This window comes from Kocuria sp. WRN011, assembly GCF_002295155.1.
Classification (GTDB): domain Bacteria; phylum Actinomycetota; class Actinomycetes; order Actinomycetales; family Micrococcaceae; genus Kocuria; species Kocuria carniphila.
Window position 1 is genome coordinate 57,672 of record NZ_NSGI01000002.1, and the last position, 115,343, is coordinate 173,014.

At 64.2% G+C, this 115,343-nt stretch carries 102 protein-coding genes, 2 tRNA genes and 2 riboswitches (2 of these 106 cut by a window edge); of the genes, 33 read left to right on the forward strand and 71 right to left on the reverse strand.

What is annotated here, in order from left to right:
• The 3 genes in view from CKW39_RS03060 to CKW39_RS03070 are tightly spaced (at most 12 nt apart) and all read left to right on the forward strand, a layout consistent with a single transcriptional unit that may run on beyond the window.
• Positions 1-451 carry the 3' portion of an S-ribosylhomocysteine lyase gene (locus tag CKW39_RS03060; protein ID WP_095796710.1) on the forward strand. The gene continues 8 nt to the left of window position 1, outside the view, so the window shows 451 of its 459 coding nt (coding positions 9-459); the start codon falls outside the window, past its left edge; its stop codon occupies positions 449-451.
• Positions 448-1,221 (forward strand): 5'-methylthioadenosine/S-adenosylhomocysteine nucleosidase, encoded by a 774-nt coding sequence (gene mtnN / locus CKW39_RS03065; RefSeq protein WP_095796711.1) that lies wholly within the window; start codon positions 448-450, stop codon positions 1,219-1,221. The genes CKW39_RS03060 and mtnN overlap by 4 nt, the downstream gene beginning before the upstream one ends.
• A 12-nt stretch (positions 1,222-1,233) precedes the next feature.
• Positions 1,234-2,097, forward strand: a complete 864-nt coding sequence (locus tag CKW39_RS03070; protein ID WP_095796712.1) for an aldo/keto reductase — start codon at positions 1,234-1,236, stop codon at positions 2,095-2,097.
• 20 nt (positions 2,098-2,117) lie between these two features.
• Here CKW39_RS03070 and CKW39_RS03075 read toward each other — a convergent pair whose 3' ends face one another.
• The 9 genes from CKW39_RS03075 to rimP form a co-directional block, all read right to left on the reverse strand.
• Complete coding sequence (locus tag CKW39_RS03075; RefSeq protein WP_095796713.1) at positions 2,118-3,131, reverse strand: bifunctional riboflavin kinase/FAD synthetase; 1,014 nt, start codon at positions 3,129-3,131, stop codon at positions 2,118-2,120.
• Positions 3,132-3,173: 42 nt separating this feature from the next.
• A complete protein-coding gene (locus CKW39_RS03080) occupies positions 3,174-3,641 on the reverse strand; it encodes a hypothetical protein (protein WP_095796714.1) in 468 nt (155 codons plus the stop codon).
• A gap of 43 nt (positions 3,642-3,684) precedes the next feature.
• Positions 3,685-4,062 (reverse strand): hypothetical protein, encoded by a 378-nt coding sequence (locus tag CKW39_RS03085; RefSeq protein ID WP_095796715.1) that lies wholly within the window; start codon positions 4,060-4,062, stop codon positions 3,685-3,687.
• Positions 4,062-5,090, reverse strand: coding sequence for a tRNA pseudouridine(55) synthase TruB (gene truB / locus CKW39_RS03090; RefSeq protein ID WP_095796716.1), 1,029 nt, complete (start codon positions 5,088-5,090; stop codon positions 4,062-4,064). The genes CKW39_RS03085 and truB overlap by 1 nt, the downstream gene beginning before the upstream one ends.
• Positions 5,091-5,095: 5 nt before the next feature.
• Entirely contained in the window at positions 5,096-5,560 is a 465-nt protein-coding gene (rbfA, locus tag CKW39_RS03095) for a 30S ribosome-binding factor RbfA (protein WP_095796717.1), read from the reverse strand.
• Positions 5,561-5,725: 165 nt separating this feature from the next.
• Positions 5,726-8,656, reverse strand: a complete 2,931-nt coding sequence (infB, locus tag CKW39_RS03100) for a translation initiation factor IF-2 (RefSeq protein WP_095796718.1) — start codon at positions 8,654-8,656, stop codon at positions 5,726-5,728.
• 124 nt (positions 8,657-8,780) lie between these two features.
• Positions 8,781-9,113, reverse strand: coding sequence for a YlxR family protein (locus tag CKW39_RS03105; RefSeq protein WP_095796719.1), 333 nt, complete (start codon positions 9,111-9,113; stop codon positions 8,781-8,783).
• 133 nt (positions 9,114-9,246) lie between these two features.
• Positions 9,247-10,224 carry a transcription termination factor NusA gene (gene nusA / locus CKW39_RS03110; RefSeq protein WP_095796720.1) on the reverse strand — a complete coding sequence of 326 codons (978 nt, stop codon included), beginning with the start codon at positions 10,222-10,224 and terminating at the stop codon, positions 9,247-9,249.
• A 135-nt stretch (positions 10,225-10,359) separates the two neighbouring features.
• Entirely contained in the window at positions 10,360-10,851 is a 492-nt protein-coding gene (gene rimP / locus CKW39_RS03115; protein WP_095796721.1) for a ribosome maturation factor RimP, read from the reverse strand.
• Between the two features lie 63 nt (positions 10,852-10,914).
• Between rimP and CKW39_RS03120 the strand changes: the two genes are divergently transcribed.
• Complete coding sequence (locus tag CKW39_RS03120) at positions 10,915-11,892, forward strand: hypothetical protein (RefSeq protein WP_095796722.1); 978 nt, start codon at positions 10,915-10,917, stop codon at positions 11,890-11,892.
• Here the strand turns inward: CKW39_RS03120 and CKW39_RS03125 are convergent.
• The 19 genes from CKW39_RS03125 to rpsB form a co-directional block, all read right to left on the reverse strand.
• Positions 11,879-12,685, reverse strand: a complete 807-nt coding sequence (locus tag CKW39_RS03125) for a TSUP family transporter (protein ID WP_095796723.1) — start codon at positions 12,683-12,685, stop codon at positions 11,879-11,881. The genes CKW39_RS03120 and CKW39_RS03125 overlap by 14 nt on opposite strands.
• Positions 12,686-12,715: 30 nt before the next feature.
• Positions 12,716-14,545: a proline--tRNA ligase gene (locus CKW39_RS03130; protein ID WP_095796724.1), complete on the reverse strand. Its 1,830-nt coding sequence runs from the start codon at positions 14,543-14,545 to the stop codon at positions 12,716-12,718.
• A gap of 100 nt (positions 14,546-14,645) precedes the next feature.
• Positions 14,646-15,395, reverse strand: coding sequence for a hypothetical protein (locus tag CKW39_RS03135; RefSeq protein WP_095796725.1), 750 nt, complete (start codon positions 15,393-15,395; stop codon positions 14,646-14,648).
• A gap of 84 nt (positions 15,396-15,479) precedes the next feature.
• A complete protein-coding gene (locus CKW39_RS03140) occupies positions 15,480-16,307 on the reverse strand; it encodes a hypothetical protein (RefSeq protein WP_095796726.1) in 828 nt (275 codons plus the stop codon).
• A 91-nt stretch (positions 16,308-16,398) separates the two neighbouring features.
• Positions 16,399-17,220 (reverse strand): DUF4081 domain-containing GNAT family N-acetyltransferase, encoded by an 822-nt coding sequence (locus CKW39_RS03145; protein WP_254049248.1) that lies wholly within the window; start codon positions 17,218-17,220, stop codon positions 16,399-16,401.
• Positions 17,221-17,258: 38 nt separating this feature from the next.
• Positions 17,259-18,425 (reverse strand): flavodoxin-dependent (E)-4-hydroxy-3-methylbut-2-enyl-diphosphate synthase, encoded by a 1,167-nt coding sequence (ispG, locus tag CKW39_RS03150; RefSeq protein ID WP_095796728.1) that lies wholly within the window; start codon positions 18,423-18,425, stop codon positions 17,259-17,261.
• Between the two features lie 180 nt (positions 18,426-18,605).
• The gene (locus CKW39_RS03155; RefSeq protein WP_095796729.1) at positions 18,606-19,262 is read right to left on the reverse strand and encodes a methionine ABC transporter permease; all 657 of its coding nucleotides are present in this window, start codon (positions 19,260-19,262) and stop codon (positions 18,606-18,608) included.
• A complete protein-coding gene (locus CKW39_RS03160) occupies positions 19,262-20,314 on the reverse strand; it encodes a methionine ABC transporter ATP-binding protein (RefSeq protein ID WP_095796730.1) in 1,053 nt (350 codons plus the stop codon). Before CKW39_RS03160 ends, CKW39_RS03155 begins: the two co-directional genes overlap by 1 nt.
• Complete coding sequence (locus CKW39_RS03165; protein WP_165189395.1) at positions 20,311-21,198, reverse strand: MetQ/NlpA family ABC transporter substrate-binding protein; 888 nt, start codon at positions 21,196-21,198, stop codon at positions 20,311-20,313. Before CKW39_RS03165 ends, CKW39_RS03160 begins: the two co-directional genes overlap by 4 nt.
• 103 nt (positions 21,199-21,301) lie before the next feature.
• A riboswitch (SAM riboswitch) is annotated at positions 21,302-21,416 on the reverse strand.
• A 32-nt stretch (positions 21,417-21,448) separates the two neighbouring features.
• Positions 21,449-22,732 carry a 1-deoxy-D-xylulose-5-phosphate reductoisomerase gene (gene dxr, locus CKW39_RS03170; protein ID WP_095796966.1) on the reverse strand — a complete coding sequence of 428 codons (1,284 nt, stop codon included), beginning with the start codon at positions 22,730-22,732 and terminating at the stop codon, positions 21,449-21,451.
• A 111-nt stretch (positions 22,733-22,843) separates the two neighbouring features.
• Positions 22,844-23,113 carry a GlsB/YeaQ/YmgE family stress response membrane protein gene (locus CKW39_RS03175; protein ID WP_095796731.1) on the reverse strand — a complete coding sequence of 90 codons (270 nt, stop codon included), beginning with the start codon at positions 23,111-23,113 and terminating at the stop codon, positions 22,844-22,846.
• A 117-nt stretch (positions 23,114-23,230) separates the two neighbouring features.
• Positions 23,231-24,868, reverse strand: a complete 1,638-nt coding sequence (locus tag CKW39_RS03180; protein WP_095796732.1) for a cation acetate symporter — start codon at positions 24,866-24,868, stop codon at positions 23,231-23,233.
• Positions 24,869-24,871: 3 nt separating this feature from the next.
• Positions 24,872-25,234, reverse strand: coding sequence for a DUF485 domain-containing protein (locus CKW39_RS03185; RefSeq protein WP_095796967.1), 363 nt, complete (start codon positions 25,232-25,234; stop codon positions 24,872-24,874).
• Positions 25,235-25,385: 151 nt separating this feature from the next.
• Positions 25,386-26,144, reverse strand: a complete 759-nt coding sequence (locus CKW39_RS03190; protein WP_095796733.1) for a DivIVA domain-containing protein — start codon at positions 26,142-26,144, stop codon at positions 25,386-25,388.
• Between the two features lie 67 nt (positions 26,145-26,211).
• The gene (locus tag CKW39_RS03195; protein WP_095796734.1) at positions 26,212-27,201 is read right to left on the reverse strand and encodes a phosphatidate cytidylyltransferase; all 990 of its coding nucleotides are present in this window, start codon (positions 27,199-27,201) and stop codon (positions 26,212-26,214) included.
• Positions 27,201-27,758 carry a ribosome recycling factor gene (gene frr, locus CKW39_RS03200; RefSeq protein WP_016996510.1) on the reverse strand — a complete coding sequence of 186 codons (558 nt, stop codon included), beginning with the start codon at positions 27,756-27,758 and terminating at the stop codon, positions 27,201-27,203. The genes CKW39_RS03195 and frr overlap by 1 nt, the downstream gene beginning before the upstream one ends.
• A gap of 91 nt (positions 27,759-27,849) precedes the next feature.
• Positions 27,850-28,623: a UMP kinase gene (gene pyrH / locus CKW39_RS03205; protein WP_238663215.1), complete on the reverse strand. Its 774-nt coding sequence runs from the start codon at positions 28,621-28,623 to the stop codon at positions 27,850-27,852.
• 174 nt (positions 28,624-28,797) lie between these two features.
• Entirely contained in the window at positions 28,798-29,634 is an 837-nt protein-coding gene (tsf, locus tag CKW39_RS03210; RefSeq protein WP_095796735.1) for a translation elongation factor Ts, read from the reverse strand.
• Between the two features lie 114 nt (positions 29,635-29,748).
• Positions 29,749-30,648, reverse strand: coding sequence for a 30S ribosomal protein S2 (rpsB, locus tag CKW39_RS03215; protein ID WP_095796736.1), 900 nt, complete (start codon positions 30,646-30,648; stop codon positions 29,749-29,751).
• Between the two features lie 343 nt (positions 30,649-30,991).
• Here rpsB and CKW39_RS03220 point away from each other — a divergent pair, with 343 nt between their 5' ends.
• Complete coding sequence (locus CKW39_RS03220; RefSeq protein WP_254049249.1) at positions 30,992-31,564, forward strand: M23 family metallopeptidase; 573 nt, start codon at positions 30,992-30,994, stop codon at positions 31,562-31,564.
• Positions 31,565-31,912: 348 nt separating this feature from the next.
• On the opposite strand, the gene CKW39_RS03225 is transcribed toward CKW39_RS03220, so the two are convergent.
• The 4 genes from CKW39_RS03225 to CKW39_RS03240 form a co-directional block, all read right to left on the reverse strand.
• Positions 31,913-31,986: transfer RNA gene (locus CKW39_RS03225), tRNA-Ile, on the reverse strand.
• A 70-nt stretch (positions 31,987-32,056) separates the two neighbouring features.
• Entirely contained in the window at positions 32,057-33,244 is a 1,188-nt protein-coding gene (locus CKW39_RS03230) for a glycosyltransferase (RefSeq protein WP_254049250.1), read from the reverse strand.
• The gene (locus CKW39_RS03235; protein WP_095796738.1) at positions 33,234-34,187 is read right to left on the reverse strand and encodes a DMT family transporter; all 954 of its coding nucleotides are present in this window, start codon (positions 34,185-34,187) and stop codon (positions 33,234-33,236) included. The genes CKW39_RS03230 and CKW39_RS03235 overlap by 11 nt, the downstream gene beginning before the upstream one ends.
• 199 nt (positions 34,188-34,386) lie before the next feature.
• Positions 34,387-35,265, reverse strand: coding sequence for a phage holin family protein (locus CKW39_RS03240; protein WP_173674271.1), 879 nt, complete (start codon positions 35,263-35,265; stop codon positions 34,387-34,389).
• A 260-nt stretch (positions 35,266-35,525) separates the two neighbouring features.
• Between CKW39_RS03240 and CKW39_RS03245 the strand changes: the two genes are divergently transcribed.
• Both CKW39_RS03245 and CKW39_RS03250 read left to right on the forward strand, forming a co-directional pair.
• Entirely contained in the window at positions 35,526-36,683 is a 1,158-nt protein-coding gene (locus tag CKW39_RS03245; protein ID WP_095796740.1) for a M20 family metallopeptidase, read from the forward strand.
• A 39-nt stretch (positions 36,684-36,722) separates the two neighbouring features.
• On the forward strand, positions 36,723-38,048 hold the full coding sequence (locus CKW39_RS03250; protein ID WP_095796741.1) for an MFS transporter: 1,326 nt from the start codon (positions 36,723-36,725) through the stop codon (positions 38,046-38,048).
• A gap of 151 nt (positions 38,049-38,199) precedes the next feature.
• Here CKW39_RS03250 and CKW39_RS03255 read toward each other — a convergent pair whose 3' ends face one another.
• The gene (locus CKW39_RS03255) at positions 38,200-39,426 is read right to left on the reverse strand and encodes a glycosyltransferase 87 family protein (protein WP_254049251.1); all 1,227 of its coding nucleotides are present in this window, start codon (positions 39,424-39,426) and stop codon (positions 38,200-38,202) included.
• Between the two features lie 61 nt (positions 39,427-39,487).
• Complete coding sequence (locus tag CKW39_RS03260; RefSeq protein WP_095796742.1) at positions 39,488-40,795, reverse strand: glycosyltransferase 87 family protein; 1,308 nt, start codon at positions 40,793-40,795, stop codon at positions 39,488-39,490.
• 309 nt (positions 40,796-41,104) lie between these two features.
• Between CKW39_RS03260 and mptB the strand changes: the two genes are divergently transcribed.
• Positions 41,105-42,718 carry a polyprenol phosphomannose-dependent alpha 1,6 mannosyltransferase MptB gene (mptB, locus tag CKW39_RS03265; RefSeq protein ID WP_173674272.1) on the forward strand — a complete coding sequence of 538 codons (1,614 nt, stop codon included), beginning with the start codon at positions 41,105-41,107 and terminating at the stop codon, positions 42,716-42,718.
• A 251-nt stretch (positions 42,719-42,969) separates the two neighbouring features.
• Here the strand turns inward: mptB and CKW39_RS03270 are convergent.
• The 12 genes from CKW39_RS03270 to CKW39_RS03325 form a co-directional block, all read right to left on the reverse strand.
• A tRNA-Asn gene (locus tag CKW39_RS03270) sits at positions 42,970-43,042 on the reverse strand.
• A gap of 80 nt (positions 43,043-43,122) precedes the next feature.
• The gene (gene dnaG / locus CKW39_RS03275; RefSeq protein ID WP_095796743.1) at positions 43,123-45,096 is read right to left on the reverse strand and encodes a DNA primase; all 1,974 of its coding nucleotides are present in this window, start codon (positions 45,094-45,096) and stop codon (positions 43,123-43,125) included.
• A 126-nt stretch (positions 45,097-45,222) separates the two neighbouring features.
• The gene (locus tag CKW39_RS03280) at positions 45,223-46,611 is read right to left on the reverse strand and encodes an aromatic acid/H+ symport family MFS transporter (protein ID WP_216823144.1); all 1,389 of its coding nucleotides are present in this window, start codon (positions 46,609-46,611) and stop codon (positions 45,223-45,225) included.
• A gap of 92 nt (positions 46,612-46,703) precedes the next feature.
• Positions 46,704-48,044 carry a deoxyguanosinetriphosphate triphosphohydrolase gene (locus tag CKW39_RS03285; RefSeq protein WP_173674273.1) on the reverse strand — a complete coding sequence of 447 codons (1,341 nt, stop codon included), beginning with the start codon at positions 48,042-48,044 and terminating at the stop codon, positions 46,704-46,706.
• The gene (gene dusB, locus CKW39_RS03290; protein WP_095796745.1) at positions 48,028-49,218 is read right to left on the reverse strand and encodes a tRNA dihydrouridine synthase DusB; all 1,191 of its coding nucleotides are present in this window, start codon (positions 49,216-49,218) and stop codon (positions 48,028-48,030) included. The genes CKW39_RS03285 and dusB overlap by 17 nt, the downstream gene beginning before the upstream one ends.
• Positions 49,199-50,041, reverse strand: a complete 843-nt coding sequence (locus tag CKW39_RS03295; RefSeq protein ID WP_095796746.1) for a hypothetical protein — start codon at positions 50,039-50,041, stop codon at positions 49,199-49,201. Before CKW39_RS03295 ends, dusB begins: the two co-directional genes overlap by 20 nt.
• A gap of 121 nt (positions 50,042-50,162) precedes the next feature.
• Entirely contained in the window at positions 50,163-51,527 is a 1,365-nt protein-coding gene (locus tag CKW39_RS03300; RefSeq protein WP_095796747.1) for a galactokinase family protein, read from the reverse strand.
• 65 nt (positions 51,528-51,592) lie between these two features.
• The gene (locus CKW39_RS03305; RefSeq protein ID WP_254049252.1) at positions 51,593-52,990 is read right to left on the reverse strand and encodes a sugar porter family MFS transporter; all 1,398 of its coding nucleotides are present in this window, start codon (positions 52,988-52,990) and stop codon (positions 51,593-51,595) included.
• Between the two features lie 95 nt (positions 52,991-53,085).
• Complete coding sequence (locus CKW39_RS03310; protein ID WP_095796749.1) at positions 53,086-54,108, reverse strand: glycosyltransferase; 1,023 nt, start codon at positions 54,106-54,108, stop codon at positions 53,086-53,088.
• A gap of 43 nt (positions 54,109-54,151) precedes the next feature.
• Positions 54,152-55,111, reverse strand: a complete 960-nt coding sequence (locus CKW39_RS03315; RefSeq protein ID WP_095796750.1) for a GNAT family N-acetyltransferase — start codon at positions 55,109-55,111, stop codon at positions 54,152-54,154.
• 7 nt (positions 55,112-55,118) lie between these two features.
• Positions 55,119-56,501, reverse strand: coding sequence for a glycine--tRNA ligase (locus CKW39_RS03320; RefSeq protein WP_095796751.1), 1,383 nt, complete (start codon positions 56,499-56,501; stop codon positions 55,119-55,121).
• 243 nt (positions 56,502-56,744) lie between these two features.
• Positions 56,745-57,944 carry an acyl-CoA dehydrogenase family protein gene (locus tag CKW39_RS03325; protein WP_095796752.1) on the reverse strand — a complete coding sequence of 400 codons (1,200 nt, stop codon included), beginning with the start codon at positions 57,942-57,944 and terminating at the stop codon, positions 56,745-56,747.
• 183 nt (positions 57,945-58,127) lie between these two features.
• Between CKW39_RS03325 and CKW39_RS03330 the strand changes: the two genes are divergently transcribed.
• Complete coding sequence (locus tag CKW39_RS03330; protein WP_095796753.1) at positions 58,128-59,876, forward strand: AMP-binding protein; 1,749 nt, start codon at positions 58,128-58,130, stop codon at positions 59,874-59,876.
• A gap of 92 nt (positions 59,877-59,968) precedes the next feature.
• Positions 59,969-60,496: a MarR family winged helix-turn-helix transcriptional regulator gene (locus CKW39_RS03335; protein ID WP_095796754.1), complete on the forward strand. Its 528-nt coding sequence runs from the start codon at positions 59,969-59,971 to the stop codon at positions 60,494-60,496.
• 154 nt (positions 60,497-60,650) lie between these two features.
• On the opposite strand, the gene mmsB is transcribed toward CKW39_RS03335, so the two are convergent.
• The 3 genes from mmsB to CKW39_RS03350 all read right to left on the reverse strand — a co-directional run bounded on the left by mmsB (position 60,651) and on the right by CKW39_RS03350 (position 63,955).
• Positions 60,651-61,586, reverse strand: a complete 936-nt coding sequence (gene mmsB / locus CKW39_RS03340; protein WP_095796755.1) for a 3-hydroxyisobutyrate dehydrogenase — start codon at positions 61,584-61,586, stop codon at positions 60,651-60,653.
• A 41-nt stretch (positions 61,587-61,627) separates the two neighbouring features.
• Positions 61,628-63,124, reverse strand: coding sequence for a CoA-acylating methylmalonate-semialdehyde dehydrogenase (locus CKW39_RS03345; protein ID WP_095796756.1), 1,497 nt, complete (start codon positions 63,122-63,124; stop codon positions 61,628-61,630).
• Between the two features lie 210 nt (positions 63,125-63,334).
• The gene (locus CKW39_RS03350; RefSeq protein WP_095796757.1) at positions 63,335-63,955 is read right to left on the reverse strand and encodes a cation transporter; all 621 of its coding nucleotides are present in this window, start codon (positions 63,953-63,955) and stop codon (positions 63,335-63,337) included.
• On the opposite strand from CKW39_RS03350, the gene CKW39_RS03355 reads away from it, so the two are divergent.
• Positions 63,954-64,214 carry an RNA-binding S4 domain-containing protein gene (locus CKW39_RS03355; RefSeq protein ID WP_095796758.1) on the forward strand — a complete coding sequence of 87 codons (261 nt, stop codon included), beginning with the start codon at positions 63,954-63,956 and terminating at the stop codon, positions 64,212-64,214. The two genes, CKW39_RS03350 and CKW39_RS03355, sit on opposite strands and share 2 nt — an antisense overlap.
• Here CKW39_RS03355 and CKW39_RS03360 read toward each other — a convergent pair.
• Both CKW39_RS03360 and CKW39_RS03365 read right to left on the reverse strand, forming a co-directional pair.
• Positions 64,180-65,220, reverse strand: a complete 1,041-nt coding sequence (locus tag CKW39_RS03360) for a DMT family transporter (RefSeq protein WP_095796759.1) — start codon at positions 65,218-65,220, stop codon at positions 64,180-64,182. The genes CKW39_RS03355 and CKW39_RS03360 overlap by 35 nt on opposite strands.
• A 101-nt stretch (positions 65,221-65,321) precedes the next feature.
• The gene (locus CKW39_RS03365) at positions 65,322-65,966 is read right to left on the reverse strand and encodes an alpha/beta hydrolase (RefSeq protein WP_095796760.1); all 645 of its coding nucleotides are present in this window, start codon (positions 65,964-65,966) and stop codon (positions 65,322-65,324) included.
• Between the two features lie 181 nt (positions 65,967-66,147).
• Between CKW39_RS03365 and CKW39_RS03370 the strand changes: the two genes are divergently transcribed.
• Positions 66,148-66,972, forward strand: a complete 825-nt coding sequence (locus tag CKW39_RS03370) for an SGNH/GDSL hydrolase family protein (protein WP_095796973.1) — start codon at positions 66,148-66,150, stop codon at positions 66,970-66,972.
• Here CKW39_RS03370 and CKW39_RS03375 read toward each other — a convergent pair.
• Together CKW39_RS03375 and CKW39_RS03380 are read right to left on the reverse strand one after the other, a co-directional pair.
• Positions 66,969-68,144: a homoserine O-acetyltransferase gene (locus CKW39_RS03375; protein ID WP_238663346.1), complete on the reverse strand. Its 1,176-nt coding sequence runs from the start codon at positions 68,142-68,144 to the stop codon at positions 66,969-66,971. The two genes, CKW39_RS03370 and CKW39_RS03375, sit on opposite strands and share 4 nt — an antisense overlap.
• On the reverse strand, positions 68,141-69,535 hold the full coding sequence (locus tag CKW39_RS03380; protein ID WP_095796761.1) for a bifunctional o-acetylhomoserine/o-acetylserine sulfhydrylase: 1,395 nt from the start codon (positions 69,533-69,535) through the stop codon (positions 68,141-68,143). The genes CKW39_RS03375 and CKW39_RS03380 overlap by 4 nt, the downstream gene beginning before the upstream one ends.
• Positions 69,536-69,611: 76 nt before the next feature.
• Positions 69,612-69,730, reverse strand: a riboswitch (SAM riboswitch).
• Positions 69,731-69,845: 115 nt separating this feature from the next.
• On the opposite strand from CKW39_RS03380, the gene CKW39_RS03385 reads away from it, so the two are divergent.
• Complete coding sequence (locus tag CKW39_RS03385; protein WP_095796975.1) at positions 69,846-70,484, forward strand: VOC family protein; 639 nt, start codon at positions 69,846-69,848, stop codon at positions 70,482-70,484.
• A 70-nt stretch (positions 70,485-70,554) separates the two neighbouring features.
• Here the strand turns inward: CKW39_RS03385 and CKW39_RS03390 are convergent, their stop codons facing one another.
• Complete coding sequence (locus tag CKW39_RS03390) at positions 70,555-71,331, reverse strand: CPBP family intramembrane glutamic endopeptidase (protein ID WP_338032832.1); 777 nt, start codon at positions 71,329-71,331, stop codon at positions 70,555-70,557.
• Positions 71,332-71,367: 36 nt separating this feature from the next.
• On the opposite strand from CKW39_RS03390, the gene CKW39_RS03395 reads away from it, so the two are divergent.
• Entirely contained in the window at positions 71,368-73,572 is a 2,205-nt protein-coding gene (locus CKW39_RS03395; protein WP_095796763.1) for a S9 family peptidase, read from the forward strand.
• A 16-nt stretch (positions 73,573-73,588) separates the two neighbouring features.
• On the opposite strand, the gene CKW39_RS03400 is transcribed toward CKW39_RS03395, so the two are convergent.
• The 8 genes from CKW39_RS03400 to CKW39_RS03430 form a co-directional block, all read right to left on the reverse strand.
• Complete coding sequence (locus tag CKW39_RS03400) at positions 73,589-74,506, reverse strand: FAD-binding oxidoreductase (protein ID WP_254049253.1); 918 nt, start codon at positions 74,504-74,506, stop codon at positions 73,589-73,591.
• Between the two features lie 48 nt (positions 74,507-74,554).
• The gene (locus tag CKW39_RS15680; RefSeq protein WP_254049254.1) at positions 74,555-74,695 is read right to left on the reverse strand and encodes an FAD-dependent oxidoreductase; all 141 of its coding nucleotides are present in this window, start codon (positions 74,693-74,695) and stop codon (positions 74,555-74,557) included.
• A 136-nt stretch (positions 74,696-74,831) separates the two neighbouring features.
• Positions 74,832-75,560, reverse strand: a complete 729-nt coding sequence (locus tag CKW39_RS03405; protein WP_095796764.1) for a transglycosylase family protein — start codon at positions 75,558-75,560, stop codon at positions 74,832-74,834.
• A gap of 421 nt (positions 75,561-75,981) precedes the next feature.
• Entirely contained in the window at positions 75,982-76,839 is an 858-nt protein-coding gene (locus tag CKW39_RS03410; RefSeq protein ID WP_095796765.1) for an inositol monophosphatase family protein, read from the reverse strand.
• 4 nt (positions 76,840-76,843) lie between these two features.
• Positions 76,844-79,162: an NAD-dependent DNA ligase LigA gene (gene ligA / locus CKW39_RS03415; RefSeq protein WP_254049276.1), complete on the reverse strand. Its 2,319-nt coding sequence runs from the start codon at positions 79,160-79,162 to the stop codon at positions 76,844-76,846.
• 157 nt (positions 79,163-79,319) lie between these two features.
• The gene (locus CKW39_RS03420) at positions 79,320-80,393 is read right to left on the reverse strand and encodes a MaoC/PaaZ C-terminal domain-containing protein (protein WP_095796766.1); all 1,074 of its coding nucleotides are present in this window, start codon (positions 80,391-80,393) and stop codon (positions 79,320-79,322) included.
• Positions 80,394-80,397: 4 nt separating this feature from the next.
• Positions 80,398-81,780, reverse strand: coding sequence for a 3-oxoacyl-ACP reductase (locus CKW39_RS03425; protein WP_095796767.1), 1,383 nt, complete (start codon positions 81,778-81,780; stop codon positions 80,398-80,400).
• Positions 81,781-81,821: 41 nt separating this feature from the next.
• The gene (locus tag CKW39_RS03430) at positions 81,822-83,147 is read right to left on the reverse strand and encodes an acetyl-CoA C-acetyltransferase (RefSeq protein ID WP_095796768.1); all 1,326 of its coding nucleotides are present in this window, start codon (positions 83,145-83,147) and stop codon (positions 81,822-81,824) included.
• 73 nt (positions 83,148-83,220) lie between these two features.
• Here CKW39_RS03430 and CKW39_RS03435 point away from each other — a divergent pair, with 73 nt between their 5' ends.
• Positions 83,221-83,898 (forward strand): TetR/AcrR family transcriptional regulator, encoded by a 678-nt coding sequence (locus tag CKW39_RS03435; RefSeq protein WP_238663348.1) that lies wholly within the window; start codon positions 83,221-83,223, stop codon positions 83,896-83,898.
• Positions 83,895-86,009 (forward strand): acyl-CoA dehydrogenase, encoded by a 2,115-nt coding sequence (locus tag CKW39_RS03440; RefSeq protein WP_095796770.1) that lies wholly within the window; start codon positions 83,895-83,897, stop codon positions 86,007-86,009. The genes CKW39_RS03435 and CKW39_RS03440 overlap by 4 nt, the downstream gene beginning before the upstream one ends.
• Positions 86,010-86,074: 65 nt before the next feature.
• On the opposite strand, the gene CKW39_RS03445 is transcribed toward CKW39_RS03440, so the two are convergent.
• The 4 genes from CKW39_RS03445 to CKW39_RS03460 are packed head-to-tail and all read right to left on the reverse strand — an operon-like array spanning position 86,075 to position 89,667.
• Positions 86,075-86,992, reverse strand: a complete 918-nt coding sequence (locus CKW39_RS03445) for a PP2C family serine/threonine-protein phosphatase (RefSeq protein ID WP_095796771.1) — start codon at positions 86,990-86,992, stop codon at positions 86,075-86,077.
• Complete coding sequence (locus CKW39_RS03450) at positions 86,989-88,149, reverse strand: adenylate/guanylate cyclase domain-containing protein (RefSeq protein ID WP_095796772.1); 1,161 nt, start codon at positions 88,147-88,149, stop codon at positions 86,989-86,991. Before CKW39_RS03450 ends, CKW39_RS03445 begins: the two co-directional genes overlap by 4 nt.
• Positions 88,142-88,735: a hypothetical protein gene (locus CKW39_RS03455; protein ID WP_095796773.1), complete on the reverse strand. Its 594-nt coding sequence runs from the start codon at positions 88,733-88,735 to the stop codon at positions 88,142-88,144. Before CKW39_RS03455 ends, CKW39_RS03450 begins: the two co-directional genes overlap by 8 nt.
• The gene (locus tag CKW39_RS03460) at positions 88,732-89,667 is read right to left on the reverse strand and encodes a biotin--[acetyl-CoA-carboxylase] ligase (RefSeq protein WP_095796774.1); all 936 of its coding nucleotides are present in this window, start codon (positions 89,665-89,667) and stop codon (positions 88,732-88,734) included. Before CKW39_RS03460 ends, CKW39_RS03455 begins: the two co-directional genes overlap by 4 nt.
• Positions 89,668-89,785: 118 nt before the next feature.
• On the opposite strand from CKW39_RS03460, the gene CKW39_RS03465 reads away from it, so the two are divergent.
• The 13 genes from CKW39_RS03465 to CKW39_RS03520 all read left to right on the forward strand — a co-directional run bounded on the left by CKW39_RS03465 (position 89,786) and on the right by CKW39_RS03520 (position 104,635).
• Positions 89,786-90,070, forward strand: coding sequence for a YciI family protein (locus tag CKW39_RS03465; RefSeq protein WP_095796775.1), 285 nt, complete (start codon positions 89,786-89,788; stop codon positions 90,068-90,070).
• Between the two features lie 152 nt (positions 90,071-90,222).
• Positions 90,223-91,806, forward strand: coding sequence for an acyl-CoA carboxylase subunit beta (locus CKW39_RS03470; RefSeq protein WP_095796776.1), 1,584 nt, complete (start codon positions 90,223-90,225; stop codon positions 91,804-91,806).
• Complete coding sequence (locus CKW39_RS03475) at positions 91,803-92,078, forward strand: acyl-CoA carboxylase subunit epsilon (protein ID WP_095796777.1); 276 nt, start codon at positions 91,803-91,805, stop codon at positions 92,076-92,078. Before CKW39_RS03470 ends, CKW39_RS03475 begins: the two co-directional genes overlap by 4 nt.
• A gap of 37 nt (positions 92,079-92,115) precedes the next feature.
• Complete coding sequence (locus CKW39_RS03480; protein ID WP_158222901.1) at positions 92,116-93,198, forward strand: MauE/DoxX family redox-associated membrane protein; 1,083 nt, start codon at positions 92,116-92,118, stop codon at positions 93,196-93,198.
• Positions 93,195-93,593 carry an MFS transporter gene (locus CKW39_RS15240; RefSeq protein WP_143469926.1) on the forward strand — a complete coding sequence of 133 codons (399 nt, stop codon included), beginning with the start codon at positions 93,195-93,197 and terminating at the stop codon, positions 93,591-93,593. The genes CKW39_RS03480 and CKW39_RS15240 overlap by 4 nt, the downstream gene beginning before the upstream one ends.
• Positions 93,575-94,531, forward strand: coding sequence for an MFS transporter (locus tag CKW39_RS03485; RefSeq protein ID WP_254049255.1), 957 nt, complete (start codon positions 93,575-93,577; stop codon positions 94,529-94,531). Before CKW39_RS15240 ends, CKW39_RS03485 begins: the two co-directional genes overlap by 19 nt.
• A 15-nt stretch (positions 94,532-94,546) precedes the next feature.
• Positions 94,547-96,283, forward strand: a complete 1,737-nt coding sequence (locus CKW39_RS03490; RefSeq protein WP_254049256.1) for a DUF885 domain-containing protein — start codon at positions 94,547-94,549, stop codon at positions 96,281-96,283.
• 114 nt (positions 96,284-96,397) lie between these two features.
• Complete coding sequence (locus CKW39_RS03495; RefSeq protein ID WP_095796780.1) at positions 96,398-97,840, forward strand: dicarboxylate/amino acid:cation symporter; 1,443 nt, start codon at positions 96,398-96,400, stop codon at positions 97,838-97,840.
• A 132-nt stretch (positions 97,841-97,972) separates the two neighbouring features.
• Positions 97,973-99,496, forward strand: a complete 1,524-nt coding sequence (locus tag CKW39_RS03500) for an aldehyde dehydrogenase family protein (RefSeq protein ID WP_095796781.1) — start codon at positions 97,973-97,975, stop codon at positions 99,494-99,496.
• Positions 99,497-99,523: 27 nt separating this feature from the next.
• Entirely contained in the window at positions 99,524-99,994 is a 471-nt protein-coding gene (locus tag CKW39_RS03505) for a DUF779 domain-containing protein (RefSeq protein ID WP_095796782.1), read from the forward strand.
• Between the two features lie 449 nt (positions 99,995-100,443).
• Positions 100,444-101,082: a nucleoside triphosphate pyrophosphatase gene (locus tag CKW39_RS03510; protein WP_095796783.1), complete on the forward strand. Its 639-nt coding sequence runs from the start codon at positions 100,444-100,446 to the stop codon at positions 101,080-101,082.
• Positions 101,083-101,224: 142 nt separating this feature from the next.
• The gene (locus tag CKW39_RS03515; protein WP_095796978.1) at positions 101,225-103,003 is read left to right on the forward strand and encodes a biotin carboxylase N-terminal domain-containing protein; all 1,779 of its coding nucleotides are present in this window, start codon (positions 101,225-101,227) and stop codon (positions 103,001-103,003) included.
• Between the two features lie 213 nt (positions 103,004-103,216).
• Complete coding sequence (locus tag CKW39_RS03520) at positions 103,217-104,635, forward strand: MFS transporter (RefSeq protein ID WP_095796784.1); 1,419 nt, start codon at positions 103,217-103,219, stop codon at positions 104,633-104,635.
• Between the two features lie 92 nt (positions 104,636-104,727).
• On the opposite strand, the gene CKW39_RS03525 is transcribed toward CKW39_RS03520, so the two are convergent.
• Entirely contained in the window at positions 104,728-106,161 is a 1,434-nt protein-coding gene (locus tag CKW39_RS03525) for an NAD(P)H-quinone dehydrogenase (RefSeq protein ID WP_095796785.1), read from the reverse strand.
• Positions 106,162-106,877: 716 nt separating this feature from the next.
• Here CKW39_RS03525 and CKW39_RS03535 point away from each other — a divergent pair.
• Positions 106,878-107,696, forward strand: a complete 819-nt coding sequence (locus CKW39_RS03535) for a purine-nucleoside phosphorylase (protein ID WP_095796787.1) — start codon at positions 106,878-106,880, stop codon at positions 107,694-107,696.
• A 137-nt stretch (positions 107,697-107,833) separates the two neighbouring features.
• On the opposite strand, the gene nirD is transcribed toward CKW39_RS03535, so the two are convergent.
• Entirely contained in the window at positions 107,834-108,166 is a 333-nt protein-coding gene (gene nirD / locus CKW39_RS03540; RefSeq protein ID WP_095796788.1) for a nitrite reductase small subunit NirD, read from the reverse strand.
• Positions 108,167-108,399: 233 nt separating this feature from the next.
• Here nirD and nirB point away from each other — a divergent pair, with 233 nt between their 5' ends.
• Complete coding sequence (gene nirB / locus CKW39_RS03545; RefSeq protein ID WP_095796789.1) at positions 108,400-111,066, forward strand: nitrite reductase large subunit NirB; 2,667 nt, start codon at positions 108,400-108,402, stop codon at positions 111,064-111,066.
• Between the two features lie 92 nt (positions 111,067-111,158).
• Entirely contained in the window at positions 111,159-111,536 is a 378-nt protein-coding gene (locus CKW39_RS03550) for a hypothetical protein (RefSeq protein WP_095796790.1), read from the forward strand.
• 362 nt (positions 111,537-111,898) lie between these two features.
• Here the strand turns inward: CKW39_RS03550 and CKW39_RS03555 are convergent, their stop codons facing one another.
• Genes CKW39_RS03555 through CKW39_RS03565 form a run of 3 tightly spaced genes read right to left on the reverse strand, consistent with a single transcriptional unit; the run spans position 111,899 to position 114,943 of the window.
• Positions 111,899-113,341, reverse strand: coding sequence for a sugar nucleotide-binding protein (locus CKW39_RS03555; RefSeq protein ID WP_095796791.1), 1,443 nt, complete (start codon positions 113,339-113,341; stop codon positions 111,899-111,901).
• Positions 113,338-114,336, reverse strand: coding sequence for a dTDP-glucose 4,6-dehydratase (gene rfbB / locus CKW39_RS03560; RefSeq protein ID WP_095796792.1), 999 nt, complete (start codon positions 114,334-114,336; stop codon positions 113,338-113,340). The genes CKW39_RS03555 and rfbB overlap by 4 nt, the downstream gene beginning before the upstream one ends.
• 22 nt (positions 114,337-114,358) lie before the next feature.
• Positions 114,359-114,943 (reverse strand): adenylyltransferase/cytidyltransferase family protein, encoded by a 585-nt coding sequence (locus CKW39_RS03565; protein WP_238663281.1) that lies wholly within the window; start codon positions 114,941-114,943, stop codon positions 114,359-114,361.
• Between the two features lie 248 nt (positions 114,944-115,191).
• On the opposite strand from CKW39_RS03565, the gene CKW39_RS03570 reads away from it, so the two are divergent.
• On the forward strand, positions 115,192-115,343 hold the 5' portion of the coding sequence (locus CKW39_RS03570) for a hypothetical protein (protein WP_095796793.1). 91 nt of this gene lie beyond the right edge of the window; the window shows 152 of its 243 coding nt (coding positions 1-152); it begins with the start codon at positions 115,192-115,194; the stop codon falls past the right edge of the window.

The window sequence follows — 115,343 nt, forward strand, 5'->3', positions numbered from 1 at the left end:
AATGAATGTGGAGTCTTTCAACCTCGACCACCGTTCGGTCGCGGCCCCTTACGTTCGGATTGCCGATCGCAAGGAGTTGCCCGGAGGAGACACGCTCATCAAGTACGACGTGCGGTTCTCCCAGCCCAACGAATCGCACCTGGAGATGCCGGCTATCCACTCGATCGAGCACCTCACCGCGGAGCACATGCGCAATCACACCGAAGCGCTCATCGACTTCTCCCCCATGGGCTGCCAGACCGGCTTCTACGCGCTCATGTTGGGCGTGGAGGACGCTGACTTCAAGGATCTGTTGGAGGCCACGTTCAAGGACATCCTCGCGGCGGACGAGGTTCCGGCCGCCAACGAGGTGCAGTGCGGTTGGGGCGCCAACCACAGCCTTGAGGCCGCCAAGTCTGCCGTGCAGGACTTCTTGGACGAACGCGCCGCCTGGGACGTGGTCACCAAGTGAGCGCAGGCGCCTCCCAGGAGACGTTGAATCACGACGCCGCCCTGTTCGGTCGCTGCGTGGGCGCACCCGCCGTGGTGGTCGCCATGGACGAAGAGGCAGCACCTTTTCTGACGCGCGCCGAGGAACAAGCGGCGCAGCCGCTCACCGTGGGTCAGGCACTGGTCTACGCGGTGGTCCTGGAAGGTGCCCCCGTGCTGCTCGTGCGCACGGGTATCGGGCTGGTCAATGCGGCGTCGGCGGTGACGGCGGTGATCGAACGTTTCGAGCCCTCCATGGTGCTCGCGGCCGGTTCGGCAGGGGGCCTACGAGCGGACGTGAACGTGGGTGACCTGGTGATCGGCACCGGCTATCGCTACACGGATGCAGATGCCACGGCGTTTGGATATGTTCCCGGACAGGTACCCGGCATGCCGGAGAGCTACTCCCCCGCTGAGAGTTTGCTGAATGCCACGGAAACTCTGGTCGGGAGCGATGAGCAGACCGTTCTCCGTGGCACCATGCTTTCGGGTGGCTCGTTCGTCACGGAAGCCAATGTGGGTGCCACCCGCGAGATCTTCCCCGAGGCACTCAGCACGGACATGGAAACGGTCGCGCTGGCGCAGGTGTGCGCCACCCGCGGATACCCCTTCCTGGCGGTGCGCAGCGTGTCGGATCTGTGCGGTCCCGCCGCCGGACAACAGTTCCACCTGGAGATCGACCTTGTGGCGGAGATCAGCGCGAGTGCCGTGTGCCAGGTATTGAACACCTTCCGCCAAAGTACTTCCGAGTGAATTGAGGAACGCATGAGCGACAAGAAACTTGAGGACGCCGTCCCGGACGCCCCGCGCCACGTGCTGCGCGACGGCAACAAGATTCCGCAGTTGGGCCTGGGAACCTACCCCATGGACGACGCCGAGGCTGAGGCGCTGATCCCTGAAGCGCTGTGGCGCGGCTACCGCCTGATCGACACCGCCGTGAACTACGGCAACGAACTGGGTGTGGGTCGCGGCGTCAAGGCATCCGGGATCAACCGCGATGACATCTTCCTGACCACCAAGCTCCCGGGTCGCCATCACGGAACGGATTCCGTTCGGCGCTCGCTCGAAGGCTCCCTGGAACGGCTGGGAACCGATTACGTGGATCTGTACCTGATCCACTGGCCCAATCCCTCCGTGGACCGCTATGTGGAGTCCTGGCGGACCATGATCGAGCTGCGGGATCAGGGCCTGATCAAGTCGATCGGCGTGTCCAATTTCCTGCCGGAGCACCTGCTGCGGCTCGAGAAGGAAACGGACGAGATGCCGGTGATCAACCAGGTGGAACTGAACCCGCAGTACCAGCAGGAACTGCTGCGCGAGTTCCACGCAGAACACAAGATCGTGACCGAGGCGTGGTCACCGTTGGGCCGTAAGACGGACATCCTGCAGCACGAGTGGCTTTCGGAGATTGCCCGCAGTATCGGCCGCACGCCCGCCCAGGTCATCCTGAGGTGGCACATCCAGTCCAACATCCTGCCCATCCCCAAGAGCTCGGACGTCACCCGCATGGCCGAGAACCTGGACGTGTTCGACTGGGATCTCTCGGACGATCAGATGCGACGCATCAAGATGTTGCACACCGGATTGAGCGGCTCCGGTTTCGATCCCCTTGAGCACGAGGAGATGTAGCAACTACCCGGCCGGATGTATCAGGCGGTCTCGTGAGGTTCCTTGGCCAGGATCTCGCGGGACCGTTTGACGTCGTCGTTCATCTGGGCCACCAGCGCATCGATGCCGCGGTAGGCAACCATGCCGCGCAGTCGTTCCACGAATTCCACCACGACCTGTTGACCGTAGAGGTCGAAGTCCTCAATGTTCTCTTCCGGCCGATCGATCACGTGCGCCTCGACCTGACGGGAGACCCCTTCGAACGTCGGATTCGAGCCCACGGAAATGGCCGTGGGCCAGCGCTTGCCGTTCTGATCTACGAGCCATCCCGCGTAGACACCGTCCGCGGGGATGAATCCGGACGCGTCCGGCGAAAGGTTCGCGGTGGGGAATCCCAGTTCGCGACCGCGAGCAGCTCCGTGCACTACTTCCCCGCGCATCCGGTGGTTGCGGCTGAGCAAACCCGTGGCGCCGCGCATGTCACCGGCTTCCAGGCACGAGCGGATCCACGTGGAGGAACAGCGGCGTTCCGTAGCCGCGGCCGCGGGTGTGCCGTTCTTGAGGGGAGTCGAAGGATCGGTGCCCACGACGTCCTCGACGACCACGACGTCGAAACCGTGCTTGTCGCCCAGCGCCCTGATGGCATGCAGATCGCCGGTGTTGTCCTTACCCAGACGCACGTCCTCACCGATCACCAGGCACACCGCTTCGAGCGGCTTGACCAGGTAGTCGACCACGAACTCTTCGGGGGTCAATTGAGCGAAATCGAGGGAATAGGGCTGCACGAGCACGGCATCGATCTCGGTGTGTTCCAGTGCGTCGAGTTTGTCCTCGAGCCCCATGATCACGCCGGGGTGAGACTCGGGCCGGTGCACCAGCGCCGGGTGGGGATCAAAGGTGACCACCACCGATTTCGCGGTGCGTTCCCCGGCCACCTCCAACAACGTGTCGAAGACGTGTTGGTGACCGCGGTGGACTCCGTCGAAGTTTCCAATCGTCACCACGGACGGTCCGAAACCCGGGGTGATGTCGTCGCGGGATCTCCAGCGAATCACTGTTCTCCTCGATGTCGAGTGTGCGGGCGGGACGAAACGAGCCTACCCGTTGGCGCGGGTGGGACGGGTGCGCCACAACCAGATAAGACCGATCATGGGCAAGACCAAGGGCACAAAACCGTAACCCGCGCCGAAGTGCGACCAGACACTGGCCTTGGGGAAGAGTTCGGGCGAGAGCACGCTGAGCAGGCCGACTGCGAGCACGCCGATCATCTCGATCCATACGGCGATCCACGCGATCCGGTGCCAACCGGGGCCGGTCTTGGTCAGTGCCACGGTCGCAATCACGTAGATGACGGCGGAAATCGTGGACAGGATGATCGCCAGCGGTGCCTCGGAAAACTCCGTACCCAGCTGGTACAGGGAACGCACACCTGCCGAGAGCGAGAACACCCCGTAAATCACGATGATGAGCCTCCCGAATCCGCTGGATTTGGCATCCGTGCGCTTTGTCTTCACGCGGTTGCCGAAACGCTGCTGCAACGCGTTGTGCTCGGTGGACTTGGTCACCGTGATCCCGTTCCTTTCCGCGGAGTGGTCAATGCTGCCGGCCTCAGACGTTCTGGTAGTACCAGATGTAGTTCATGCGGTAGACCATGATGATGACCACGGGTCCCGCCGCAGCCAGGATGAGCGTGGACCAGCGTGAGCGTTCCACGAGCGACCAGATGAACGTTCCGGCCGGGATGAGCAGCGCCGTCAGCAGGTAACCCCAGTACTCGAGAACACTGCCCGAGGCTTCCGACCCGAAGATGGGGAGGAAGATCGAACCCACCACGTACACGAGCAGGAACAGTTCCAGAATCAGCACGGAGCCTTGTGAGAAGTCGTCGGGTTCGCGTCCGCGCATCGCCTGCACCAGGCAGATCAAACACGACAGCGTTCCAATCACCACCGAGGCCCAGAACCATCCGTCGTAACCCCACAGCATCAGTGATTCTCCTGTTCGGACGGTTCGGACGTGCCGGTCGAGTCGGCAGAAAACGTCTCGCCCGCGGCAATGCCCAGAACGGATGCCGCGTAGCGCTTGGAAGCGGAGCCGCGGTTCTCGGCCAGGGCCACCAGAGTCCCGTTAGGTGCGAAGCACGCAACGGGCAAGTCTGTTCCGCTGACCAGATCGGCCGGGTGCGCGGAGATCCGGCGACCGTGCGACAGGTCCGTGGCCTCCCCCGCGTCCAAACGGCGCACGGGAAACAGCAGTTCCGCGGCACGGTTGATCTCCAGGGTGTCCACGGTCCCGCCGTCGCTCACCGATTGCGTCAGGTCGTCCAGCGTGTGCGCCTGGTCGAGAGTGAAGGACCCCACGCGCGTGCGGCGCAGCGCCGTCAGGTGTCCGCCCACGCCCAGGCCACGGCCCATGTCACGGGCCAGCGCACGGATGTAGGTGCCTGAGGAACACGAGACCGTGGCCGTCACATCGATGCCGGTCTCGTCGCGCGAGATGTCGTGCACCGTGAATTCGTGGATCGTGACGGGTCGCGCGGCCAGTTCGACGTCCTCGCCGCCGCGAACTCGGGCGTAGGAGCGTTTTCCGTTCACCTTGATGGCGCTCACCGCTGACGGTACCTGCTGGATCTCGCCGGTAAGTGCGGAAACTTCACGCTGAATGTCGCTGTCACTTACTCCCGCGAGGGTCGAGGCATCCGCGCGCTCGGTCACGTCGCCCTCGGCGTCGTCGGTCACGGTCGCTGCGCCCAATCGAATGGTCGCCTCGTACGTCTTGGACGTTCCGGTGACCCAGGTCAGCAACTTGGTGGCCTTCTCGACACCCAGCACCAGGACTCCCGACGCCGCCGGGTCCAGCGTGCCGGCGTGACCTACCTTGCGGGTCCCGGCCAGGCGCCGCATTCGTGCCACGACGTCATGCGAGGTCCAGCCCAGGGGCTTGTCGACGATGACGAACCCGGCCGTCCTCGGAAGCGAGGGGGCCGGGCTCGGAACGTGGGGACGTTCACTCACGCGCGTCAGCTCCGGGGCGAGTCGTCGTCGGTATCGTCATCCGCGGCGTCGTCCTCGGGGGTGCGGTACGCGTCCTCACCCGCGGCGTAGGAGGCGCCGACGGCCTGAGCCGCGACCTGCTCGTCCTTTTCGCGTGCGGCGCGCAAGAGCTCTTCGAGCCGGGCGGCGTCGGCGGGGATTTCGTCCGCGACAAAGGTGAGCGTGGGCGTGAGGCGGGCGGTGATGTTCTTGCCGACCTCGGAACGCAGCACGCCCTTGGCGGACTCCAGTGCCTGCGCGGTCTCCGCGCGCTGCGTCTCATCGCCGTAGACGGTGTAGTACAGCGTCGCGTGCTGAAGGTCGTTGGTGACCCGGGCATCGGTGATGGTCACGAAACCGACGCGGGGATCCTTGATCCGGCGCTCGAGGGCCTGGGCAACGATCACCTTGATGCGGTCGGCCAGCCGTGCGGCGCGTGCGGCGTCAACCATGGTGACTCTCCTTCGCTGGGGAACGCGGTGCGTTCCGTATCTAAAAAATCTGGGGTGCGGCGCCGCCATCACGACGACGCCGCGGGCCCGCCGCCGTGGGCGACGGGCCGGTGCGGCGGGTACCTACCGGAAACCGGGGTACCCGCCGCTTGAACGTGACGTGACTCAGGCGCGCGGCTTTTCGCGCATCTCCCACGTCTCGATCATGTCGCCCTCTTGGATGTCGTTGAAGGAACCGAGGCCGATACCGCACTCGAAACCTTCGCGAACTTCCGTGGCGTCATCCTTGAAGCGACGCAGCGAATCGATGGTGAGGCTGTCCTTCACCACGTTGCCGTCGCGGACCAGGCGCGCCTTGGCGTTGCGCTTGACCACGCCCTTGGTGATGTACGCACCGGCGATGTTGCCCCACTTGGAGGAGCGGAACACCTCGCGGATCTCGGCGGTACCGAGCTCCACTTCCTCGTACTCCGGCTTGAGCATGCCCTTCAAGGCGCTCTCGACATCGTCGATGGCGTTGTAGATCACCGAGTAGAACTTCATGTCCACGCCCTCGCGGTCCGCGAGTTCGGTGACACGTTCCGCCGGGCGGACGTTGAAGCCAATGATGACCGCGTTGTCCACGGTGGCCAGGTTGACGTCGTTCTGCGTAATGGCACCCACACCGCGGTGGATGACGCGCAGCTGAACTTCGTCTCCGCCCACATCGATCTTGAGCAGCGAATCTTCCAGCGCCTCCACGGCACCGGACACGTCACCCTTGATGATGAGGTTGAGGGTGTCCATCTTGCCCTCTGCCACGGCCTCGTCGAAGGACTCGAGCGTGATGCGCTTGCGACGCTTGGCCAGCTGAGCGTTGCGGTCAGCGGCCTGACGCTTCTCGGAGATCTGGCGAGCCGTACGCTCCTCCTGGGTGGCCAGGAAGGTGTCACCGGCGCGGGGCACTGCGGACAGACCCAACACCTGGACCGGTCGGGACGGGGTGGCAGTCTCGACTGCCTGACCGTTCTCGTCGAACATGGCGCGCACGCGGCCGTGAGCCGCACCCGCGACAATGGCGTCGCCGACCTTCAGCGTGCCGGACTGGACCAGCACGGTACACACTGCGCCGCGGCCCTTGTCCAGGTTGGCTTCAATCGCCACGCCACGAGCTTCCTTGTCCGGGTTGGCCTGCAGTTCCAGGGCACCGTCAGCGGTCAGGACGACCGCGTCGAGCAGGTCTTCGATGTTCTGACCGGCACGCGCGGAGACATCCACGAACATGGTGTCGCCACCGTATTCTTCGGGGATCAATCCGTACTCGGTGAGCTGACCGCGGATCTTCTCCGGGTTGGCTTCCGGCTTGTCGATCTTGTTCACCGCGACCACGATCGGCACACCGGCCGCCTGGGCGTGGTTCAACGCCTCGACGGTCTGGGGCATCACGCCGTCATCAGCGGCGACCACCAGCACGGCGATGTCCGTGACCTTGGCACCACGGGCACGCATGGCGGTGAACGCCTCGTGACCGGGGGTGTCGATGAAGGTGATCAGACGCTCTTCACCGTCCACCTCGGTGGAGATCTGGTACGCACCGATGTGCTGGGTGATGCCGCCGGCCTCGCCCTCGATCACCGTGGTGTTACGGATCGCGTCGAGCAGACGGGTCTTACCGTGGTCGACGTGACCCATGACGGTGACAACCGGAGGACGGGATTCGAGAACCTCGTCGCCCTCGGCCTCGGCTTCGGCCTCGAGGTCGATGTCGAAGGATTCGAGCAGCTCGCGCTCCTCGTCCTCCGGCGAGACGACCTGGATCTTGAAGCCCAGCTCGGCACCCAACAGCTCGAACGTTTCTTCGTCCAGCGACTGGGTCTGCGTGGCCATCTCACCCAGGTGGATGAGAACGGTCACGAGCGATGCCGGGTTGGCGTTGATCTTCTCAGCGAAGTCCATGAGCGAGGCACCGCGACGCAGGCGGACCACCGTGTTGCCATCACCGTGCGGAACGGAGACGCCACCCACGGCGGGTGCTGACATCTGCTCAAGCTCTTGACGCTTCGCGCGCTTCGACTTGCGCTGACGTCCACGGCCACCGCCGCCTCGACCGAACGCACCCTGGGTACCACCACGACCACCGCGGCCGCGGAAACCGCCGCCGCCACCGGGGCCACCGGGACCGCCACCACCGCGGCGGGGTCCACCGCCACCGGCGTTACCGGGACGGCTTCCGATGGGAGCCACACCGGTGGTGTGCCCCGGCATCATGTTGGGCGAAGGGCGAGGACCACCGGGACGGGGAGCACCCTGACCGTGACCCTGGCCCTGGCGTGCGCCACCCGGACGCGGAGCACCCGAACGGGGTCCACCCTGGCCGCCCTGACCGCCGTGCGCGGGACGGGGACCGCCCGGACGAGGGCCTGCGGGGCGGGGTCCACCGGGACGGGGACCGCCCTGGCCGGAACCGCTGGTACGCATACCCTGCTGCGGGGCGAACGGGTTGTTACCGGGGCGAGGTGCGCCCGGCTTGCCGGAACGTTGCTGACCCGGACGAGCACCACTCGGCTTGGGACCGCCGGACTCGGAACCGCGACCCATACCCTGCTGCGATGCGTACGGGTTGTTACCCGGACGCGCACCGCCCGGCTTGGGGGCCGAGGACTTGGGTGACTGCGGCTTGGACTCGGGCGCCTTGGGTGCCTGTTCCTTGGGAGCCCCCGCCTTGGGTGCTTCGGCCTTGGGTGCCGGAGCGGGCGTGGACTCCGCCTTGGGAGCGGCAGCCGGAGCCGTCTCTTCCTTGGCCTGAGCGGGCTTGGGAGCAGCCTGACCCGGCTTGGGGCCGGGGGCTGCTGCGGGGCGCTCGGCAGCGGGCTTGGTCTCGGCCTTGGGCTGGGACTTCTGCGCCGGCTTGGTGCTCCGAGTCTTCTGGGGAGCCTTCTCCGCTGCAGCGTCGCCGGAACCGGCGGGGAATGCAGAACGAAGTTTCTTGGCTACGGGGGGCTCCACCGTGGAGGATGCTCCACGGACGAATTCCCCTAATTCTTGAAGCTTGGAAATCGCTTCTTTAGACGTGATACCGAGCTCTTTGGCGAGCTCGTGGACACGGGGCTTGGCCACATTTCTCCTGTCTCGGTTCGCACCGAAACAGGCACGAACCATTATCTTCCGTTGATGCGGCCTTGGGGCGCGTCGATGATCGACATGTCACCCTGCTGGCCGTGGGCGGAGTACGAAAAAGTACTCATCGCTTGGCACTCATCGGTTTTCCATGGTCTTCTGACTCGCTTTCCTTCTGTCCGTTCCACCGTGTGGACAGTAAAACGTTGAGGTGGTGACCGAGGTTCTCGGCACTGACGGCGGTGCGAAACGCGCGATTGAACGCGCGGCGTCGCACTGCTGTCCTGACGCATTCCTGGGCGGGATGCACCCAGGCACCTCGGCCGCCGATACGGCGGGACACGTCGAACACGGCTTCCAGGCCCTGCTCCGTCTGCTCCACCGCTACGCGGACGAGTTGGTCAGGGGACACAATTTTCTTGCATCCCACACAGGTTCGAAGGCTGTTCTGGCTCACCCTCGCTCCTGTACTTGCTCACGTGAGTACTCGGCACTCGCTAGGTGCGATGCCGGTGAGTACGCACAATTCACGAACTGACCGTAGACCAGTCTAACGCGCCGGGGATGATTCCCTCGAATTGCGGGTTTTCTCAGTGATTCGCCACTCGGGACTCGGGCACGATGTCGATGCGCCAGCCGGTCAGGCGCGCAGCCAATCGAGCGTTCTGCCCTTCCTTGCCGATGGCCAGTGACAGTTGGCTGTCGGGTACCACAGCTCGGGCCGAGCGAGTTCGCTCGTCAACGACCTCCACGCGGGTGGTCTTGGCCGGGGAGAGCGCATTGGCGATGAACACGTCGGGCTCTTCGGTGAAGTCGATGATGTCGATCTTCTCCTCCCCCAGTTCGTTCATGACCGCACGCACACGCGAACCCATTTCACCGATGCACGCGCCCTTGGCGTTGGCCCCGGGACGAGTCGCGACCACGGCCATCTTGGTGCGGTGACCGGCCTCGCGGGCCAGGGCGACGATCTCCACGGAGCCGTCCGCGATCTCGGGAACTTCCATCTCGAACAGGCGACGCACCAGGTCCGGGTGCGAACGGGACAGCATGATGGACGGGCCCTTCATGCCGCGCTTGGCCTCCACCACGAACGCGCGAATGCGGGCGCCGTGCTTGTAGACCTCGCCAGGTGCCTGCTCGTGCGGGGGCAGCACGGCCTCCACGGTGCCCAGGTTCACCTGGATCATGTTGGGATTCTTGCCCTGTTGAATCTGGCCGGACACCAGTTCACCCTCGCGGCCCTTGAAGTGGCCCAGCACGTTGTCGTCCTCCACGTCCCGCAGTTTCTGCAGAATGACCTGTCGCGCGGTTGCGGCGGCAATGCGACCGAAACCGGCGGGGGTGTCGTCGAACTCGCCGATCTTGTTCCCGTCCTCGTCGACCTCGTCCGCCCAGATGGTCACGTGACCGGTGCGGCGTTCGACTTCTGCGCGAGCACCGCTCACGGCACCCGGGGACTTCTGGTAGGCGAGCAACAGTGCCTGTTCGATGGTGGGGATCAACACGTCCACCGGAATGTCCCGTTCGCGTTCGAGCAGACGCAGGGTACTCATATCAATGTCCATGTGACCGGCCTTCCTTCGTGCCCATTCGGGACCCGTCCGGGAACCAAACAGCGCGCCACACATGGGAGGTGTGGTGCGCTGCGCGTGGGTATTGGCTAATTGTTCTTCGGGCTATGGTACATCCCCCGTGCGGGTTTAGATTTCGACCTCAACGCGCGCGCCACGCACGTTCTGGTAGTCCAGGCGCTCCGGGTCCAGGTACTTGATGGGCATTCCCTTCTTGGGCTGATGCCAGCGCTGCAGCACCGCGTGATCGTCGTGGGCTTCCAGCAGGCGGGCCGTGAAACGTTCGCCGTCCGCGGGGCGCACACGCACCAGGTGGCCGACATTGCGCTTCCAGTGTCGTGGGGATTCCAGCTCGCGGGTGGCACCGGGCGTGGAGACTTCCAGTTCGTAGGGCGGTCCCGGAACGGGATCGTGTTCGTCCAGCGCGCCGGATATGTCACGGGAGACCTCGGCCAGGCGATCCAGGTTCAGGGCGTCCGTGCCGTCCGGCAGGTCCAGCACGATCCGCAGGGTCCGCTGGGAGCCCTTGGTCTCGAGTTCGAGGTCTTCCAGATACAGTCCCGCGGTGGTGACCACTGGCTCCACGGCGTTGCGAATGGCGGTAGTGTCTGCCGAGCTCATGCGTTCTCCTTCGTGTCGGTCGTTCTCCCTATCATGGAACAACACCGGAGCTAGGGAGGAATCGTGGCCGCTGACCGCAGCATTCGCGCCTGGCCGTGGGTGATTGCGTTCCTGGCCATGGCGCTGGTCGCCGTCCTTGCGGCCGGTGCCTGGGCCACGTGGCGCCCGTTGTCCGAGTACGACGCCGCCCGGCTCACCGCCCGCGACATCGTCACCTCCGTGGATGAATCGCCCCGCGACGACGTTCCGCAAGACACCACGGATCGTCAGCTCTCCGCTCTCGGGCCCGCGGCCACTCCGGCGCAACGCGACCGGCTGGAAGACATGCGTGGCACAAATTCTGGACCGGATGCCACAACGGATACACCGGACCGCACACCGCAGGACGCTGCTACCGCGGACACGGACCTGACCACGGCCATTACCCGCATGACTGAACTGGCCACGGACCAAGAAGACCCAGACCTGGCAGCCACGATGGCCGGCATCGCGGCCTCGTGGTCCGCGGAAGTCACCCGGCAGGACGGCACCGCACAGCCATTGATGCAAAACGATGTATCCGACGAAAGAGCACCCGCGGATGCCGGAAGCCAGGAAGCCGAAGCAGAAGTGACCGAGCGGTGCACACCCGAGTTGACGGCCGTGGCCACGCAGATTGACCGAGCCCTGTTCACCGCTCAATCGGCCAATGCGCGCGGCACCGATTTCTCAGAAACCGCTCGGGCGCTCACCGAATGGCAGGAGAGTATGCAGCGGATTCAGGACCACCCCGCGGTCGAGTCGTTGTACGAATGTGAGCCTCGCCCCGCACGCGGCGGTTATGAGTTACCGCGTGACATCGCGGATGACCCCGAGGCCGCTTCGGGTGAGGTGGCCCAAGACGTGTCTGCTTACGCTCAAGGCGCCATCAGTACGGTCACCCCCGTTGAACGCGTCTGGCTCATGGAGGTCCTGGAATCCTCGGCGCGTGCTCATGCGCTGCTACAGCCTTCCGATCCCGTGCCCGCGTTGGCGGGTGAACACCAGGTCAGCGACCGCTGAGGATGTCCCATCCAAGCTTCACGATGAGCACGCTCACCACCACGAAGAAGATGATCCGGATAAAAGAACTCCCCTTCGCCACGGCCGTCCGGGCACCGATGTAGCCACCCAGCATGTTGCTGATGCCCAGCACCAAGCCGAGTCCCCACAGGATCGACCCGTTGGCCGTGAACACGATGAGTGCGCCGATGTTGGTGGCCAGATTGATGATCTTGGCCTTGGCGCTCGCGGCCAGGAAGCTATAGCCGAGCACCGAGACCAGCCCGATCACTAGGAAGGAGCCGGTTCCGGGACCCATGACGCCGTCGTAGAAGCCGATGCCACCGCCCAGCAGAATGGCCAATCCGTAGTGCCGCGCGCCGCTGTGCCGCAGGGCCGTGAGCTGCCCCATGGTGGGGTGGGCAATAGTGAAAATCAACACACCGATCAGCGCTGCCACGATGATCGGCCGAAAGACCTCGGCGGGCAGCAAGGATGCAACCGCCGCTCCCCCACCTGACGCAACGAGGGCCACCACCGCCATGGGAAGGGCGGTGCGAAGGTCCGGATGCACCCGGCGGTAATACGTGACCGCGGAGGTTGCCGTGCCGAAGATCGAACCCATCTTGTTGGTCGCGAGCGCCTGGACGGGAGTAATTCCCGGGATCATCATGGCAACGGGCAGCTGTAGCAGTCCGCCGCCGCCCACGACCGCATCGATGAATCCGGCGGCCAGGCCGGTCAGTACCAAGAGCAGCAGAAGGCCCGGGGTTGCGGATTCCAACCCCGAGCCTTCCAAGAACCATGCGTCCACGCGGGATACCGGTGGTGACCGCGCGAGCGGTTACCGGGCCTCGGCCGATTCGGGTTGAACGCTGTTCGAGATTTCCGATTGCAGCTCTTGGACCACTCGGTCCCGGGCGATGTCCCGGCTGTCGCCGCTGCGGCGATCGCGCACTTCGAGCAGTCCGTCCTTGAGACCGCGTCCGATCACCAGGACCGTGGGAACACCCAGCAGCTCTGCGTCACCGAATTTCACGCCCGGTGAGGTCTTGGGACGGTCGTCGAAGATCACGCTCAGACCCGCGTCCTCGATCTCCTTGACGATTTCCTCGGCAGCTTCGAGCACCTCGGCACCCTTGCCCGTGGCCACCACGTGCACATCGGCCGGGGCCAGGTTGCGGGGCCAGATCAGGCCCTTGTCGTCGTGGTAGTACTCGGCCACGGCGGCCAGCGCGCGTGTCACGCCAACACCGTAGGAGCCCATGGTCACGGTCACGAGCTTGCCGTTCTGGTCTAGCACCTTCAGCCCCAGAGCCTCCGCGTACTTGCGGCCGAGCTGGAACACGTGCCCCATTTCTACGCCGCGGGCAATCTCCAGTTCACCGGAACCGTCGGGAGCCTGGTCACCGGCTCGCACGCTGCAAGCCTCCAGGGTGGCGTCCCACGTGAAGTCACGCTCGGCCACCAGGCCGTACACGTGCATTTCGCTCACGTTGGCGCCGGTAATCCAGCTGGTACCGGGCACCACGCGGGGATCCACGAAGTACGGGATCTCCGACTGGGACTTTGCACCCAACAGGGCATCGTCCCGGGTCATACCGGGGCCGAGATAGCCCTTGACGATCTCGGGGCGGGCCCGCAGCTGCTCGTCGCTGGCGGGTTCCACGTCCAGTTCGCCGCCCACGCCCAGAGCTTCGCCGATACCGGCCTCCACACGCTTGATGTCGATGTCACGATCACCGGGGATTCCCACGGCAACCAGTTGTTTCTCTCCATCGGGAAGGGTCACCGACAGCACCACGTTCTTGAGCGTGTCCGCGGCGGTCCACTCCCCCGATTCACGCGGGTGGAGCTCGTTGGAACGCTGGACGAGAGTCTCGATCGTGGGACTGTCAGGGGTCCTGTTCACCTGGGCGGCCGGAGCGTCGTCGTAGGCAATGGCCTCGGGCGGCACGGTGGTGACGGCCTCCACGTTGGCGGCGTAGCCGCCGGCCGACCGGACAAAGGTGTCCTCGCCGATGGGCGTGGGGTGCATGAACTCTTCGGACTGCGAACCGCCCATGGCTCCCGACTGTGCCGATACCGCGACCACGGGCAAACCGAGACGCTCGAAGATCCGAACGTACGCGGCGCGGTGCTTGGCGTAGGACTCGTCCAGACCGGTGTCGTCCACGTCGAAGGAATAGGAATCCTTCATGATGAACTCGCGACCGCGCAGCAGACCCGCGCGAGGGCGGGCCTCGTCGCGGTACTTGGTCTGGATCTGGTAGAGCATCGCCGGCAGATCCTTGTACGACGAGTACATGTCCTTCACGACCAAGGTGAACATTTCCTCGTGCGTGGGCGCGAGCAGGTAATCGGCGCCCTTGCGGTCCTGGAGCCGGAACAGGTTCTCGCCGTACTCGGTCCAGCGATTGGTGGTCTCGTACGGTTCACGGGGCAGCAGCGCCGGGAAGTGAACTTCCTGCGCACCGATCGCGTCCATTTCCTCGCGGACCACGGACTCGACCTTGCGCAGCACATTCAGCCCGAGCGGCAACCACGTGTAAATACCCGGAGCGGCGCGACGAATATAACCGGCGCGCACGAGCAGTCGGTGGCTGGCCACGTCTGCATCAACGGGATCCTCACGCAAAGTGCGGAGGAACAGGGAACTCAGGCGAAGCGGCACGAAGAGTCCTAACCGCCCGTAAACGGGCCTTCGAAAAAATGGCTGGTATCTGGTGGGATTCTATCCCCCAGATACCAGCCTCTCAGACCAAGATGGATGCTTACTGTTCAGAAATCTTGTTGGCGGATTCTTGCAGGATGGCCTCGATGTCCGGGGTTTCGGACGAGGCACTTTCCGACTCACCGGATGCGCCCTGGCCACTCACCACGACAAAGGTGTTTCCGACCACGGCGGAGGCCTGAGTCATCTTGTTGGACTGTCCACCCATGTCCATGGTCATGTCCATGATGGAAGCTTCGGAGCCGTTATCGACCTCGATGTCACGCGGTTCGATGGTGGCTTCGATCTTGCTTCCCATCAGCTCCATCGTGAAGTCCTGGCAGTCTTCGTTCTGCTGGTTGGCGTTCTTCGCGTGCTCGGTGGCCTCGTCCCCGGATCCCAATGGCATGGCGCTCACCGCGAACTTCCCGCCCGAGGGTGTGGCCACCACGATGTTCTCAACGTGGCCGGAGGAAGAGTCCAGGGCCGCCTTGACCAGGTCCTTGCATTGCGAGGGCTCGATGGTGGCCTGCTCCAACGCCTGCTCAATGTCATCCATCTGGGTCCCGGCGCTCTCCTGATCCATGGCCTCGGCGGTCAGGGTCTGACCGTCCACCTCCACGCTGTTGAGCGCGGTAATCAATTGGTCTTGGGAGTAGCTGGCTTCGGGGTCGGGTTCGTTACCTCCCCCGGAAGAACATGCCGTGAGCGCGAGTGCTGCGATCGCGACAGCCGCCGCGGCACGTGCGCCGCGGCGTCGGGGGGACTGAATACGAGAGAACGATGCGGGGGTAGTGGTCTTGGAGCCCATCGGAGATCACCTATTTTCGCCGGTACTGTCAGTTGTCTTCAGCGGCTGATCGCGCCACGCTCCAAAGGTAACCCGGTTCACACTTCACGCCGCGTGTTCACGCAGATTGTGAAGCACCTCGTTGGCCACGTCCGTGGCTTCGCGTTCGAGATCCTCGGCCGGCATACGTTGGCTGTTCATATCGCCGGTGACCAGGAAATCCGAATCGAAGTGCGCCACCGTGACCACCGCGTTGCCCAGGCTGGCTTGCACCAACACGGTCTTGAGCGGTGCTCCCAACACCGTTCCGCTCACCCTGGACGCTGGACTCTGCAACGCATCCACATCCACGTCCAGGGGCATCACGCGAGTCTGAACGCTGACACCGGACACCGTCATGGTCATGTCCTGGCAGCGCCCGTGAAGTTCGATGTTCTCGGTCACCCGTTCTCGAGCATCCTCGGCCGAATCCGTCAGCTCAACTGTGACGGCCGTGAGATTGTCCCGGCTCAACGCCTTGTACGAGTTCGTGGATGATGCCGGAACCGCCAGGTAGGACACTGCAGCGTCCCTCACGGGTTCGCAGATCTTGGGGTCCACTTGGGCCCCCAACCCCAGTTCGCTGACCGCGCGGTCGCGCGCTCTACCCCCGGAGTCACCGCCGGTCTCGTTCGTACCCGGCGATGAAGGCTGATCACTGGCGGCTGTGCCCGCGCCCTGTCGAGTGGTGTACAACGACAACGGATTCTCCTCCGAGACCAGCACACCGTCCATCGACTGGCGTGCGTCTTCGGGCTCGACCACTATGTGGGACTCGGTGGAGTGCTGAGCTTCCGGTGAAGCGCAACCGGAGAGCATGTACAGTCCCAGGCCGGCGCACATGAGCGTACCCACGATCGAGACGCGCTTCGTTGCGCGCCCGGTGTTCTTCATGGCAGTCAATCCCCTCCCCAGGCAATCGACCTCAATGGTACTGACCAGTTACTGGCTTGCCGTTCTCCCGGAACAACATGACGGGCCCTGACTACAGCAGAACGGTCGCGAAGGTCCCGGATCTCTCAAAACCGACCCGGCGATACGTGGCCAGGGCCGGGGCATTGTAGGAATTCACGTAGAGACTGACCACGGGAACATATATCCTAGCCAACGCCACCACAGCGGCCATACAGGGTGCCGCGAGTCCTTGACCGCGATAGGCAGGATCGACCCACACGCCCTGGATCTGGCACACCCCACCGCTGATGGAACCGATGTCCGCTTTAAAGAGGACTTTCCCGTCCGTGTCGTTGGCGAGCACCGCGGTTCGTTTCTCACGCAGCAGCTGCTCCACACGCTTGCGGTAACTCTGAGCACCATCCACGAACGGTGAATAGCCCACTTCTTCTTCGAACATGGCCGCGGCCGCGGGGAGCACGCGGGAGAACTCCGAGATCTCGGCCCACCGCACTCGACGCGAGACGTGATTCAACTGTTCAGGGGCTGGGTCCTGGTCCATGGCCAGCAGCGGTTGCTCTGGACGCACGTCGAAGGGAAGCGGCCACGAACCTTTAAGTCGGTTCCAGAGCCCCATGACGGGATCCGCGGGGCCGAAAATCGACGCGTAGTGAGACCCGCCCCGCGCCAGATAATCAGCTACGAGGTCCTGACCGGTCTCGTCCAGCGCCACGGGGACCACGTTGGTACCCACCCAGCAGGCACCCACGAGTTCCTGATCCGGGTTCATGACGCCCACCACGGGCGGAGGGCGGCGACGTCGTGCGGTGCGCACCGAATCGACGTGGGAGCCCACGAACACCGAGGAGACCGCGTGACGCGCCAGGAGCTGGTCCAATTGGGATTGGGGCACTGCCCCGGGAACCAGCAGACGCGTCACCCGGTATCGGATCATCCGGCCGTCACGACCGGGGCGCCCTCTACGGGCTGACCGTTCTCGTCGAGCTCCATGTCCTCGGCCATGCGATTCGCCTGCTCCAGCAGGGTCTCCACGATTTGGTCCTCGGGAACGGTCTTGATGACCTCACCCTTGACGAAGATCTGTCCCTTCCCATTACCGGAAGCAACACCCAGATCGGCTTCGCGAGCCTCGCCAGGCCCGTTGACGACACAACCCATCACGGCCACGCGCAACGGCACGGTCAGGTGCTCGAGACCCTTGGTGACGTCGTCGGCGAGCTTGTAGACATCCACCTGGGCGCGGCCACAGGACGGGCAGGAGACGATCTCCAGCTTGCGCGGGCGCAGGCCCAGCGACTGCAGAATCTGGTTGCCCACCTTGACCTCTTCGACCGGGGGTGCGGACAGCGAGACGCGGATGGTGTCGCCGATGCCCTGTCCCAGCAGAATGCCGAAGGCGGTCGCGGACTTCACGGTGCCCTGCAGCGCGGGCCCGGCCTCGGTCACACCCAGGTGCAACGGCCAGTCACCGCGCTCGGCGAGCAACTGGTAGGCGCGCACCATGGTCACGGGGTCGTTGTGCTTGACGGAGATCTTGAAATCGTGGAAGTTGTGTTCCTCGAACAAAGAGGCTTCCCAGACGGCGGACTCCATGAGTGCCTCCGGGGTGGCCTTGCCGTACTTCTCGAGCAGGCGCTTGTCCAGCGATCCCGCGTTCACGCCGATCCGGATGGATACGCCCGCGGCCTCGGCTGCGCGGGAAATGCCCTCGATCTGATCATCGAACTTGCGGATGTTGCCCGGGTTCACGCGTACCGCGGCACAGCCGGCATCGATGGCCGCGTAGACGTACTTGGGCTGGAAGTGGATGTCAGCAATCACCGGGATCGGTGACTTCTTGGCGATGATGGGCAACGCATCAGCGTCATCCTGGGACGGGCAGGCCACACGCACAATGTCGCAACCAGCTGCGTTGAGTTCTGCGATCTGCTGCAGCGTGGCGTTGATGTTGGTGGTGGGCGTGGTGGTCATCGACTGCACGCTGACCGGGAAATCCGATCCGACACCCACGGACCCCACCTGGATCTGACGGGTCTTCCGTCGAGGTGAAAGGACCGGCTGGGGTGCAGCGGGCATACCGAGACTGACCGAACTCACGAATTGCCTCCAGAAGCTTGTTGGCCGGGGGTGCGCAAGGGCACTCCCCGATTTATTCACCTTCCATTGTGCCACCTTGCCGAGAGCCTGCAGCCGGACGTGAGCAAACGAACGCCCAACGACGCCGCCCCGGGCCTTTCGTGGGAAGGCCCGGGGCGGGATTCGTAGCGGTTGTCCTCGCTAGCGGCGCATGATCTTGCGCGCCAACCAGTTGCCGAAGAACTGAACCAACTGCACCAGAATGATGATCACAATCACAGCTGCCCAGGTGACCTCGTCATTGAAACGCTGGTAACCCAGACGCAACGCGAAGTCGCCCAAACCACCAGCGCCAATGGCACCGGCCATGGCGGACATGTCCGTGATGCCGATGACCAAGAAGGTGTAACCCAGCACCAGCGGGCCGAGAGCCTCGGGCAGGATCACCGTGGTGATGATCCGGAACCGAGACACACCCATGGAACGAGCGGCCTCAACCACACCGGGATCCACGCTCATCAGGTTCTGCTCCACGATGCGCGCCACAGCGAACGTTGCACCAATGGTCATGGCGAAAATCGCGGCGTTGGGACCCAGTCGGGTGCCCACGACGGCCTCGGTGGCCTGGCCAAGTGCGGCCAGCAGAATGATGAACGGGATGGGGCGGATGAAGTTCACCAGGAGGTTCAGCGCGGTGAAAACCGCGGAGTTCTCCAGGATGTTGCCCCGACGGGTGACGTAGAGTCCCACGCCGACCACCAGCCCGATAAGACCGGCCAACACCAGGGTGACTGCCACCATGTACAGGGTCTCGCCGGTGGCCGAGAGCAATTGGGGTCCCAATAATGGCCAATCCATCAGCGGGTCACCTCCTCTACCTTGGTGATTTCACGCAGCCGAACAATGGTGTTCTCCACGGCGGTGTCCGGACCGTTCAACGACAGCGTCAACGTGCCGAAGGACCGCGACTGCAGCATGGAGATGCCACCGAACGCGATGTTGAACGTCACGCCGTCCCGGGCGCACTCCGAGAGAACGGAGCCGATCCGGTTCTGGTCGGTGACATCCACCAGGATCAGGCGACCCGGGTGTTCCTCGCGCAGCTTGGCGATCTCGTCCTCACGGGGAACGGTGCGCATCACCGAGGAGACGAACTTCCGTGTGGTCTCGGCCTGGGGGTAGGCAAAAACGTCCGACGTGGTGCCCATTTCGACCACTCGGCCGCTGTCCATCACGGCTACGCGATCCGCGATGGAACGCACCACGTCCATCTCGTGGGTGATCAGCACAATGGTGATCCCCAGTTCCCGGTTGACCCGCTTGAGCAGTCCGAGCACTTCCTGGGTGGTTTCGGGGTCCAGCGCCGAGGTCGATTCGTCCGCGAGTAACAACTCCGGATTGGAGGCGAGGGCGCGAGCAATGCCCACGCGCTGCTTCTGCCCACCGGACAGCTCTTCGGGATAGTTCTTGGCACGGTCCGTCAGTCCCACGAAGTCCAGCAGCTCGGTCACTCGCCGTTTGCGCTCCTCGGGCTTCCACCCGGCACGCTTGAGCGGATACTCGATATTGCCCGCCACGGTGCGCGAGTTGAACAGGTTGAACTGCTGAAAGATCATGCCGATCTTGCGGCGGATGGGTGCCAACTGCACCTCGGACTTACCGTCCACCCGGTTACCCGCAACCTCGAGCGATCCGGAGCTGATGGGCTCCAGACCGTTGATCAATCGCACGAGGGTGGACTTGCCGGCTCCGGAGTACCCGATCACGGCAAAGATCTCGCCCTTGGTGATGTCCAGGGTGACGCTGTCCACGGCGTTGACCACTCGCGGTGCGCGCTTGGATCCGCCCGTGTAGACCTTGCTGACGTCCCGGAAGCGCACCAGGGTGCGCTCACTGGATACTTCCGTCACTGGGTCTGTTCCTTCAGGTCTTCCTGATACCGCGTCAGCAGATCCTTGAGTTCCTGCTGGTCCACCTCTGTCGGGACAGCGGTGCCCTTGCTCTCCTCGTCCTCGGCCTTCAAGACCTTGGGGTCGTAGTAGAAGCTTGCAACCTTCTTGAGAGTTTCGTTGTCGGCGTTGGCCTCGGTAGCAGCGAACAGGTTGTTGAAGACCTTGGCGCTGTCCTGCTTCGGATCATCCGATGCGAGAGCGGACTTGGGATCGATGTTCGCTCGGCCCAGGAAGTCGTTGTTGATCACGGAAGCCGCCACGGAATCCATTGACAAAACAGTCTGTTCGGCGGACACGGGACGCACAGAGACCTTGGACTTCTCGGTGTCGATATCGCCTTCGGTCGGGGCAATGGTGTCCTTGGTGAATTCGACCAGCCCCTCCTGCTTGAGCAGGTTCAGTGCACGACCCAGGTTGATCGAGTCATTGGGAATCGCGATCTCGTCGCCGTCCTTGATCTGGTCCAGGGAGTCGTACTTGCTGGAGTACATACCCAACGGGTAAATCGCGGTGGACCCGACCGGTGTGATGGTGTCACCAGAGTTGTTGTTGTAGTCAGCAAGGTACGCGGTGTGCTGGAACCAGTTCATGTCCACGTCGCCGCTCTTGGTGGCGGGGTTCGGCTGGTTGTAGTCGCTGAAATCCACGTACTCGACGGTGATGTCGTTCTCGGCAGCGACTTCCTTGAGCGCGTCGTGAGCGGGCTCCGAGCCGACGATGCCAATGGTGACGGTGCCGTCCGCAGCAGGATCGGAGGATTCAGAATCTCCGCCGCCGCACGCGGTCAAGGTGAGGCCGATGGTGGTGGCCAGCGCAAGGGGGATCAAACGGTGAGATCGCACGATGTGCCTTTCCGAGGTGTGAAATGTTCTGGGCGATTAACAACTGAAAGCGGTACGTCCGAGGACACACCGCAGTTGCAAGGCTCGTGCTAGTTGATTCGGGAAACCGCACTTGCCGGGAGCTACGTTAACCGCGGCCGGATGGTCATCTGGGGCACCCCGCTACGGGAGAGGGTTGCCGTCCGGCCAGCCAGAGCTTGACGCCGGATCTCGTCATCCGCGGCCAAGCCTAACATGGGGCCGGCGGTGATCAGCGTGCGCTGAAACGCTGCGCAATAAACTGATCCGCCCGGTTCCTGGCCCAGCCCTCGGCGCCCAGGACGTCCTCGAGCCGCGGGGTCGTGTCGCCCTCGTGTTCATTCACGACCACCGCAACGATGTCCACGATGGTCGTGAAGTTCACCTCACCCCGGTGGAAGGCGTACACGGCCTGCTCATTGGCCGCGTTGAACACGGCCGGCCAGGTGCCGCCCAGCGTCCCGGCATGCTTCATCAGCTCGATGGCGGGGAATGCCTCGGTGTCCAGCGGCTCGAAGGTCCAGTGCGCCGCTTGCGTCCAATCGCACGACACCGCCGCGCCGGGAATTCTGTGGGGCCACCCCATACCCAGGGCAATGGGCAGTCGCATGTCCGGCGGTGATACCTGGGCCAGGGTGGAACCGTCCACGAACTGGACCATGGAATGCACCACGGACTGTGGGTGCACGGTCACGTCTATCCGGTCCAGGGCAACGTCGAACAACAAGGATGCTTCCAGGACCTCAAGCGCCTTGTTGACCATGGTGGCCGAATTGGTCGTGACCATCACCCCCATGTCCCATGTGGGGTGTTTCAACGCCTGCTGGGGCGTGACCGTGGTGAGTTGATCCCGGGACATCCCTCGGAAGGGTCCGCCGGAGGCGGTGAGGATCAATCGGTCGACTTCGCTCGAACGGCCTCCCCGCAGCGCCTGCGCCAGAGCCGAGTGCTCGGAATCCACCGGGATCAGCGGGGTCTCCAGGCCGGTGGCGGCCGCGGCCTGTTTGACCAGCGGGCCGCCCGCGATGAGGGACTCCTTGTTGGCCAGCGCCACGGGCGTCCCCGCGTGTAATGCGGCGAGCGTGGGAGCCAGTCCGATGGACCCGGTGATGCCGTTGAGAACGACATCACAGTCCGAGTGTTCCGCCACGCACGTTGCGGCCTCAGGCCCGTGGAAGATCTCGGGGGTGAAGCCTGTCAGGCCCTCCCCCGAGGCTCGTTGGGCAATGAGTTCTTTCAGTTGCCGGGCGTGGTCGGCCGTGCCACTGGTTCCGACCGCGGCCACACGTTCTCGGACGGCCTGCTCCGCCAGCACCGGCAGGTTGGACGTTCCGGCGGCCAAGGCCGTGACCGACAGCGGCGGGTGCCCCGCGGCGGCGTCGCCCTCGCCCGGTCGCCGCAGGCCACGCGCGGAGGCGACGACGTCGAGCGCTTGCGTACCGATGGAGCCCGTGGAACCCAGAATGACCACGCGCCGGGGATGCTTGCCAGTGGCGCTGTCGAGTTCGGGGGTCATGGTCAGGGGTGCGTCGGACATGGTCACCAGTATCTCGTGGATCGGAGGAGCTCAGCACATACAACAAGGGCGCCACCCGGAGGTGACGCCCTCGTTCAGTGATGCCGTGGATCAGCGACGAGCGCCCTTGCGGCCGGTCACTGCACCGTAAATGAACAGCACGATGAGTGCGCCCACGATTGCGGTGATGATGGTTCCGATGTCGAACACGGATTCCAAGGATCCGATGCCCACCAGGCTGCCCAGGAAGCCGCCCAGGATGGCACCGATGATGCCCAGGATGATGGTGACGATGATGCCGCCACCCTGACGACCCGGCATGATGAGCTTGGCGAGTGCGCCAGCGATCAGGCCCAGGACGATCCAGCTAATAATGCCCATGATTCCTCCAGTTTAGCTGTTTGCTTTAACACGAGGTCGTCGCGTTCGTATGCCTTGGTCAGCGTACTGACTGCCAGCTTCCTATCAGGTTACAGGAGAAATCGTCAGGACACTCAATCAGTGATCGACTGCCTTCTCAGCACCAACGCCCGTCAAGGAACGAACTTCCATCTCGGCCTGCTTCTTGGGATCCTCCGGCCGACGCTCGGACATGGAACCGAGGAAGCCCAATAGGAACGACAACGGAATGGAGATGATGCCCGGGTTGGACAGCGGGTAGATGGCGAAATCTGCACCCGGGATCATGGACGTCTCAGCGCCCGACATCACCGGCGAGAAGATGATCAGAACCACGGAGCTGATCAGACCTCCGTACATGGACAGCACGGCACCGCGGGTGGTGAAGCGCTTCCAGTACAGCGAGTACAGGATCGTGGGGAGGTTGGCCGATGCGGCGACCGCGAAGGCCAGTGCCACCAGGAACGCGATGTTCTGACCCTGGGCGCCGATACCGCCGGCGATCGACACCAGGCCGATGATGACCACGGTGGTCTTGGCGACGCGCAGTTCCTGCTTGGGGTCGGAATTGCCGTTCTTGATCACGGATGTGTAGATGTCATGCGCGAAGGACGCTGAGGCCGTGATGGCCAGACCGGCGACGACGGCAAGGATGGTTGCGAAGGCCACTGCGGCGATCAAACCCATCAGGATGGAGCCGCCCAGCTCGTAGGCGAGCAATGGAGCGGCCGAGTTCACGCCACCGGGGGAATTCAAGATCCGGTCGGAGCCGATCAACGCGGCTGCGCCGAAACCCAGCACCAGAGTGAAAAGGTAGAACAAGCCGATCAGGGTGATGGCCCACACCACGGACTTGCGTGCTTCCTTGGCGGTGGGAACCGTGTAGAAGCGCATGAGCACGTGCGGCAGACCGGCGGCACCGAGCACCAGAGCCAGGCCCAGCGAGATGAAGTCGATCTTGGTGATCTCACTCAAGCCGTACTTCAGTCCCGGATCCAGCATGGCGGGGTTGTTATTGGTTTCCACTGCGGCGCCCAGGATGGCCGAGAAATTGAAGCCGAACATGGCCAGGATCCACACGGTCATCACGGCAACACCCGTGACCAGCAGGCACGCCTTGATGATCTGGACCCACGTGGTGCCCTTCATGCCGCCCACCAAGACGTAGACGATCATGATGATGCCCACAACCACGATGACCAGTGACTGACCGGTCTTGGAACCGATGCCCAACAGCAGCGACACGAGAGCACCCGCGCCGGCCATCTGCGCCAGAAGGTAGAAGAAGGTCACGGCCAGGGTGGAAATGGACGCCGCGACGCGCACTGGACGCTGACGCAGGCGGAAGGAGAGCACGTCCGCCATCGTGAACTTACCGGTGTTTCGCAGCGGCTCGGCGATGAGTAGCAGGGCCACGAGCCACGCGACGAAGAAGCCGATGGAGTACAGGAACCCGTCGTAACCCTGCAACGCAATGGCCCCCACGATGCCGAGGAACGATGCCGCGGAGAGATAGTCGCCCGCAATGGCCAGGCCGTTCTGGGTACCGGAGAACGATCGGCCGCCCGCGTAGTAGTCGGCCGCCGTGGATGTCGACTTGGAAGCGCGGATTACGACGACCAGCGTGACCACGACGAATGCCAGGAACACGCTGATGTTGATCCACGGAGTACCGACGGTTTCGGTGTCAGTGGCGGCATGGATCGCCGGAAGTGCCGCATTAGTGATGTTGATCATGATTTACGCTTCTCCTCGTCCCGCACCGGCGGCCTCGAGGTGCTCACGCAACGCTGTGGCCTGGGGATCAAGTTTCCGGTTGGCAAAGGACACGTACGCAGCGGTGATGCCAAAGGTGGTTACGAACTGTAGGAGCCCCAGGAGCAGCCCGAGGTTCACATTCCCGAAAATGCGCTGGGACATGAACTCAGGGGCGTAAATGGCAAGCACCACGTAGAGCAGGTACCAGACCAGGAACGCCACGGCCATGGGGAAGACGAAAGAACGGTGAGTTTTGCGCAGCTGCTGGAACTGATCCGAGCGCTGAGCTTCTGTGAAGTCGAAAGCCGTGGAGTTGGCCGAGTCGACAGGGGGCGTAGACGCCATGAAAGCCTCCTTGTGTGATGAGGACCACATTAGGCTCCTTGTATCCACAAACACAACAGCAACGCGAAAAAAGACGAAAAAACGGGCCCAACTTTCCGAATATTTCGGTAGTTAGGCCCGCTTTGTATACAAACGCGCGGAAGTCTGGGAGTCAGCGCAATGCCAGGATGAGCTCCACGACCCGGTCCATGAACGCATCGACTTGCTGTTCCTCGTAGCATCGTTGACCCTGCGCCTGACGGAACACCGCCTTGCGCACCAGTGTTGGATCAAGAGCTTCGTCGGAACGGAAGTGCTCGGTGATCCGGTCACACAGCACATCCACGTCAGAGACCGAATACCCGAGCTGCTTGCGCTGGGAAGGCCTGCGGAACCGCTCCCCGTGGGGCCGGTTCAGGCGTCCGAGCAGAGTCTGACCCATGAGTTCCAGGTGCTCCTCCCAGCGCTCGGGACCGTGCTCCGAGATGAAGGCCTCACGTTCTCGATCCGCCAGCTCGTCTTCGAGCTCGTCGAGCCGGGCATCCACCGGAGCCGGATCGTAACCGCCCTGCACACGATCGAACACGCGCTCGCGCACCTGCCGGCTACCTACGCCCGGCGCGGACTGCAGATCGCGCGCCGTGGTGGCCAGAACGGCGTCGACCCGGTCCAGGAAGTCGTCGACCTCGGCGGGATCGTAACCCCAGCGTTCATCCTCGACACGCATGAACTTGCGGCCCGCCGTCTCGCGAGCCGGAGCCGAAGCCTGCGTGGCCTCCTGAGTGGGGGCAGCCGCCTGGGGGGCGGCAGCAGAGTGGCTGGGGGCGCCGTCGCCGCCCGGGACCTGCTGGGCCTTGGTTCGAGTGTCCAGTCCGTCGATCGCCTGCGTGGGCTGATCAGCGGCGGAGGAACCCAACGTGTTCTCGGTCATTTTGGTGTGTACCTTTCCAACTGCCGAAGCGATTCCGCTCCGCGCCCCGACCAGCCGGGGCCAATGCCTATCCCAGAAGGGCGAATAACTCGAAGATCACGTAGCCGGTCATGACCGCGAACAGAATGGAATCGATGCGGTCCATCACTCCCCCGTGCCCCGGTAGCAACGTGCCCATGTCCTTGATGCCCAGCTCACGCTTGATCATGGACTCGGAAAAGTCGCCCAGGGTGGAAACGGCCACGATTGCCAGGGCGAGAATGATGCCCTGCCACCAAGCGTCCCCCAGTAGGAAGACCGAACACAGAACGCCCACGATCATGGCACCACCGGCCGATCCGGCAAAGCCCTCCCAGGACTTCTTGGGCGAGATCTTGGGTGCCATGGGATGTTTACCCCACACGACACCCACCGCGTAGCCGAACGTGTCCGAGCTGACCGCGAGCAGGATGACGGTGAGGATCTTGAAGGGTCCGTCGTCGGAGTGATAAAGCAGCAGAGCAGCGCTCAGCAGGAACGATGCCCACACCAAGGCGAAGACCGACCCCATGATGGAGAGCAGCATGCCCTCCTTGGGCCCGAAGGCTCGCCACAACACGACGAGCGTCACTGAGAGCACCATGGCGAATGAGAGATACTGCGCGCCGCCCTGATAGGCCGCCAGAGGCATGAGCACCGCGGCTATCACCGCTGGAACCCTGGGGATCCGAATCCCCCGGTAGCTCAGCGAACGTGCGATCTCCCACACGCCAATCCCGGCGGCGGTGCCGGCCAGCAGCGCGAGGACGATCGGGAAGAGGTAGAGTCCCACCAACAGGGTGGCAATCAGAACCAGTGCAACGGCGATGGCCGCCGGTAAATTGCGTCCGGCCTTGGACGGCGCGCGGTGTTCGTCGCTGCGTGTCCAAGGCCGCTTGATGACTTCTCTCAGTGTGCCCGTGTTGAGCAGGTCGATCCGGGAGGGTTTACCTGCCGGGTCATGCCGTTCATCCGCCTGTCCCTGGGGAGAGGCGGATGAACGGTTGTCAGATCCGTGAGGGGTATGAGCTGCCGCCATCAGGCACCGAGCAGTTCGGTTTCCTTGTTCTTGAGCAGCTCATCGATCTGGTCAATGTGCTTCTTGGTGGCGGCGTCGAGGTCCTTCTCGCCGCGCTTGCCTTCGTCCTCGCCCACGTCGCCGTCCTTGATGGCCTTTTCCATGGCCTCCTTGGCGCTACGACGGATGTTGCGCACGGACACGCGGCCTTCCTCGGCCTTGGTGGAAACGACCTTGACGTATTCTTTGCGGCGCTCCTCGGTGAGCTCCGGCATGACCACGCGAATCACGTTGCCGTCATTGGCGGGGTTGGCTCCGATATCCGAATCGCGCAGCGCCTTCTCAATGTCGTTGAGGGCGGAGCGGTCGTAGGGAGTGATCAGCAGGGTGCGCGCCTCGGGCGTCTGGAAGGACGCCAGCTGCTGCAGCGGAGTGGGCGTGCCGTAGTACTCGACCGTGAGGCTCGAGAACAGTGCCGGGTTCGCGCGACCGGTGCGAACCGTGGAGAAGTCGGTCTTGGCCGCATCCACCGCTTTGGCCATCCGGGAGGTGGCGTCGGAAAGGATCTCGGAAATCACGTGTTTTGCTCCTTATACGTGGAAAAGCCAGGGGCGCTGGCGGACTGCGGTACTAGCTTCCACTCTATCGGTGGATGCAAGTACTAACGATTCACGGGGTGACCAGCGTGCCGATCTGCTCCCCCAGTACCGCGCGGGTGACATTACCTTCACCCTCCATGCCGAACACGCGCATGGTCACGTTGTTGTCGCGGCACAGGCTGAAAGCGGTCTGATCCATCACGCGGATGTCGCGTGCCAGGGCTTCGTCGTAGGTCAGAGCGGTCAGGCGTTCCGCGGTGGGGTCCTTGCGGGGATCGGCCGTGTACACGCCGTCCACACCGTTCTTGGCCATCAGAACCTCGGTTGCGTGCACTTCGAGTGCTCGCTGGGCGGCCACGGTGTCTGTAGAGAAGTACGGCAGCCCTGCACCGGCGCCGAAGATGACCACGCGGTCCTTCTCCATGTGGCGGATGGCACGGCGGGGGATGTAGGTCTCGGCCACCTGTTCCATCTTGATGGCCGACTGCACGCGGGTATCGACCCCGCACTGCTCCAGGAAGTCCTGCAACGCCAGGCAGTTCATCACGGTGCCCAGCATGCCCATGTAATCCGCGCGCGAGCGATCCATCCCGGCTTGGGAGAGCTCGGCGCCACGGAAGAAGTTGCCACCACCCACCACGATGGAGGTTTCCACCTGGCCCACGGTGGCCGCGATCTGCTCGGCAATCCGACGGACCACGGTGGTGTCCAGACCCACCTGCCCGCCGCCGAAGACCTCACCGGAGAGCTTCAACAGCACCCTGCGGCGCTTGGGCTCGACCCGGGGATCCCGGCTCAACCGCACGGCTTCGTCGTGCAGTTCGGATTCGTTGGTGGTGGGCATAGATCCTCCCGAAAAATACGTGGTCGAGGTGCGGGCCCGAATGTGGCAGACCGCTTTACAGCATACAGAAACGGCGGGGTGCCACCGATTGCTCGGTGACACCCCGCCGAGGTGACCTCGTACGACGCCGCTCGCGAGCGGCGTCGGCGGAGGTTGCCTAACTAACTAGCTAGCTCAGGCACCCACGCGGAAACGCGCGAAGGCAGTGGCGGTGGCGCCTGCCTCGGACAGCACCTGGCCCACGGACTTCTTGGAATCCTTGGCGAAGTCCTGATCGACCAGAACGACGTCTTTGTAGAAGCCCTTGAGGCGACCCTGAACGATGTTCGGGATGATCTTGTCCGGCTTGCCCTCGTTGCGTGCGGTCTCTTCGGCCACGCGCTTCTCGTTCTCGACGGTCTCTTCCGGAACGTCGGACTCGTGGAGGAAGCTCGGGGACATGGCGGCGGTGTGCACAGCCACGTCGTGAGCGGCCTGGTCGATGTCGGCGCCTTCACCGGACACGGCCAACAGCACGCCGACCTGCGCCGGGAGATCCTTGGAGGTCTTGTGCAGGTAAACGGCCACGTGATCGCCCTGGACGCGAGCCACGCGACGCACGACGACCTTCTCGCCCAGCAGTGCGCCGGTCTCGGTCACGAGCTCGGACACGGGCTTGCCCTCGGAATCAGCAGCGAGCAGTTCGTCCAGGTCCTTGGCGTCAGCGGCAACGGCTGCGTCCAGAACCTTGGCACCGAACTCGACGAACGGGCCGGACTTGGCCACGAAGTCGGTTTCGGAGTTGAGCTCGACCATGTGGCCGACGTTGCCCTCGACGCGAGCGACGATGATGCCCTCCGCGGTGGAACGGCCTTCACGCTTGGTGACGCCCTTGAGGCCCTTCACGCGGATGATTTCCTGGGCCTTCTGAGCGTCGCCATTAGCTTCGTCCAGGGCCTTCTTGACGTCGAGCATGCCGGCACCGGTGCGCTCGCGCAGTGCCTTGATGTCAGCAGCGGTGTAGTTCGCCATGTGAACTCCTCTGTTGTCGTTTGGGGTTGGCCGGGCGCGAGATACACGCCCGGCCAACGTCGGTGACCATGATGGGCCACCCGAAAGAATGGAAGGTAAACGAAACTCGCGGCCTTACTCGGCTGCGGGGGTCTCTTCCTTCGGAGCTTCCTCGGAAGCAGCCTCGGTCTCGGCTGCGGGCGCAGCCTGCTCAGCATCGTCAGCCTTTTCGGCGGACTCGGCCTTCTCGGCGCCCTCGGCCTTGTCGGCCTCGTGCTGTTCGAGGAGCTCTCGCTCCCACTCGGCCATCGGCTCGTCGGTGGCGTTGCCACCGGACTTACCGTTGTTGCGCTCGATGAGGCCCTCGGCCACGGCGTCGGCGATCACGCGGGTCAACAGCGAGACGGAACGAATGGCGTCGTCGTTACCCGGGATCGGGAAGGAGACCTCGTCCGGGTCGCAGTTGGTGTCCAGGATCGCGACGATCGGGATACCGAGCTTCTGCGCCTCGTCAACGGCCAGGTGTTCCTTCTTGGTGTCAACGATCCACACCAGCGAGGGAGCCTTGGTCAGGTTGCGGATACCACCCAGGGTGCGCTCCAGCTTTTCCTTCTCGCGGCGCAGCAGCAGCAGTTCCTTCTTGGTGTACTGCGAACCGGCGACGTCGTCGAAGTCGACCTCTTCCAGTTCCTTCATGCGATCGATGCGCTTGGAAACGGTGGAGAAGTTGGTGAGCATGCCGCCCAACCAGCGGTGGTTCACGTAGGGCATGTTCACGCGGGTGGCCTGCTCGGCGATGGCTTCCTGAGCCTGCTTCTTGGTACCCACGAACAGAATGGTGCCACCGTGAGCCACGGTGTTCTTGACTGCTTCGTAGGCGCGGTCAATGAAGCCCAGCGACTGCTGCAAGTCAATGATGTAGATGCCATTGCGCTCGGTGAAGATGAAACGCTTCATCTTGGGGTTCCAACGGCGGGTCTGGTGGCCGAAGTGAACGCCGTTGTCGAGCATCTGGCGCATGGTTACGACGGGCATGTCGTCTCCTGTTAATTGCTGGCGGCCTTATGGGCGACCGCCATGGGTTTACGGTTATTGATCGATCGGGACGATCCCTGGCGCGATTCGTGATCCGGTCCAACGGACCTGACCAACGCACCCCATCCGCAACAAGTTCCGGACCGAGGAGTGCGCACACACGTCAATGTGTTCCTTCGCGCGCGAAGTCAGTGTCAGCCTCACGGTCTTACCCGGGTCACGGGCATGATGAATGAGGGCAGTCGACACTGCAACGTTCAGAATACATCATGCACGGTGCATCTCGCTCCACATCGAGCGGATTCCTCTGGTGTCAGCCATCTCGCGGGGTCAGGCTTGCCTCATGGTCCCCGACGACGCCGCCCTCGCCCCTTATTCACCCGCCTCGCGTTCTCCGCTTGGTCACCGGTCGAGAGCGTTCACCATTCTTGTGGCGCTCTGTCTCCTCCTTGGTGCTGCGTTGGGCGGTGGGGCGCTCGGTCTACAGCCTGCTCTGGCCGCCGGAGGGTGGACATGGCCGGTCAAGCCCAAACCAGCGGTCACGCGCACGTTCCAACCGCCGGCCGAGAAGTGGCTCTCAGGCCACCGTGGCGTGGACCTGGGTGCGGCACCGGGAACCGAGGTTCGCTCCCCCGCGGCAGGCACGGTGACGTTCGCCGGAGTTGTCGTGGACCGGCCGGTGATCACGGTGGATCACGGCGGTGGGTTGAAATCCTCTTTCGAACCCATTGAAGCCTCGGTCAAACGCGGCGACTCGGTGGCCCGGGGACAGGTGATCGGCAACATCGCTTCCGCCGGACACTGTCCTCCGGCGAACTGCGTGCACTGGGGTGTTCGACGGGACGGCGAATACGTGAACCCCTTGCAGTTCGTGCAGGACATGCGCCCGTCTGTGTTGCTACCAGTGCCCGAGTGATGGCGGCTGCGGCTCTTGGCTCTCGTGTGCCTGCGGGACTGCCGGATCTGCTGGCTCCCCGACTCCCGACGGGTGTACACCTGGGGGTCCGCTGCGACCCGACGTCTGGGGGTCGGCTGCGTCCCGGTATCTGGGGTCCGCCTGCATCCTGGGTGCCGTCAGGACCCCACCGTGCACCTGAGGTTTCTTTGCAACCCTTATCCACTGTGCCAAGGGCTCCAACGGCGCAGGAGGTGCAGCGGGTGGTTCTACCGAACCATGAGGTGAGTAGCTGACGGCTTGAACCGTCACAACCAGATGAAAAAGGCCCTCTCGCCAATGTTTCCATCGGCGAAAGGGCCATTTCTGTAGGGCGGGTGGGGCTTGAACCCACGACCAAAGGATTATGAGTCCTCTGCTCTGACCAGCTGAGCTACCGCCCCCTGTTGCCACCACGAAACAGTGCCGTGGTCGCCGCTCTACGCTACCGCATCCACGCGGTGGAGCCGCTCATCAGACAGGTTCGCCGCGATAAATCCGTTCGAAGGTGTCCAGCGTCTTGGCGAACGAGTGCTGCGCCATCATCCGGTGGCTGGCCTCCCCCATGGCGCGCTGTCTCTCGGGACTGGCGTCCAGAACCAACTGCAGCTTCTCCGCCAGGTCCTGGGGATTTCCAGGTTCGAAGAGGTAGCCGTTGACTCCTTCGTCCGCCAAGTGCGGCAAGGCCCGCGCGTTGGCGAGAACCACAGGGGTGGACGCGGACATTGCTTCCAGCGTGACCAGCGACTGCAGCTCGGCGGTGCCCGGCTGACAGAACACATCGGCGTTCAGGTACGAAACACGCAGCTGTTCGTCGGTCAGGAACCCACGGAAATGGATTCGTTCGGCCACACCCAGCGAGTGCGCGAGCGAAACCAATGTGTCGAGCTGCTCACCCTCCCCCACAATTTCCGCGTGCACATTCTTCTCGGCCGGGATGAGGGATATGGCTTCGATCAGCTCGTTGACGTTCTTCTCCACGGCCAGGCGACCGCAGAACAGAACGGTCTCACGGTTGGGCTTCTTCAGGTTCTCACCCGGGTGAAGTTCGTAGTCACCCACCTGAATGCCGTTGGACACGGGAATCGCGTTGTCATCCACGCCATTGGTCACCATGGTGTCCACGGCCAACTGGGTCGGTGCCGTCACCACATCGCAGCGGCGGAACTGGCGGGCCAGGTCCCACCACGACACCTTCCGATACCCACGAATGAACCATTCCGGGAACGGCAGGAACGGCTCGATGTTCTCCGGGATGAAGTGGTTGGTGCCTACCAACCGGATCCCGCGGCGCTGAGCTTCCTGGATAGCGAGTCGTCCCAGGATGTAGTGACATTGGCTGTGCACCACATCCGGCTGGACTTCATCGATCACCCGTTTGATCTCGCTGTAGATCTCCCACGGGAAGCACAACCGGAAATACGAATGGGTGAACGCACGGTGCGAGCGGATCCGGTGCTCGGTCACGCCGTCCTTCTCGACCGTCAGGGATTTACCCCGGGACGTCATAGGCGCCATCACATGAACCTCGTGGCCACGCCGGAGCATGCCCTGTGCGAGCCGCCGAGCGAACTGCGCCGAGCCGTTGATGTCCGGCGGATAAGTTTCGGCGATGATCAAAATCTTCAAGGGGCGCTGTTCCTCGGGATGCTCAGTGCTCACGGGTGCTGTTCAGAGTCTTCCTGTGCTCAAGGTCGGTGGGTGGAGCTTCACTTGAGAGTTCACGCTGCAGTTGCTTGGTCTGCTCCCTACGCTCGATCACCTCTGGGTGATGCCGGGACAGCAGTACCACGCCGACTATAGCAACGGCGCCTGCCAGAGACATGACCGCTCCGATGATAGGGGTGAAGCCCGGTCCGGCCTCCCCTAGGACAGACAGGCCAAGGATCACGCCCACTATCGGATCGACCACGGTCAGGCCCGCGATCACCAGATCAGGGGGTCCGCATGAGTAAGCACACTGAACCATCCAACCACCCACCACGGAGGCCACAACGATCATGATGACCGTGAACCAGTGGATCTGCCCCAGTCCGTGGGCCAGGGTGTGAGTCATGGTGAGTCGCACCAGCACCGCTACGAATCCATAGAGGATTCCTGCCGCCAAGACGTAGAACATGCTGATACGGCGGTGCCGAAGGAACAATTCCGCGATACCGAAGAAGAGGACCAGCCCGATCAGGATGGACACCAAAATGGTCTCCGCTTTGGGATCAGCCAAGTAGGTGGGGTCGGTGCCCGCAACAGCGGCCACAACGAACACCGCACCGCCCGCGGTGCAGAGAGAGATTGCACCCCACGTCCGGACATTGATGTCCAGGTGCTTGTGCTTGGCGTGCAACAAGGTGGTGATCACCAGTGCGATCACGCCGATGGGTTGCACTACCGTCACGGTCGCCAAGGTCAACGCGGCAACGTTGAGTGCCGTGCCCAGGCCCAGCAGAACCAACCCGGCCACCCACTTGGGATTGCGCACCAGCGAACCAAGGTTCGAGGGCTTCAAAGCCTCCTGGGTGTGCGCCGTGACGGCCGCAGACTGGGTCTGAGTACCGAGCGCCAGGCAGAGGGCGGCTATGAGAGCCAAGGAAACTGCCAACCACTGCATCACCGGTTCATCACATCTTCCACCACAGCTTCATCGTAGGGCGCGCCCGTGGCATTTTCCTCACCAAATCATGGAAATCAGCCCGTGGGAGGACCAACGCCATACTCCGGTAGGAGTTGGGCAGGAGGAAGGCCGGGTCACCGTGGTGACCCGGCCTTCCGGAGGCGACGCCGCGGCGTCGTCGAATCGTGTCGAGCGATTACTTCTTGAGGAGCTTGCGCAAGAACACCAAGAACGCAGATCCCGCGGTTGCGGCAACCGCGAGCGGCTGCCAGCGATCCGCCAGCGGGTTCTCGCCGGCAGTGGCCGAGGTGGAACCCCCGGTACGCACACCCTGCGAACCGCCACTGGTCGCGAAGGTCTGCTTGATCGAGTTCTCGGTGGACTTGAAGGTATTCGCGGTGCGACCAACGAATCCCTGAGTGGCTGCTTGAACGGAGTCCGCACGATTCTGAGCGTCGTCGCGCAGGCTCTTCAGGTGCTCGCGGCGCAACTTCAGACGGTGGCGCAACTGCTCCTCGGTCGGCTTGACCGGCTTGACCTGGTTGGGGTCGTTGGCGGCAGCTTCCTGCTCGCGTTCCTTCTGCTGCTCGGCCTCGTTCATCTCACGCTGCACGCGACCTTCGGTGTAGGCAGAGCCTTCCTTCACGACACCCAGATCGTAACGGAGACCGAAAATAGTCTTCTCCGGCTTGAGCGGCAGAGCGCTCTTGATCTTGGACAACGCAATCAGTGCGAGGACCGCAAGAATGATGATGAAGAGCAGGGCCAGCAGCAACGCGGCCAACCACGCCGGCATCACGTTCGACAAGCCCGCAATGGCCGCACCGATCAGTGCGATGACAGCCATACCCAGGAACACCAGGCCCACAAAGGCGAGGGCCGCACCCACGCCGAGCTTGATCCCCTTGTCCTTGAGCTCGAGTACCGCTAACTGCGCCTCGTCCTTGAGCTGCTTGGGCAGCAAACGGGCGAAGACCTTGGCGACATCAAGGATGGATGCCGCTCCAGGTTTCTTGGTTGCCCGAGTACGCGCGCCGGGGGTGTGGCCGCTTTCCGGGCCCACTGCATGACTCATGCCGCCTCCGATGTTGCTTGAACTTCACTACTGGTTATTTTTCAAGGTCAAAACTACCACTCAGCATGCTGCCAGGAGGCTAGCCCGCTCGGATCCCGCTGTCACAGAGTTAGGAAACAGTTGCGTTTCACCCGGGGGTGCGAAACTGGAATTGTTCACACGAACACGATTTGAGCCGAAAAAGTTACACCTGCTACGTTGGAACGGCTCGAAATCGTCAAAATCGAGCCAAGTGGCTCATAAATCCTTCAGGAGCGACCATGACTATCGAGATCAACGTTCCCGCCGCCGACATCATCAAGTGGCGCCGCCACTTTCACGCTAACCCCGAGCTGTCCTTCAAGGAGCACAACACGGCCAAGTTCGTGGCCGAAACCCTGGAGAGCTTCGGATTGGCCCCGACCCACCCCACCGAAACTTCCGTGGTGGCCGTGATCGAGGGCAAGGGCCCCGGTAAGACCGTGGCGCTGCGCGCCGATATGGACGCGCTTCCCCTCAACGAGGAGACCGACAACGACTTCAAGTCCACCGTTGACGGTGTGATGCACGCGTGCGGTCACGACACCCACACCGCCATGCTGCTCGGTGCCGCCAAGGCATTGACCGAGCTCAAGGACACTTTCAACGGCCGCGTGAAGCTCATCTTCCAGCACGCCGAGGAGACCCCTCCCGGAGGTGCCAAGGAAATGGTGGCCGCCGGAGTCCTGGAAGACGTGGACGCCATTTACGGCATGCACATCATGAACCAGAAGACCGGCACCGTCAGCGTGCACAAGGGCCCCGCGTCCACCGTGGCCGGTGGCTTCTTCCTGAAGATCAACGGCCAGGGTTCGCACGGCTCCATGCCGCAGGACGGAATCGACCCGGTACTGGTCGCCGCGCAGGTGACCGTTGCCCTGAACACGATCGTCTCCCGCAGTGTTGCACCCGATCACATGAACGTGGTCAACGTGGGCATGATCCAGGCCGGTCAGGCTCCCAACGTGATCCCGGATTCGGCCAAGCTCGGTGTCTCCATGCGCACCGTGGACGACAACGACTGGAACATCCTCAAGGAACGCGCCACGGAGATCGTCGAGAACGTGTGCGCCGCCTACGGTGCCAAGGCCGAGTTCCAGTGGGCCGAGGGCTACCCCGTGGTCATCAACAACGATGACCTCGCGGAGCTGGCCCTGGAAGCAGCCAAGAAGGCCGTTGGAGACGAGAACGCGTTCTGGGGTCCGCCCACCTCTGCGTCCGAGGACTTCTCCTACTTCGCCCGTGAGATCCCCGGTTGCTTCATCTTCCTGGGCGGTGGCACCGCCGAGGACGGCCTGCCCTACATGAACCACCACCCCAAGTTCGACATCAAGGAAGAGGCTCTCGAAGCCGGCGCCCGCACGGAAGTGCAGATCGCCCTGGACTTCCTGGCTTCTTGATCCCCCATCCGCATCACTTGAGTACGAAAGGCTGAGGAAATGAACCTCACCAAAACCCAGAAGGGCGTGTTCGCCACACTCTTCTCCGTGGGTTTGCTGGCTAACATCGAAAAGGGTCTGGCGGGTGCTATCGGTCCGTTCCTGACCGACCCGGCCTACATGTCCAACCTGGGACTGGAGACCTTCACCAAGACCCAGTTCGGTCTGATCACCACTCTGTTCTACCTGTCCTTCATCGTGATGACCTTCGTGGCTGGCTGGTTCGTGGACCGCTACGGCTACCGCATCTTCATCCCGGTGGCACTGTTGATCCTGGCCGCTGGCGCTGCGTTCTTTGGCTTCGCCGGCTTCAGCTCCACGTCCATGATCTTCATCCTGATCCCGCTGGCACGTCTGATCATCGGTTTCGGTCAGGCCGGTTACACCAACGGCACCCCGCCGGTCATCGCCAAGATGTTCGCCGCCGAAGAGCGCGGCGCCGTGCAGTCCAAGGTGGTCTCCACTGCCGGTATCGGTACGATCCTCGTTTACCTGGTCTTCGCACCGCTCGTGGTCGCCCGTGACTTCCGTTGGATGTACTTCCTGCTCGCCGTCCTGTTGGTCGTTGCGACCCTGATGTTCATCAAGCTGGTCCCGAGCGAGTCCCCGGCCGACAAGGCCGCCGCCGCTGACAAGGCTGCTGCCAAGGCCAAGAACGACGTCTCCATCCTGGACGCCTGGAAGAACCGCAACTCACTGGTCCTGGGCCTGTGCCTCTTGCTCAACAACGCCGTGGGCGTGGGCCTGCTGACCTGGCTCGCCACGATGTACTCAGAGCAGTCCGGCATCACCCCCACCGGATGGGAGTACATGGTCGTGATGGTCGGTTACGGTCTCTCGCTGTGGATCGCTACCAGCACGGGTGCCACCGTGGTCAAGCGCTGGTTCGAGAACAACGAGAAGGTCTTCATGCTGCTGATGTCCAGCATCGGCGCAGTGCTCATGGTCATCGCCGTGATCATCCCCAACCTGTGGGGCTCCGCGGTCATGATGTGGCTGGCCAACCTGTTCATCATGTGGTCCTTCTCCGCCATCCTGATGCTCCCCTACCGCTTGATCCCGCTGAAGATCATCGGTTCCGCGTTCGCAGTCATCAACATCGGCGCGTTCGTCGGTGGTATGGCCCAGGGTGCCCTGGTCGGTGCAGTGGTCGACGCCGCAGGTTACGTGGTGGCCTTCATCGTCCTGGCTGTCATGCTGGTCGCCGGCGGTCTGGCTCCGTTCCTGCTCAAGGAACCGGCTCGCCCGATCAACGAACCCACGACCCCTCCGGGTAACCCGGAGGCCGGTGTCGAGGCAGCAACCGGCACCACCGACGAGAAGTAAGGTACTGACCTTCACTTCACGTTCCTGAAGAAGCCGAAGGCGCCCCGGACAGTTACTGTCCGGGGCGCCTTTGGTTCGTGGTGCACCCAAGGCCCCGTACGACGTCGTTCTGGTCGCGTTCCTGACCAGGGCAACCGGCGAGCGCGGCGCCTCAGCCCTGAGCCACCTCGCGTGCGGGCTGCGGCTTGGTTCCGAGATCCCAAGTGCGCTTGACCGACCAGGCGAGCAGGAGTACCAGGAGGACGTTTCGGATGGTCAGCACACCTGCCATGATCGGATTGGCGTGAATGAGCGGGGTGTAGAAGAGCGGGTAGATGAAGAACGTGACGACCGCGATGCCCATGAGCAGGGCCGCGGGGGTGCGCCAGCGCTTCCAGTCGTAGACGAGGCCGGCCACGATCACGGGCGCGAGCCAGATCATAAACTGTGGTGAGCCCACTTTGTTGAACACGATGAGCACGGTGGTCATCATCAGAGCACCCTCGTAGAAGAGTTCACCGCGGTCCGCTCCCCTGCGCAACGAACGAATCAACAGAGCGGTGCCCAGGACCACTGCCACGATGAGCAGCGGTTGCATGAGGTAGGCGGCGACCTCGGTGCCGGGCCCGTAGACCTCAGACGAGTTGATCGCCGTGTTGTCCGCGATCTTGGAATCCGCGATGTTCAGCACGCTCAACCACACCCACGGGGTGGAGAAAGTAGCCTCGAGCTGCATGCCGCGCGAACCCTGATTGACCATGAAGTCCGCGATGCGGGCCAATCCGCCGGACAGCCACGTACCCAGAACGACCACCGCGGTGACCACTACGCCAGCCACGAACACCTGCGCGCGCTTCTTGGCTGCGATGAGAAGAGACAGGATGACCGCCGCGGGCCACACCTTGATCCACGTGGCGATACTCAGCAGCACGGAGGCCACCACGGGCTGCCGGGCAGCGTAGAGCATACCGATCAGCACGATGGGAGCCGCGATGCCCTCGACGCGCGCGAAGCTCAGGTACCCCATGAACACCAGGAAAATCAGCAGCCACCACGCGGGCGCCACTCCGCGACCTTGCATGGAGCGGCGGGTGAGGAACCAGATAGCAACCGCATTGAGCGCCGTGATGATCAGGGTCCACGCGAGCAGGTACAGATCGTGCCCTGCAATACCGGCCGCGTGGATGGGCAGCTGCGCCAGGACCGGGTAAACCCACGGGCTGATCGACTGATCGGTGACCTCGGGGGTGAACCCGGCCATGGCCCACTCGCGGTACTGCTCGGTGTCGCTGAAGGCCCACCCGTTCAGGAAGAAGGAGGCCATCCAGCCCATGTAGTACAGATGAACTACCGCGAAACCCCACCACACGCTGGAGGGACGGGCGAACCAGGCGATCACGCGGTCCGGCAGCAGGGCGTCTCGTACGCCGCTCAGCCGGTCGAAGAATGCGGCGGAAATGTCAGGACTCCTTGGTCACGAGCTCATCGGTGGGGCGCTTGGATCCCAGCCAGTACAGACGGCGGGCAGACCACAGCATCAGCACAACGAGCAGCGCGTTGCGCACGGTCAGCACCAAGGCCATGGCCGGGTTGTCGTGGCTCAGCTCTGTGTAGAACAGCGGGTAAATGAAGAACGTCAGCACCGCTATCGCGATCAGCATGATGGCGGGAGTACGCCACGAGCGCCAGTGGTGCACGAGTCCCAGAGCCACGGCCGGCCCAAGCCACACCATGAACTGAGGCGAGCCCACCTTGTTGAACACGATGAACACGGACACCAGGGTCAGCGTGCCCGCGAGCAACAGCTCGGTGCGATCCGCACCACCGGTACGCACACCGTGACGTAGGGCCCGGACGAGCAACGTGGTGGTGGCCAGCGCGGCCAGAATCAGCAGGGGCTGCATGAGCGAGGACATGATCTCGGTACCGGGGCCGTCCACCTGCATGGAGTTGATGTCAGTGTTCATGTACATCTGCGAGCCGCCCACGCCCAGCACGGAGGACCACAGCCACGGGGTGGTGAACGTGGCTTCCAGTTGCATGCCACGGTCGCCCTGCTGCGTGAGGAAGTTGAAGAGCAAGGGCAGAGCACCCATGGCTGCGGCAATGCCCGCGGCCACCACGCTCACGATCAAGCCCGCCACGACCACCTGCACGCGCTGCCGCACCACCGTGAAGAGCGCCAGCACGATAGCTGCCGGCCACACCTTCATCCACGTCGCGATGCTCAGAAGAGTGGAGGCGATGAACGGATGGGCCACGCCGTAGGCCAAGGCCACCAGAACAATGGGGGCCGTCACGCCGTCGACCCGAGCAAAGCCAAGCCACCCCATGAGGAAGGTGAAGCCCAACCACCACCAGGCAGCGGGAATCGCCTGTGTGTTGCGACCGCGATCGGTGAGTTTGAGCACCGCCCAGCCGTTGAGCAGCGTGGTCATCAGGACCCAGAGGAAGAAGAAGGGCGCAGGTCCCGCGATCCCCGCGAGCGCCATGGGCAGTAGGGCCAGCACCGGATATACCCACGGGCTGGGGCCGCCGTCCAAGGCGTCCTGGTCGAAGCCGATGCGCGTCCAGTCCCGATAAATATTTGTGTCACTGAAGGCGTTGCCGTTGAGTGAAACAATCAGCGCGAAGATCAGGAATACGAGGTGCAGGACCACGAACCCCGCCAGAAGGGCACGCGGGGAGCTCAACCACCCCGGTAGGTTCCGGGGACGATCCAGAACATTCAATCGGTCCTGTTGGGTCAACGGCTTGTGCGTGGACATGATCAATCCTCGTCGGGTGCGCAGCGGTACGAGACCACGTGCGGCCTCATGAAATCAGTACCGTGCCCAGCGGAAACGGGCACGGGTGTCTTCTCATGCTACGTGCCACGGGTACCTCCCCACGGACTCGCGGCCCATGGGGTGCGGCACATCGAGGTACTGTCCCCGGCTAATCCCCATCCTGAACCGGCCCCGATACCCACGGTTGAGGCGGATCTGACTGCTAAGATCAGCCTTCTGAGAAAGGTCCCGCGGGCCCAAGACCCTGGGTGCCCGAACACGGTCACAAGTAGGGGAACGACACAGGTCATGGCGGAAAGTGGTTCGGGTCCGGAGGTCACTGCCCACGGCAGCACCCCGGCGCAACACCAACCCTCCGAGACCCCCTCGCTCGCCGAAGCCCGTTCCGCCCCCGGCACTCCGCTGATTCCCCGCCCGCACATCGCCATCGTCCAGGGCCTGATCGGCTCGCTCATGATGCTCGTTGGGTCCGTCGGAACCGGATGGATGGCACTCGGTTCCCCCATGGTTCGCAACCCCCTGGTGATCGCCATGCGCACGGAGGGCTGGGGCATTTACACCTCCACTGTCCTGTTGACGTTCGGCGCCATGCTGCTCATGCGCTCGTGGATCCGGCTGGGACAGCGACTGGCCGGCTGGCCGGAAGGTTCGCTGCGCGCCGTCGTCGCCGCGATCATTGCCTGGTCTCTGCCCTTGTTCCTGGCCGTCCCCATCTTTTCGCGCGACGTGTACGCGTACATCGGGCAAGGCCGCCTCATGGAGGCCGGGGAGAACCCGTACACGACCGGCATCTCAACCCTCGATAATTGGTTCATGCTGGGCGCTGATCCGGCGTGGGCCGAATCCCGCACCCCTTACGGTCCGTACTTCCTGTGGCTCGCACACCTGGTCGTGAAGATCACCGACGCCCAGCCAGACCTCTCGGGCCTCTTGTTCCGCGCCCTCGCGTGCATCGGCGTGGCACTGTGCGTGATCTACGTGCCCAAGCTCGCGAAAATGCACGGGTTCGACGGCGCTCGCGCCCTGTGGCTCTCGGTCGCCAATCCGCTGTTCCTCATCAGCTTTGTGGCCAGCGCCCACAACGACGGCCTGATGGTCGGCTTGGCCGTGGCCGGTACGTATTTCGCGGCGACCGGCCGACCCATCCGAGGGATTCTGTTGGTGACCGCCTCGATCGGCATCAAGCCGATTACCATTCTGCTGCTGCCGTTCATCGGACTGCTGTGGGCGGGGCGGAACGCGTCATGGCCCCGCAAGTTCGCGACCTGGGCCGCCACCGCAGTCCTGAGTTTCGGCGTGCTGTTTATGAGCGGCATCCCCTACAACCTGGGATCGGGGTGGATCCTGGCGATCCTGGATCCCACACCCGGGTTCACCGGCTACTCTCCCTCGGGATTCCTGGGAATGCAGGTTAACCGGATCGGCGACGCCCTCGGGCTGCCCGGCGGCGACATCGCCAGAGTCTTGCGCACCGCCCTCAAGTACCTGGGCATCGGCATTGTGGTGCTGCTGATGTTCTGGGGAGAGGGCCAGCGCAGTCACCGCGTGGTCCGCCGCATGGGTCTGGCCTTCGCAGCGGTCGTGATGCTCTCCCCCATCATCCAGCCCTGGTACATCCTGTGGTTCCTGCCGTTCCTGGCCGTCACAGGCATCAAGAACAACTGGCAGGTGCGTGTGCTGTACGTGGTTACCGGGTTCTTCGTGATCTTCGGTGCGCAGGATCAACTCTCCGTGTGGCCGTTCATCGAGGTCCAGTGGGACGTCTCCACGATCGCCTACGTCATCGCCTTGGCCTTCACCGCGTACCTCATGCTCCTCGACCCGCACACCAAGCACGTTCTCATCGAGGGCGGGCCCCGCGGTTGGTTCGAACGGCGCCGCCGACGCCGCAGCGGCCAGTAATCGTCGGCCACGTGAATCATCGCTGAACCGACGAAGTCGCGCGTCCACGGGTGAGGTTTTGACGGAACGCGAGCTGTCACTGGCATCTCGGGATCAAGTTCGCTGGAAAACAAGGGGTCCGGCTGCGACACTCTGCCCCGAATGTCATCGGTGTGAACCTCTGCCATAAACGATCAAGAGGACCTGCGGACCGCTGGCCGGAACCGGAAACGACAAAAGCCCCGGCGAACCGGGGCTTCTCTCGTCTGCAGCTCCCCCGACTGGACTCGAACCAGTAACCCTTCGATTAACAGTCGAATGCTCTGCCAATTGAGCTACGGGGGACCGTGCACATCTGTGCAACGAGAAGATACTTTACAGACCCTTGGCCGGTTCCTCAAATCCAGCTCGCTGCAACGTGAACATCAGTTATCGAGGAGGCTCCGCCGCTGCATCTCCAGGTCCAGAAGCTCACGCTGCAGCGACTGATACAGAGCGGATTCCTGCTGCGGATCCGTACGGTTCAGGTGCGCCAGCTTGTCCGACTTGGCGCGGTTAATGTGCATCTCCACCAGGCTCGTCAGCACACCCACCGCGTAGTTGCGGACCTGTTGCTCAGAAGAAGCGGGCAGCGGAGTCACCGACAACTGCGCAAGGTATCCGTGCAACGGTTCGGGCAGCTGCCCGCGCACATGCTCGAGCCACCCGCGGCCACCGCGAGGGTCGTTCACGTCGTATTCGGGCCGCGCGGCCACGATCGCATCGTGCAGAGCCTGGTGAACCGGGTACCGCATTTCGGCGGACTCGAAATGACCCCAGCACGCGTCGGGCACCAGGTCCGGAACCTGCAGAACGACCTCCAGCGCCTCACGTTCCATTCGGGCCACCGGCTCGCGAGGATTGGGTAGCTGCACCTCGGCAGGGCGTTCCTGCTCCTGAGAGTCACCGGGGCGATCCCCCGGGCGTCCCGGCGTGTTAGAGCCGCGTCCGGACCCATCACGGCCCGACGAGAACTGCTGCGACTCATGATGCTGCGGCGCCCGCTGTTGCTGCCCGCGCTGTTGCGATGAAGAACCCCGCTTCGACGCCGCCGCGACCGCCCGCATGACCTCGTCCGTCTCGATGCCCAGCCACCCGGACAGCTCTCGCGCATACGCCGGCCGCAAGGATGAGTCACGGATCTGCGCCACGATGGGTGCACACGCGCGCATGGCCCGCAGTCGCCCTTCCAGGCTGTTCACGTCGTAGTCGCGGATGGTCGCTTTCAACGCGAACTCGAACAGCGGGGTGCGAGTGCTGACCAGGTCACGCACGGCGGCGTCGCCCCGGGTCAGTCGTAAATCGCACGGGTCCATGCCGTCCGGCCCCACGGCCACGTAGGTCTGGGCCACGAACCGCTGGTCCTCCTGGAAGGCGCGCAGCGCGGCCTTCTGCCCTGCGGCATCGCCGTCGAAGGTGAAGATGACCTCTCCCCCGGCCGAGTCGTCAGAGAGGAAGCGGCGCACGATCTTGATGTGGTCCGCACCGAACGCGGTACCGCACGTGGCCACCGCGGTCTCGACACCGGCCAGGTGACACGCCATGACGTCCGTGTAGCCCTCGACCACGACGACCTGCTTGCCCTTGGCGATCGCCCGCTTGGCCAGGTTGATGCCGTAGAGCACCTGAGACTTCTTGTAGAGCTGGGTTTCAGGGGTGTTCAGGTACTTGGGACCCTGATCGTCCTCGTAGAGCTTGCGCGCACCGAAGCCGATGACCTCTCCGGCCACCGCGTGGATGGGCCAGATCAACCGCCCGCGGAACCGGTCGTAGAGACCACGATTACCCTCGGAGAACATGCCGGTGAGTTTGAGTTCCTGGTCGGTGAAACCTTGGTCACGCAGATGCTTGAGCAGGTTGGACCAGCCCTTGGGCGCGTAGCCGATGCCGTAGGTTCGCGCGGCGGCGTCATCGAATCCGCGCTCCCCCAGGAACTGCTGCGCGGCCGTGGCCTGGCGCGTGTAGAGGTTGCGTTGGAAGAATTCCGCGGCGATCTTGTGCGCGTCCAGCAGACGTTGGCGGCGGCCGACTTCCTCGCGTTTGGGGCCCGAGCCCTGCTCGTAGCGCAGTTCGTACCCGATGCGCGCGGCCAGCCGCTCGACCGTCTCGGTGAACGGGGTGTGGTCCATCTCCATGAGGAACGCGATGACGTCCCCGGATTCATCACAGCCGAAGCAGTGGTACGTGCCCATTTGCGGGCGCACGTGGAACGAGGGCGTGCGCTCGTCGTGGAACGGGCACAGCCCCTTGTAGGAACCGATGCCGGCGGGCTTCAAGGTCACGTACTGGTCGACAATTTCCTTGAGATCGGTGCGTGATCGCACCTCGTCTATGTCTTCGCGCCTGATCAGTCCTGCCACGCCTCTCATCCTAGGCAACGCGTCAAACTCGCGGGGCCGCGACGTCGGCCTGTGCAGCTTGGGTACGAAAAAGCGGCGGCGCCCGCTCGGGACGACGCCGCTCTCGACTGACTCGACGCGCGGAACCTACCGCGCGGGAGAGTCCTCGGGGTCGATGACCACGCGTTTGTCCACAGGATCCACCGTCTTGGTGCCCAGCATGGACGCCCCACCTAACGCACCTACGAGCGCGAAGGCGAAGAAGCCCCACGGGTACGCCAGACCGGCGGTCAGCAGCGTGCCACCCACGATGGGGCCGCTAATCGCACCCAGACGACCCACGCCCGCGGACATGCCCAACGCGGTCGCACGGACCTGCGGCGGGTGGTTGGCCGCGGTGAACGCGTACACGAGCACCTGCGACGAGAACACGAAGCAACCGGTCAGGAACACCATGAAGTAAATGCCCAACACTGGCAGCTTGATGGCCAGGGCGGCCAGCAGCACAGCGGAGCCCGCGAACCACAGGATGCCGGCGACACGAGGGGTGATCCGGTCGGCCACGCGGCCACCGATCCACAGGCCCACCACGGCACCCACGTTGAGGATCAGCAGGAAGCCCAGCGAGTTGCCCAGGTCGTAATCGGCGGCGCGCATGATCTGCGGCAGCCACGTGTTCAGGCCGTAAACCAGCAGCAGACCCATAAAGGACGCGGTCCAGATGAACACCGAGTTGCGCGCGTACGTTCCGCTCAGCAGCAGGGCCGCGCCCTGCTTCGCGGGCTTGGCCGTCTCGCCGTTCGGGGTCGACGACGCCGCGCGGCCGGCACCCGCCGCATCCGGAAGTTCGAGCTCAACGTTGTAATGCGCGGCGACGGCGCGAGCGGCGTCGTAATCGCCCTTGGCCGCCAGGAAGGACGGCGACTCGGGAAGGAAGATGTACATGAGCGGCACCAGGATCAGTGCGGGCAGGGCGCCGGCGATGAACATGGTGTGCCAGGAGAACTGTGCCAGGACCCAGATGGCCAGTGCTGCGGTGAGCACGGCGCCCACGTGGTAGCCGGTCATCATGACGGTCGTGGCGTTGGAGCCGCGGCCCTTGCGGGCGAATTCGGTGACCATGGAGATGCCGGTGGGCAGGCAACCGCCCAGACCCAGGCCGGCCAGGAAGCGCAGCACGCCGAACCACAGCACGCTGGGCGCGAAGGCGGCGGCGAAGGTCAGCACGGAGAAAACGATCACGGCGCCGATCAGCATCTTGCGGCGGCCCAGGCGGTCGGTGAGCCAACCCATGCCGAGCGCGCCGACCATCATGCCGAACAAGCCCGCAGTGGCTACAGCGGTGCCTTCGCCGGTGGACATGTCGAAGGCTGCGTCGTCGAGCAGTGCGGGCATCACCGCGCCGAGGACCACGGCGTCGAAACCGTCCAGCAGAACGGCGATCCAGCACAGCGGTGCGACCCACAAGGGGGATTTGAGAATGAGGCCCTTGGTGGGCGCGGGGCCAGCAGTGGGCGAGGAAGCGGTGGAGCTCACGGAGAATCTCTTCCGGTAGGGCAACAGATCACAGTGATCCTAGTCGCACGCTCGTGTTAGCCCGGCCACAATCCCATTGAATGAGAGCAAGCTCACCAGAGCGGCTTGTCGCCCGTCCGCCAGTTGGTACCGCGAATCTTGTCGTGCAGGGCCACGGCGGAGATGTCCGTGAGGCACGCGACCTGGTCCACGACCAGGCGCAGGCGGGCGGCCTCGGCTCCGGGTCCGTCCTCGATCTCGCGCCAGTCCCCCGCGAATTCGGGTGAGAGGAACCGACCATCGGTCTCCATGAGGGCATTGACCAGAATGGTGAGGATCTCGTTCTGGTTGTCGTAGAGCGGTTGGGCGTCGCGCACGGTCATCACGAAGGCCGTGGCAATGCCCTTGAGCACCGCGATCTCCAACTCGGTTTCGTGCGGCACCACCAGCTCGGCTGAATAGCGGGTCAGCTGACCGTCTCCGGCAACGTCACGCGTGGCCTCCACCGCGGACATCGCGAACCGGCCGATCAACTGGCTGGTCATGTTCTTGAGCCTCGCCAGGTCCTTGCGGGAGCCGTCCATGAGAGGTATCCACACCGGGGAGGCCTCCAGGCGACGCAGGGCGGCGTCCAGCTCCTCAGCGGTGGCTTGCGGAAGGTACCAGCGCTGGGTCCACTCGATCACGCGGGCCCGGGCAAGGGGATCAGCCAGTTGACCCAGTTGCAGGGTGTTGGAGGCAATCGCATCCTCCACATCGTGCACGCTGTAAGAGATGTCGTCGGCGAGGTCCATGACCTGGGCTTCCAGGCACTTGCGGCCCTCGATGGCGCCTTCACGCATCCAGCGGAACACCGGCAGGTCGTCCTGGTAGACGCCGAACTTGAGGTTGGGTTTCCCATCCGGGCGCTGCGGTGCATCTTCGGCGCTCCACGGGTACTTGCACGTGGCATCCAATGCGGCGCGGGTGAGATTGAGACCGGCGGGATGGCCGTCCTCGGTGATGATCTTGGGCTCCAGGCGCACCAGGAGTCGCAGGGTCTGGGCATTGCCCTCGAAGCCGCCGATTCCCCGCGTCATGGCCGCGAGCGCCGTCTCCCCGTTGTGCCCGAAGGGCGGGTGCCCCAGGTCGTGGGAGAGACACGCAGCATCCACGACGTCCGGATCGCAACCGAGAGCCTTGCCCAGTTCGCGGCCGATCTGCGCTACTTCCAGGGAGTGGGTCAGGCGATTGCGGACAAAGTCATCCGTGCTCGGTGCGACCACTTGGGTCTTGGCGGCCAACCGCCGCAGAGCGGAGCTGTGCAGCACACGCGCGCGGTCTCGCTCGAAGTGAGAGCGGTGGCGGTTGTGGTGGTTCTCGGCCACGTACCGCTCGGCGTCCTCGTAGGCGTACCCGGCGGGCAGGATTCCCAGGCGATCAGGGGTGTGCAATCGGTTAGCCTCCGGAAACATCGAGTTCAGCGTGCACCAGGCCCAGACGTTCGGCGTCGCCCAGGATGCGGGAGTTCAACCAACCGTCCGGAAGGTGGGGTTTGCGCGGGTTGCCCGCGCGGCCGCGCGGCCCCTCCACGTCCTTGCCGGGGTAGGGCAGGTCCAGATCAAGCTGGTCGAGCAGTTCGCGCAGTCGCGCCAGGCTGGGCACCTGCGCCATCTGCGCGCGAAGCTCGCCGCCCACCGGGTAGCCCTTGAAGTACCAGGGCACGTGCTTACGGATTTCGCGGCAGCCCTTGGCCTCGTCACCGAATTCCTCTGCGAGCAGCTCGGCATGCCGGTAAATGGTCTCCGCGACCTTGCGGACTCCGGGCTTGTATCGCTTGGGGCTGCCCTCGAAAGCCGCCTGCAGGTCACCGAACAGCCACGGGCGGCCCTGGCAACCGCGGCCCACCACCACACCGTCCACGCCGGTCTGTTCGACCATGTGTACGGCATCCTCCGCCGAGAAGATGTCGCCGTTACCGAGCACGGGGATGTCCGGTAGCGCTTCGCGCAGCCGTGCGATCGAGTCCCAGTCGGCCTTGCCGGAGTAGTGCTGCTGCAGAGTGCGACCGTGCAGGGCAACCGCGGCCACGCCTTCATCACGTGCCATCCGGCCCGCATCCAGGTAGGTCTGGTGCTCATCGTCAATGCCGATTCGCATCTTAATGGTCACCGGGATGTTCGCCTCGGAGGCCTCCTGAACCGCGGTGCGAATGATCGCCCGGAACAGGTCGGTCTTCCACGGCAGGGCAGAACCGCCGCCGCGCTTGGTGACCTTGGGGACCGGACAACCGAAGTTCAGGTCGATGTGATCCGCGCGGTCCTCCTGCGCGACCATGCGCACAGCATTGCCAACGTTGACCGCGTCCACGCCGTAGATCTGGATGGAACGCGGAGTCTCGTCCGGGTCGTGATGAATGATCCGCAGCGACTCCGGGCGGCGTTCAACCAGGGCCCGCGCGGTGACCATTTCGGTGACGTACAGTCCCCCGCCGTACTCGCGGCACAGCTTGCGGAAGGACTTGTTGGTCACCCCCGCCATGGGCGCCAGAACCACGGGCACGTCGATTGTCAACGGTCCCAGCTGCAACGGTTTCAGGTTCAACACGGCCGGTTCCCGGTCCGCGGTCTCAAGATCTATGGTGCTCATCGTGGGCCATTGTCTCACTATTCGAGTTAACGCGTGCCGAGCTGTCCACCTGCTCCAAGCGCACCGCGAGCTTGAACGCCCGCACCTGTTCGTCGCGGCGGCCCAGGGCTTTGTACACGGCTCCTAGATCCCGCAGACATTGCACCCACTCCCGCGTGTGGGCCTCCGGATCCGGCAGCGCGGGATAAAGGTTACTGGCGTGGTAGAGGGCGTGAGCGGCGTCATTCCAGGCCATCATGTCCTCGGCGAGCGCCGCGAGTCCCTTCCAACACATGATCTGTCCGGCAATGTCCCCGCGCAGCTCACAACCCGCGAGAACCTTCTCGTAGTGGTCGTTCGCCAGTCTGCGACGGCCGGCTGCCTGTGCCGCCGTGGCCAGGTGCGAGGTCCACCGCAGATCCTCGCGTGAGACGAACTCCACACCATGCTCGGTACCCATGGGCCGCGACGGGTCCACCCCGGCCGCCTTGGCGCCCTCCTGGAACTCGCGATACGCGTCCCACGGGCGCCCCTCCAGCAGCAGGACGTCACCCAGACTCTCCAGGCACCGCACCCGCCCGCCCACGGATCGCGCGGTCCGCGGTGCGCGCCGGTACTGGGTCGCGGCCAGCCGGTAATGGTGTTCCGCTCCTGGCAGGTCAGCAGAATCTCGCGCCAGGTCCCCCAACGACGACGCCGCATCGCCGGCTACCAGCCACACCTCACCCAGTCGTGCGGTGCGCAGGGCGGCCTCGAAGGACTCTCGCGCCACCGCGGTATCCCCGGTTTTGAGGGCCGCGAGTCCGCGTTTGAGTCGTCGTTTGGCACTGGCCGCTGCGAACACGGGTGACTCCTAGGGGTGAGTGACATTTTTGGCAGAGGATCGCACAATACCTAGCCTCATTCTGGCGAACCTCTGCCCAGAATGTTCAGCGCCTGGGGCTCGACAGAAAGCTCCGCAGGAATCAGAGGATCCTGCGGCCCGCTTCGGACGGTTGCAAGGTCAAAAAGAGCGGTTCGCGGAAGCCGTTCTGGGCAAAGCACAACTGCACGGCCGCGGCCAGCCGATCCACGGACTCCAACGACACCAGGGCAATCACCGATCCGCCGAATCCGCCACCCACGACCTTGGCACCCAGCGCACCCGCGGACAGGCACCCGTCCACCGCGGCATCTAGTTCCGGGACGGTGACCTCGCAGTCATCTCGCATGGATTCATGACCCTCCACCAGGAGGCGACCCACGAACGCCCAGTCGGGGGAATCCGAGTGCAGCTCATCGGCGATCTGCACCGAGCGCACCATCTCTGTCATCGAATGTCGCAGCCTCAACCGAGTGTTCTCACGGTCCTCGGTGAGCTCCGCGCCCACCTCAAGAAGGTGATCGAAGCGATCGAGGACGGCAGCGGCGTCGTCGGGGGTGGGATGCTCAGGAAGCGCATCGCGCAACGTGGGCACATCCAAGACCGCTGCCGCGGCCTCGCACTCGGCCCGGCGGGAACTGTACTGACCATCCGCGAGCTTGTGCGGGGCGCGGGTATCGATGGCCAGCCACGTGAGGCCGGCGAGCGCGGGATCGGCGGGTAAGCGGACGACGTCGAAATCGCGGCAGTCCAGCGCCAGGATCTCCCCCGCGTGCGAGCGCAGGGACGCCGTCTGGTCCAGGCCGCCCGTGTTGGCACCCACGATGTAGTTTTCTGCGTCCATGCAGGCGCGAGCGAGGGCTCGGCGTAAGGCGTCGTTCGGGTGATCGTTGCCGGTGTTCAAGGAGAACAGCGAGAGCGCCACCGAGCATTCGAGAGCGGCGGAGGAGGCGAGCCCGGCCCCGATCGGCACCGTGGAGTCGACCATCAGGTCCGCCCCGAAACTCGTAGGCAGCCCGAGTTCGGGCACCGCGACGGGGTGCGCGGATGCCCCGCGGGCCACCCGATTCATCCCCCAGGACACGCCGGCCACGTATCCGAACCACCCGGAGATGACCCCGGGTTCAATGTCGTCGATGCGGGTGGAACGGGGGCGGTCATCGGCCACGGACTCGTCCGCGTCCTGCATCGACTGAGCGTTGAGCACGCCGTCCTCACGAGGCGCAGCGGCCGTCAACGTGACGTACTGATGAGCGAACGGGAGGCACATACCACCGGAGAAATCCACGTACTCGCCCATGAGATTGGCGCGGCCGGGTGCGGCCCACACACCCACCGGTGCGCGGCCATAAGCCTCTTCGAACTTCTGGCTCAGCCGCTGTGCCCGCTCGAGGACATCCGGCTGACCGACCCACCGTGGGCGCGCGAAATCTTCCGGTGTGGCGGTTTCGCTGAGCTCACAGGACACGGGCGGATTCCTCACATGACGTTGACACCGGGGTGCGACGGACTGGGCTGACAAACCATTGTCCACTACCCGGCGCGGAAGTAGTGCTCCAGCTCCTCCAGCGACTTGTCCTTGGTCTCCGGAGCCACCCGGTACACCCACACCAGCGCGATGACCTGCAGCACCACGAAGATCAGGATCGTGTACCCCACGCCCAGCGAATCGGTGAGGATCGGGAACGTCAGGCCCACCACGAACGTCATCATCCACAAGATCCAAGCGCACACACCCATACCCACGCCACGCACGTTCAGCGGGAAAATTTCGGACATGTACAGCCAGGTCACCGTGCCGATGCAGCACTGCATGAACCCCACGAACACCACGATGCACGCGAGGATCACCCACGCTCGCGCCTCGTTGGTTTCCGGGATCAGCAAGTAGGACAGCGCAAAGGCCGTCAACGACGTCGCCGTGCCCGCCAAGCCGGAAAGCAACAGCTTGCGGCGCCCCACGTACTTGAGCAGGTACATGGCCAGTCCCACGGCCAGCACCCCCACCACGCCCGGGATGATGTTCGCGTAGAAAGCGCCGTTACCGCCGAAACCGACGTCCTGGAGAACGGTCACGCCGTAGTACTGGATGGCGTTGATGCCGGAGATCTGGTTGATGATGGCCATGGACGCGCCCAGGATGAAGATCCTGCGGATCCAGGGAATGCGCACCAGGTCCATGACCCGCGCGGTGGGGCGGTTCTTGTCCTCCTCGGCCAGTTGGAGGACGGTCTCGCCCTCCCTCGAGTCGTAGGCGTCTTCTCTGATGCGGCGGAGCACCTCGAACATTCGGTCGACGGAACCGTTGCGCGCCAGCCAGCGCGGTGACTCGGGGACCACAATCATGCCGACCCAGAGGATCAGCGCGGGGATGGTGGCGAGGACCAACATGTAGCGCCACACGTGCGGGATGTGGCCGAACGCGGTAGCGAGTCCGGCGTTGAAGACGAACGCGAGTGCCTGCCCACCCACGATCATGAGTTCGTTCTGGGCAACCACGCGACCCCGCAAATGTGCGGGCGCCAGTTCCGCCAAGAACACCGGGACGATCACGGAGGCCGCACCGACGGCCAGGCCGAGGATGCAGCGAAATGCCACGAGGGTCGTGACGGTCGGCGCTGTTCCACAGCCGATCGTTGCAATCACAAAGATGACGGCCAGGATCAGCAGCACTCTACGGCGACCGAAATGGTCGGCCAGCTTGCCGCCGAAGGCCGCACCCCATGCCGCACCGAACGGCAGAATCGAAGCAACCAGACCCTCCAGGAACGGCGTGAGCTGAAGGTCGTCCACCATGGATGGCAGGGCACCGTTGATCACTCCGGTGTCGTAGCCGAACAGCAGACCACCGAACGTGGCCACCGTGGCAATAAACTTGAGCCGCCTGTTCATGGGCGGTTTACTCTCCGCGGGCACCGTTTTCAATGACATGGCCGTCCTTTCTCCATAGAACGTCATACCACTGACGGTCACTCGGAACCCAACCGCTGGTCGGGTTTCGCAGTAACGATGCCTCCGGATGGGAACTATGGAGTGATGCCGTGCTCGGAAAGTTTGGTTTTGAACGCCCGCCACATGTTTGCGTAGCTGAAATCCTCGGTGATCTTCGCCCGACCTGCGCTCGCCAACGCCTCGCGTTCCGATGATGACTCCACGAGGTGGCCGATGACGCGCTGCCACCCTTTGCTGTCCCCCACGGAAACGGGAGCGGCGTATGACGCGTCAAAATATTCGCTGAGTGCGGTCGTTGCGGTGTAGGCCACAGCCGCCCCGGAAGCCGCTGCTTCTAAGGCAACCGATTGGCCCGTGGGATACGCCAGTTCTTCAGTCGGGACGGCGACGATCTTGGCACGCCTCAGCATCGCGCGGTATTGGTCGAACGGCACGACTCCGTGCACGACCACGTTGTCCGGCACAGTCAATCCGGCGAGATTCGCGGGCTGACACAGGACATGGACAGTGACGTCCAGGTCCCCCACTCCATCGAAGAACGTTCCGTAATCGCGTCCGTGATCAAACCCTGCGGCGAGAACGTCGATATCCCGTTCAACATCTTCACCGTCGAACAGTTCCGGCGCGCAGCCGAACGGGATGGCATCCACCTGTTCCGGTCTGAACCCGGCGTCGATCAGGATCTCGATCTGATTGCGGCTCAGTGTGAGGATCAGGTCAACTGCCTCGAACTGCCGGACCAGCGCACGGCGGTCCTCTGGATTCGCCTTAGAGATCCATTCGGCCAGCCAGCACGAAATCATGACCATGGGTGTTCCTGCGTAAGGCGGGATTCCACGTCTCTTGAGCTGAGCCGCGAACTTTGAATTGGGTTCCAGCAGTCCGAGAATCAGATCCGCCCGCTGGGCTTTGGGTATGGATCGGACCGGAACAACAATCTTTGTGCTGGTGCGATGTTCGATGACATCGCGAAGCTTGCGCGGCAGCCTTCCCTGAAGCGGTTGAACACCGCTCAGTTCAAATCCCAGATCCGGCAAGAGGTCTATGCCGTATGGGCCTTGCCGGAAATCACCTTCGAAGAGAACCAGGGTCTTCACGCGAGTCACACACCTTGCAGGGGACTGAGAGGGCGTCCTGAGCCTAGTCGACCAGCGTCACCGTCTCCGTGACCACGTGCGCCACCCCAGCCTCGAGCAGGTTGTCCACGACAGCCACCAGTGGGGTCATGGAGTCGTCCACTTCGAGCTCGACCGGGTAGTCGTTGACGAGCAGGGCCAGCAGCTTCTCCACCGCCTCGCCGGTTCCCGCTTCGCTGTCCTCCGCCCCTGGCACGTAGCCCAGCAGCACGTCAGCCGCCTCGAACTCGGCCGGTTCCTGATCCGGGTTGTGCGGATCGAAGGGGCGGTAGCTCACGGCAAAGGCCGAAATGGGAGCCTTGCCACCGGAAGCCCCGGTCCCGTCGCGCAGCACCACGGCACCGAAGGCACCGGCCTTGTCCGACAGCAACTGCTGATTGACTGCGCCGATCCCGATCTCGCCCACGGGATCCCACTCGTGCACCGAACGGTAGAACTCCCACACGGCGCGCGTGAGTTCCACCGATCCGGTCGCGAGATCCTCAACGGTCTGAGCGGGAGTACCGTCCGCGTTCTGCCCCAGCGTGGGCATCGGCAGCGCGCCAGCGTTGACGCGGACGACGCGTGACCGCATGGCCGGACGCAGCCCCTCGGCCTGAGCAAACTGCTGCCCGACCGACTCCGGAGTCACCCGGGTGCGCAGCGCGCTGACGCCCGACGGCGCCTGCTCGGCTTCCGCGCGCAACCTCGCCACGAGTTCGTGGCCAATTCCTTCGCGCTGACGATCCGGCGCAACTTCCGCGTAGGCCCACAATCGCTGCGGGTGCCACGGGGATTCGTACACCACCCCCGCGCCCACGGGCACACCGGAATCGGTGGCCACGAGCGTGCGGGAGAAAGCGGCGTCGTCGTTGGCACCCAAACGGGCGCGGAAGGCTTGGGCGGGGGCCGACGGCGCGTCCGGCCAGACCTCCAGCAAGCGGAGGTCGTCGTCTTCGCGCCACGGACGGTACTCGATGCTCATGCGGTCCTTACTTCTCGAGACGCTCGGCGAGGTACTGGCTCACGCGGTCCAGGCCAACGCGCTCCTGCGTCATTTCGTCGCGGGAACGGATGGTCACGGCTTGGTCCTCGAGGGTATCGAAGTCCACGGTGACGCAGAACGGCGTGCCGATCTCGTCCTGGCGGCGGTAACGACGGCCGATGGCGCCGGCGTCGTCGTAGTCGATGTTCCAGCGGCGGCGCAGCTCGGCGTCCAGGTTCTGGGCGACCGGCTTGAGGTCGTCCTTCTTGGACAACGGCAGCACCGCAGCCTTGACCGGGGCCAGGCGCGGATCGAGCTTGAGCACGGTGCGCTTGTCCACGCCGCCCTTGGTGTTGGGGGCCTCGTCCTCGACGTAGGCGTCGACCAGGAAGGCCATCATGGAGCGGGTCAGGCCGAAGGACGGTTCGATCACGTACGGCGTGTAGCGGTCGCCGGACGCCTGATCGAAGTACTGCATCTTGTCGCCGGAGTGCTCGGTGTGGTTGGACAGGTCGAAGTCCGTGCGGTTGGCCACGCCCATGAGCTCGCCCCACTCGGAGCCCTGGAAACCGAAGCGGTACTCGATGTCGATGGTGCCGTCCGAGTAGTGCGCGCGCTCATCCGCGGGCACGTCGAAGCGACGCATGTTGTCCGGGTTCACGCCCAAATCCACGAACCAGTCCCAGCACGCCTCGACCCACTCGTCGAAGTACTTCTGGGCGTCGTCCGGGTGGATGAAGTACTCGATCTCCATTTGCTCGAACTCGCGCGTACGGAAGATGAAGTTACCCGGGGTGATCTCGTTGCGGAACGCCTTGCCGATCTGCCCGATGCCGAACGGCGGCTTCTTACGCGATGCGTTGAGCACGTTGAGGAAGTTCACGAAGATGCCCTGGGCGGTCTCGGGGCGCAGGTAGTGCTTGCCCTCTTCGTTGTCCACGGGGCCCAGGAAGGTCTTCATCAGACCGGAGAACTGCTGCGGCTCGGTCCACTTGCCGTCCTGACCGGTCTCCGGGTCCTTGACGTCCGCCAAGCCGTTGACCGGCGGGTGACCGTGCTTGGCCTCGTAGGCCTCGAGCAGGTGATCGGCGCGGTAACGCTTGTGGGTGTGCAGCGATTCGACCAGCGGGTCGGTGAAGGTCTCCACGTGGCCGGAAGCTTCCCACACGGCCGAGGGCAGGATGATGGACGAGTCCAGGCCCACCATGTCCGCGCGGCCGCGCACGAAGGTCTGCCACCACTCACGCTTGATGTTTTCCTTCAGTTCCGCGCCCAAGGGTCCGTAGTCCCACGCGGAGCGCGAACCGCCGTAAATTTCACCCGCCTGAAAGACAAAACCTCGGCGCTTGGCCAGGGAGATGACATTGTCCAGGGTGGTTTTGGCAGCCATGCGTGCTCACATCCGTTTCTCGCCCGACCGCTGGCTGCGGCCGCGCGCGTGGAATCAGTTGGGTGGTTCTTGAGGGCGCTACTGACGACGACGCCGCGGGGCGGCTTTCGTGCGCTCGGCACCACGAATGAGACGCCCGAGATGACGTCTCTGTTCCAGGGTAGCCACTACGCGGAAAACTCGCCTAACTCGCCGGTTCGAGGTGAGTCAGACGAGTCTTCGTAGCGGTTTCTCTTGCGGGGTTTAGACGAATGCCGAGACGCCGGTCAACGCCCGGGACACGATGAGTGCGTTGATGTGATAGCTGCCCTCATAGGTGTAAATGGCCTCGAGGTCGCCCAGCACCTTGGAGATCTCGTAGTCGCTGAGCAGGCCGTTGCCACCGAGCGCATCGCGCGCCAACAACGCCGATTGACGGCCCAGTCGCGTAGCCGTGGACTTGGCGATGGCCGCGTGCATCATCTCGAGCTCGCCGGTCTCCTGCAGTCGTGCCATCTGGACCATCATCGCGGAGCTTGCGGCCAGATTGCCGGCGATCTCCGCCATGGCCTGCTGGATCACCTGGAAACGCGCCAGCGGCTTGCCGAACTGGAGGCGCTCGAGCGAGTAGTCACGCAGGATGTCCAAAATGGCCTGCTGGGCGCCCACGGCCTGCCACCCGACCCAGGCTCGGGAATCCTTCAGGAGTTCGTTGGCGGCATCGAAGCTGATGGCGCCGGGCAGGAGCGCGGAGCGGGGTACGCGGATCTCGTTGAGCACGATGTCCGCGTTCTGCATGATGCGCAGACCCATTTTGTTGGCGATCTTCGTGGCCGTGTAACCGGGGTGGGTGGTGTCCACGGCAAAGCACTTGATCAGACCGTCCGCGGTGTCGCGGGCCCACACGAGGGCGACCGCAGCCACGGTACCGGCACCGATCCAGCGCTTTTCACCTTGGATGACCCATTCGTCACCGTCCAACGTGGCGGTGGTGGCCAGGCCACCAGCGATGTCGGAACCGTGGGTGGGCTCGGTCAGGCAAAAGGCGCCCAACTGCGTCAGCTCGGAGAGGCCGGGCAACCACTGGGCTTTCTGTTCCTCCGAGCCCAGTTCCGCAATCGTTCCCACGATCAGTTCGTTGTGGATGCCAATCAGCGCGGACAGTGAGACGTCCGCCCGTGCGATCTGCGAGTGCACGATGCCCTGGAACAACCGTGAAGAACCATCCAGGAACAGTTTGCCGAGTCCCAGTTCCGCGAGCGCGGGCAGCAGCTCGGTGGGCAGGTGCTCACGATTCCACGGGTCGATGGACTGCTTGCGCACGTGGGTCTGCAAATGCTCCTTGATCATGGCCAAGCGCTCACGTTCGGCCGGATCGAGGAGGGACTCCACGTGCAGAAGGTCGACGTCCGGCAAGAGGCTCTGTGGTGCCTTACCGGACTGGGAGAGGGTCGCGCTGGTCATGATCGTGGTCCTCAAATTTCTCGGTATTCCGATTGTGGTCTTTCCAACTATAGGCCTTCCAAGTATATTTGTGGTGTCGTGAGTCACACTTTTTTGCCAACGGACTCTTCAGAGCCGTTGCCGCCACCTGGTGAGCACGGCACGTCAGGATCACGACCGCATATCTAGGAGGCCTCGAAAGCCATGACCGTGACGAACGAATTTCGCACCGCCCGTGACCACCTGGTGTCACTCCAACAGGACTGGGAGCGTGCCCGCGAGGAATTTGTGTGGCCTCGCTTCGACCACTTCAACTTCGGTTTCGACTGGTTCGACCAGGTTGCAGCATCCCCCGAGCGCAAGGACCAGGATGCGCTGATCATTCTCGAAGAGGACGGCTCAGAGTTGCGCCGGACCTTCGGCGAGCTCGGCCGCGACTCGAACAAGGTGGCCAACTGGCTGCGGGAGCAGGGCGTGCAGCGCGGTGACCGCGTCATTCTCATGCTCAACAACCAGGTGGAACTGTGGGAGTCGATGCTCGCCTGCATCAAGCTCGAGGCCGTCATGGTTCCCACCACCACACAAATGGGACCCGCAGACCTCGAGGACCGGGTGACCCGCGCCGAAGCCAAGTGGGCCATCGTGGGTATGCAGGACGCCCCCAAGTTCGCCCCGGTGGACGGCGACTACACCGTGATCTATGTGCCCGGCGTCTACACCCCGGCCGACCAGGTCAAGGAGCCGCAAGCCGGTGGCCGCACCGTCATCAACTACAACGAGGCCTACGACGCCTCCCCCGAACTGAGCCAGGACTCCCCCACCGGTGCGGATGAGACCCTACTGCTCTATTTCACCTCCGGCACCACGTCTAAGCCCAAACTCGTGGAGCACACGCACACCTCCTACCCCGTGGGGCACCTGTCCACCATGTACTGGATCGGACTGGAACCCGGCGACATCCACCTCAACGTGGCCTCGCCGGGTTGGGCCAAGCACGCGTGGTCCAACTTCTTTGCTCCCTGGATCGCCGAGGCCACCATCTTCGTGTACAACTTCCGCAAGTTCGACGCCGCCGCGCTCATGAGCGTGATGGACAAGATCGGCGTGACCAGCCTGTGCGCACCGCCCACCGTGTGGCGCATGCTCATTAAGGCAGATCTGAGCCTGTTGCAGACTGCACCCCAGAAGACCGTGTCGGCTGGTGAGCCACTCAACGCCGAGGTCATCGAGCAGGTCAACCGGGCCTGGGGTTGCACGATTCGCGACGGCTTCGGCCAGACGGAATCCTCCCTGCAGGTGGCCAACACCCCCGGACGCCGCATCGTGATTGGCTCCATGGGCGTACCGCTTCCCGGTTTCGATGTGGTGCTCATCGATCCGATGACCGATGAGGAAGCGGACGAGGGAGAACTCTGTCTGCGTCTGGACCCCCGCCCGGTGGGTCTGATGCGCGGCTACTACGGCGACAAGGCCAAGACCGATGATGTGTTCCGCAACGGTCTCTATCACACCGGTGACGTGGTCTCCCGTGACGAGAACGGCATCTTCACCTACGTGGGCCGCGCGGATGACGTGTTCAAGTCCAGTGACTACAAGGTCTCGCCGTTCGAGTTGGAATCGGTTCTGGTCGAGCACCCGGCGGTCATGGAAGCGGCCATTGTGCCGACCCCCGACGAGCTGCGGTTGGCCATCCCCAAGGCCTTCGTGACCTTGAGTTCGGGGTACGAGCCCACCGCGGAGACTGCCACGGAAATCCTGCAGTTCTGCCTGAGCAAGTTGCCTCCGTACAAGCGCATCCGCCGGATCGAGTTCTTGGAACTGCCCAAGACGATCTCCGGCAAGATTCGGCGTGTGGAGCTCCGGAAGGCGGAGGAACAACGGTCCGAATCGGGTGAGGCGCCGGAGGGCTACGGCACGGAATTCCGTGAGGAAGACCTGACGCTCAAGCGCTAGAGCTCCTTCAACGGCCGGTGGCGCAGATATGACACCGGCCGTTGCTCCTCCCCCGGTCAGAGTTCCCCCAACCCCCGGAATAGAATGGTCCAATGTCCAATAGTCGTACGCTCACGAAAGATCCGATTGCGGAAGCCCAGCGCAACTGGGTGCGCAATGGCTGGGAAGATGCCTCGGGTCCCATGGCTGCCGTCACGGCCATCATGCGGGTCCAGCAGATCCTGCTGGCAGAGGCCGAGCAGGTACTCAAGCCCTTCAAACTGACCTTCGCCCGCTACGAGCTCATTGCCCTGCTCAGCTTCACGCGGGAACAGCAGATGCTCATGAAGCGCGCCAGCGCCCTGCTGCAGGTTCACCCGACGTCGGTGACCAATGCGGTGGATCGACTGGAGGACGCCGGCCTGGTCAAGCGCGAGCCCCTCAAGACGGACCGTCGGGCCATGACCATCGTGCTGACCGCCAAGGGGAAAAAGATCGCGGCCGAGGCCACGGCGGCCTTGAACCAGGAGTTATTCCTGCAAACAGGTTTCGAGCCCGACGAGGTGGACTCGTTGATCAGCATTCTGAGTCGCTTCCGCGCCCGTTCCGGGGACTTCGAGGACTCGCCAACTGCCCCGTGAGCACTGAATCCGGTACATCCGGCCCGAAACAACTGGCCGCGTAGGGTCCGGATTTTCGGTCGTTTCCGCCACTCAGTCATGACGCTGGGAGCCAGGCAAGACTCGTGCCCCGCCTCCGGGAGATCGGAGACGGGGCACGAGTTCTGTTGGGACGCTACTTCGCGTTGCCGCTGTCCTCACGGATGGTGTTGATGATTCCGGAGAAGTCCTGTCGGGCACCCTCACCGTCGGAGAACTTCTTGTAGATCTCCGCAGCCAACTGACCCATTTGGGCATCCACGCCCGTCTGCTCAATGGCGGTCACGGCCAGGTTGAGGTCTTTGGACATCAGCGCACCACCGAAACCGGGCTGGTAGTCGTTGTTGGCCGGGCTCGTGGGAACCGGCCCCGGCACGGGGCAGTTGGTGGTCAGTGCCCAGCACTGGCCGGAAGCCTTGGAGACCACGTCGTACATGGCCTGATGTTCCAACCCGAGCTTCTCGGCGAGGACGAAGGCCTCACTGACGGCCACCATGGAGATCCCCAGGATCATGTTGTTGCAGATCTTCGCGGCCTGTCCCATGCCGTTGTCACCGCAGTGCACGATCCGGGCACCCATGATGTCCAGGAGGGGGTAGATCTCCTGATACACGTCGTCCGGTGCGCCCACCATGAACGCGAGAGTTCCGGCCTGAGCACCCACCACACCGCCGGAGACCGGGGCGTCGGCAGCCTTGAAACCGGCCTCCTTGGCCAGGGTGGCCACCTCCTGAGCCTCGGAGATGTTGATGGTCGAGCAATCCAGGAAAGTGGCACCGGCCGGGGCCGCGGCGAGAAGGCCCTCGGCGCCGTCGGCACCCGTGTAGGCGGCCTTCACGTGCTGGCCGGAGGGGAACATGGTGATGACCACCTGCGCGTCCCGCACGGCCTCCTGAGGGCTGTCCGCCACGGTGATCCCGTTTTCACGAGCGACATCGAGCGCAGCGGGGACCACGTCGAAACCGGTCACGGGGACGCCCGCTTGAACCAGGTTCACGGCCATCGGCCCGCCCATGTGCCCCAACCCCAGGAACGCTACGCGCGGCGGGGTGGCTGTCGGTGAAGTGTTCATGACTCTCCTTCGAGTTCGGAAATCAGGGACTCGGTATGACGTCAGCTACCTTCGGGCATCACGAAGCTGGCGCCTTCCTTGGCACCCGAGGGCCAGCGCGTGGTGACCGTTTTGGTCTTGGTGTAGAACTTCAGACCGTCCGTACCGTGCTGGTTCAAATCGCCGAAGCCCGAGGCTTTCCAGCCGCCGAAGGTGTAGTACGCAATCGGCACGGGAATCGGGACATTGACACCCACCATGCCGACCTCCACACGGGTGGTGAAGTCACGGGCCGTGTCACCGTCGCGAGTGAAGATGGCCACGCCGTTGCCGTATTCGTGCTCGCTGGGCAGTCGGAGGGCTTCCTCGTAGTCCGCGGCACGGGCGATGCACAGCACCGGGCCGAAGATCTCTTCCTTGTAGATGCGCATATCCGGGGTCACGCGGTCGAACAACGTGGCACCGACCCAGAAGCCGTTGGGGTGACCGTCAACGGTCGCACCGCGTCCGTCCACGAGCAGCTCAGCGCCCTCGTCCACACCAATTCCGATGTAGTTCTCGATGCGCTCCTTGGCGTCCTTGCCGACCACGGGGCCAAAGTCCGAAGACTCATCCAGCGACGGGCCCAACGTGAGCTTGTCAATGCGTTCGCGCAGCAACTCCACGAGCTTGTCCGCGGTGGCCTCACCCACGGGAACGGCCACGGAGATCGCCATGCAACGCTCACCGGCAGAACCGTATGCCGCACCCATGAGGGCATCGGCAGCCTGCTCGAGATCCGCGTCCGGCATGATCACCATATGGTTCTTGGCGCCGCCGAAGCACTGCGCGCGCTTGTTGTGCTTGGCCGCTCCCATGTAGATCGACTGGGCGATCGGAGAGGAACCGACAAATCCGATGGCCTTGATGCGGGGATCTTCGATGAGAGTGTCCACCGCGGTCTTGTCACCGTGGATCACGTTCAGGGTGCCCTCGGGCATACCGGCCTCAAGAGCCAGCTCGGCCAGGCGAACGGGCACGGATGGGTCACGCTCGGAGGGCTTGAGGACAAAGGTGTTACCGGCGGCCAGGGCAATGCCGGCCTTCCACAGCGGGATCATGGCGGGGAAGTTGAACGGGGTGATACCCGCGACCACCCCGAGCGGCTGACGTAGCGAGTGCACGTCGATCCCGGTACCCGCCGCGGTCGAGTACTCACCCTTGAGCAGATGGGGTGCACCTGCAGCGAACTCGACCACCTCGACACCTCGCTGGATGTCGCCCTTGGCATCCGGGAAGGTCTTGCCGTGCTCGTTGGAGAGCAGCGTGGCCAGCTCGTCCATGTTCTCGTTGATGAGATCCACCCACTTGAGCAACACTCGACCGCGGCGCTGCGCATTGGTGGTGGACCACTTGGCGAAGGCCTGCTGCGAGGAATCGATCGCATTCTCTACTTCCTCGACCGAGGCCAGAGGAACCTGAGCGGCTACCTCACCCTTGACCGGGTTGTAGACGTCTTGGAAGCGTCCGGACGTGCCTTCTACGCGGCGGCCGGAAATGAAGTGAGGAACCTGAGTCATTGGTGCTCTCCTGAATGGTTGGTGCGTCGCGCTGTGACGTGTGTCTCACAGATAATCTAACGACAAACCATTGGACATGCAACTAATTTTTTCGGTTCGTTCTCCACGCCGACGCCGCTCGGTCCGGCCTCGCGGTTCGGACGGGTTGATTCGCCGGCACCAACTCTGCGATCACGCTGCGTGCGACGACGGGCGGTTCCGTTGACGAGGTCAGTCGATGTCTTCACCCGCGAGCGCCTTGGCTCCCAGGCTCTCCTCCTCCGCGGCTTCCCAGACCTCACGGGCCGCGGAGAAGGTGAGAATCACGATGAACAGTCCCAGAATGATGTCCGGCCAGCCGGACATGGTCAGTGCCGTGATCCCGCCCATCATGATGATCGCGATGTTGATGAGCACATCGTTGCGGGCCGCCAGGAACGCAGCGGTTCCCATGGATCCGGCGTGTTTCCGATGGCGCGCCAGCAGCAGGGCACACACGAGATTGACCACGGCCGCTCCCCCGGCGGTGATTGCCAGCAGGAACGGATCCGGGGCTTGCGGGTCGAAGGCCTTACGCACCAATTGCACGGCGGCCGCGAGCGCGGGGATCAGAATGATGATCGCCATGATCCGTCCGGCGACGGCCTGGGCCCGTACCGTCCAGCCCAGCGCAATGAAAATGAGCAGATTGATGGCCACGTCCTCTAGGAAGTCCACGCCGTCCGCAAACAGGGCCACTGAGCCGATGCTCAGAGCAACCCCCATTTCCACGAAAAAATAACTGAGGTTCAACGCCGCGACCACGAGAACCGTGATGCGCAGTGACCGGACGAGCTGAGAGGATGGGCCCATGAGCGAAGAGATTACCGAAGAACTGCCCATCCGCGATGACATGATCCGTTTGGGTCAGGCGCTCAAACTGGCCAATCTGGCCGACGACGGCAACCACGCCAAGGAGCTCATTGCCGAAGGCGTAGTGATCGTGAACGGCAAGGAAGAACAACGCCGCGGTGCTCAGTTGCACCACGGCGATGTCATTGAGGTCCTGGGAGCAGACCTCCCAGCGGTGAAGATCGTCAGCCCTGCGGGCGAGGTTTCCACGGAAGAGTGACGACCACCAGCCCCAGCAGCGTCACCAGCGTTCCAATGATCGTGACCGGGGTGACGATGGTATTGGGTGTAGGCACGATCAGGTCCAGCACGAGTGCGGAAATCAGCATGCCCGCCACCATGCCCAGGCTGGTTTCCAGCACGCCGAAGTGCTTGGGCAGCACACTGGACGCGGCCACGTGGATGATGCCCAAGATGCCTCCGGCGTAGAGCCACCACTGACCGGGCCACACCCACGGTCCGGGATCCGAGATTCCGCGCGCAATGAGCACGGTCACGATGAGCGCGAGCGTGCCCGCGGCGAAATTCGTCAGCGTGGGTGTGATGGGCGTACCTGCCTTGGCACCGATGCCGGCGTTCCAGGCGGTCATAATCGCGTTTCCCAGACCCGCCAGCACGGACAGCGTGGCGAAAAGAATGAGCAGCGGCAGTGATGCCGCCAGATCGGTCGCCGCGAATCGCGGGGCCATGGCCACCAGGGCGGCCACGATGATGATGGCGGTCCCCACCACGCGGTAGCTGGTCAGGTACTTGACGCCTCCCGGGCCCACGCCAAAGCGATCGACGATCAGCGAACCGACCGACTTACCGAACACGAGCCCCAGGATGTAGACGGACAGGCCCAAGACCACCGTGGTCATCGCTTGCGTGACGATCATGAAGCCACCCAGCACACCCGCGGTGAGATACCACCACGGAACCTCGCCGCTCTTCACCGCCGCGGGAATTCGAGAAGCACCCCGGCGGCCGGCGGGAGTCACGATAGTGACGACCAGGATGATCAGAAATGCGGAGGAAAAGCTGACGAGCGCTGCCCCGTAGGGATCACTCACGGCATGTCCCAGCTCACCGTTGACCCTGGATTGCAATGCCTGGGCGGTGCCAGCGAGCAAGCTCACGACGAGGCCCACGGTCAGCGCCACGGCACCGCGCGCGGACGCCACCGGGGGTTTCTTGTTTCCGGCCGCAGGCGAAGTCTTGGATTCCACCGTGGTTTGAACAGTCATGGCGCCCAATGTAGGCGCGGCATGCCCCTCAGGGCACGCCGCCTGTCACGCTTCGTAGCAATCGGACTCGCTGCGGAGCCGTTACGTGGAACCGGTGGGCGTCACCGCACCACGTGCTGCAGGTACTCCTTGACGTGCCCCAATTCCTGCGGGGACACTCCGTGGCCGATTCCCCGGTACTGCACCTTGGTCACCTCGGCATGATCAACGCACCAGTCCGCCGTTGCATCCACCATGGCCTGCGGAATGACCGGGTCCTCGGGATCGCGGCCCCAGAACATCTGCAGGGGGTGCTCCACGAGGTAGTCGTCGCGGAAGAAGTCCGCGTGAGCGTCGTCGTCGGCGATCGGCACTACAAAACCGGACAGGCCGACCACGGCGTCCACGGCTTCGGGAATGTGCCGGGCCACGCTCGTGGCGACCGCCATGCCCTGGGAGAAGCCGAGCAGGAACACGCGTGAGTGGTTCTTGGCTTGTTCCTCGACCCACTCCGCCACGGGACGAACCGAGTCCACCACGGCCTCGGTCGAGAAACTCGCGTCCGCTGACAACGGGAACCATTGGTAGCCCATCTGCGCTCGCTGGGGAGCCCGCACCGAAGCGTAGGTGGCTCCCGGTAGGAGGGCCGGAATCAAGGCCATCAGGTCCTCTTCGTGGGATCCGTAGCCGTGGAACAACACCACGAGCGGGGTGTCGGCACGTTGGGCGGGCTCGTTGTTCCAGATCACAAACGGGGTATCACTCATGTGACCATCCTGACATGACTCGCGGGTGCCTCATATTCGGCCCGTGCATCACTGGGTGGTGAGTGGTAGAAAAGCGCGTATGGCTTTACCTGAAACTTCCCCCGAGCACGACGAACCCCAGAACCACACGGCCTCCGAAAGAGACGAACACCCCACTCCCCCGGCCCACCCCTGGCACCGCATGGTGTCCATCGGCGATTCCTTCACGGAAGGGGTGGGCGACCCTGACGAGCAGGTCCCCGGCGGGCACCGCGGTTGGGCCGACCGCGTGGCCGAAGAACTGGACCGGCTCACGGATGACTTCGCCTACGCCAATCTGGCCATTCGCGGTCGTCTTTACCAACCGATCATCGACGAACAGTTGGAACCGGCGCTCGCTCTGGAGCCGGACCTCGTCACCATCAGCGCGGGTGGCAACGACATGCTGCGCCCCGGGGCGGACCCGGACGCCATCGCGCAGAAACTGGACGGCGTGATCGCGCACATCGCGGAGACCGGCGCCACCGTGGTGATGTTCGACGGGCCCGATGTGGGCAACACTCCGGTGCTCCGCAGCATCCGCGGCCGCGTGGCCATTTGGAATGAGAACGTGCGTGTGATTGCGGCTCGCCACGGTGCAGTGATGACCGATCTGTGGGGATTGCATGAACTGGCCGATCCGTTGATGTGGGCGCCGGATCGACTGCACTTCTCTCCCCTGGGTCATCAGCGGATCGCGGTGGAAGTCCTGGATTCCCTGGGCGTCGACCACGGACTAGTTCCCGATGCCCTGGAAGCACAACCTGCCAGGACAAAGCGGGAAGTCCGCAGGGATGATCTCGTGTGGGCTCGGAAGCACTTTGCGCCGTGGGTTGCCCGCCGCCTCACCAAGCGCAGTTCGGGAGACTCCATCACCGCCAAGCGGCCGAAATTCGGCCGAGCCGTGATCCCGGGTGCGGGTGAACAAGCGAATGCGCAGATTTCAAGCGACCGGCACCCCTCCGACCCGGAGGCCGGACAGGGTTAGTCCTTCAACACCGACTTCTTGAGCAGCATGCCCAGCTGAGGTGCCTCGATCAAGAACCCGTCGTGACCGCTCGGCGAGCTGATCATGTGCAGGGTCTGCTCACCCGGCAGCGCCCGCACGAGTTCGGCCGATTCCGCAGGGAAGAACAACCGGTCCGAATCGACCCCGGCCACGAGCCACTCGCACGAGGTGCCTGCCAGCACTTCTTCCAAGCTGCCGCGGCCACGCGTGATGTCGTGGGACATCAGGGTCTCGTTGACGCTCAGGTACGAGTTCGCGTCAAAGCGACCCGCGAGCTTGGAGGCCTGGTGGTCCAGGTAGCTTTCCACGCGGTAGCGGCCTCGCTCGGCCGTGTAGGTCCCGTCCACGTCCTCATTCGGCTGGGCCTCACGGCCGAACCGATAGTGCAACTCCGCGGCTGAGCGGTAGGTGATGTGGGCGATGCGCCGCGCGAGGCCCAGTCCCGCTTCCGGGAACTCACTGTCGTAGTAGTCCCCGCCGCGGAAATTCGGGTCCTGCCGGATCGCGAGCGCTTGGGCCTGTCCCCATGCGAGCAGTTCCGCGCTGGCCGAAGCACACGCCGCGATCACGCCGCACGCCGCCACTCGATCCGGGTACATCACGGCCCACTCGAGAGCCCGGGCACCCCCCATGGAGCCGCCGATCACCAGTCGCCAACGCTCGATTCCCAAAGCATCGGACAGAACGGCCTCCGCGATCACCGTGTCCCGCACGGTGATGCGCGGGAAACGGGAACCCCACGATTTTTGGTCCGGGTCCACTTCCGGTGGTGCCTGGGTGGCCGGACCGGTGCTGCCGTAGCAACCACCGAGAATGTTGGCGCACACCACGAAGTACTTATCGGTGTCGATGGCCGCCCCCGGACCCACCAGTCCATCCCACCATCCGCCCGCTTCCGCGGCCAAGCGCTCAACCTCGGGCGCGTGTTCGCGCGACTGGCCGCGTGCGACGTGGGAGTCCCCGGTCAGTGCGTGCTCGATCAACACGGCGTTGGAGGCGTCCTCGTTGAGGTGCCCCCACGTTTCGTAGGCCAAGCGCGCGCGTGGGAGACGGTACCCGGATTCCAAGGTCAAGGGACCCACGTCGATATAGCCCACTACGCCGTCCTCGCGCACGAGCGAATCGGTGGTCCCGCCTCCCACGATGGTCACGCCCGCGTTCCCTCTCCATCCGAGCCGATCGTCGACGACGCCGCAGCCTCACCCAGCGCGGCCACGGCCTCGAATCCGGATTCCAGGTCGGCCACGATGTCATCGATGGACTCCAAGCCCACGGACAGCCGCACAAACCCGGGTTCGATACCCGTGGCCCGCTGCTCCTCTTCGGTCAGCTGTGAGTGCGTGGTGGAGGCAGGGTGGATCACCAACGAACGGGCATCGCCAATGTTGGCCACGTTGGAGTGCAGGGTCAGGGCATCCACGAACGCGGTACCCGCCTCGCGCCCGCCGTCGAGCACGAATCCGAGCACGGAACCGGCACCCTTGGGCGAGTACTTCTGGGCGCGGTCGTGCCACGGCGAGGAGGCGAGGCCCGCATAGGAAACGGCGCGAACGTCGTCGCGCGCCTCGAGCCACTCCGCGACCTTCTGTGCGTTCGCAACGTGCCGATCCATACGCAAGGACAGCGTCTCGATCCCCTGCTCGATGAGGAACGCGTTGAACGGGGAAATCGACGATCCCAGGTCACGCAGCAACTGCACGCGCGCCTTCAGGATGTACGACAGGTTCACCCCGAAGATCCCGTCCTTACCGAGCGCCTGTGCGTAGACCAGGCCGTTGTAGGAATCGTCCGGCTCGTTGAAAGCCGGGAAGCGCTGCGGGTCCTGGCCGAAATCGAAGTTACCCGCGTCCACGATCATGCCGCCGATGGACGTGCCATGACCACCCATGAACTTGGTCGCGGAATGCACCACAATGTCAGCGCCCCACTCGATCGGGCGGATGAGGTACGGCGTGGCAATGGTGTTGTCCACGATCAGCGGCACACCGGACTCGTGTGCCACCGCGGAAATGGTCTCGATGTCCAGCACATCATTACGCGGATTGGGGATGGTCTCCCCGAAGAACGCCACGGTGTTGGGCTTGACCGCCGCGCGCCACGCCTCGGGATCGTCAGGGTCGGAGACGAACGTGGTCTCCACACCCAGTTTGGGCAGCGTGTGGCGCAACAGGTTGTACGTGCCGCCGTACATGGATGGGCTAGCCACCACGTGAGTTCGGGCGCCGCCCAGGTTCAGGATCGCGAACGTGGAGGCGGCCTGGCCCGAGCTGAGCATGAGTGCACCCACGCCTCCCTCTAGGGAGGCCACGCGGTTCTCGACCACTTCCGTGGTCGGGTTCGTCAGGCGCGTGTAGATGGGCCCAAGCTCGGCCAGGGCAAACCGGTTGGCTGCCGTCTCCGCATCCGGGAACACGTAGGACGTGGTCTGGTGGATCGGCAGCGCCCGGGACCCCGTGGTGGGATCGGGTTCCTGACCCGCGTGGATCTGTCGAGTTTCGAAGGCCCAACCCTCTGGGTTGGACGGGGTGGCTGCGGGGCTCATACCGCACTCCCTCTCAGGATCAGGGGCCCGGTGATCGATCCGCAGCACGGTGCCCGTGCAGCGATCGGGCACCTGTGACCCGCGCTTGCCAACACCGAAGTATTTCGATGCGGCCTGGTCCTCACCCAGGGCACCCCACCGCGGAGGGAGGGTTGCCGGTCAGCTAGCTGGGGCTTGTCGCTGACTCTCGTGACCTGCCCTTCATTGTCCGGAGCCGGTACCTCGAACGTCAAGCCGAGTTACCCGCGTCACACGGTCATGTTTCAGCTCTCGATTTGGAGACCACTGTGCGCGGTGCCACGATGTGACCATGAAACTGGATCATGTCTCATTCGCAGCTCAATCCGATGGTCTTGAAGCCACCACGGAACGGATTGCCGATCAGCTAGGGATCGAGCCGGTCAAGGGCGGCATTCACCCGCGCTTCGGTACGCGAAACATGATCCTGCCGCTCACCGGGCACCAGTACGTGGAAGTGGTCGAGGTTCTCGAGCACCCCGCCGCAGACAAGGCGCCGTTCGGTCAGGCCGTCCGCGCACGTTCCGAAGCCGGCGGCGGTTGGCTCGGTTGGGTGGTCGAGGTGCAGGACCTCACGCCCTACGAGGACAAGTTGGGCCGCCCCTCCGTACCCGGTTCCCGGTTGTTCCCGGACGGTCGTCAGTTGGAGTGGCATCAGATCGGCGTGAAGGGTTTGATCTCGGATCCCCAGTTGCCGTTCATGGTTCGCTTCGATTCCGAGTCCGATATGCATCCCTCCCAGGCGCGCATCACGGACGTTCAGTTGGCCGGTATGGACATTGCCGGCTCGCCCGAGCGCGTGACCGAGTGGCTGGGTGGCCCGGTCGAGGACGTGCTGGCCTCACTCGACGTCACCTGGTCCGCTCCCAACGGGACGCCCGGCGTCATGGCGGTTTCCTTCGCTACGCCGGACGGCTTGGTCACCATTTAGTTTTCCCGTCGACGACGCCGCTGCCGCAACCTTTCGCTCGAAAAGGTGGCTGCAGCGGCGTCGTCGTCGATTAACCCGCCAGTAGTTGCGGGAGCAGGAAACCGGTGATGTCCAGGAGCGCGTGGGCGATGAGCAGCGGTGCGAGGCGACCGTAGCGCCGGTACACCCACACGAACACGAGACCCATGACCAGATTGCCCAGGGCGGGCCCAAAGCCTTGATACAGGTGGTAGCTGGCGCGGAAGACCGAGGTGAGGACCGCGATCGTGACCCAGGACCACCCGATGCGGCGCAGTCGATCGCACAGGAAAGCAACCACGATGATTTCCTCGACCAGACTGTGGCGCAACGCGGAGAGGATCAGGACGGGCACCGTCCACCAGTGCTCATCGAGCGCCGAGGTGTTGATGGCTGCGGTGAGGCCCAGTTCGCGTCCGGCCTGGTAGAGCCCCAGGGTTCCCAGCCCCATGACCAGGAACAAACCGAGTCCCCACAGTGCATCCCGCACGGGGCGGCGACCGTCCATGCCGATGCGACGCAGCACGCCCTTGATCCGCGGCAGAGAATCCGCCATGAGATACAGCGCCAGGGCCACCGGGACCAGGGCGAAACCGATGCTGGCAAGCTGCCTGAGCAGGTCGATGGCCGGGACCGGACTCAGGACCTGATTCAAGGTGGCTTGGGCATCCGAGAGCGGCCCACGAGACAGTGTTTCGGCGAGATTGAGCACGGCGTACACCGCTGATGAGCCCAGCGAGACGCCTAGGACCAACACAATGTGGAACCACAGCTCCGAGCGTGCGGGGCGTTGTTCGAGGGGCTGCGGGCGCTGGGAGTCTGTCAACACGAACACCATTGTGCCGTGCTCCCTAGACTGGGGATCATGAGATCCGAGAAGCCCGCATATCCCGTAGCCGTTCGCCGTACCGTCCAGCGCAGTTTTCATGACCACACGTTCGACGATCATTTCGAGTGGTTGCGCGATAAGAACTCGGATCAGGTGCGGGCGCACCTGGGCCTCGAGAACGAGTACGCGGAGGCCGTGACGGCCCACCTGCAACCATTGCGGGAGCGCATTTACGGCGAGATCAAGGACCGCACTCAAGAGACGGACATGTCCGTGCCGTCCCGCAACGGGGACTGGTGGTATTTCGCCCGCACGGTGGAGGGCGGCGCCCACCAGGTCTTCTGTCGGGTCCCGGCCGTTGACAGTGCCGACACCGAGCGGGCCTGGACACCTCCGACCGTGGAACCGGGCGTCAGCCTGCCCGGCGAGGAGACATTACTGGATGCCAACGCGGCGTCCGAAACGCACGATTTCTACGCCCTGGGCAGTTTCAGTGTGTCCGAGGACGGCACCCGCCTCGCGTGGTCCGAAGACACGGCGGGCGATGAGCGGTTCACCGTGTACATCAAGGACCTTGCCTCTGGCGAGATGCTGACGGACCGCATTACTCAGACCTCCTACGGGGCCTTCCTCACTCCCGATGCGTCCGAGCTCATCTACACGGTAGTCGACGACGCTTGGCGCCCCTGGCGGGTGTATCGCCATGTGATCGGCACTCCCGTTTCCGAGGACGAGCTGATCTACCAAGAAGACAACCCTGGGTTGTGGCTGGGTGTCGAGCTGTCGGCCGACAAGCAGTGGCTGATGGTCGCGTCCGCGTGCTCGGAGTATGGGGAGTACCGCATTCGCAAGGTCGATGCACCCCGGGATCCGTGGCTCACCGTGATTCCGGAAAGCGACCGGGTGCTCTACACGGCCGAGCCCATCACCGTGGCCGGCGCAGACTATGTTCTGTTGACGCACGACTATGCGGCCCCGAATTCCCGGGTCAGCCTGATGCCGCTTTCCACGGCGGGGTCGAGTATTGCGGATGTCGATCTGATCGACGTGATTCCCGCGAGCGAGCAGACCCGGATTGAGGTGTGCGAACCCACCGCCACGCACCTGGTCGTGTCTCTGCGATCCGAGACCACTCCACGCGTGCGGCTCATCCCGCGAGCCAGCCTTGACGGTCTGGTGACCGGTTCCTTCACTACCGGCTCCCTGACCGGTACGGAACCCGCCTTCGACGAGGATCTGTTCACCGCATCAGTGGTGTCTGCGCGCTACGACAACCCGGTGATTCGGGTGTCCTACACGTCCTTCGTCACGCCGCCGCGGGTCTACGACATCCCCACAGGCCCCGTGGATGATGAGAATCTGGACGAGTTCGGCGTGGGCGCACCCATCATGCGACGCGAAACTACGGTGTTGGGCGGTTATAACCGGTCGGACTACACGGTGGAGCGCGATTGGGCGGTCGCTGAGGACGGCACCCGGATCCCGATCTCCCTGGTCCGCCGCGCAGACTTCGACGCGTCCGTGCCAGCTCCCGTGGTGCAGTACGCCTACGGTTCGTACGAGGCCAGCACCGACCCCGGGTTCTCCATCTCCCGCCTGTCTCTCTTGGACCGCGGAGTGGCGTGGGTCGTGGCCCACGTGCGCGGCGGCGGCGAACTGGGCCGCTCGTGGTACGACGACGGCAAGAAGTTCACTAAGAAGAACACGTTCACGGACTACGTTGCCGTCACCCGCCACCTCGCGCAGCGTCAGGATGTCGACGCCGCTCGCATCGCAGTTCTCGGCGGTTCCGCCGGCGGCCTGCTCGTGGGCGCGGTCCTCAACTTGGCGCCCGACCTGTACTGCGGTGCCCTGGCTGCGGTGCCCTTCGTGGACCCGTTGACGTCCATGTTGATGCCTGAACTTCCACTCACCGCCCTCGAATGGGAAGAGTGGGGTAACCCCATGGAAGACCCCGAGGTCTACGAGTACATGCGCTCCTACTCCCCCTACGAGAACCTGCGGGATGCGAACTACCCACCGGTCTTGGCGGTCACGAGCCTCAATGACACGCGCGTGCTCTACGTGGAACCAGCCAAGTGGGTCGCTGCGCTGCGCGAGCACGCCGAGCATCCTGAGACCGTGCTGCTGCGGTGCGAGATGGCCGGCGGCCACGGCGGTGCGTCCGGCCGCTATTCCCAGTGGAAGGACACCGCGTGGGAGTACGCGTGGCTCGCGGAGAAGTTGGGTGTTGCGGGCTAGGCCGGTTCTCCGTGGATCAGGTGGATATCGGCTGAGGTTGGAGAGCGGCCGCGGTGTCAGCACTGAGCCAATCTTCGATCCGGCCGTCCACCAGTAGATCTGTGGCGGCACGGGCCATGGCGCTGCTCGTTTGGAAACCGTAGCCTCCCTGTCCAGCGAGCCACAGGAAGTTGCTGACCTGCGGATCCCAACCACAGATCGGCACGCCGGACGGAGCCTCGGTACGCAGGCCAGTCCATGCCTTGCGGACGCCCGTAACTGTCAATGACGTTTCTCGTTCCACGGTTGCGATGAGATCGTCTATAGCGTTCGGGCGAGGCTGGGCATCACAAGCAGGACTCGGTTCGGCTTCGCCCCACGAGATCATGGCGCCGTCCTCGTCGGGGCGGTAGTACCACCCGGATCCGGCGTCGTCGACCATGGGATGCGTCGCGCCCAGAGGCTCGCTCAGGGAAACCAGTGCCGCGGTCCGTCGCAGCGGCTGCAACTGCTGTGGCACCGCGCCGAAGAGTTCCGCCACGTGATCCGCCCATGCACCGGCGGCGTTGACCACCGTGTGAGCTATCAATTGATCGTCACCGACGGTCAGCGCCCAGGTGCCGTCATCTGACGGCTTTGCCGCCGTGACTTTGGCGCCCGTAAGGATCCGAACGCCGGCCTGCTCGGCTCGTTGTCGGTGCCATTCCACGAGCGCAGTGGCATTGGTACGTACCGCAGAATCGTCGATGATCGCTGCACTGTAGCGCTCGGGGTTGCCCGCCAGCTCCGGGCAGTACTCGAAAAGTTCCTCGCTCGACAAGGCGCGCAGACCCGGGACGGTCATTGAAGCGACGTCGGCGGGTGAACCCGCCACCACGAAGGGGCTGGGCCAGGCGAGTGGAACCGGAGCAGCGCGGGTGGGCTTGACCAGAGCGGGAATGGTGAGCCTGGTCAATTCGAGAACCGGTTCCGGGCCGTAGCTGGGAATGAGTTGCTGGGCCGATCAAGAGGAGGTGTGATGCGCCAGCGCGGTTTCCGCTTCGACAAGCGTGATCCCCTCCCCCGATCCCCGACAATCCGCGAATTCGGAAGCCAACGACAAGCCGGCTATGCCGCCACCAATGATTACCGTGTCCACCATCATGTGATCATTCTTTCATTTTCACTATTGACTGCGGATATGCGAAAGCCCCGTCCGCATAATACGGACGGGGCTTTCGGTGATCCTGCAGCGGCGAACCGCTAGCGGGGATCAACCATCGAATCGATGTTCAGATCAATCAGGCAGGAATGTTCAGAACCTGGCCCGGGAAGATCAAGTTAGCGTTCGCCACGGAGTCAGCGTTAGCAGCGTGGAGAGCTTCCCAGCCGCCGTTCACGCCGAGCTTGGCAGCGATGGTGCCCATGGTGTCGCCAGCCTGAACGGTGTAGGAAGCACCGGTCGAAGCAGCCGGGGCCACGGGAGCAGCCGGAGCGGAGTACTCCACAGCGGCGGGGGCGGCAGCCGGAGCGGCCGGAGCCTCAACCGGAGCAGCGGGAGCGGCCGGAGCAGCAACGGGAGCCTCAGCAGCGGGGGCCGGAGCCGGAGCGGCCTGCTCCTGCTTGACCTCGTTGGCCTGGGGAGCCACAGCAGCGGCAGCAGCAACGGGCTGCTCGGCAGCAGCGGGGGCCGGGGTGCCGGAGAGGCCCAGCTTGGCCGAGCATGCGGGCCATGCGCCCCAACCCTGCTCCGCCTGAACATTGGTTGCAACGCGAATCTGCTCAGCCTTGGAAGCGTTTGCAGCATTCCCGGTACCACCGAAGGCAGCCCAGGTGGACGGGGTGAACTGCAAACCACCGGAAAAACCGTTACCGGTGGAGGTGCCCCAGTTGCCACCGGACTCGCACTCAGCGAGTGCGTCCCAGGGCGAAGCGGGAGCTGCGTTGGCCGGCATGGCCATAGCACCTACAGCTGCACCGCCGATCACGAAAGCAGCGGCACCACGGCGAATAACGTTCGAAGTCTTCATCATGCTCCGTAAGGCCACCTACGCTCGTTCCCATCCCTGGGTGTCTTCGCGCCGTCGTCTACCCATGAAAAGTTGAGTTCAGGGGTAGTAACTACGGAATGCTGCCCTGTAGACGACGTACGGTGTTGCAGCAGCATCCAGCATGTCTTGAGGCGCAGATCATGTCCGCCTCAAGCGTTGCGGACTCCCGCGTAAGGAGAGTCCTTTGGGGAAGTCGTTGATAACGATAGCGTAACAATTCTCGTTACGCCAAATCAATTCCCAAAGTTCTGGCGCATCCCCTTGGGGGACACAGCCCGTGCACCCGCGGGGCGCACGACGCATGCCACGCTATGACACCCGGTCGCTAGGGGTCAACTGTGTGTGAGGTTAAGCACATGTAACGGGATGATAGAGATTTGATAACGGTGGCGTAGAACGGCTATGTAGCGCGCGCGGAGGCTCCGATGATCGTGGTGCTCCGCACCCGCTCATAGTGCTCCGCGTAACCGTGTTCGTCCTGGTCGGAACCACGAAGTGCGGTGGGTGCCGGCAGGTCTGGGCGCTGCACGTGAGCGCCTGCTTCCTCGGCGATCAATGCTCCCGCAGCCCAGTCGTGTTCGTGGAGCCCTCGTTCCGAGTAACCGTCCAGTGTCCCGTCAGCCACCATGCAGAGATCCAACGACGCCGCTCCGAGCCTACGCATGTCCGTGTAGTGGTCCATGGTGTCCAGAAAATTTCCGAACTGTTCGCGGCGGATCACGGGATCGTAGGAGAACCCGGTTCCATAGAGGGCGCCGGTTCGATCCGGCACAGGCCCCGTGAGTCTCGAGTCCTTGCCGTCACGGCGCACCCACGCACCCATGCCGCGCACGGCGTAGTAGATGCGTCCGAGAGCCGGCGCGTGTACCACGCCCACGAGCCAATTGCCCTGGTCGTCACAGGCGGCCACCGATGTGGCGTAGTAAACGATGTCCCGGATGAAGTTCGTAGTGCCGTCCAAGGGGTCCACGGACCAGCGCACCGGCGAGCGGTTCTCCGGCACGTGCGTGCCCGATTCCTCACCCGTGATGGCGTCCCAGGGGCGCTCGGCGCGCAGCACGTCGACCACGGCGTTCTCCGCGGCGACGTCGAAGGCAGTGACCCAGTCCCCCGCGGACGTCTTGTTGACGGCGTCGAACTCGGACTCGTCCCGCTTCTCCAGAACTGCCGCGCCGGCAGCCGCAGCGTGGAATGCCGTTTCCAGAAGCTCTTCGAGTTCGGTGGTGTCCGGGCCCAGGCCCTCGAGTACGCGATCCATGTGTTCAGCTCTCCTGCATTTCGGTCGGGTTTTCTGCTGTGCCTGCGTCGTGCTCGGCGGCATTATCGCCGTCATCATCACCGAAGGCTGAAGGCCCCTCTGTGAGCAGTTGTTCGAATCCGGCCTCGTCCAGCACCGGGACTCCCAAAGACTCGGCCTTGTCCAGCTTGGACCCCGCATTCTCCCCCGCGACCAAGAAGTCAGTCTTCTTGGATACCGAGCCAGACGCTTTGCCCCCGCGCACCAGGATGGCTTCCTTGGCGGAGTCGCGGCTGTAATTCTCCAGCGATCCCGTGACCACCACGGTCACGCCCTCCAGAGTTCGTGGCGTGGATTCGTCGATCTCTTCTTCCATGCGGACGCCAGCCGCAGCCCACGTATCGACCACGTTCCGGCGCCAGTCCTCGCTGAAGAACTCCTTGACCGCCTGTGCGATAACCGGCCCCACGCCGTCGGTGCCCGCCAGCGTTTCCTCGTCCGCGTCACGAATCGCCTGCATCGAGCGGAAGGCAGTGGCGAGCGAGCGCGCGGCGGTCGGTCCCACGTGACGGATCGACAGCGCTACCAACACGCGCCACAGTTCCTTGGACTTGGCCTTCTCGAGCTCCTCGAACATCTGCTCCGTGGTCTTCGACGGGACGCTGGGTTTGGTCTTGGTGGCCTTGGTCCAGAAGTACGGAACCAGCTGGAGGGTGACTTTCTGGGTTTTCTCGCCGGTTTCCTTGTCCGTGGTCGTTCGCTTGGCCTCGCGCCAGATCTGGATGTGTTCGAGGTCCGCCGCTGTCAGATCGAACAACCGTGCCTCATTGCGCAGGGGCGGCTCGGAGAACTCGGTGCCATCGGGCGCGTCCAGCGGTACGGGCTGGGTAAGCGCCTTGGCGGCTTCGTCGCCGAGTGCTTCGATATCGAACGCGCCGCGGCCGGCTGCGTGGGATACCCGCTCCATGAGTTGGGCTGGGCAGCTTTCGGCGTTGGGGCAGCGAATATCAACATCGCCCTCCTTGGCGGGGCGCAGCTCGGTGCCGCAGTTGGGACAGTGCGTGGGCATCACGAACTCGCGTTCGGAACCGTCACGCAGAGCCACCACCGGGCCCACGATCTCCGGAATCACGTCCCCTGCCTTGCGGAGCACCACTGTGTCCCCGATCAGCACGCCCTTGGCCTTGACGACGTCCTGGTTGTGCAGGGTGGCCATCTCGACCGTGGAACCGGCAACTTTCACGGGTTCCATCACGCCGTACGGGGTCACGCGACCGGTGCGCCCCACGTTGACCCGAATGTCCAGGAGTTTGGTATTGACCTCTTCCGGCGGGTACTTATAGGCCACGGCCCAGCGGGGCACGCGAGAGGTGTAGCCCAGTCGGAACTGGGTGCGGCGGTCGTTGACCTTGATGACAATGCCGTCGATCTCATGGAGCAGGTCGTGGCGCTGGGTGCCGAACTCCTCGATGAACGTCAACACCTGGTCGATGCTGTCCAGCACCTTGGAGTACGGGCTGACCGGAAGCCCCCAGGACTTCAATACGTCATAGGCCTCGGACTGGCTCTCCAAGTCGAAGCCCTGCGCGGCGCCAATGCCGTGCACGAACATCGACAGCGGCCTGCGCGCGGTGACCTGCGGGTCCTTCTGCCTCAGCGACCCTGCCGCGGCATTACGCGGGTTGGCGAACGGAGCTCGCCCTTCCTCCACGATGTGCTCGTTGAGCGTTCGGAAGTCCTTGGACGAGATGAACACTTCACCGCGGATCTCGACCTCCTGCGGGAGATTCTCGCCGGTGAGCTTCTGTGGGATGTCCTTGATGGTTGCCACGTTGTGGGTGATGTCTTCACCGGTTGTGCCGTCACCGCGGGTCGCGGCTCGCACGAGATCGCCGTTTCGATAGAGCAAGTTCACGGCCAGACCGTCGATCTTGACCTCGGACAGCCACTGGACCTTGGGTGCGCCAGGGAGATTGGCGATCTGCGCTTCGGCCCGCGTGAGCCAGGCGGTGAGCTCGTCGGTCGAGAACACGTCCTCCAGGGAGTACATCTTCTCAAGGTGCTTGACCGGCGCGAAGGCTGCGGAGACCTCGCCACCCACTTCTTGCGTGGGCGAATCATTGGCCACGAGGTGAGGGTTCAGAGCCTCGAACTCTTCGAGCTTGCGGTACAGCTCGTCGTACTCGGCGTCCGAGATGCTGGGCTGGTCGTTCACGTAATACGCGGTTCGTGCCTCTCGGACACGATCCGACAGTTCCGCGTACTCCTCACGCAGCGCCTCACTGGGCTCGTCCGGATTGAGATCCTGCCCGGACGCATCCGTGGCCTGCTGAGTTTTCGTCACCTTGTTCTCGCTCACCACACCATTGTGTCCCACGGCTCGGACATGCTGCAGTGGTCATCGGCCGGCCCACAGCGAAAAGGACGGTGCAACCGAGACCATTTGCATCTCGGTCGCACCGTCCTTCACACGCGTCGGATCAAACCGTCCTCATGTGCCGTTACAACGGCTTGACCACCAGTTCCAAGTGCGGCTTGTTCCGCTTGGGGTTCCAGGCGATCACGCGGGAGCCGTTCCAGTGTTCGCGGCGCCCGTCGTCGTGAACGGACACGGCCACGGTTGCGGGCAGCAACACGGGTGCTGCGAACTCGACCGACCAAGAGAACGGCACCTCGGAAGGCACCCCGGTGGCCGCGAGCGCGCGGGACGCGGTGTACATCCCGTGCGCGATTGCACCCTTCATGCCCAACGCCTTGGCCGACGGACCCGAGAGGTGAATGGGGTTGTAGTCCCCGCTCACCCCGGCGTACTCACGCCCCGTGTCCGCTTTGAGCGACCACTGCGCGGTTTGCTGGGGGGCATTGAAAGGCACGGTCAACGAGGAGTCCGTCCACTCTTCCTCGCTCGTACGCGCACCTTCACCGGCGATGGCCGCGGTTTGGCCCTTGGCCAGATAACCGGAACGCCCCGCCCACACGACGGTTCCGTCGTTTCGGGTCAGGGTGACGACGGCGTCCACAACAGTCCCAGCGCGGTGGGTGCGCAGGTTCTCCGTCCAGGCCGTCGCGGTGAGTTCTTCACCCACTGCCACGTTCATGACGTGCTGCACGCTGTTGGTCAGGTGCACCATGCCCATAACGGGCAAAGGGAAATCCTGCCGGGTCAGCACGGACATGGCTACGGGGAATGCCAAGGAGTGCAGGGCACCGGAGAACACCGCGGTCTCGGACGATCCAGGAACCAACGGTCTGGGAGTCGCGTGCACCACGCGGCAGAATTTCTCGTGCCACTCGGCATCCACTGTCAGGCCCTCGACCACGTGCGCGATCTTGGGAACTTCCAAGGCGGCTCGCAACCGGTCTCCCCCGCGGTTCAGGAGTGATGCGGGGAGCACCTTGCCCAGCGGGGACTTGCGCAATGCCGGCAAGGCGCGTGCGGCGGCGTCGCTCGCGAAACCACCGGCGGCGCTGGCACCGGCCGTGGCGTACAAGAGCCCAAGGTTCGGCTTGGCGGCCGGTTGGACTTGTTCGTAGTTCTCGGGGACGGTGGGTAACTGTTCAGCTGAACGGGTCATGGTCCTACGCTCCCACAAGGTTCTGGCCGCACACGCGGAGTGTCTGGCCGTTGATTCCGCCCGCTGCGTCCGACAGCAGGAAGGTGATGGTCTGCGCGACGTCCTCCGGGAGACCGCCCTGCTGCAGGGAGTTGAGGCGACGTGAGATCTGGCGGCGGGCCGCCGGGATCTTGGCCGTCATCTCGGACTCGATGAACCCCGGTGCCACCGCGTTGATGGTGCCGCCCTTCTCCGCGATCAGTGAGGCCGTGGCCGCAACGGCGCCGATGACGCCCGCCTTGGAGGCCGCGTAATTGGTCTGGCCGCGGTTACCGGCAACACCACTCGTCGAGGCCAGGCACACGATGCGCGGGTGCTCCCCGAGCTTGTCGGAGTCCAGCACGGCCTGGGTAATGCGCAGCTGGGACTCGATGTTCACCGCGATCACGGAGTCCCACTTGGCCTGATCCATGTTGGCCAGCATCTTGTCGCGTGTGATGCCCGCATTGTGGACCAGCAGGTCCAGCTTTCCGTAGCGCTCGGACGCCAGATTGAGAATCTTCTCCCCCGCCTTCGGGTCCGTCACGTCCAGCTGAAGGGCGGAGATGTGCAGCTCGTTGGCGAGCTTGGTGAGCGCCTCACCGGCTGCGGGAACGTCCACCACGATGACCCTGGCACCGGCCTGCGCCAGCGTCCGGGCGATCTGTGCGCCGATGCCACGGGCGGCTCCGGTCACCACCGCGACCTTGCCGGCCACCGGCTGATCCCAGTTCTCGGTGGACTCGCCGCGCTCATCGGTCACCGTGAGGAACTGCCCGTCCACGAACGCGCTGCGCCCGGACAGGAAGAACCGCAGAGCACCCACCACGGACGGCGCGTCCGCTGCCACGCCGTCGGCAATCAGGATGCCGTTGGCCGTGGTACCGCCGCGCATTTCCTGGGCGGCCGAACGCAACAGGCCCACCACGCCCTGGCGCGCCGCAGCCACTGCGGGTTCCTGGGCAGCGGTGTCCGCCGGGGTTCCCGACGCCGCTCCGATTCCGATTCCTGCCGCGGGTCGCGACAACGTGATGACCCGTCCCCCGGACCGCAGCTTGCGCAGCACCGAGGACAGTTCGAGGGCGGCCTTGCCCAGGTCCGAAGGCGTCTTGGCCTCGGTGTAGTCGATGATCACCGCACCCACGCGGTCCACTTCCTGGGCGTGGCGGCGCACGTCAAGGTTCCAGTCGAGCATGGCCTGGGCGGCGGCGTCGGCGACCTGACCCTTGCCCAGGACCAGAACGGAACCCTCGGGGAAATCACTACCGGCGCGGTAGCGGCGCAGTTTGGTCGGTTTGGGGAGGCCCAGCTTGCTCGCGACCTGCTTACCCAGTCCGGAATTGACCAGGTCCAAATATGTGTCTGCCACTCGAAGCTCCTGTATGTCGTAAATCTGTGGGGGAATGCGTCTTAGACGGAACGCAGGATCATGGCCACACCCTGACCACCGGCGGCGCACACCGAGATCAGCGCGGTCTGCGGACGGCCTTCTGCCTTGGCGCGGGCGGCGAGTTCCTTGGCGGTGGAGGCCACAATGCGGCCGCCGGTCGCGGCGAACGGGTGTCCTGCGGCCAGCGACGAGCCGTTCACGTTGAGCTTGGACCGGTCCACGGTGCCCACGGGCTCGGACAGGCCCAGGCGGTCGCGGCAGAACTCCTCGGACTCCCACGCGGCCATGATGGCCAGCACGGTGGAGGCAAAGGCCTCGTGGATCTCGATCAGATCCATGTCCTGCAGCGTCAGACCCTGACGGGCCAACAGACGCGGCACGGCGTAGGCGGGGGCCATGAGCAGGCCCTCGTTGCCGCTGACGAAGTCCACCGCGGCGGCCTCGGAGTCGACCACCTCGGCCAAGGGTGTGAGGTGGTGCTCGCTGGCCCAGTCCTCGCTGGTGATCAGCACGGCGGAGGCGCCGTCCGTGAGTGGCGTGGAATTACCGGCGGTCATGGTGGCCTCGCCGGAGAGCTTCTTGCCGAACACGGGGTTCAGGGTCGATAGCTTCTCCACGGTGGAGTCCGCGCGCATGTTGTTATCCTTGGACACGCCCTTGAACGGGGTGACCAGGTCGTCAAAGAAGCCGCGATCGTAGGCGGCCGCCAGGTTCTGGTGCGACGACGCCGCGATCTGGTCCTGGTCCTCGCGGCTCACGCCCCACTGCTGGGTGGTCAGGGCCTGGTGTTCACCCATGCTCAGTCCGGTGCGGGGCTCGCCCGTGGTGGGAGCGGCGGGCACCAAATCGTTGGGGCGCAGGTTCTTGAGCGCCTTGAGCTTCTGAGTGGGGGTCTTGGCGCGCTGCAACTGCAGCAGGGCGCGGCGCAAGCCCTCGCTCACGGCAATTGGGGCGTCCGAGGCGGAGTCCACGCCACCGGCGATACCGGCCTCGATCTGGCCCACGCGGATCTTGTTGGAGATCGTGCTCACGGTTTCCATGCCGGTCGCGCAGGCCATCTGAATGTCGAACGCCGGGGTTGCGGGGTCCAGGGCAGAGCCCAGCACGGCCTCGCGCGTGAGGTTGAAATCCCGGGAGTGCTTGAGCACGGCGCCGCCGGCCACGGCGCCCAGACGTTCGCCCGAGATCCCGGCGCGTGCCACCAGGCCGTCAATGGCTGCGGTGAGCATGTCCTGGTTCGAGGCGTTCGCGTGAGCACCACCCGCGCGAGCGAAGGGAATGCGGTTGCCCGCGACCACCACGGCGCGGCGAAGGGACTGCTGGGCGTTCTGCTGGATGTTGTCCATGAAAGAGCTGCTCCTCGTAGATTGATGTGGTGCGAATCACCTGAAACCCAGAGTAGCTGATACTCTCGGTATCGTGAAACAGGTCTCAGAGAACGTTGATGGTCGGAATTCGCGGTGGCAGCGTCACCGCGCCAAACGACGCATCGAACTGATCACCGCCGCGCGAGACGCGGTGGCCACCCACGGTGCGGGCATTTCCATGGAGGAAATCGCCACCGCGTGCGGCACCTCCAAGTCGGTCTTCTACCGGTATTTCAAAGACAAGTCCGGCGTACAAGCGGCCGTGGGTGAATACTTCGTATCCCGAATGCGAACCCGCATGGTCGCGGCAGCACACGAGGCGGACTCGTTCGCGGCCACGGTGCACGCGTTGGTGAAGGAGTACCTCAAGTCGGTGGAGGCCTCCGCGGATGTCTACCGGTTCGTGGTCACCGCCCCGGCGGATGGGGATTCGGCCATCGAACAGTTCCTGGATTCTGTCTGCCAATTGCTCATGGACCAGCACATTCGCCACCGCGGCGAACAGGCCATGCCCGAGGCGCTGTTGCAGTGCTGGGCAGCGTCCACGGTGGGCATGGTCCGCGGTGCCGGCGAGGCCTGGCTCGCCTTGCCGGACACCGAGGACAAACCGGACCGGCCCGCCATGAGCCAACTCATCACCGACTGGGCCGTTCAGGGCTTACGGCCGGACACATACACCACGCTCTCCGCAGACGAAACCTCTGCTCAGACAACCCCTCAGGAGTCATGATGACTACAACTTCCCGCCCCGAAGCGCACACCTCCACTCAACACATGGCCCGGGTGTCCGAGGACGCCGCGCTGCCTACGCACATCGACGTGGCCGGTCTGGGCGAAGTGCTGTTGGGTCGCTGGCCCGAAGCCCGCAAGGCCGCCCGCGAACGCGCCCTGGATCCGCGGCTGCACAGCAATCACAACCTCACCTTCGAGGATCAGCGCGAACTGACGTTCGAGCAGGTCAAGATCCTGCGCGATGCCGGCACCGCACTAGTGGGTGTGCCCGAGTACTTGGGTGGATCCAACAGCCCGGGAGCCAATGTCTCCGCCTTCGAGGAGCTGGTACTGGCTGACCCTTCCCTGCAGATCAAGTCCGGTGTGCAGTGGGGGCTGTTCGGTTCGGCCGTGCTCAACCTGGGCTCCAAGGAGCACCACCTCGAGTGGCTCCCGGACATCCTGAACCTCAACACTCCCGGTGTGTTCGCGATGACGGAGATCGGTCACGGCTCCGACGTCGCATCCATCGGCACGACCGCCACGTACCTTCCCGAGTCGGACGAGTTCGAGATCCACACCCCGTTCAAGGCTGCCTGGAAGGACTACCTCGGTAACGCGGCTGTCCACGGCAAGGCCGCGGTGGTCTTCGCCCAGCTGATCGTCAAGGGTGTCAACCACGGAGTGCACTGCCTGTACGTGCCCATCCGCAATGACAACGGTGAGTTCCTGCCGGGTGTCGGCGGCGAGGACGACGGCCGCAAGGGTGGACTCAACGGCGTGGACAACGGCCGCCTGCACTTCACCAACGTGCGAGTTCCGCGGTTCAATTTGCTCAACAAGTACGGCGCGGTGGACGAGAACGGCGAGTACTCCTCCCCTATCGTCTCTCCGGGACGCCGCTTCTTCACGATGATCGGCACCCTGGTGCAAGGTCGCGTCTCCTTGGACGGTGCAGCCGTGCTGGCCAATCAGATGGCCCTGAGCATTGCCGTTCGCTACGCCGAGCAGCGCCGCCAGTTCAACACGGACTCTGATATTCGCGAGCAGACACTCTTGGACTACCAGCAGCACCAGCGTCGACTGATCCCCCGCATTGCGGAGACCTACGCGATGATCTTTGCGCACCAGCAACTGTTGGATAAATTCCACGAGGTCTTCTCCGGCGAGGACGACTCGGACGGCAACCGTCAGGACCTGGAAACCCTGGCCGCCGCCTTCAAGTCGATGTCCACGTGGAGTGCCCTGGACACCCTCCAGGAGGCCCGCGAGGCCTGCGGCGGCGCCGGGTTCATGGCCAAGAACCGCATCCCCCAGCTGCGTGCCGACCTGGATATCTACGCGACTTTCGAGGGCGACAACACGGTGCTCCTGCAGCTGGTCGCCAAGCGCCTACTGACCGATTACTCGGACGAGTTCAAGAACGCGGATGTGGGCGTGATGGCTCGCTACGTGGCGGACCGAGCCACCGAGGCGGGATTCAACCGCTCCGGGTTGCGCAAGCTCACACAGGCCTTCACGGACACCGGGGACGCCCGCAAGTCGGTCAACGCCCTGCGCGATCCCGAGGCCCAGCGCGCCCTCCTGATGGACCGCGTCGAAACGATCATCGAGGACGTCGCGGACGAGATGCGCGCAGTGGCACGCAAGTCCAAGAGTGAGAAGGCCGAGGTCTTCAACAACAACCAGCATCGACTGATCGAGGCCGCCCGGTCACACGCTCAGCTGCTGCAGTGGGAAGCCTTCACCGAGGGCCTCGAGAAGATCCAGGACCCCGGCACCAAGCGCGTGCTCACCTGGCTGCGTGATCTGTTCGGACTGCACCTGCTCGAGGAGAACCTGGGCTGGTACCTGGCCTACGGTCGGCTCTCGATGCGCCGCGGCCGCGCGTTGGAAAGCTACGTGAACCGGTTGATCGCCCGTTTGCGTCCGTACGCCCTGCAACTCGTGGACTCCTTCGGTCTCAGCCCCGAGCTGCTGCGCGCCGAAATCGCGGGAACCGTGGAGGAAGAGCGCCAGCAGGAGGCGGACACGTACTTCCGTCGCTTGCGCGCCAGCGGTGACGCCCCCGCCAAGGAGGCCAAGCCGGCCCGCGACCCCAAGGCCGAGACGCGCGGTCACCACGCGTAAGATTCAACCCGAAAACGCCGACGCCGCCCGCGAGACTCTCGCGGGCGGCGTCGGCGTTCAACGTCCTAGCTGATGCGTTTGATGCTGCCGGTGTTGACGCGGGGGTCGTCGGCCTCGAGGACGTCCGCGACGATCAGCGTCACGTTGTCCCGACCACCGGTGCGAAGGGCGGCCTGGAGCAGCACGTCCGCGGCTTCCTTGGGGTGCTGCACCGCGTGCAGGACCCGGGCGATGTGCGCCGGGGACAGCTCCCCGGTGAGACCGTCCGAGCACATGAGCAGTCGCTGACCCGGGCGGGCCGGAATCACGATGATGTCAGGTTCCCACACCTGGCCGGTGCCCAGGGCGCGGGTGATCACGTTGCGTCGCGGGTGCACCAGTGCCTGAGCGGGGGTGAGCTGTCCGATGGACACGAGGTACTGGACCTCGGAGTGATCCACGGTCAACTGGCTCACGCCAACGGGGTGCTCGGGATCGGTGGGTCGCTCGCCCACACCGGGACCCGTGAGTTCATAGGTGCGCGAGTCGCCCACGTTGAAGATCAGCCACAACCAGTGCCCCGCGATTTCCACGAGCCACGCACCGGTGACCGTGGTGCCGGCGCGGGTGCCGCACTGGTCCTGGATGGACTGGTCGGCTTCCCACAGTACTGACCGCAAGCGGTGCACGGCCTCGAGCGACTCGTTGGGGACGTCCGGATCGAGCTTCAGCTGACGGTCGATCGTGGCCCGGAACCGGGACACGTCCAGTCCGGGTTGGGGTTCCACGATCTGGTAGTCCAAGAAGTTCTCGAGCGTGAACAGCTCGGATGAGCCCAGGGTGGAGACGCACAGGGCACTGGCGACCTCGCCGGCCTCGTGACCGCCCATACCGTCCGCGACGGCAACCATGTTGTCGGTGACGACCAGGGCATCCTCATTGGATTCCCGGCGCAGCCCACGATCGGTGACACCGCCCGATCGGATGGCCAGAGAAATGCTCATTCGTCCTCGTCTTCCAGCCGGGGCCCTTGACCCTGGGTAATGGACACCGGTTGCACGTCGCCAAAGCCACGCACGTTCCGGGAAGGTTGCGGGGTCAACACGAAACGGTCGTCGTTCTTCAGCACCGATGCCGTGGACGCATCCACCACCACTCCACCGGGATCGGTGAGCGCAACCAGCCGGGAGGCCAGGTTCACGGTGGGGCCGTAGAGGTCACCCAGTCGCGGCAGCACGCGCCCCCAGACGAAGGCCACTCGGGCCTGCGGAAGCAGCGGGTCGTTCTTGATCAGTCGGGACAGGGCCAATGAGATCTGGGCACCGCCCTGGGGTGTCTCCGACAGGAACATGACCTCGTCGCCGATGGTCTTGATCACGCGTCCGCCACCCATGGAAATGATTTCCGCGCACCGCTTTTCGAAGCGCTGCACCAGATTCGCCAGGGTGCGCTCGTTCATTTGTCGTGACAGGGATGTATAGGAGACCAGGTCAGCGAATCCCACGCCGCGGGCCAGCGGCAGCGACGATCCGCCCACGTCCGAGACGTGTTCACCCAGGCTTTCCGTGGAACCGTCCGCGCGTTCACCGCGCATTGCGAGTCGCTGCACGGCAGCCGAGAGCTGGCGCCGCCAGGAATAGTCGAGCAGCTTCTTGAGCGGGCCCACCATCTCCGGCAGGACATGGAGCAGTTCGCGCCGTGCCTGAGCGTCCGTCATGCCCTGGTGAGCCACCATGTCCTCGACGAGCGCCTCGATCTGCCACACGACCATGCGGTCGGAGAGCTGGGCCACGGAACGGGCCAGGGACAGCGCTGCTTCTTCCGACAGTCGGTCCCGCTGCACGAGGTCTGACACCACGCGCAGGGCCCGGACGTCCTCCTGGGTGAAATACACCTCGTCCTCGCTGAGATTCGGAAATCCCAGCGCTCGCCAGATCTTCCGCGCGGACGCCGTGGACAGTTCCGCGGCATGCGCGGTCTCTCGGCGTTTGAGGTTGCGCTCGGAACCCAGCAGCAGCTGATCGAGGTTCTTCACGGCCGCTTTGGACTCCTCCGACCCGTACAGGTTGGACTGCACCGGGTTGTGGAGATTGAGGTTGATCTGCTCGGTCTGGGGACCGACCACGGGCTGGTCTGGGCGCTCGTTGGGGTCTTCAGCCACGCGGCCCTCCTTGGAAACTGCTGCTCGATGATGTGGTCATGCCAGACCTACTGTAATTGCCAGCGGGCCGTCCGGACTGTTGGACCAGGTCAACCATGGCGTCCGGTTGCGGACACGCCGCCAGTTTGAGGCCACCCAGCGCCCCGAAGTCCGCCATGACCGTTCCCCGGCCCACTCCGCGGGTCAGCATGGCGAACAGTCCCGTGGGCGCTACCACTCGCGCGCCGCGCAGGGCGTCCAACGGCAGGGCCACCACGTTGTCCTTGGCCGGAGGGCCGGTAAGGGCGAGGCGTTGATTGGTCAGCACGAACACGGTGCGCAGCCAGCGCCACGCCGGGAGCAGCACGTAACGGTAGGCCACCCACAGGGCCGCCAGGGTGATGATCCAACCGACCAGCGAGTGCAGGGTGGTCCACGGCGCTTCGTAGGGTCGCCAGGTCAGGTCCAGGAGTCGCTGCAGCGCCGAGTACAGCAGCACGGTGCACCACGCAATCACGGCGGGCCCCACCAGCCGGATGGGGTGCGCACGGGTGGACACGATCGTTTCCTCGCCCTGCCTGAGGACCAGGCGGTTTTTCGGCCTCATGCCCGCTCTCCCGCGGTGATTCGAGCGACGTCGTCGAGTGCGCACTGCTCGGCAGCCGTCCTAGCCGCGCCGGGTGCGGGACGCACGTGGACGACGTCGCCGGCGGACAAGGCGCGCGCCGTTCTTTGATCGCCGCGCACGATCAGCTCGCCCGAGGTTCCCAAACCTTCGGCCACGGCCTGTTCGGGCACGGTGGAACCGGGTAGGTGGAGCGCCACGCGACGACCGAGAGTATCCAGCTCGGATTCCAGGACGGCGCGCATGTCGCCACCCGGACCGAGCGCTGCACCGGGGTCCTGGCTCACCAGGTGATAGCAGCGAGCGAACTCTCGCAAGATCTCGGTGAGCAGCGTCTGGCGGTCGGGCACGGCGGCGTCGTTGCCTGCCTCAAGGCGCAGGGACGTGGCTGTGGGGATCGGGAGGTGACGCTGGCTCACGTTCAGTCCGGCACCCACCACAGCGCTGGGAACGGAACTACCCGGGTGGTTGATCAGTGTGGCCAACACGCCGCACAACTTGCGTGAGTCAACAAGCACGTCATTGGGCCACTTGATCACCGCGGGAACGCGTGCGGTGCCCCGAACCGCACGCGTCACGCTGTGGGCCATCAGCAGCGTGAGCCACGGGACGTATTCCACAGGCCACGGAACACCCGCCGCCGTGCGCGGTGTGCAGGCCACGGAAAAGGTGAGCGCCACGCCCGGGGGTGTGAACCAGTGTCGGTCCAGCCGGCCCTTGCCTGCGCTCTGAAAACCGGTGACGACGGCGCTCAGATCAGTGCCGCCAGTCTGCCTCACCTGGTCGGCGAGCCAGACATTGGTCGATTCGACCTGATCGAGCACGGTCACGGAAGTGAATCCAGAGTCTGTCAGCTCGGCCTGCAGCTGATCAGCGTGGAAATCCGCTGCCGGTTCCAGGGCAGTGGGGTCCATGCGGGCGACTCCTTAGAGGGGACGTGAAGATCGACATTTCTCAGCTTATGTCTACCGCCGCTGTCGGGGCATAAGCTGAACGGGAGTAATCCAACATGACGGCCGGTGAAAGGCAACCATGAGCATTTTTGCAGTGACCTATTCCTACGGTGGCCCGGTGGAGGTTCTCAACGAACACCGACCCGCACACCGCGCCTACCTGGGCGAGCTGGCCCAGCGGGGCAAGGTCATGGGGTCCGGGCCATTCACGGACGACGGCGCTGCGGGAGCCCTGCTCGTGTTCTCGGCCGAAAGCGACCAGGAGGTCCACGCCATTCTGGCCGAGGATCCGTTGGTGGTCCAGGGAGCCGTCACCGAACACACCGTGCGCGAGTGGAGCATCAACACCGGCGCTTGGGCATGATCCCCTGGGAATGATCACGTGAAAGAACCCGTCACGGGATTGTGGGACCCCTACAAAGGCATGGGCCACCCCGCAGAATAAACTTGTGACGTCCTGAACCTGGGACACCGGTACTCCCACCCTTGTACCGGACCGAGACAACGCGAGGTGCCATGAGCCACGACCTGACCACCACCGCAGGCAAGATCGCCGATTTCCGCGAGCGCCGTGAGAAGTCCGAGCGGCCCGCTGGCGACGCGGCGGTCGAGAAGCAGCACTCGCGCGGTAAGAACACCGCCCGTGAGCGCATCGAGATGCTGCTGGACCTGGACTCCTTCGTCGAGTTCGATGCCATGGCCGTGCACCACAGCACCATGTTCGGCATGGAGAAGAAGAAGCTGCTGGGTGACGGCGTGGTGACCGGTTACGGCACCGTGGACGGACGTTTGGTTGCCGTGTACTCCCAGGACTTCGGCGTGTTCGGCGGTTCGCTGTCCCAGGTCAACGGCGAAAAGATCGTCAAGGTCCAGAAGTTCGCTCTGCGTAACGGTTGCCCCGTGATCGGCATCAACGACGGCGGTGGCGCTCGCATTCAGGAGGGCGTGGCTTCCCTGGCGATGTTCGCGGACATCTTCCGCATGAACGTGCGTTCCTCGGGTGTGGTTCCCCAGATCTCGCTGATCATGGGCCCGTGCGCCGGCGGTGCCGCGTACTCCCCCGCCCTGACGGACTTCGTGGTCATGGTGGACAAGACCTCCCACATGTTCATCACCGGCCCGGACGTGATCAAGACCGTCACCGGTGAAGAAGTGGACATGGAAACCCTGGGTGGTGCCCGCTCCCACAACGAGCGCACCGGCACCGCGGCCTACCTGGCGGCCGATGAGCAGGATGCCTTCGACTTCGTGCACGAGCTGCTCGAGTACCTGCCGGGCAACAACCTGCAGGACTCCCCGCGCATGGAGCACGATCAAATCTTGGAGATCGACGACGAGGATCTGGAGCTGGACACGCTCATTCCGGATTCGGCCAATCAGCCCTACGACATGCGCACCGTGATCGAGACCGTGGTGGACGACGGTCACTTCATGCAGATTCAGGAGCTCTACGCCCCCAACGTGATGGTCGGTTACGGTCGCGTGGAGGGTCAGACGGTGGGCATCGTGGCCAACCAGCCGATGCAATTCGCCGGCACCCTGGACATCGCAGCGTCGGAGAAGGCCGCGCGTTTCGTGCGCCACTGCGATGCCTTCAACATTCCGATTCTGACCTTCGTGGACGTCCCCGGCTTCCTGCCCGGCACGGACCAGGAATTCAACGGCATCATTCGCCGCGGCGCCAAGTTGCTATACGCGTATGCCGAAGCGACCGTTCCCATGGTCACGCTGATCACCCGCAAGGCCTACGGTGGCGCGTACATCGTGATGGGGTCCAAGAAGTTGGGCGCGGACATCAATCTGGCGTGGCCCACCGCTCAGATCGGCGTGATGGGCGCTCAGGGTGCGGTGGAGATTCTCTACCGTCGTGATCTCAAGGCCGCCGCAGAGAACGGCGAGGACACCGCCGAGTTGCGTGCCGAGCTCGCCCAGAAGTTCGAGGAAGATCTGCTGAACCCCTACCAGGCCGCCGAGCTCGGTTTCGTGGATTCGGTCATCATTCCCTCCGAGACCCGCACGCAAATCATTAAGGCGTTGCGCGGCCTGGCCGATAAGCGTGCCTCGATGCCCGCCAAGAAGCACGGGAACATTCCGCTGTGACCGCCCGCGACAAGGCACACGAGGCGGTGTCCCGGTTGGATTCCGTGGACGCAGACGACAAGCGCGAGCCACTGTTCACGGTCACACGTGGCAACCCCACGGCCGAGGAACTCGCGGCGCTCACCGCGGTGTTCATGGCCCACGACGCCGCCGCGGACGATTCACACGCCGCTCCCGTGCGCGTGCCGAGGGTGCAATCCCGCCGTATGCGCCTGGGCATGAAGCTGCGCCCGGGGTGGGGCGCGTGGCGTCGCACACGGCCGGAAAGCTAACCCCGGTTTCCATGAATTCCGCAGCATAATGGTGGGCGTGAATGTCATTGTCGCGAGCGTGCTGTGGAGTCTGTCCCTCTTATTGATCGCCAGCGGTGTGGCCAAATTGCTCACCAGCAAAACTGATGAGAGTGCCCTGAACGTCTTGGCGTTGCCCGCCATGGTGAATACGCGGGCCGTGCGCACCGCGCTCCCCTGGGTGGAAATCCTCCTGGCTCTGACGCTCATCTTGAGTTCGGGAATCGTGTTGTGGGCGGCCACAGCCGCGGCCGTGGTGCTGTTCGTGGCGTTCACGGTGTTCGTGGGCATCGGTGTGCGCCAGGGTGATCCTGCATCCTGTGGATGCTTTGGTTCGCTGTCCCGCGCACCCATGTCCTGGCGCACCGTGGTGCGCAATCTGGTGTTCGTAGCCCTGGCTGCCTTTGCCTTCATCGTCACGAGTACCGGTTCTTACCAGGGTCCCGCGTTGCCCGTGCCGTGGTGGACCGTGGTCGCGGCGGCTGTCCCCTTGCTGGTCCTCGGCGTGATCGTGTGGACGGAACGCGGCCACGCCAGCCCTCGCGGGTTGAGCGCGGGTCGGCTGAGCAACGTTCCATCCCTCCCCGAGCACCTCGATCCTCAGCGTGCCACCTCTCAGCCCGTCGCATCCGGCACCGACGGCATGACTCACCCCGATGACGAAATTGGCGACGCCGATGACTACGTCCGGCTGCCCGTTCCTTTCGTCTCGGCCGTCGACAGTGACGGTCAGCGCGTGTCCATGCGGACCATGGCACAGACACAGGCGCGGGCACTCTTCTACGTGAGCCCCGGTTGTGGTCCGTGCATCACGGTCATGGAGCGGCTCCAAGAACTTCCCGCGACGTTGGGACCGGTGGCCATTCACACGATCGTGGCCCACGACAGCTCACTCCACGAACTGCCGGAGTCGTTGCGAGCCAACGCCCTGGTGGATCCGGACCGTTCCCTGGCCAGTTCATTCGGCATGGTTTCCAACCCGTGGGCCGTGGTCCTGGGCACAGACGGCTTGCTGGCGGGCGGACCCGAAGCGGGCAGCGGTGCCGTGACCCAGTTGTTGGACGAGCTCGTGGAGCGTTTCGAAACGGCTCCCCGCGCGTGACAACCAGCGCCTCGACGCTCAACCACGAGTCGTCGAGTAGAGACGAGCACGGCACGTTCAAGGCACTGCTGGTCGTGGCGGGCGGCGTGGTCGCTGCGCTGCACGTCTGGAAACTCTCTCCAGCGCTGGGCACGCTGTCCGAGCAGCTGAACATGAGCCTGGGTCAGGCCGGAGTGCTCGTGGCGGTGATTCAGGTGGCCGGCATGATGCTGGGCATGATCGTGGGTCTGTTCAACGACTCGATCGGGCTGCGCCGGGGCTGTCTGTGGGGTTTCGGCTTCCTGGCGGTCGGCTCGGTGCTGGGTGCTATGGCGCGCGGCCCGGGCTGCTGCTGGCCTCTCGCGTCCTGGAGGGCGTGGGTTTCTGGGTGGTCTGCGTGGCCTCACCCGCGCTGATTCGCAGGCTCGTACCCCCGCGCCGGTTGGCCCCGATCGTGGGACTGTGGGGTTGCTTCTTCCCCGTGGCCGCCGCCATTTCTCAGCTCACGGGCGGTTTCCTCGTGGACACGATCGGCTGGCGTGCCTGGTGGTTGGGCGCCGCAGCACTCGCCGTGGCCGTGGGCGTGGCCATGGCCGCGGTCATTCCGCCTGACGCGAGCACCGCGCCGCGGCGAGGCAACGACGGCGGGCCGCGAGCGGCGTCGTCATCGGTGGCCGCGACCTCGACGACGGATACGCTACCGCCGGCCGCGCGCTCGGTGGGTGTTCGAGCGAAGGCAACGCTGAGCACGGGACCCCTGTGGGCTGCCGCCCTGGTCATGGGTTGTTATACGGCGCAATGGAATGGCGTGATCCTGTTCCTCCCCACGATCTATGCGGAGGCCGGAATTGCGGCGGGGGCCGCCGGTGCATTGAGTGCCGGAGCCGCGGCATGTAATGCCCTGGGCAATCTGAGCGCCGGGCAGGCACTGGGCCGAGGGGTCAAGCCCGTGACCCTGTGGACCATTGGATTCGTCACCATGGCCGTGTGCGCGGTGATTGCAGTCGGGATCGCTCCCCTGATCGCCGAGGAATGGCGCTTCGGACTGCGCTACGGAGCGGTGATCGGGTTCTCTGCGGTGGGCGGCCTGATCCCGTCGACCGCTATCTCGCAACAAATGGCGCTGGCTCCCGCGCCGGACACCGTGAGCACCAGTTTGGGTCTAGGCCAGCAGTTCAATGCGCTGGGTCAGTTCGCTGGTCCGGTGGCCGTGGCATTCCTGGTCCAGAACGCGGGCGGTTGGCACGCGACGTGGTGGGTCACCGTGAGCTTCGCGGTGGTCGGATTGCTCGCGAGTTGGTGGTTGGGGTTCGCGCACCGCACCGGTCCCACCTTGTCATCTGGCCGAGGGTGACTAATGTGGCTTCTCGTGATCGAGAACCAATCCACTGACCGTTCAACCGCCGCATTCCCCCCACTAGGCACTGTTCACCGGCCCGTAACCCCGGTGGACGAGCTGGCCAACCAGTTCTTCGACCGCTCGATGCGACTGGATCCCCTGGCGGCCACGTTGAACGGACTGGTCGGTTACGGTCCCGGCTACCCGGACTACGGCCCCCAGGGCCGCACCGATCGCGCGCACTTGCGCACGGAGACGCTGAGCGCCTTGGAGACGGCACAGCCCCGCGACGATGTGGATCGTGTGACGATTCACGCCCTGCGTCATCGGTTGCAGCTGGAATCAGACCTGTACTCCGCCGATCTGGACGTCGCTCCGGTCAACAACATCGCGTCCCCGGTGCAGTGGGTGCGCGAAATCTTCGACAACATGCCCACTGCCACGCCTGAGGACTGGCAGCAGGTCGTCGAGCGGTTGCGACACGTGCCTCGTGCGTTGGAGAGCTACACGGAGGGGCTGCGGGAAGCGGCCTCGCTCGGGAAGTTGGCCTCGATGACCCAGATCCGGGAGGCCGGTGCTCAGGCGGAGGCGTACTCGGAACTCAAGGGCCCGCTGGGATCGTTGTTGACCCACGACTCGGTGCCCGTCTCGCTCAGAGAACCCTTGGAAGACGCCGTCACCGACGCCCGCCAGGCCTATTCGAGCCTGGTGCGTTCGTTCCACGAAGACTTCGCCGCGACCGCACGGGACACAGATGCCGTCGGCGAGGACGCCTACCGACTCCACCTCCAGTCCTTCCTGGGTGCCAAGCTCGAACCCCGCGAGGTCTATGAGTGGGGCATTGAACAGTTAAGACTGCTGGATGAGGAACAGCGACTCGTGGCGCATCAGATCTCCCCCGGTGTCTCCATCCGCGAGTCCATGAAGCTCCTCAACGAGGACCCCGCCCGCCGACTGAACTCCACCGAGGAGTTGCAGCACTGGATGCAAGACCTCTCCGATCAGGCAGTCTCCGAGTTGTCCAAGGACCATTTCGAGTTCACGGATGCCATGCGCAACCTGGAGTGCATGATCGCGCCCACCCAGGACGGCGGCATCTACTACACCCCGCCCAGCAGCGACTTCTCCCGCCCCGGCCGCATGTGGTGGTCCGTGCCCGAGGGCACCTCACGGCACGCGACGTGGGAGGAAACGACCACGGTCTACCACGAGGGCGTCCCCGGGCATCACCTCCAGTTCGCCACCGCACTGGCCAACGCCGGTGAGCTCAACGCCTGGCGCCGCATGGGCATCTGGGTTTCCGGGCACGGCGAGGGATGGGCCCTGTACGCCGAGCGCCTCATGGCGGAGCTGGGCTACTTGGACGATCCCGGCGACCGCATGGGCATGCTTGATTCGCAGCGGTTGCGCACCGTCCGCGTGATCTTCGACGTCGGATTCCACTGTGGCTACACCGTGCCCGCGGAACTCGGCGAGATGCTCGGTGGGGCTCGTGCCGGTGAGATCTGGTCCCCGCAGGACGGCTGGGACTTCTTGTCCCACAACGTGATCATGGACCCGGCCGTGCTGCGCTTCGAATGGCTGCGCTACATGGGCTGGCCGGGCCAGGCGCCGTCGTACAAGCTGGGCCAGGAACTGTGGCTGGACCTGCGCAAGCAGGTCAAAGCGCGCGAAGGTGACCAATTCGATCTCAAGCACTTCCACAGCCGTGCGCTGCGGCTCGGTTCGGTGGGATTGGACACACTGGCCCACGCCATGACGCTCTAGTTCCGCGAGTTCTCGCGGGCCTTGGCCACCGCGAGGCCGACGACGCCGCCCGGCACGTAACATTTCGTCACATCGTAGGTGCGCTTTATGATTCCGCGGCCTACCCTGGCTCACATGAATTCCGCAGAAAATACCCGGCGTCTACCGAAATGGATGACCTCCTTCGGTTGGCAGATCCTGATCGCCCTGATCCTGGGTGTTCTCCTGGGCTCCCTGGCCACCGCCATGGGTGGCGATCCCGAAGAGAACCCCAACTGGTTGATGATCGTGCTGGACACCATTGGTTCCAGCTACGTCACGCTGTTGAAGGCCGCGGTGGTACCGCTGGTGGTCACGGCCGTGATCGCCTCGATCGCCAACCTCCGCGATGTCTCCAACGCCGCCCGCCTGGCATGGAAGACACTGGTGTGGTTCGCGATCACCGCACTGATTGCCGTGCTCATCGGCATGGTGCTGGGTGTTGTGATCCAGCCCGGTGTGGGCACGGGTCAAGCGCAACCCGGTGAGTACACGGGTACCGAGGGTTCCTGGCTGGGCTTCCTCAAGGGCATCATCCCGGTGAACTTCCTGGGCTTGGAAGCCACCTCCAAGATGCCGGATGCGGAAACCGTGACCACCGCACTGAACTTCAACGTGCTGCAGATCCTGGTGATCTCCGCCGTGGTGGGTATCGCCGCGCTCAAGGTCGGCAAGGCCGCCGAGCCGTTCCTGACGTTCATGCAGTCCGGCCTGGCCATCATGCAGAAGATCGTGTGGTGGATCATTCGCCTGGCCCCGTTGGGAACTCTGGGTCTGATCGGCCGCGCGGTGTTCGAGTACGGCTGGACCTCCATGGGCACCCTGGTCAGTTTTGTGATCACCGTGTACGTGGGTCTGCTGTTGGTGGGCTTCGTGGTGTACCCGATCTTGATCAAGCTCAACGGGCTGTCCATCAAGCAGTTCTTCTCCGGTGTGTGGCCGGCCATGCAGTTGGGCTTCGTGTCCCGTTCGTCACTGGGCACCATGCCGCTGACCCAGCGGGTGACCGAGCGGAACCTGGGTGTCCCCAAGCACTACGCGTCCTTCGCGATCCCCCTGGGCGCCACGACCAAGATGGACGGTTGCGCCGCGATCTACCCCGCCATTGCCGCGATCTTCGTGGCCCAGTTCTACGGTGTTCCCCTGACGCCCATGCACTTCGTATTGATCGCCCTGGTGTCCGTGCTCGGCTCCGCCGCGACCGCGGGCACCACGGGTGCGACCGTGATGCTGACCTTGACACTGTCGACCCTGGGCCTCCCGCTCGAGGGCGTCGGACTGCTCCTGGCCGTGGACCCGATCCTGGACATGGGCCGCACCGCACTCAACGTCACGGGACAGGCACTCGTGGCCGCGATCGTATCCAAGCGAGAGGGCATCATCGACATGGACCTCTATAACGCGCAGCGTTCCGGCGAGCCGTTCTCGGACGAGGACAGCCACGGTGAGCTCACACCGCAGGACGCGCGGACCGGAACCGGCGAGGGCTCACACGCCCACGCGCCGTCGGGCCCGAATGACGGGCAACGCGTGGATTGAACCACGTCCTGAAACCGCCTTTGCGTCGCTGACAAGGAGCGGCACGGGTGACCCCGTGCCGCTCCTTGTCTGTCCGGACAGAACCATTAGACTGTGAGCTACATCACCACAATGACCTAGGAGATTCACACCATGACGGTCTACCAACAACCCGGTAAAGACGGCGCCAAGGTCACGTTCAAGCCCCGCTACGAGCACTTCATCGGCGGCGATTGGGTCGCGCCCGTGAAGGGTCAGTATTTCGAAGACATCACGCCCATCACGGGTCAGCCGTTCACCGAGGTGGGTCGCGGCACGGCCGAAGACATCGAGGCCGCGCTGGACGCCGCCTGGGCCGCAGCGCCGTCGTGGAATGCCACGTCTCCGGCCGAACGTGCGCTCATGCTGAACAAAATCGCGGACCGCATGGAGGAGAACCTCGAAGCCATTGCCGTCGCGGAGACGTGGGACAACGGCAAGCCGGTGCGCGAGAGCCTCAACGCGGACATTCCGCTCGCGATCGACCACTTCCGCTATTTCGCGGGCGCTATCCGCGCGCAAGAGGGACACCTCTCCCAGCTGGACGTGGACACGGTGGCGTACCACTACCACGAGCCTCTGGGCGTGGTCGGTCAGATCATTCCCTGGAATTTCCCGATCCTGATGGCCGTGTGGAAGCTCGCCCCGGCACTCGCGGCCGGCAACTGCGTGGTGCTCAAGCCCGCCGAGCAGACCCCGGCGTCCATCCTGGTGCTCATGGACCTCATCAAGGATCTGATCCCGGACGGTGTGGTCAACATCGTCAACGGCTTTGGCGTGGAGTGCGGTAAGCCTCTGGCCTCCAATAAGCGCATCCGCAAGATCGCATTCACCGGTGAAACCACCACGGGCCGCCTGATCATGCAGTACGCGTCCGAGAACATCATTCCGGTGACCCTGGAGTTGGGCGGCAAGTCCCCCAACATCTTCTTCGAGGACGTTGCCGCTGCGAAGGACGGGTTCTACGACAAGGCCCTGGAGGGCTTTGCGTTCTTCGCGCTCAATCAGGGTGAGGTCTGCACGTGCCCGTCCCGTGCGCTGATCCAGGAGTCGATCTACGACCAGTTCCTGGCGGACGGCATCGACCGCGTGTCCAGGATCAAGGCGGGCAATCCGCTGGACACGGACACCATGATCGGCGCGCAGGCTTCGACCGACCAGCTGGAGAAGATCCTCTCCTACCTGGACATCGGCAAGAAGGAGGGCGCCAAGGTGCTGATCGGCGGCGAGCGTGCCGAGCTCGACGGCGATCTGGGCGGCGGTTTCTACGTCCAGCCCACCGTGTTCGAGGGCACCAACGACATGCGCATCTTCCAGGAGGAAATCTTCGGACCGGTGCTGTCGGTGGCCAAGTTCAGCGACTACGACCAGGCGATCAGCGTTGCCAATGACACGCTGTACGGACTGGGCGCCGGCGTGTGGGCGCGTAGCGGCAACATCGCCTACCGCGCGGGCCGTGCCATTCAGGCGGGTCGCGTGTGGGTGAACCAGTACCACAGCTATCCGGCACACTCTGCGTTCGGTGGTTACAAGTCCTCGGGCATCGGCCGCGAGAACCACCTGATGATGTTGGACCACTACCAGCAGACCAAGAACCTGCTCGTGTCCTACACCGAGACCCCGCAGGGCTTCTTCTAAACCCTGAGCGAAAGGTAGTGAGGTGCCATGAGCGCACAACCTTTTGAACCGCAAGACCTGGGCGGTCTTGAGTACCACGTGGTGCTCGAGACCGCCCCGGTGGTGCCCGGCGACACCACCTCTCGGGTGGGCTTCACCGGGCCCGCCGTAGCCTTGCTGCAGGAACTATGGGACCAACACGGACCGCTCATGTTCCACCAATCGGGCGGCTGCTGCGACGGTTCATCCCCCATGTGCTTTCCCGCCGGAGAATTCCGAACGGGAGCTGCGGATGCGCTGCTGGGGGTTGCCCAGTTGCCGTCTCCGTGCGGTGGGGAGCTGGGCCCTTTGGAGTTCTGGATCTCGACCGAACAATTCGAGGTGTGGCGTCACACGCGCTTGATCATCGATGCGATTCCGGGTCGGGGCGGGGGGTTTTCCCTGGAAGCGCCCACGGGCAAAAGGTTTCTCACGCGCAGCGAACTCTGCATCGTGCCGCCGGTCGAGTCAGGCCCGTAAGAACGCAACACGCACCCTGTAGGTCAACAACCGCGAGGCCACCTTTCACCCGCCGGCCCTGGGTCATCCACGCGCTTCATGAGAAGTTCATGCGGGAGCACGCGGGGATTACTTTGTGTCCCCTGATACATCACGCCAGCCTTGCACGACTGGCCACGGTATTCTCCGCATGCTCCCACATCCCCCGTGAACCGGCGGTGTAGGCCTGGTTTCGCCTCCCCGGGAATGAAACATCAACCACCGCCGGGTGACCCCGAGGGAGGACGCCAAGTGCGCACTCAATCCGTCATCGCTGGGGTTACTCAAAAGTAACCTATTAGCCGTGACGTGTCAATGATGTCAACAGAAAATAGTTGACAAGGATTTCCGGACGGATCTGGGCGGTGGCTGCGCTCCCGCATGCGTCACCGCCTTTGGGTCTTCGTCGTTCGACTCGTATATTGAAACCCATGCGTCCTGTTCTCATTCTGGCCTCGCAGTCTCCTGCGCGCGCATCCCTGCTGACGCGCGCACACCTTCCGTACGAGACCGTGGTCTCGCACGTGGACGAGGACGCCGCACTCGCCGAGCACGGGCCATTGAGCCCCTCGGACACGGCACTGCTGCTGGCGCGAGCCAAGGCGGAAGCCGTGGCGAGTCTGGAGATTGCCGAGGGCCGTGTGGTTCTGGGGTGCGACTCGGTCTTCGAACTCGACGGCGAGAGCTACGGCAAGCCCTACACTGCGGATGTGGCGGTGGAGCGCATCACCGCCATGAGCGGACGGAAAGGCACCCTGCACACCGGCCATTGGCTCGTGGATCGCCGCAACGGTGAAAGCCACGGAGAGGGTGCCATCAGCTCTGCGGACGTCTACTTCTCGGAAATGTCCCGCGAAGAAATCACGAACTACGTGGCCACCGGGGAACCCCTGCAGGTCGCCGGCTCGTTCACGCTGGACGGCCGCGGCTCTGTGTTCATCGAGCGGGTGGACGGGGACCCTAATGCGGTGATTGGTTTAAGCATCTCCACGCTGCGTGACCTCTTGGCCGCCCGCCACGTCAGCCCGAGTCACTGGTGGCGGCCAACACCACAGCCCACCACGTCATGATTTGTAGAAGATCTACAGTTCAGCCCGCATCCGAGCGTTCGCTTAGGTGATCTCCAGTACGGGGCACTAATCTTCTGGAGAGTATCGACAAGGAGCTATTCACGTGACAACCACCTCCACGGAGCAGCAGGCCTCCACCGACATGCGCCCCATCACCAAGGTCTTGGTGGCCAACCGCGGTGAAATCGCGGTGCGCGTCATCCGCGCCGCACGCGACGAAGGCATCACCTCCGTGGCGGTTTACGCGGACACCGACCGGGACGCGATGCACGTTCGCATGGCGGACGAGGCCTACGCACTGGGCGGCACCACCGCCGCGGATTCCTACCTGGTGATCGACAAGATTCTCGACGCCGCCGCTCGCGCCGGTGCTGACGCGGTTCACCCCGGTTACGGCTTCCTTTCCGAGAACGCGGACTTCGCGATGGCCGTGATCAACGCCGGGATGACGTGGATCGGCCCTCCCCCGGCGGCGATTTCCAAGCTGGGTGACAAGGTGGCCGCCCGCCACATCGCCGAGAAGGTCAACGCTCCCCAGGTTCCGGGTACCGCCGATCCGGTGTCCTCCGCGGACGAGGTGCTGGCCTTCGCCGATGAGCACGGCCTGCCGATCGCTATCAAGGCTGCCTTCGGTGGCGGTGGCCGCGGTATCAAGGTGGTCCGCGAACGCGATGCCATCCCCGAACTCTTCGACTCCGCCGTGCGTGAGGCCACCGCGGCCTTCGGCCGCGGCGAGTGCTTCGTCGAGCGCTTCCTGGACGCCCCGCGCCACGTGGAAACCCAGTGCCTCGCTGACGGCCACGGCAATGTAGTGGTCGTCTCGACTCGCGACTGCTCACTGCAGCGCCGCAACCAGAAGCTGGTGGAAGAAGCGCCTGCGCCGTTCCTCTCGGAGGAACAGAACGCACGTCTGTACGAGGCTTCCAAAGCCATCCTCAAGGAAGCCCAGTACCAGGGCGCCGGAACCTGCGAGTTCCTGGTCGGCCAGGACGGCACCATTTCCTTCCTCGAGGTCAACACGCGCTTGCAGGTCGAGCACCCGGTCTCCGAAGAGGTCACCGGTCTGGATCTGGTCCGCGAGCAGTTCCGCATCGCCCGCGGTGAAGAGCTCGGCTATGACGACCCGCAGGTGCGAGGCCACAGCTTCGAGTTCCGCATCAACGGCGAGGATGCCGGCCGCAACTTCATGCCCGCGCCGGGAACTCTGGCCAAGTTCACCCTGCCCACCGGCCCCGGCGTACGCGTGGACACCGGCGTTGAGGCCGGCGAGACCATCGGCGGCAGCTTCGACTCGATGCTCGCCAAGCTGATCGTCACCGGCGCCACCCGCGAGCAGGCACTGCAGCGCTCGCGCCGCGCCCTGGACGAGCTGTTGATCGAGGGCATGCCCACGGTGGTCCCGTTCCACCGCGCGGTGGTTTCCGACGCCGCCTTCGCACCCGAGAGCGGCGCCCCCTTCTCGGTGCACACCCGCTGGATCGAGACGGAATTCAACAACGAGATCGAGCCCTTCGAAGCACCGTTCGAACCCTCCTCCGAGGAACCCGAGCGTCAGTCCGTGGTGGTCGAGGTGGGCGGCAAGCGCCTGGAAGTCACCCTGCCTCAGTTGCCCGGCACAGCACGCGTCGGTGGCAATGGCGGTCCCCCGCCCAAGCGCAAGGCCCGCGTCAACCGCGGCGGCTCCGCAGCGGCTCGCGGTGCCTCGGGAGATTCACTGACCTCGCCCATGCAGGGCACCATCGTGAAGATCGCTGTGGACAACGGTGACACGGTCTCCGAGGGTGACTTGATCGTGGTGCTCGAGGCCATGAAGATGGAACAGCCCCTGACCGCGCACAAGTCCGGCGTGATCAAGGACTTGACGGTTTCCCAGGGCGATACGGTTTCGGCCGGCACGGTTCTGGCGAACATCGCCGACTGACGCTTCAGCTGATCAGCACCAGTCAGTGAGAACGGCGGCTCCCTTTACAGGGGGCCGCCGTTCTGACTGAGAGGAACCTCCCTGCGTGAGTGGCGACGAAGCCAGCCAGCCAGTGTCAATGCCAATCTCATATTTTGGACACTCGAATTCGCAGTGTGGAACAACGGGTCTAGCGTGTACATATTCAAACCCCTTCCCATCTGAGGATTCACCATGTCTACAACCGTGACTGAACCGGGTTCCCACGGGCCCGAATCGGATAAGTCACTCGCGGAGCGCGTTCCACGTTCGCGCGTGATCGTCGCGTCCCTGGCCGGCACCACCATCGAGTTCTACGACTTCTACGTCTACGCGACCGCCGCCGTGGCCGTGTTTCCCGCCCTGTTCTTCACCGGTGAGGACGAGACCACCAAGCTTCTGGCGTCCATGGCCACGTTCGCTGCCGCGTTCTTCGGCCGTCCCATCGGTTCCGTGATCTTCGGTCACTACGGCGACCGGATCGGCCGTAAGGCCACCCTGATCGGCGCGTTGCTGACCATGGGTATCGCGACGTTCTTAATTGGTCTGCTGCCCACCTACTACTCCATTGGTATCTGGGCTCCCCTGATACTGACCATCCTGCGCTTCTGCCAGGGCCTGGGTCTGGGCGGCGAATGGTCCGGCGCATCCCTGCTGGCCACCGAGTACGCGGAAGAGGGCAAGCGCGCCCGCGCGGCCATGTGGCCCCAGCTGGGTGCACCGTTCGGTTTCATCCTGGCCAACGGTTTCTTCCTGATCCTGACCATCGTGATGCAGTTCGGAACCGCCGAGCATCACGCCGTGGGCGACCACCCGTTCCTCGTGTGGGGCTGGCGTATTCCGTTCATCGCTTCCGTGGTGATGGTGCTGCTGGGTCTGTGGGTCCGCATCAAGCTCGAGGAGACCCCGGTCTTCAAGAAGGCCGAACAGCAGGGTGAGAAGGTCAAGGCACCCGTGACCGAGGTGTTCAAGACCTCGTGGGTCCAGATCATCCAGGGCACCTTCATCATGCTGGCCACCTATGTGCTGTTCTACCTGATGACCGCGTGGGTGCTGTCCTTCGGCATCGGCTCCCCGGACGCCGGCGGCTTGGGTATCGAGTACCGCGACTTCCTGATCATCCAGCTGTTGGCGGTGCTGTTGTTCGCCATCACCGTACCGATCTCCGGTTGGCTCGCGGACAAGTACGGCCGCCGTTCCTCGCAGCTCGTCATCACCTCCGCGATCGTGGTGTTCGGTCTGTGCTTCGGCCTGATCATGGACCCCTCGCTCGTGGGCACCGGTGAGAACGTCTCGATGGGCCGCGTGCTGTTCTTCCTCGCGGTCGGCATGACACTGATGGGCCTGACCTTCGGCTCGATGTCCGCCATCCTGCCCGAGCTGTTCCCCACCAACGTGCGCTACACCGGCTCCGGTATCGCGTACAACGTGGCTTCCATCCTGGGCGCAGCCATCACCCCGTACATCGCGGTGATCCTGAACGCGAACTTCGGCGTGGGCTCGGTGGGCATGTACTTGTCCTTCGCCGCGGTCGTCACCCTGATCGCCCTCTGGTTCTCCCCTGAGACCAAGAACGTGGACATGTACACCGTGGGTCGCAAGGTCGTGAAGTAACGCACCTTCCGCTCCATCGTCCATGACGTACGACGCCGCCCCGGTGACCTTTCGTGTGAAAGGTCGCCGGGGCGGCGTCGTCAGTTTGTGAATCAGTGGTGCACGTGCAACCGGCGGGCGGCCTCCGAAATGGAGCCGGACAGCGACGGGTACACGGCAAAGGTATCCGCGAGATCGTCCACACTGAGGTTGTGCGTGACGGCCAGGGCGATCGGGTAGATCAGCTCGGACGCTCGCGGACCCACGACTACGCCACCCATCACGGTGCCGGTGCCGCGGCGGGCGAAAATCTTCACGAAACCGTCGTCCACGGCCATCATCTTGGCGCGCGGGTTGGTGCTCAGCTGAAGCGCGGCGTATTCGATCACGGACGGATCGGACTTGGCGTCCTTCTGACCCACGCCCACGGATGCAATCTCCGGGGAGGTGAAAATGTTGGATGCAACCTGGTCGGTGCGTAGCGGACGAACGGCGTCCCCCAGCTGGTGGGCCACGGCAATGCGGCCCTGCATCGCGGCCACGGATGCCAGCGGCAGCACACCGGTGCAGTCGCCAGCGGCATAAATACCGGGCACGGTGGTCCGGGAGACCGCGTCCACCACGATGTGACCGGATTTGTTCGTGACCACGCCAACCTCTTCGAGGCCAAGATCTGTGGTGTGCGGGATGGAGCCCACGGCCAGCAGGCAGTGGGAACCCTGGACCTTGCGGCCGTCGGCGAGGGTGACCAGAACGCCGTCGCCGGTGTTTTCCACGGAATCCGCGCGCGAGCGGGACAGCACGGTCAAACCGCGGCGCTCGAACACGTTCTCCAGAACCGCCGCCGCATCCGAGTCCTCACCCGGCAGGACCTGGTCGCGGGAGGAAATCAGGGTGACGTCCGAGCCCAGCCCGTTGTAGGCGGACGCGAACTCCGCGCCGGTGACACCGGAACCCACCACAATGAGCTTCTCCGGGATCTCCCGCATCTGGTAGACCTGTTTCCAATTGAAGATCCGCTCACCATCAGGCTTGGCGGTGTCCAACTCGCGAGGGTAAGCACCCACGGCCAGCAGCACGAACTGGGCTTCCAGGTCGTATTCGAGCCCTTCATCGGTCTCCACGTGCACGGTGTTCGAGCTGGTCAACCGACCGTGGCCCTTGACCAGGTGCACACCCTGGCGTTCCAGGCCGCGCTTGATGTCACGGGACTGCGTCGCCGCCAGGCGCAACAGGCGGGTATTGACCTTTTCCAGATCCACCGACAGTTGATTGATCTCATCACCGTCCCCAGAGCCACCCACGATGTGGACGCCCAGATCCTTGGCCTCCGCAAAGCGATTCATGGTGTCCGCGGAAGCAATCAGGGTTTTGGACGGGACCACGTCGGTCAGCACCGCTGAGCCACCCATGCCCTGTTGTTCGATCACGGTGACCTCTGCACCCAGGGACGAAGCAACCAGGGCCGCTTCATAACCGCCGGGGCCGCCACCAATGACTACGAGTTTCGGATTCGCAAATTCAGTCTGCACACTCACGTCCCCCATTGTTGCAGTAATTGAACGGGGAGTAACCGTGACCGGGACCTCGGTTCCGTGAAGGTTCGGTGCGGTGTCGTTTCAAGCACGTCACCGTGGCTACCCGTGCCTGCCCACGCGCTGCCGCTCCCCCGTACCGCGCGACTCTTGCACCGCGCGACCCCGTACCCCGCGGTTCTTGCGCCACACGACCCTGTACCCCGGGTTCTTGTGCCACGCGACCCCGTACCCCGGGTTCTCGCGCCGCACGACCCTGTACCCCGCGGGCTCCCTACACCCGTGCACTCCGCACCTTTCCAGCTCCTTACACCCACGCACCCCTTGGACCCCGCGGCTCTCCGCCACCCGAGATCTGAGGCAGAGATCCGCACCATGAACATTTCAGGCAGAGGTCCGTAAGAAAACGAGGGTATGAGCAGCACATCTCGACCCCAGATGTTCGCGGTCCTTCCTGACCCGCCGATCTCTGCCTCAGATGTTCACGGACACCTCGAACTCGCGCATCTCTACCCCAGATGTTCGATACCGCCACACTGCCCGCTAATCTCTGCCGTAAATGTTCACGGGCACCTCGAACCCGCGGACCTCTGCCGGAGATGTTCACCACCGCCACGTTCCCCGCGGATCTCTGCCCCACATGTTCCCGGCGCACTGGGCGCACGCGGGGCGGTCCGGCTCCGGGGTGCACGCGCACTCTTGCCCGCCCCTGTTCTAGAGTGGGGCGCGTGACTGAGAATGCAACGGCTACCGCCGATCCCTTTGACATTGCCCGCCGTGCCGCTGACGCCATCCGCGAGCGCACCGGGGTGGAGAACCACCGCATCGCCCTGACCCTGGGTTCCGGGTGGGGTGAGGCCGCCGAGCTCATCGGTGAGACCGAGCACGAGATCCCCGCAACCGAGATCCCCGGATTCTCACGCCCCGCGCTGGAAGGCCACGTGGGTACCCTGCGCTCGATCAAGCTCGCCAACGGTCACCACGCCCTGGTGATTGGTGCGCGAACACACTACTACGAAGGCAAGGGCGTGCGCGCCGTCGCCCACGGTGTGCGCACCGCAGCCGCCGCAGGTGCCGAAATCATGATCCTGACCAACGGTTGCGGCGGTCTGAACCCCGCGTGGCAGCCCGGCACCCCGGTGCTGATCAGCGACCATATCAACCTCACGGCCACGTCCCCGCTCGAGGGTGCAACGTTCGTGGACCTCACCGACCTCTACTCGTCTCGCCTCCGCGAGATCGCGCATGAGGTCGATCCGAGTCTGGACGAGGGCGTCTACGCCCAGTTCCCCGGCCCGCACTACGAGACTCCGGCCGAGGTGCAAATGGCCAAGGTCCTCGGTGCCGATCTGGTGGGCATGTCCACGGCCCTCGAAGCCATCGCCGCGCGTCACGCCGGCATGGAGGTCTTCGGCATGTCGCTGGTGACCAACCTCGCCGCCGGTATCAGTGAGACCGCGCTCTCCCACGAAGAAGTTATCGAGGCCGGCGCCGCCGCCGGTCCTCGCATCTCCCGCCTGCTCGCGGACATCGTCGCCAAGCTCTAGGGCATCACGCTCGTCGACGACGCCGCTCCCCCGGCCACGAGGCCAAGGTCACCTCGAGCGTCGTCGTACTGGAAAACCGCCCGCGCAGCCTCCCCAGAAGGAGGCCGCGCGGGCGGCGTGCGTAGAAGAGGCGCCCGTCAGACCTGAATGTTCACGGCGCCGTCGTCGGCGATCTGGACCGGGTACACCGGGAGGGTGAAGTCCTGGCCCGTGAGGCACTCGCCGGTGCGCAAATCGTAGGTTTCCTTGTAGAGCGGCGAGGTGATGGAATCGTGCTCGCCGGTGCGGCCCACGATGCCGCGGGCCATGACCAGGGCGCCGGAGTTGGGGTCCTCATGGGCGAAAGCGAACACCTCGTCGCGCACGGTGCGCACCAGCGCGATCTGCTGACCATCGATCAGGGCGGCCTCGGCCCAGTCCTGCTCCAAATCCGACAGTGAGCACACGCGGTGCCAAGTGGCAGTGGCCATGGTTTCTGTACCTTCCGTGCTGGGTGCGGGGTTCGTTCGTGGACCCGGCTGACCGTGACGCAATCGACAAGATGCTCACTGCAACATCGCCTGCGTGCGACGGTCAACCGTGTTTCAATTAAAGCAGCATTTGCCGAGCAACATATTCGGCACCTGCGCAAACACTGTACGACCCCGGGGTTACCGGCCAACGTCACCGATCCCGGGGACTCCTACACCGAGAGGTCGTCAGCATGGGTCAGACCACCCCGCCCGTCACCGTCGAAACCAGCACCGGCAACGCTCCCGAACCGACGGCAACCGCCCCCGATGCGCGCAGGATCGTGGTGGTCGGCGGTGGACCGGCAGCGCACCGTTTCGTGACGAGCCTAGTGTCCCGCGGCCTGGGTGATGACACGGTCACCGTGCTCTCGGAGGAAAAGTACGTGCCGTACGACCGCGTGGGTCTGGAGAAGCTCTTCGGCGACACTTCCACGGACCTGACTCTGGCCAATGGCGAGATCTGGGAGCACCCGGGCGTGGAGCTGCACGTGGGTGAACGTGCGGCGGACATCGATCTGGATGAGCAGTGCATCATTTCGGTGAGCGGTCAGCGCTACCCGTATGACGAGTTGATCCTGGCAACCGGTTCCAATGCGGCGTCCCTGAACATTCCGGGCGGTCAGAAGACCCACAAGTTCCGCACCGTGGATGACGTCAAGGGCATCGTGGCGGACATCGACCGACTGCAGGAGAAGCTGGGACGTGCCCCGCGCGGCGTCGTGGTGGGCGGCGGTCTGCTGGGCCTGGAAGCAGCGGCCGGCCTCAAGGAACTGGGCGCGGAAGCCACCATCCTGGACGTGGCCGAATGGCTGCTCAGCACCGAAATGGACCAGGGCGGCGGTCAGGCGGTCAACGCACTGATCGGCCAAGTGGGCATCGACGTTCACTGCTCCACGTTCATTTCCGGCGTCAACACGGACAGGGGCGAGGTCGTCTCGGTCTCCGTCAAGGACGGCGATGACATCCCTGCGGACCTCGTGATCCTCGCCGTGGGTATTCGTCCCCGCGAGGGTCTGGCCCGCCGCGCGGGATTCCACCTGGCCGACCGCGGCGGCGTGGTGGTCGACGAGCGCTGCGCCACCTCCGTGCCGCACGTATGGGCCATCGGCGAAGTCGCCTCGATCCTGGGCCGCACGTGGGGTCTCGTGGCACCGGCCAACACCATGGCGGACGTCGTGGCCGAACAGCTCACCGGCGGCTCCAAGGTGGTCGAGTCCTTCGACACCGCGACCAAACTCAAGTTCTCGGGGATCGACGTCGCGAGCTTCGGTGATACCGGTGGCACCACTGAGGGCTGCCTGGAAATCGTCTACGCGGATCCCGCGCGAGGCCTGTACCAGAAGATCGTGACGTCCTCGGATGCCTCGGTCCTGTTGGGCGGCGTGTTCGTTGGCGACGCCGCTCCCTACGATTCCCTGCGCCCCCTCCTGGGCCGCGCGCTTCCGGGTGAACCCGGCGCTTACCTTTCCGCCGCCGGTTCCGAGGCACCGGACACCGAACTGCCCGACGACGCCATCCTGTGTTCCTGCAATGCCGTCTCGTTCGGCACCGTGCGCGAGGCCGTGCGCGATGGTAACCACGACGTTCCCGCGCTCAAGGGCTGCACCAACGCCGGCACCCAGTGCGGTTCGTGCGTACCCATGCTGCAGAAGACGCTGGGCCAGGAACTCGGCAAGCTGGGCCTCACCGTGTCCAAGTCGCTGTGCGAGCACTTCGAGATGTCCCGCGCAGAACTCTTCGAGGCCGTGCTGGTCACCGGCCTGGCCGACTTTCCCGCCGTACTCGAGCGCTTCGGCACGGGCGAAGACGGCTGTGCAGTGTGCAAGCCCACCGTGGCGTCCATCCTGCACTCGATCCGCCACGACTACGCCCTGGATTCCGGCCGCGGCACCCTGCAGGACACCAACGACCGGGCGCTGGCCAATATGCAGAAGGACGGTACGTACTCGGTGGTCCCCCGAATCCCCGGTGGCGAAATCACACCGGAAAAGCTGGCGGTCATCGCCCGCGTGGGCCAGGAGTTCAACCTCTACACCAAGCTCACTGCGGCCCAGCGCATCGGGCTGTTCGGTGCCCGCTTGGAACAGCTCCCCCTGATCTGGAAGCAGCTGGTGGACGCCGGCTTCGAGTCCGGTTCCGCGTACGGCAAGGCACTGCGCAACGTGAAGTCCTGCATTGGCAGCACGTGGTGCCGGTTCGGTGTGCAGGATTCGGTGGCCATGGGCATCGACCTGGAGAACCGGTACAAGGGTCTGCGCTCACCCCACAAGTTTAAATTCGGTGTCTCCGGTTGCGCTCGCGAGTGCGCGGAGGCACAGGCCAAGGACGTTGGTGTGGTGGCCACCACCGACGGGTGGAACCTGTTCTTGGCCGGCAACGGCGGCGCCAACCCGGTGCACGGTCGGCTGTTCGCGCAGGGTCTGGACGAGACAACCCTGATCACCTACATCGACCGTTTCCTGTTGTACTACATCCGGACTGCGGACAAGCTGCAGCGCACCGCCCGCTGGATGGAAGACCTGGACGAGCGATACAACGGTGACGGCATGGACCACCTGCGCTCCGTGATCATGGACGATTCCCTGGGGATCTGCGCAGATTTGGACCGTGCCATGGAAACCCACGTCAAGGAGTACCGGGATGAGTGGGCCGAGACCCTCAAGGACCCGGATCGCTTGCGACGATTCCGCCCGTTCGTCAACGAACCCGAGACCCAGGACAACGGTGCACGCATGTATGTTCTGGAGCGCGACCAGATTCGTCCGGCCACCGCGCAGGAAATTGCGGCGTCCGAATCCGGTGAAGGGCCGGTCTTGGTCACCGGGGCAAAAATTCCGGTGGGCGCACCCACCCCGTAACTGGCGGAATGTCAGCAACGGGGCGGTCAACCGTCTAGACTGGACAAAGAATTTATTTACCCCTCGCGGTTGCAGTCTGAAAGGGTGCACTCATGGTCAGAAGAGATGAAGCCTCCGTCAACGAGCAGGAGACTACTCGTCGCTCGGCCGAACGCGGAAGCCACGCCATCAAGCCCCGCACTTTCTCGGGTGAGGGCGAGACGATCAAGAGCTTGATCCTGCTTCTCGGCGGCATGATCACCATTGTGGCCAGCCTCTGGATGTTCGCCAGCTACCCCAACAGCTGGTGGATCTTCCTGCTGGGCATCCTCGCATACGGTCTCGCGTTGTTCGTGCCCACCACCATCACCTCCGGTGCAACGGCCAAACACTCCACCGGTGGCACCGAGCTCACGCTGGACCTGCCCGCCGGCCCGCACGAAATGGCCCAGCGCCCCAACGTGCCCAATGGGGCCCAGGTCAACCACTAAGTTTCACCGCAAAGAACCCCGTCACCGAAGTTCCGGTGGCGGGGTTCTTTCGTTGTGATCGCGGCTGCAGGCCTGTGGAGTAGACGCCAGGCAGACGACGGCGCGGCTAAGGGGCCGTTAGAGCCGAAAGGATCACCTTGAGGGGCGTGAGGACCTTCGCGGGACCCCACAGGGGCTCTACCGGTGCAGTAAACGTCTGGCCAGGCTCCCACGGCGCACAGAATGCCACGGGCCGACGACGCCGCTCGGTTCAGTCCGCGACACCGCTCAGATCGGTCCTCGGTACCGCTCGGCTTGGTCCGCGACACCGCTCGGCTTGGTTCTCAGTTCAGTCCACGACGCCGCTCGGCTCGGTCCTCGGTTCAGTCCTCGGTTCGGTGCTCGAGCGCCTCGCGCACCACCGCCGCACTGTCCCGGGGCGTGAAGCCCACGACGTCGAGGCTGGAGATGTCCAGGCAGCTGTTGGTCGGTCGCGGAGCGATGCCGGTCTTGCCCGCCGTGTACTCCTCGGTGGTCACCGGGGTCACCCGCTGCGGATCGTGGCCCAGTTCCTCGAACGTCCAGCGGGCGATCTCCGCCCACGTGGTCGGCTCGCCCGAACCGGTCAGGTGGTACGTGCCGTACGGAGCTCCGCTGTCGACCAGGTGCAGCAGTCCCGCGGCTAGATCGGCCGCGGATGTCAGGCGGCCGTGCTGATCCGAGACCACAGAAGGGTCCACGCCGTTCTCCGCGAGCCTGGCCATGGTTGCCACAAAGTTGTGTCCGGAGCCGATCACCCAGCTGGTTCGCACCAGGTAGTGCTTGGGCCACGCGGTCACCGCGCACTCGCCCGCAGCCTTGGACTGGCCGTACACGGAGACGGGTGCCGGAGCGGCGTCGGGCGTATAGAACTGCCCGAGCGGCAACTGACCGTCGAACACGTAGTCCGTGGACACGTGTGCCAAGGGCACTCCCCCGCGCTGACACGCTCCGGACAGGGCACGAACGCCCGTGGCGTTGGCGGCCCAGGCGTCAATGCGGCCCTCGGGAGTCTCGGCGGCGTCGACCGCGGTATGCGCAGCGGCGTTGATAACGGCGCGATAGCGGCGCAGCCCCTCGCCCGTGCGGACGTCTTCTGGCCAGCCGTCGGGGTTGGCGAGGTCCAGGTCGGAGCGAGTGTAGGCGGTGTAAGGCAAGTCCCGCTTCATCAGCTCTCGTGTGAGCGCGGAACCAAGCTGGCCACCGGCACCGATCACCAGAACCGGCGCGGGCGGCAATGGCTCAACGGCTGCGAGCAGCGGGTGGTTGCGGTCTTTCTCGGACAGTTCCGCCTGGTCCAGCGCAATGGGCCAATTGATGGCCAACTGGGGATCCGTGAGGTTCACAAAACTGTAGGCCGACTGCGCGTCAGCGGACCAGTGGTCGGTCACCAGGTAGGTGTAGGCGGTGGCGTCCTCGAGGGTCTGGAACGCGTTGCCCACCCCTCGTGGCACGAACACGGCGGTGGAGGGCGTGATCTCGTGCGTGACCACGGTGCCGAAGCCGGGACCGCGGCGCAGGTCCACCCACGCGCCGAAAATGGACCCGGTGGCCACGGAGACGTATTTGTCCCACGGCTCGGCGTGGATGCCGCGCGTAGTGCCACGGGTGCCGTTGAAGGAGATGTTGTTCTGCACGGGAACGAAGTCCGGAAGCCCCGCCTCGACCGCTTTGGCGCGTTGCCAGTTCTCCTTGAACCAACCGCGATTGTCACCTGGGCGCGGGAGGTCGACGATCAGCAGACCGTCGATCGCCGTGGTGTGGACCTGGACCTGCGTAGCGCTCACTGACCGGCCTCCCGGTACTTGGCCTCGGTGGCTTCCTTGACGGGTTCCCACCAATCGCGGTGCTCGGTGTACCACTCGATGGTGTTCCGCAGGCCGGATTCGAAGTCCGTGAACTGCGGCTCCCAGCCCAGCTCCTGGCGAGTGCGTTCGCCGTCGATGGCGTAGCGCAGGTCGTGACCGGCGCGGTCGGTGACATGGTCGAACTCGTCCTCCGGCCGGCCCATGAGCCGCAGGATGGTTCGCAGCACCGTGAGATTGTCCGCCTCGCCATCAGCGCCGATCAGATAGGTGCGGCCGATCTCGCCGGCTTCCAGGACGCGCAGCACGGCGGCGGAGTGATCGTCCGCGTGGATCCAGTCCCGCACGTTGTGGCCCGCACCGTAGAGCTTGGGTTTGCTGCCGCTGAGCACGTTGGTGATCTGACGCGGAATGAACTTCTCAACGTGCTGGTACGGACCGTAGTTGTTGGAGCAATTTGACAGCGTTCCCGCAACGCCGAAGGAGCGCACCCACGCACGGACCAACAGGTCCGATCCCGCCTTGGTCGAGGAATATGGGCTGGACGGGTTGTAGGGAGTTTCCTCCGTGAACTTGGCCGGGTCATCCAGCTCGAGGTCCCCGAACACCTCGTCCGTGGATACATGGTGGAACCGGGTTCCATGGTGGCGCACCGCCTCAACCAGCGTGTACGTGCCGATCAGATTGGTATGAACAAAAGGCCACGGATCGCGCAAAGAATTGTCATTGTGCGATTCCGCGGCGAAATGCACCACCGCGTCAGAATCGCGGACCAAAGAATCCACGAGCTCAGCGTCCGTAATATCTCCCGCGACCAATTCGCAGCGCTGAGGATCAAGACCGTCTAGGTTCGCCCGATTTCCCGCGTATGTGAGTTTGTCCAATACCGTCGCCGAATGTTCTGTGTTCTCGAGGATGTGACGAACGAAATTGGATCCGATGAAACCGGCGCCCCCGGTGACGAGTAATTTGCCCATGGTCCTCAATCCTAGGGGCACGTCAGGAGCTGACCTGGCTACCATCCTTGAGTGTCTGAGGTGCCTTGCTGGCCTGCGGGGTGCTCAACAGATCGAGTGCCGTGCGCAGCCGTGTCGAGGAGGTATGCACGGTATACGGGAAGTACACGAGCTCCACCCCCACTTCCGAGAAACGTTCCTCCAGGTCACGACCGCGCGGTGTGCCCTTCCAGTCGTCGCCCTTGAAGAACAGGTCGAACCGCACATGGGCCCAGGTATCGAGCTTGTCCTCGACGGATTCGATGTGGACCTCGTCCACGAACTTCACGTGGGAGACGATCTCGGCGCGTTCGGCCGCGGGTACCACCGGGGCACGGCCCTTGGTCAGCTCCAACATTTCGTCACTGACGACTCCGGCAATCAGGTAATCACAGTGTCGCTTGGCTTGGCGAAGAATGTTAAGGTGCCCCACGTGGAACAGGTCAAATGCACCGGCCGCATATCCCACCACGCTGTCTTGGGGTAAGCCCCGTAATTCCGCAGCGGACAGTCCTAAACCACTGTGCCCGTGGCGGTCGTGCTCCGAAATCGTTTCGGAAAGTGATGTGGTGGTGCGCTCAGCCGCCATAATTCCCCCTCAAGACCAACACTGCACGGCCCCCACCGAGCAGAGTGCTTCTTCTACGGTAGCAAGCGAGAGAAGAATTTAGAGACTGTTCACCCAATGAACCGCCGAATGGTGGACAAACCCGTGTTCAAGCTGTCCACACTTGCGCGGATTTATCCCCAAATTCGCGATTCCCTCTGGCCCCCACCCCTGTTGCCGGAGCATAGTGAAGGTCCGGGACGGTAAGGGGAGCACCCGGGGGAGAACAGATGATGGGGCACATTCAGTTGAGCGAGAACACGATCCAGCGACACAGATCTAACCATGATTCGAACGGTTCGCGAGCGGCCACAATAGTCACGACCTTGCTGACTCTGGTGATCCTGGTGGCCTTGGGCGCGCTGGTGTACAACTACGTCAG

What these genes read in the sequence shown, in the direction of transcription:
- CKW39_RS03070 (WP_095796712.1), top strand. Translation starts at nt 1,234, where the DNA reads ATGAGCGACAAGAAACTTGAGGACGCCGTCCCGGACGCCCCGCGCCAC.
- CKW39_RS03085 (WP_095796715.1), bottom strand. Translation starts at nt 4,062, where the DNA reads ATGCTGTGGGGTTACGACGGATGGTTCTGGGCCTCGGTGGTGATTGGA.
- rbfA (WP_095796717.1), bottom strand. Translation starts at nt 5,560, where the DNA reads ATGGTTGACGCCGCACGCGCCGCACGGCTGGCCGACCGCATCAAGGTG.
- nusA (WP_095796720.1), bottom strand. Translation starts at nt 10,224, where the DNA reads ATGGACATTGATATGAGTACCCTGCGTCTGCTCGAACGCGAACGGGAC.
- rimP (WP_095796721.1), bottom strand. Translation starts at nt 10,851, where the DNA reads ATGAGCTCGGCAGACACTACCGCCATTCGCAACGCCGTGGAGCCAGTG.
- CKW39_RS03135 (WP_095796725.1), bottom strand. Translation starts at nt 15,395, where the DNA reads ATGGGCTCCAAGACCACTACCCCCGCATCGTTCTCTCGTATTCAGTCC.
- CKW39_RS03140 (WP_095796726.1), bottom strand. Translation starts at nt 16,307, where the DNA reads ATGAAGAACACCGGGCGCGCAACGAAGCGCGTCTCGATCGTGGGTACG.
- CKW39_RS03155 (WP_095796729.1), bottom strand. Translation starts at nt 19,262, where the DNA reads ATGGATTGGCCATTATTGGGACCCCAATTGCTCTCGGCCACCGGCGAG.
- dxr (WP_095796966.1), bottom strand. Translation starts at nt 22,732, where the DNA reads ATGACCCCCGAACTCGACAGCGCCACTGGCAAGCATCCCCGGCGCGTG.
- CKW39_RS03175 (WP_095796731.1), bottom strand. Translation starts at nt 23,113, where the DNA reads ATGGGCATTATTAGCTGGATCGTCCTGGGCCTGATCGCTGGCGCACTC.
- CKW39_RS03180 (WP_095796732.1), bottom strand. Translation starts at nt 24,868, where the DNA reads ATGATCAACATCACTAATGCGGCACTTCCGGCGATCCATGCCGCCACT.
- CKW39_RS03185 (WP_095796967.1), bottom strand. Translation starts at nt 25,234, where the DNA reads ATGGCGTCTACGCCCCCTGTCGACTCGGCCAACTCCACGGCTTTCGAC.
- CKW39_RS03190 (WP_095796733.1), bottom strand. Translation starts at nt 26,144, where the DNA reads ATGACCGAGAACACGTTGGGTTCCTCCGCCGCTGATCAGCCCACGCAG.
- CKW39_RS03195 (WP_095796734.1), bottom strand. Translation starts at nt 27,201, where the DNA reads ATGGCGGCAGCTCATACCCCTCACGGATCTGACAACCGTTCATCCGCC.
- pyrH (WP_238663215.1), bottom strand. Translation starts at nt 28,623, where the DNA reads ATGCCCACCACCAACGAATCCGAACTGCACGACGAAGCCGTGCGGTTG.
- tsf (WP_095796735.1), bottom strand. Translation starts at nt 29,634, where the DNA reads ATGGCGAACTACACCGCTGCTGACATCAAGGCACTGCGCGAGCGCACC.
- rpsB (WP_095796736.1), bottom strand. Translation starts at nt 30,648, where the DNA reads ATGCCCGTCGTAACCATGCGCCAGATGCTCGACAACGGCGTTCACTTC.
- CKW39_RS03220 (WP_254049249.1), top strand. Translation starts at nt 30,992, where the DNA reads ATGGTCCCCGACGACGCCGCCCTCGCCCCTTATTCACCCGCCTCGCGT.
- CKW39_RS03235 (WP_095796738.1), bottom strand. Translation starts at nt 34,187, where the DNA reads ATGCAGTGGTTGGCAGTTTCCTTGGCTCTCATAGCCGCCCTCTGCCTG.
- CKW39_RS03240 (WP_173674271.1), bottom strand. Translation starts at nt 35,265, where the DNA reads ATGAGTCATGCAGTGGGCCCGGAAAGCGGCCACACCCCCGGCGCGCGT.
- CKW39_RS03245 (WP_095796740.1), top strand. Translation starts at nt 35,526, where the DNA reads ATGACTATCGAGATCAACGTTCCCGCCGCCGACATCATCAAGTGGCGC.
- CKW39_RS03250 (WP_095796741.1), top strand. Translation starts at nt 36,723, where the DNA reads ATGAACCTCACCAAAACCCAGAAGGGCGTGTTCGCCACACTCTTCTCC.
- CKW39_RS03260 (WP_095796742.1), bottom strand. Translation starts at nt 40,795, where the DNA reads ATGTCCACGCACAAGCCGTTGACCCAACAGGACCGATTGAATGTTCTG.
- mptB (WP_173674272.1), top strand. Translation starts at nt 41,105, where the DNA reads ATGGCGGAAAGTGGTTCGGGTCCGGAGGTCACTGCCCACGGCAGCACC.
- CKW39_RS03285 (WP_173674273.1), bottom strand. Translation starts at nt 48,044, where the DNA reads ATGTTTCCGGAGGCTAACCGATTGCACACCCCTGATCGCCTGGGAATC.
- dusB (WP_095796745.1), bottom strand. Translation starts at nt 49,218, where the DNA reads ATGAGCACCATAGATCTTGAGACCGCGGACCGGGAACCGGCCGTGTTG.
- CKW39_RS03305 (WP_254049252.1), bottom strand. Translation starts at nt 52,990, where the DNA reads ATGTCATTGAAAACGGTGCCCGCGGAGAGTAAACCGCCCATGAACAGG.
- CKW39_RS03315 (WP_095796750.1), bottom strand. Translation starts at nt 55,111, where the DNA reads ATGAGCATCGAGTACCGTCCGTGGCGCGAAGACGACGACCTCCGCTTG.
- CKW39_RS03320 (WP_095796751.1), bottom strand. Translation starts at nt 56,501, where the DNA reads ATGGCTGCCAAAACCACCCTGGACAATGTCATCTCCCTGGCCAAGCGC.
- CKW39_RS03325 (WP_095796752.1), bottom strand. Translation starts at nt 57,944, where the DNA reads ATGACCAGCGCGACCCTCTCCCAGTCCGGTAAGGCACCACAGAGCCTC.
- CKW39_RS03330 (WP_095796753.1), top strand. Translation starts at nt 58,128, where the DNA reads ATGACCGTGACGAACGAATTTCGCACCGCCCGTGACCACCTGGTGTCA.
- CKW39_RS03335 (WP_095796754.1), top strand. Translation starts at nt 59,969, where the DNA reads ATGTCCAATAGTCGTACGCTCACGAAAGATCCGATTGCGGAAGCCCAG.
- mmsB (WP_095796755.1), bottom strand. Translation starts at nt 61,586, where the DNA reads ATGAACACTTCACCGACAGCCACCCCGCCGCGCGTAGCGTTCCTGGGG.
- CKW39_RS03345 (WP_095796756.1), bottom strand. Translation starts at nt 63,124, where the DNA reads ATGACTCAGGTTCCTCACTTCATTTCCGGCCGCCGCGTAGAAGGCACG.
- CKW39_RS03355 (WP_095796758.1), top strand. Translation starts at nt 63,954, where the DNA reads ATGAGCGAAGAGATTACCGAAGAACTGCCCATCCGCGATGACATGATC.
- CKW39_RS03350 (WP_095796757.1), bottom strand. Translation starts at nt 63,955, where the DNA reads ATGGGCCCATCCTCTCAGCTCGTCCGGTCACTGCGCATCACGGTTCTC.
- CKW39_RS03360 (WP_095796759.1), bottom strand. Translation starts at nt 65,220, where the DNA reads ATGACTGTTCAAACCACGGTGGAATCCAAGACTTCGCCTGCGGCCGGA.
- CKW39_RS03365 (WP_095796760.1), bottom strand. Translation starts at nt 65,966, where the DNA reads ATGAGTGATACCCCGTTTGTGATCTGGAACAACGAGCCCGCCCAACGT.
- CKW39_RS03370 (WP_095796973.1), top strand. Translation starts at nt 66,148, where the DNA reads ATGGTGTCCATCGGCGATTCCTTCACGGAAGGGGTGGGCGACCCTGAC.
- CKW39_RS03380 (WP_095796761.1), bottom strand. Translation starts at nt 69,535, where the DNA reads ATGAGCCCCGCAGCCACCCCGTCCAACCCAGAGGGTTGGGCCTTCGAA.
- CKW39_RS03385 (WP_095796975.1), top strand. Translation starts at nt 69,846, where the DNA reads ATGAAACTGGATCATGTCTCATTCGCAGCTCAATCCGATGGTCTTGAA.
- CKW39_RS03395 (WP_095796763.1), top strand. Translation starts at nt 71,368, where the DNA reads ATGAGATCCGAGAAGCCCGCATATCCCGTAGCCGTTCGCCGTACCGTC.
- CKW39_RS15680 (WP_254049254.1), bottom strand. Translation starts at nt 74,695, where the DNA reads ATGATGGTGGACACGGTAATCATTGGTGGCGGCATAGCCGGCTTGTCG.
- CKW39_RS03405 (WP_095796764.1), bottom strand. Translation starts at nt 75,560, where the DNA reads ATGAAGACTTCGAACGTTATTCGCCGTGGTGCCGCTGCTTTCGTGATC.
- CKW39_RS03410 (WP_095796765.1), bottom strand. Translation starts at nt 76,839, where the DNA reads ATGGATCGCGTACTCGAGGGCCTGGGCCCGGACACCACCGAACTCGAA.
- CKW39_RS03420 (WP_095796766.1), bottom strand. Translation starts at nt 80,393, where the DNA reads ATGACCCGTTCAGCTGAACAGTTACCCACCGTCCCCGAGAACTACGAA.
- CKW39_RS03430 (WP_095796768.1), bottom strand. Translation starts at nt 83,147, where the DNA reads ATGGACAACATCCAGCAGAACGCCCAGCAGTCCCTTCGCCGCGCCGTG.
- CKW39_RS03440 (WP_095796770.1), top strand. Translation starts at nt 83,895, where the DNA reads ATGATGACTACAACTTCCCGCCCCGAAGCGCACACCTCCACTCAACAC.
- CKW39_RS03445 (WP_095796771.1), bottom strand. Translation starts at nt 86,992, where the DNA reads ATGAGCATTTCTCTGGCCATCCGATCGGGCGGTGTCACCGATCGTGGG.
- CKW39_RS03455 (WP_095796773.1), bottom strand. Translation starts at nt 88,735, where the DNA reads ATGAGGCCGAAAAACCGCCTGGTCCTCAGGCAGGGCGAGGAAACGATC.
- CKW39_RS03460 (WP_095796774.1), bottom strand. Translation starts at nt 89,667, where the DNA reads ATGGACCCCACTGCCCTGGAACCGGCAGCGGATTTCCACGCTGATCAG.
- CKW39_RS03465 (WP_095796775.1), top strand. Translation starts at nt 89,786, where the DNA reads ATGAGCATTTTTGCAGTGACCTATTCCTACGGTGGCCCGGTGGAGGTT.
- CKW39_RS03470 (WP_095796776.1), top strand. Translation starts at nt 90,223, where the DNA reads ATGAGCCACGACCTGACCACCACCGCAGGCAAGATCGCCGATTTCCGC.
- CKW39_RS03495 (WP_095796780.1), top strand. Translation starts at nt 96,398, where the DNA reads ATGAATTCCGCAGAAAATACCCGGCGTCTACCGAAATGGATGACCTCC.
- CKW39_RS03500 (WP_095796781.1), top strand. Translation starts at nt 97,973, where the DNA reads ATGACGGTCTACCAACAACCCGGTAAAGACGGCGCCAAGGTCACGTTC.
- CKW39_RS03505 (WP_095796782.1), top strand. Translation starts at nt 99,524, where the DNA reads ATGAGCGCACAACCTTTTGAACCGCAAGACCTGGGCGGTCTTGAGTAC.
- CKW39_RS03510 (WP_095796783.1), top strand. Translation starts at nt 100,444, where the DNA reads ATGCGTCCTGTTCTCATTCTGGCCTCGCAGTCTCCTGCGCGCGCATCC.
- CKW39_RS03515 (WP_095796978.1), top strand. Translation starts at nt 101,225, where the DNA reads ATGCGCCCCATCACCAAGGTCTTGGTGGCCAACCGCGGTGAAATCGCG.
- CKW39_RS03520 (WP_095796784.1), top strand. Translation starts at nt 103,217, where the DNA reads ATGTCTACAACCGTGACTGAACCGGGTTCCCACGGGCCCGAATCGGAT.
- CKW39_RS03525 (WP_095796785.1), bottom strand. Translation starts at nt 106,161, where the DNA reads ATGGGGGACGTGAGTGTGCAGACTGAATTTGCGAATCCGAAACTCGTA.
- nirD (WP_095796788.1), bottom strand. Translation starts at nt 108,166, where the DNA reads ATGGCCACTGCCACTTGGCACCGCGTGTGCTCACTGTCGGATTTGGAG.
- nirB (WP_095796789.1), top strand. Translation starts at nt 108,400, where the DNA reads ATGGGTCAGACCACCCCGCCCGTCACCGTCGAAACCAGCACCGGCAAC.
- CKW39_RS03550 (WP_095796790.1), top strand. Translation starts at nt 111,159, where the DNA reads ATGGTCAGAAGAGATGAAGCCTCCGTCAACGAGCAGGAGACTACTCGT.
- rfbB (WP_095796792.1), bottom strand. Translation starts at nt 114,336, where the DNA reads ATGGGCAAATTACTCGTCACCGGGGGCGCCGGTTTCATCGGATCCAAT.
- CKW39_RS03565 (WP_238663281.1), bottom strand. Translation starts at nt 114,943, where the DNA reads ATGGCGGCTGAGCGCACCACCACATCACTTTCCGAAACGATTTCGGAG.